The sequence below is a fragment of the Blattabacterium cuenoti genome (genome assembly GCF_014252275.1).
Taxonomy (GTDB): domain Bacteria; phylum Bacteroidota; class Bacteroidia; order Flavobacteriales; family Blattabacteriaceae; genus Blattabacterium; species Blattabacterium cuenoti_O.
Genome location: NZ_CP059214.1, coordinates 1,906 through 117,248, shown reverse-complemented (window position 1 = coordinate 117,248; position 115,343 = coordinate 1,906). Strand labels below are relative to the sequence as shown.

At 25.5% G+C, this 115,343-nt stretch carries 105 protein-coding genes, 7 tRNA genes, 2 other RNA genes and 1 pseudogene (1 of these 115 running past the window's edge); 51 read left to right on the top strand and 64 right to left on the bottom strand.

From position 1 onward, the window contains the following. Positions 1-274 carry the 3' portion of a TrmH family RNA methyltransferase gene (locus H0H42_RS00565; protein ID WP_223843698.1) on the top strand. The gene continues 254 nt to the left of window position 1, outside the view, so only the last 274 of its 528 coding nucleotides appear in the window; the start codon falls outside the window, past its left edge; its stop codon occupies positions 272-274. Here H0H42_RS00565 and H0H42_RS02765 read toward each other — a convergent pair. Further along, positions 265-519, bottom strand: coding sequence for an RNase H family protein (locus tag H0H42_RS02765; protein ID WP_317167335.1), 255 nt, complete (start codon positions 517-519; stop codon positions 265-267). The two genes, H0H42_RS00565 and H0H42_RS02765, sit on opposite strands and share 10 nt — an antisense overlap. Continuing rightward, a complete protein-coding gene (locus tag H0H42_RS02760; RefSeq protein WP_317167334.1) occupies positions 516-776 on the bottom strand; it encodes a ribonuclease HI in 261 nt (86 codons plus the stop codon). The genes H0H42_RS02765 and H0H42_RS02760 overlap by 4 nt, the downstream gene beginning before the upstream one ends. A gap of 559 nt (positions 777-1,335) precedes the next feature. Here H0H42_RS02760 and fbp point away from each other — a divergent pair. The 3 genes from fbp to H0H42_RS02775 are packed head-to-tail and all read left to right on the top strand — an operon-like array spanning position 1,336 to position 2,682. Continuing rightward, a complete protein-coding gene (gene fbp / locus H0H42_RS00555; RefSeq protein WP_185868746.1) occupies positions 1,336-2,325 on the top strand; it encodes a class 1 fructose-bisphosphatase in 990 nt (329 codons plus the stop codon). Between the two features lie 46 nt (positions 2,326-2,371). Beyond that, positions 2,372-2,518: a hypothetical protein gene (locus tag H0H42_RS00550; RefSeq protein ID WP_185868597.1), complete on the top strand. Its 147-nt coding sequence runs from the start codon at positions 2,372-2,374 to the stop codon at positions 2,516-2,518. After that, positions 2,452-2,682, top strand: coding sequence for a ribonuclease P protein component (locus H0H42_RS02775; protein WP_185868745.1), 231 nt, complete (start codon positions 2,452-2,454; stop codon positions 2,680-2,682). Before H0H42_RS00550 ends, H0H42_RS02775 begins: the two co-directional genes overlap by 67 nt. On the opposite strand, the gene H0H42_RS00540 is transcribed toward H0H42_RS02775, so the two are convergent. Both H0H42_RS00540 and pyrF read right to left on the bottom strand, forming a co-directional pair. Next, a complete protein-coding gene (locus H0H42_RS00540) occupies positions 2,673-3,248 on the bottom strand; it encodes a MarC family protein (protein ID WP_185868596.1) in 576 nt (191 codons plus the stop codon). The genes H0H42_RS02775 and H0H42_RS00540 overlap by 10 nt on opposite strands. A gap of 87 nt (positions 3,249-3,335) precedes the next feature. Continuing rightward, positions 3,336-4,694 (bottom strand): orotidine-5'-phosphate decarboxylase, encoded by a 1,359-nt coding sequence (gene pyrF, locus H0H42_RS00535; protein WP_185868595.1) that lies wholly within the window; start codon positions 4,692-4,694, stop codon positions 3,336-3,338. Between the two features lie 51 nt (positions 4,695-4,745). Between pyrF and H0H42_RS00530 the strand changes: the two genes are divergently transcribed. Next, the gene (locus H0H42_RS00530; protein WP_185868594.1) at positions 4,746-5,684 is read left to right on the top strand and encodes a dihydroorotate oxidase; all 939 of its coding nucleotides are present in this window, start codon (positions 4,746-4,748) and stop codon (positions 5,682-5,684) included. Positions 5,685-5,696: 12 nt separating this feature from the next. On the opposite strand, the gene proS is transcribed toward H0H42_RS00530, so the two are convergent. Next, complete coding sequence (proS, locus tag H0H42_RS00525) at positions 5,697-7,163, bottom strand: proline--tRNA ligase (protein WP_185868593.1); 1,467 nt, start codon at positions 7,161-7,163, stop codon at positions 5,697-5,699. A 102-nt stretch (positions 7,164-7,265) separates the two neighbouring features. On the opposite strand from proS, the gene rpmF reads away from it, so the two are divergent. Genes rpmF through accC form a run of 3 tightly spaced genes read left to right on the top strand, consistent with a single transcriptional unit; the run spans position 7,266 to position 9,302 of the window. Next, positions 7,266-7,463, top strand: coding sequence for a 50S ribosomal protein L32 (rpmF, locus tag H0H42_RS00520; protein WP_185868592.1), 198 nt, complete (start codon positions 7,266-7,268; stop codon positions 7,461-7,463). Positions 7,464-7,483: 20 nt separating this feature from the next. Further along, positions 7,484-7,930: an acetyl-CoA carboxylase biotin carboxyl carrier protein gene (gene accB, locus H0H42_RS00515; RefSeq protein ID WP_185868591.1), complete on the top strand. Its 447-nt coding sequence runs from the start codon at positions 7,484-7,486 to the stop codon at positions 7,928-7,930. A gap of 10 nt (positions 7,931-7,940) precedes the next feature. After that, the gene (accC, locus tag H0H42_RS00510) at positions 7,941-9,302 is read left to right on the top strand and encodes an acetyl-CoA carboxylase biotin carboxylase subunit (protein WP_185868590.1); all 1,362 of its coding nucleotides are present in this window, start codon (positions 7,941-7,943) and stop codon (positions 9,300-9,302) included. On the opposite strand, the gene prfA is transcribed toward accC, so the two are convergent. Both prfA and H0H42_RS02770 read right to left on the bottom strand, forming a co-directional pair. Continuing rightward, positions 9,296-10,387, bottom strand: coding sequence for a peptide chain release factor 1 (gene prfA, locus H0H42_RS00505; RefSeq protein WP_185868589.1), 1,092 nt, complete (start codon positions 10,385-10,387; stop codon positions 9,296-9,298). The genes accC and prfA overlap by 7 nt on opposite strands. Before the next feature lie 25 nt (positions 10,388-10,412). Continuing rightward, complete coding sequence (locus H0H42_RS02770; RefSeq protein ID WP_185868588.1) at positions 10,413-10,811, bottom strand: DUF4293 family protein; 399 nt, start codon at positions 10,809-10,811, stop codon at positions 10,413-10,415. Between the two features lie 92 nt (positions 10,812-10,903). On the opposite strand from H0H42_RS02770, the gene rho reads away from it, so the two are divergent. From rho to H0H42_RS00485, 3 genes are all read left to right on the top strand, one after another. Beyond that, a complete protein-coding gene (gene rho, locus H0H42_RS00495) occupies positions 10,904-12,487 on the top strand; it encodes a transcription termination factor Rho (RefSeq protein WP_185868587.1) in 1,584 nt (527 codons plus the stop codon). Positions 12,488-12,546: 59 nt separating this feature from the next. Next, positions 12,547-12,619 (top strand) — tRNA-Met (locus tag H0H42_RS00490). A 232-nt stretch (positions 12,620-12,851) separates the two neighbouring features. Further along, positions 12,852-13,814, top strand: coding sequence for a DNA recombination protein RmuC (locus H0H42_RS00485; protein ID WP_223843697.1), 963 nt, complete (start codon positions 12,852-12,854; stop codon positions 13,812-13,814). A 7-nt stretch (positions 13,815-13,821) separates the two neighbouring features. Here H0H42_RS00485 and H0H42_RS00480 read toward each other — a convergent pair. The 3 genes from H0H42_RS00480 to H0H42_RS00470 all read right to left on the bottom strand — a co-directional run bounded on the left by H0H42_RS00480 (position 13,822) and on the right by H0H42_RS00470 (position 14,946). Beyond that, positions 13,822-13,908, bottom strand: a tRNA-Ser gene (locus H0H42_RS00480). 5 nt (positions 13,909-13,913) lie between these two features. After that, an RNA gene (gene rnpB, locus H0H42_RS00475) (RNase P RNA component class A) lies at positions 13,914-14,237 on the bottom strand. Between the two features lies 1 nt (position 14,238). After that, positions 14,239-14,946 (bottom strand): YebC/PmpR family DNA-binding transcriptional regulator, encoded by a 708-nt coding sequence (locus H0H42_RS00470; RefSeq protein WP_185868586.1) that lies wholly within the window; start codon positions 14,944-14,946, stop codon positions 14,239-14,241. 52 nt (positions 14,947-14,998) lie between these two features. Between H0H42_RS00470 and rpmB the strand changes: the two genes are divergently transcribed. The 5 genes from rpmB to htpG are packed head-to-tail and all read left to right on the top strand — an operon-like array spanning position 14,999 to position 18,398. Next, on the top strand, positions 14,999-15,232 hold the full coding sequence (gene rpmB / locus H0H42_RS00465) for a 50S ribosomal protein L28 (protein ID WP_185868585.1): 234 nt from the start codon (positions 14,999-15,001) through the stop codon (positions 15,230-15,232). Positions 15,233-15,235: 3 nt separating this feature from the next. Then, a complete protein-coding gene (gene rpmG, locus H0H42_RS00460) occupies positions 15,236-15,418 on the top strand; it encodes a 50S ribosomal protein L33 (RefSeq protein WP_185868584.1) in 183 nt (60 codons plus the stop codon). Continuing rightward, the gene (locus H0H42_RS00455; RefSeq protein ID WP_185868583.1) at positions 15,415-15,588 is read left to right on the top strand and encodes a DUF4295 domain-containing protein; all 174 of its coding nucleotides are present in this window, start codon (positions 15,415-15,417) and stop codon (positions 15,586-15,588) included. The genes rpmG and H0H42_RS00455 overlap by 4 nt, the downstream gene beginning before the upstream one ends. Positions 15,589-15,631: 43 nt before the next feature. Continuing rightward, positions 15,632-16,522: a signal recognition particle-docking protein FtsY gene (ftsY, locus tag H0H42_RS00450; protein WP_185868582.1), complete on the top strand. Its 891-nt coding sequence runs from the start codon at positions 15,632-15,634 to the stop codon at positions 16,520-16,522. 25 nt (positions 16,523-16,547) lie between these two features. Next, positions 16,548-18,398, top strand: coding sequence for a molecular chaperone HtpG (gene htpG / locus H0H42_RS00445; RefSeq protein ID WP_185868581.1), 1,851 nt, complete (start codon positions 16,548-16,550; stop codon positions 18,396-18,398). Here htpG and H0H42_RS00440 read toward each other — a convergent pair. Next, positions 18,395-19,168: a 3'-5' exonuclease gene (locus H0H42_RS00440; RefSeq protein WP_185868580.1), complete on the bottom strand. Its 774-nt coding sequence runs from the start codon at positions 19,166-19,168 to the stop codon at positions 18,395-18,397. The two genes, htpG and H0H42_RS00440, sit on opposite strands and share 4 nt — an antisense overlap. A gap of 166 nt (positions 19,169-19,334) precedes the next feature. On the opposite strand from H0H42_RS00440, the gene ybeY reads away from it, so the two are divergent. The 3 genes from ybeY (at position 19,335) to fumC (ending at position 23,370) form a co-directional block, all read left to right on the top strand. Next, positions 19,335-19,712 carry an rRNA maturation RNase YbeY gene (gene ybeY, locus H0H42_RS00435; RefSeq protein ID WP_317167332.1) on the top strand — a complete coding sequence of 126 codons (378 nt, stop codon included), beginning with the start codon at positions 19,335-19,337 and terminating at the stop codon, positions 19,710-19,712. A 9-nt stretch (positions 19,713-19,721) separates the two neighbouring features. Next, positions 19,722-21,590, top strand: coding sequence for a tRNA uridine-5-carboxymethylaminomethyl(34) synthesis enzyme MnmG (gene mnmG / locus H0H42_RS00430; RefSeq protein WP_185868578.1), 1,869 nt, complete (start codon positions 19,722-19,724; stop codon positions 21,588-21,590). A gap of 394 nt (positions 21,591-21,984) precedes the next feature. Continuing rightward, entirely contained in the window at positions 21,985-23,370 is a 1,386-nt protein-coding gene (gene fumC / locus H0H42_RS00425; protein WP_185868577.1) for a class II fumarate hydratase, read from the top strand. On the opposite strand, the gene H0H42_RS00420 is transcribed toward fumC, so the two are convergent. Continuing rightward, entirely contained in the window at positions 23,357-24,148 is a 792-nt protein-coding gene (locus tag H0H42_RS00420) for a TatD family hydrolase (RefSeq protein WP_185868576.1), read from the bottom strand. The two genes, fumC and H0H42_RS00420, sit on opposite strands and share 14 nt — an antisense overlap. 31 nt (positions 24,149-24,179) lie before the next feature. Between H0H42_RS00420 and fabD the strand changes: the two genes are divergently transcribed. The 4 genes from fabD to H0H42_RS00405 all read left to right on the top strand — a co-directional run bounded on the left by fabD (position 24,180) and on the right by H0H42_RS00405 (position 27,340). Then, a complete protein-coding gene (gene fabD / locus H0H42_RS00415) occupies positions 24,180-25,076 on the top strand; it encodes an ACP S-malonyltransferase (RefSeq protein WP_185868575.1) in 897 nt (298 codons plus the stop codon). Then, positions 25,054-25,608: a hypothetical protein gene (locus tag H0H42_RS02745; protein ID WP_223843696.1), complete on the top strand. Its 555-nt coding sequence runs from the start codon at positions 25,054-25,056 to the stop codon at positions 25,606-25,608. The genes fabD and H0H42_RS02745 overlap by 23 nt, the downstream gene beginning before the upstream one ends. 209 nt (positions 25,609-25,817) lie before the next feature. Further along, entirely contained in the window at positions 25,818-26,009 is a 192-nt protein-coding gene (locus tag H0H42_RS02740) for a hypothetical protein (protein ID WP_223843695.1), read from the top strand. Between the two features lie 59 nt (positions 26,010-26,068). After that, positions 26,069-27,340: a citrate synthase gene (locus tag H0H42_RS00405; protein ID WP_185868574.1), complete on the top strand. Its 1,272-nt coding sequence runs from the start codon at positions 26,069-26,071 to the stop codon at positions 27,338-27,340. A 15-nt stretch (positions 27,341-27,355) separates the two neighbouring features. On the opposite strand, the gene H0H42_RS00400 is transcribed toward H0H42_RS00405, so the two are convergent. Then, a tRNA-Leu gene (locus tag H0H42_RS00400) sits at positions 27,356-27,442 on the bottom strand. A 224-nt stretch (positions 27,443-27,666) separates the two neighbouring features. Continuing rightward, a complete protein-coding gene (locus H0H42_RS00395; RefSeq protein ID WP_185868573.1) occupies positions 27,667-27,960 on the bottom strand; it encodes an HU family DNA-binding protein in 294 nt (97 codons plus the stop codon). An 83-nt stretch (positions 27,961-28,043) separates the two neighbouring features. Between H0H42_RS00395 and H0H42_RS00390 the strand changes: the two genes are divergently transcribed. The 5 genes from H0H42_RS00390 to H0H42_RS00370 all read left to right on the top strand — a co-directional run bounded on the left by H0H42_RS00390 (position 28,044) and on the right by H0H42_RS00370 (position 33,342). Continuing rightward, positions 28,044-28,706: an A/G-specific adenine glycosylase gene (locus H0H42_RS00390; protein ID WP_185868572.1), complete on the top strand. Its 663-nt coding sequence runs from the start codon at positions 28,044-28,046 to the stop codon at positions 28,704-28,706. Between the two features lie 127 nt (positions 28,707-28,833). After that, on the top strand, positions 28,834-30,228 hold the full coding sequence (gldE, locus tag H0H42_RS00385) for a gliding motility-associated protein GldE (protein WP_317167331.1): 1,395 nt from the start codon (positions 28,834-28,836) through the stop codon (positions 30,226-30,228). Positions 30,229-30,251: 23 nt separating this feature from the next. Further along, complete coding sequence (locus H0H42_RS00380; RefSeq protein WP_185868571.1) at positions 30,252-30,896, top strand: tetratricopeptide repeat protein; 645 nt, start codon at positions 30,252-30,254, stop codon at positions 30,894-30,896. A 14-nt stretch (positions 30,897-30,910) separates the two neighbouring features. Then, positions 30,911-32,632: a DNA mismatch repair endonuclease MutL gene (gene mutL, locus H0H42_RS00375; RefSeq protein WP_185868570.1), complete on the top strand. Its 1,722-nt coding sequence runs from the start codon at positions 30,911-30,913 to the stop codon at positions 32,630-32,632. Then, positions 32,629-33,342, top strand: coding sequence for a rhomboid family intramembrane serine protease (locus H0H42_RS00370; RefSeq protein ID WP_185868569.1), 714 nt, complete (start codon positions 32,629-32,631; stop codon positions 33,340-33,342). The genes mutL and H0H42_RS00370 overlap by 4 nt, the downstream gene beginning before the upstream one ends. Here the strand turns inward: H0H42_RS00370 and lepB are convergent. The 3 genes and pseudogenes from lepB to dapB all read right to left on the bottom strand — a co-directional run bounded on the left by lepB (position 33,327) and on the right by dapB (position 35,548). After that, the gene (gene lepB / locus H0H42_RS00365; RefSeq protein WP_223843703.1) at positions 33,327-34,442 is read right to left on the bottom strand and encodes a signal peptidase I; all 1,116 of its coding nucleotides are present in this window, start codon (positions 34,440-34,442) and stop codon (positions 33,327-33,329) included. The two genes, H0H42_RS00370 and lepB, sit on opposite strands and share 16 nt — an antisense overlap. Positions 34,443-34,520: 78 nt before the next feature. Then, positions 34,521-34,712, bottom strand: a pseudogene (locus tag H0H42_RS02735) (DUF5684 domain-containing protein); the annotation flags it as partial. 131 nt (positions 34,713-34,843) lie between these two features. Continuing rightward, entirely contained in the window at positions 34,844-35,548 is a 705-nt protein-coding gene (dapB, locus tag H0H42_RS00360) for a 4-hydroxy-tetrahydrodipicolinate reductase (protein WP_185868567.1), read from the bottom strand. A gap of 88 nt (positions 35,549-35,636) precedes the next feature. Between dapB and H0H42_RS00355 the strand changes: the two genes are divergently transcribed. Beyond that, positions 35,637-35,726: transfer RNA gene (locus tag H0H42_RS00355), tRNA-Leu, on the top strand. A gap of 20 nt (positions 35,727-35,746) precedes the next feature. Here the strand turns inward: H0H42_RS00355 and ilvA are convergent. From ilvA to atpB, 16 genes are all read right to left on the bottom strand, one after another. After that, complete coding sequence (ilvA, locus tag H0H42_RS00350) at positions 35,747-37,015, bottom strand: threonine ammonia-lyase (protein ID WP_185868566.1); 1,269 nt, start codon at positions 37,013-37,015, stop codon at positions 35,747-35,749. 3 nt (positions 37,016-37,018) lie between these two features. Continuing rightward, positions 37,019-38,062, bottom strand: coding sequence for a ketol-acid reductoisomerase (gene ilvC, locus H0H42_RS00345; protein WP_185868565.1), 1,044 nt, complete (start codon positions 38,060-38,062; stop codon positions 37,019-37,021). A gap of 43 nt (positions 38,063-38,105) precedes the next feature. Further along, positions 38,106-38,393: an acetolactate synthase gene (locus H0H42_RS00340; protein ID WP_185868564.1), complete on the bottom strand. Its 288-nt coding sequence runs from the start codon at positions 38,391-38,393 to the stop codon at positions 38,106-38,108. A 36-nt stretch (positions 38,394-38,429) separates the two neighbouring features. Then, positions 38,430-40,124, bottom strand: coding sequence for a biosynthetic-type acetolactate synthase large subunit (ilvB, locus tag H0H42_RS00335; RefSeq protein ID WP_185868563.1), 1,695 nt, complete (start codon positions 40,122-40,124; stop codon positions 38,430-38,432). A 4-nt stretch (positions 40,125-40,128) separates the two neighbouring features. Then, positions 40,129-41,817 carry a dihydroxy-acid dehydratase gene (gene ilvD / locus H0H42_RS00330; RefSeq protein WP_185868562.1) on the bottom strand — a complete coding sequence of 563 codons (1,689 nt, stop codon included), beginning with the start codon at positions 41,815-41,817 and terminating at the stop codon, positions 40,129-40,131. Between the two features lie 212 nt (positions 41,818-42,029). Beyond that, complete coding sequence (gene mnmA, locus H0H42_RS00325; protein WP_185868561.1) at positions 42,030-43,211, bottom strand: tRNA 2-thiouridine(34) synthase MnmA; 1,182 nt, start codon at positions 43,209-43,211, stop codon at positions 42,030-42,032. Positions 43,212-43,259: 48 nt separating this feature from the next. After that, positions 43,260-44,381, bottom strand: coding sequence for a DnaJ C-terminal domain-containing protein (locus tag H0H42_RS00320; RefSeq protein WP_185868560.1), 1,122 nt, complete (start codon positions 44,379-44,381; stop codon positions 43,260-43,262). Between the two features lie 27 nt (positions 44,382-44,408). Continuing rightward, on the bottom strand, positions 44,409-44,969 hold the full coding sequence (locus H0H42_RS00315) for a nucleotide exchange factor GrpE (RefSeq protein ID WP_185868559.1): 561 nt from the start codon (positions 44,967-44,969) through the stop codon (positions 44,409-44,411). A 70-nt stretch (positions 44,970-45,039) separates the two neighbouring features. Next, the gene (gene trpS, locus H0H42_RS00310) at positions 45,040-46,050 is read right to left on the bottom strand and encodes a tryptophan--tRNA ligase (RefSeq protein WP_185868558.1); all 1,011 of its coding nucleotides are present in this window, start codon (positions 46,048-46,050) and stop codon (positions 45,040-45,042) included. Between the two features lie 31 nt (positions 46,051-46,081). Next, positions 46,082-46,933 (bottom strand): F0F1 ATP synthase subunit gamma, encoded by an 852-nt coding sequence (locus tag H0H42_RS00305; protein WP_185868557.1) that lies wholly within the window; start codon positions 46,931-46,933, stop codon positions 46,082-46,084. Further along, the gene (atpA, locus tag H0H42_RS00300) at positions 46,930-48,531 is read right to left on the bottom strand and encodes a F0F1 ATP synthase subunit alpha (protein ID WP_185868556.1); all 1,602 of its coding nucleotides are present in this window, start codon (positions 48,529-48,531) and stop codon (positions 46,930-46,932) included. The genes H0H42_RS00305 and atpA overlap by 4 nt, the downstream gene beginning before the upstream one ends. Before the next feature lie 18 nt (positions 48,532-48,549). Continuing rightward, on the bottom strand, positions 48,550-48,864 hold the full coding sequence (locus H0H42_RS00295; RefSeq protein WP_262887293.1) for a F0F1 ATP synthase subunit delta: 315 nt from the start codon (positions 48,862-48,864) through the stop codon (positions 48,550-48,552). Positions 48,865-48,905: 41 nt separating this feature from the next. Next, on the bottom strand, positions 48,906-49,091 hold the full coding sequence (locus tag H0H42_RS00290) for a hypothetical protein (protein ID WP_185868555.1): 186 nt from the start codon (positions 49,089-49,091) through the stop codon (positions 48,906-48,908). Position 49,092: 1 nt separating this feature from the next. Next, positions 49,093-49,599, bottom strand: coding sequence for a F0F1 ATP synthase subunit B (gene atpF, locus H0H42_RS00285; protein ID WP_185868554.1), 507 nt, complete (start codon positions 49,597-49,599; stop codon positions 49,093-49,095). A 1-nt stretch (position 49,600) separates the two neighbouring features. Beyond that, positions 49,601-49,828, bottom strand: a complete 228-nt coding sequence (atpE, locus tag H0H42_RS00280) for an ATP synthase F0 subunit C (RefSeq protein ID WP_185868553.1) — start codon at positions 49,826-49,828, stop codon at positions 49,601-49,603. Continuing rightward, complete coding sequence (atpB, locus tag H0H42_RS00275) at positions 49,825-50,871, bottom strand: F0F1 ATP synthase subunit A (protein WP_223843694.1); 1,047 nt, start codon at positions 50,869-50,871, stop codon at positions 49,825-49,827. The genes atpE and atpB overlap by 4 nt, the downstream gene beginning before the upstream one ends. A 126-nt stretch (positions 50,872-50,997) precedes the next feature. Between atpB and H0H42_RS00270 the strand changes: the two genes are divergently transcribed. Further along, on the top strand, positions 50,998-52,152 hold the full coding sequence (locus H0H42_RS00270; RefSeq protein ID WP_185868740.1) for a trans-sulfuration enzyme family protein: 1,155 nt from the start codon (positions 50,998-51,000) through the stop codon (positions 52,150-52,152). Here the strand turns inward: H0H42_RS00270 and cysS are convergent. Beyond that, the gene (cysS, locus tag H0H42_RS00265) at positions 52,141-53,604 is read right to left on the bottom strand and encodes a cysteine--tRNA ligase (RefSeq protein ID WP_185868552.1); all 1,464 of its coding nucleotides are present in this window, start codon (positions 53,602-53,604) and stop codon (positions 52,141-52,143) included. The genes H0H42_RS00270 and cysS overlap by 12 nt on opposite strands. A gap of 810 nt (positions 53,605-54,414) precedes the next feature. Between cysS and tsaB the strand changes: the two genes are divergently transcribed. The 3 genes from tsaB (at position 54,415) to H0H42_RS00250 (ending at position 57,585) form a co-directional block, all read left to right on the top strand. Further along, a complete protein-coding gene (gene tsaB / locus H0H42_RS00260) occupies positions 54,415-55,056 on the top strand; it encodes a tRNA (adenosine(37)-N6)-threonylcarbamoyltransferase complex dimerization subunit type 1 TsaB (RefSeq protein ID WP_185868551.1) in 642 nt (213 codons plus the stop codon). A 428-nt stretch (positions 55,057-55,484) separates the two neighbouring features. After that, positions 55,485-56,891, top strand: a complete 1,407-nt coding sequence (locus H0H42_RS00255; RefSeq protein ID WP_262887292.1) for a TrkH family potassium uptake protein — start codon at positions 55,485-55,487, stop codon at positions 56,889-56,891. A gap of 7 nt (positions 56,892-56,898) precedes the next feature. Beyond that, the gene (locus tag H0H42_RS00250; RefSeq protein WP_185868549.1) at positions 56,899-57,585 is read left to right on the top strand and encodes a potassium channel family protein; all 687 of its coding nucleotides are present in this window, start codon (positions 56,899-56,901) and stop codon (positions 57,583-57,585) included. A gap of 17 nt (positions 57,586-57,602) precedes the next feature. On the opposite strand, the gene H0H42_RS00245 is transcribed toward H0H42_RS00250, so the two are convergent. The 6 genes from H0H42_RS00245 to H0H42_RS00220 form a co-directional block, all read right to left on the bottom strand. After that, positions 57,603-58,586: a hypothetical protein gene (locus tag H0H42_RS00245; protein WP_317167330.1), complete on the bottom strand. Its 984-nt coding sequence runs from the start codon at positions 58,584-58,586 to the stop codon at positions 57,603-57,605. A gap of 245 nt (positions 58,587-58,831) precedes the next feature. Further along, positions 58,832-59,437 carry a c-type cytochrome gene (locus H0H42_RS00240; protein WP_185868547.1) on the bottom strand — a complete coding sequence of 202 codons (606 nt, stop codon included), beginning with the start codon at positions 59,435-59,437 and terminating at the stop codon, positions 58,832-58,834. Positions 59,438-59,440: 3 nt separating this feature from the next. Further along, entirely contained in the window at positions 59,441-59,971 is a 531-nt protein-coding gene (locus tag H0H42_RS00235; protein ID WP_185868546.1) for a DUF3341 domain-containing protein, read from the bottom strand. Further along, entirely contained in the window at positions 59,961-61,334 is a 1,374-nt protein-coding gene (nrfD, locus tag H0H42_RS00230) for an NrfD/PsrC family molybdoenzyme membrane anchor subunit (protein ID WP_185868545.1), read from the bottom strand. Before nrfD ends, H0H42_RS00235 begins: the two co-directional genes overlap by 11 nt. Positions 61,335-61,350: 16 nt before the next feature. Continuing rightward, positions 61,351-64,275, bottom strand: coding sequence for a 4Fe-4S dicluster domain-containing protein (locus H0H42_RS00225; protein WP_185868544.1), 2,925 nt, complete (start codon positions 64,273-64,275; stop codon positions 61,351-61,353). 14 nt (positions 64,276-64,289) lie between these two features. Continuing rightward, a complete protein-coding gene (locus H0H42_RS00220) occupies positions 64,290-65,609 on the bottom strand; it encodes a c-type cytochrome (RefSeq protein WP_185868543.1) in 1,320 nt (439 codons plus the stop codon). Positions 65,610-65,774: 165 nt separating this feature from the next. Here H0H42_RS00220 and H0H42_RS00215 point away from each other — a divergent pair, with 165 nt between their 5' ends. The 5 genes from H0H42_RS00215 to H0H42_RS00195 are packed head-to-tail and all read left to right on the top strand — an operon-like array spanning position 65,775 to position 70,104. Beyond that, the gene (locus H0H42_RS00215; RefSeq protein ID WP_223843692.1) at positions 65,775-67,043 is read left to right on the top strand and encodes a M16 family metallopeptidase; all 1,269 of its coding nucleotides are present in this window, start codon (positions 65,775-65,777) and stop codon (positions 67,041-67,043) included. A gap of 32 nt (positions 67,044-67,075) precedes the next feature. Further along, positions 67,076-68,470 (top strand): M16 family metallopeptidase, encoded by a 1,395-nt coding sequence (locus H0H42_RS00210; RefSeq protein WP_185868542.1) that lies wholly within the window; start codon positions 67,076-67,078, stop codon positions 68,468-68,470. Further along, positions 68,470-68,790 carry an iron-sulfur cluster assembly protein gene (locus tag H0H42_RS00205; RefSeq protein ID WP_185868541.1) on the top strand — a complete coding sequence of 107 codons (321 nt, stop codon included), beginning with the start codon at positions 68,470-68,472 and terminating at the stop codon, positions 68,788-68,790. Before H0H42_RS00210 ends, H0H42_RS00205 begins: the two co-directional genes overlap by 1 nt. 29 nt (positions 68,791-68,819) lie before the next feature. Beyond that, a complete protein-coding gene (locus H0H42_RS00200; protein WP_185868540.1) occupies positions 68,820-69,755 on the top strand; it encodes an SPFH domain-containing protein in 936 nt (311 codons plus the stop codon). Between the two features lie 7 nt (positions 69,756-69,762). Beyond that, positions 69,763-70,104 (top strand): DUF3127 domain-containing protein, encoded by a 342-nt coding sequence (locus H0H42_RS00195; protein ID WP_185868539.1) that lies wholly within the window; start codon positions 69,763-69,765, stop codon positions 70,102-70,104. A 6-nt stretch (positions 70,105-70,110) separates the two neighbouring features. On the opposite strand, the gene H0H42_RS00190 is transcribed toward H0H42_RS00195, so the two are convergent. The 3 genes from H0H42_RS00190 to sucC form a co-directional block, all read right to left on the bottom strand. Continuing rightward, positions 70,111-70,764 (bottom strand): endonuclease III domain-containing protein, encoded by a 654-nt coding sequence (locus H0H42_RS00190; protein WP_223843691.1) that lies wholly within the window; start codon positions 70,762-70,764, stop codon positions 70,111-70,113. Beyond that, positions 70,715-72,865: an ATP-dependent Clp protease ATP-binding subunit gene (locus H0H42_RS00185; protein ID WP_185868538.1), complete on the bottom strand. Its 2,151-nt coding sequence runs from the start codon at positions 72,863-72,865 to the stop codon at positions 70,715-70,717. Before H0H42_RS00185 ends, H0H42_RS00190 begins: the two co-directional genes overlap by 50 nt. Positions 72,866-73,646: 781 nt before the next feature. Beyond that, entirely contained in the window at positions 73,647-74,864 is a 1,218-nt protein-coding gene (gene sucC / locus H0H42_RS00180) for an ADP-forming succinate--CoA ligase subunit beta (protein ID WP_185868537.1), read from the bottom strand. Between the two features lie 300 nt (positions 74,865-75,164). Between sucC and H0H42_RS00175 the strand changes: the two genes are divergently transcribed. Then, positions 75,165-75,794 (top strand): alpha/beta hydrolase, encoded by a 630-nt coding sequence (locus tag H0H42_RS00175; RefSeq protein WP_223843690.1) that lies wholly within the window; start codon positions 75,165-75,167, stop codon positions 75,792-75,794. Positions 75,795-75,797: 3 nt separating this feature from the next. Then, complete coding sequence (locus H0H42_RS00170; protein ID WP_185868535.1) at positions 75,798-76,352, top strand: tetratricopeptide repeat protein; 555 nt, start codon at positions 75,798-75,800, stop codon at positions 76,350-76,352. On the opposite strand, the gene odhB is transcribed toward H0H42_RS00170, so the two are convergent. The 10 genes from odhB to H0H42_RS00120 form a co-directional block, all read right to left on the bottom strand. Further along, positions 76,347-77,546, bottom strand: a complete 1,200-nt coding sequence (gene odhB, locus H0H42_RS00165) for a 2-oxoglutarate dehydrogenase complex dihydrolipoyllysine-residue succinyltransferase (RefSeq protein ID WP_185868534.1) — start codon at positions 77,544-77,546, stop codon at positions 76,347-76,349. The genes H0H42_RS00170 and odhB overlap by 6 nt on opposite strands. A 23-nt stretch (positions 77,547-77,569) precedes the next feature. Continuing rightward, positions 77,570-80,320 (bottom strand): 2-oxoglutarate dehydrogenase E1 component, encoded by a 2,751-nt coding sequence (locus H0H42_RS00160; RefSeq protein WP_185868533.1) that lies wholly within the window; start codon positions 80,318-80,320, stop codon positions 77,570-77,572. A 54-nt stretch (positions 80,321-80,374) separates the two neighbouring features. Beyond that, complete coding sequence (gene alaS / locus H0H42_RS00155) at positions 80,375-83,077, bottom strand: alanine--tRNA ligase (protein ID WP_185868532.1); 2,703 nt, start codon at positions 83,075-83,077, stop codon at positions 80,375-80,377. 102 nt (positions 83,078-83,179) lie between these two features. Beyond that, positions 83,180-86,368 carry a cytochrome c biogenesis protein gene (ccsA, locus tag H0H42_RS00150; RefSeq protein WP_223843689.1) on the bottom strand — a complete coding sequence of 1,063 codons (3,189 nt, stop codon included), beginning with the start codon at positions 86,366-86,368 and terminating at the stop codon, positions 83,180-83,182. After that, positions 86,365-87,141: an MBL fold metallo-hydrolase gene (locus H0H42_RS00145; RefSeq protein WP_185868736.1), complete on the bottom strand. Its 777-nt coding sequence runs from the start codon at positions 87,139-87,141 to the stop codon at positions 86,365-86,367. Before H0H42_RS00145 ends, ccsA begins: the two co-directional genes overlap by 4 nt. Beyond that, the gene (gene recA / locus H0H42_RS00140; RefSeq protein WP_185868531.1) at positions 87,138-88,136 is read right to left on the bottom strand and encodes a recombinase RecA; all 999 of its coding nucleotides are present in this window, start codon (positions 88,134-88,136) and stop codon (positions 87,138-87,140) included. The genes H0H42_RS00145 and recA overlap by 4 nt, the downstream gene beginning before the upstream one ends. A gap of 286 nt (positions 88,137-88,422) precedes the next feature. Continuing rightward, entirely contained in the window at positions 88,423-88,614 is a 192-nt protein-coding gene (locus H0H42_RS00135) for a Sec-independent protein translocase subunit TatA/TatB (protein WP_185868530.1), read from the bottom strand. Positions 88,615-88,662: 48 nt separating this feature from the next. Beyond that, positions 88,663-89,697: a sugar phosphate nucleotidyltransferase gene (locus H0H42_RS00130; RefSeq protein WP_185868529.1), complete on the bottom strand. Its 1,035-nt coding sequence runs from the start codon at positions 89,695-89,697 to the stop codon at positions 88,663-88,665. Between the two features lie 30 nt (positions 89,698-89,727). After that, positions 89,728-90,087, bottom strand: coding sequence for a dUTP diphosphatase (locus tag H0H42_RS00125; RefSeq protein WP_185868528.1), 360 nt, complete (start codon positions 90,085-90,087; stop codon positions 89,728-89,730). A gap of 7 nt (positions 90,088-90,094) precedes the next feature. Next, positions 90,095-91,594, bottom strand: coding sequence for a lipopolysaccharide biosynthesis protein (locus H0H42_RS00120; protein ID WP_185868527.1), 1,500 nt, complete (start codon positions 91,592-91,594; stop codon positions 90,095-90,097). Positions 91,595-91,654: 60 nt separating this feature from the next. Between H0H42_RS00120 and H0H42_RS00115 the strand changes: the two genes are divergently transcribed. Beyond that, positions 91,655-92,347 carry an ATP-dependent Clp protease proteolytic subunit gene (locus H0H42_RS00115; RefSeq protein ID WP_185868526.1) on the top strand — a complete coding sequence of 231 codons (693 nt, stop codon included), beginning with the start codon at positions 91,655-91,657 and terminating at the stop codon, positions 92,345-92,347. On the opposite strand, the gene H0H42_RS00110 is transcribed toward H0H42_RS00115, so the two are convergent. The 3 genes from H0H42_RS00110 to H0H42_RS00100 all read right to left on the bottom strand — a co-directional run bounded on the left by H0H42_RS00110 (position 92,329) and on the right by H0H42_RS00100 (position 92,578). Further along, positions 92,329-92,402: transfer RNA gene (locus H0H42_RS00110), tRNA-Arg, on the bottom strand. The genes H0H42_RS00115 and H0H42_RS00110 overlap by 19 nt on opposite strands. 8 nt (positions 92,403-92,410) lie before the next feature. After that, positions 92,411-92,485: transfer RNA gene (locus H0H42_RS00105), tRNA-Pro, on the bottom strand. Positions 92,486-92,493: 8 nt separating this feature from the next. Then, positions 92,494-92,578 (bottom strand) — tRNA-Ser (locus H0H42_RS00100). Between the two features lie 325 nt (positions 92,579-92,903). Between H0H42_RS00100 and tsaD the strand changes: the two genes are divergently transcribed. Continuing rightward, the gene (tsaD, locus tag H0H42_RS00095; protein ID WP_185868525.1) at positions 92,904-93,968 is read left to right on the top strand and encodes a tRNA (adenosine(37)-N6)-threonylcarbamoyltransferase complex transferase subunit TsaD; all 1,065 of its coding nucleotides are present in this window, start codon (positions 92,904-92,906) and stop codon (positions 93,966-93,968) included. Here the strand turns inward: tsaD and gcvP are convergent. Beyond that, positions 93,965-96,862 (bottom strand): aminomethyl-transferring glycine dehydrogenase, encoded by a 2,898-nt coding sequence (gcvP, locus tag H0H42_RS00090; protein WP_185868524.1) that lies wholly within the window; start codon positions 96,860-96,862, stop codon positions 93,965-93,967. The two genes, tsaD and gcvP, sit on opposite strands and share 4 nt — an antisense overlap. 68 nt (positions 96,863-96,930) lie before the next feature. Here gcvP and mdh point away from each other — a divergent pair, with 68 nt between their 5' ends. Continuing rightward, entirely contained in the window at positions 96,931-97,848 is a 918-nt protein-coding gene (gene mdh / locus H0H42_RS00085; RefSeq protein WP_185868523.1) for a malate dehydrogenase, read from the top strand. On the opposite strand, the gene H0H42_RS00080 is transcribed toward mdh, so the two are convergent. From H0H42_RS00080 to folK, 4 genes are all read right to left on the bottom strand, one after another. Continuing rightward, complete coding sequence (locus tag H0H42_RS00080; protein WP_223843688.1) at positions 97,843-98,418, bottom strand: thiamine diphosphokinase; 576 nt, start codon at positions 98,416-98,418, stop codon at positions 97,843-97,845. The two genes, mdh and H0H42_RS00080, sit on opposite strands and share 6 nt — an antisense overlap. 350 nt (positions 98,419-98,768) lie before the next feature. Continuing rightward, complete coding sequence (truA, locus tag H0H42_RS00075; protein ID WP_317167329.1) at positions 98,769-99,518, bottom strand: tRNA pseudouridine(38-40) synthase TruA; 750 nt, start codon at positions 99,516-99,518, stop codon at positions 98,769-98,771. 92 nt (positions 99,519-99,610) lie between these two features. Further along, positions 99,611-100,000 carry a Rid family detoxifying hydrolase gene (locus H0H42_RS00070; RefSeq protein WP_185868520.1) on the bottom strand — a complete coding sequence of 130 codons (390 nt, stop codon included), beginning with the start codon at positions 99,998-100,000 and terminating at the stop codon, positions 99,611-99,613. 24 nt (positions 100,001-100,024) lie between these two features. Continuing rightward, complete coding sequence (folK, locus tag H0H42_RS00065) at positions 100,025-100,516, bottom strand: 2-amino-4-hydroxy-6-hydroxymethyldihydropteridine diphosphokinase (protein ID WP_223843687.1); 492 nt, start codon at positions 100,514-100,516, stop codon at positions 100,025-100,027. Between the two features lie 110 nt (positions 100,517-100,626). Between folK and H0H42_RS00060 the strand changes: the two genes are divergently transcribed. The 6 genes from H0H42_RS00060 to lnt all read left to right on the top strand — a co-directional run bounded on the left by H0H42_RS00060 (position 100,627) and on the right by lnt (position 108,389). Beyond that, positions 100,627-101,667 carry a rod shape-determining protein gene (locus H0H42_RS00060; RefSeq protein WP_185868518.1) on the top strand — a complete coding sequence of 347 codons (1,041 nt, stop codon included), beginning with the start codon at positions 100,627-100,629 and terminating at the stop codon, positions 101,665-101,667. 12 nt (positions 101,668-101,679) lie between these two features. After that, positions 101,680-102,504 carry a rod shape-determining protein MreC gene (gene mreC / locus H0H42_RS00055; RefSeq protein ID WP_185868517.1) on the top strand — a complete coding sequence of 275 codons (825 nt, stop codon included), beginning with the start codon at positions 101,680-101,682 and terminating at the stop codon, positions 102,502-102,504. A 571-nt stretch (positions 102,505-103,075) separates the two neighbouring features. Then, positions 103,076-104,908 carry a penicillin-binding protein 2 gene (gene mrdA / locus H0H42_RS00050; RefSeq protein WP_394798837.1) on the top strand — a complete coding sequence of 611 codons (1,833 nt, stop codon included), beginning with the start codon at positions 103,076-103,078 and terminating at the stop codon, positions 104,906-104,908. Then, positions 104,886-106,142 carry a rod shape-determining protein RodA gene (gene rodA / locus H0H42_RS00045; RefSeq protein WP_317167328.1) on the top strand — a complete coding sequence of 419 codons (1,257 nt, stop codon included), beginning with the start codon at positions 104,886-104,888 and terminating at the stop codon, positions 106,140-106,142. Before mrdA ends, rodA begins: the two co-directional genes overlap by 23 nt. 90 nt (positions 106,143-106,232) lie before the next feature. After that, positions 106,233-106,638, top strand: a transfer-messenger RNA (tmRNA) gene (gene ssrA, locus H0H42_RS00040). A gap of 29 nt (positions 106,639-106,667) precedes the next feature. Then, positions 106,668-108,389, top strand: coding sequence for an apolipoprotein N-acyltransferase (gene lnt / locus H0H42_RS00035; RefSeq protein WP_223843685.1), 1,722 nt, complete (start codon positions 106,668-106,670; stop codon positions 108,387-108,389). Here lnt and H0H42_RS00030 read toward each other — a convergent pair. Beyond that, positions 108,337-109,842 carry an NAD(P)H-hydrate dehydratase gene (locus H0H42_RS00030; RefSeq protein WP_317167327.1) on the bottom strand — a complete coding sequence of 502 codons (1,506 nt, stop codon included), beginning with the start codon at positions 109,840-109,842 and terminating at the stop codon, positions 108,337-108,339. The genes lnt and H0H42_RS00030 overlap by 53 nt on opposite strands. 115 nt (positions 109,843-109,957) lie before the next feature. On the opposite strand from H0H42_RS00030, the gene H0H42_RS00025 reads away from it, so the two are divergent. Next, entirely contained in the window at positions 109,958-111,154 is a 1,197-nt protein-coding gene (locus H0H42_RS00025; RefSeq protein WP_185868514.1) for a dihydrolipoamide acetyltransferase family protein, read from the top strand. A 4-nt stretch (positions 111,155-111,158) separates the two neighbouring features. Beyond that, a complete protein-coding gene (locus H0H42_RS00020) occupies positions 111,159-111,656 on the top strand; it encodes an inorganic diphosphatase (RefSeq protein WP_185868513.1) in 498 nt (165 codons plus the stop codon). On the opposite strand, the gene aspS is transcribed toward H0H42_RS00020, so the two are convergent. Together aspS and infB are read right to left on the bottom strand one after the other, a co-directional pair. Next, positions 111,650-113,371, bottom strand: a complete 1,722-nt coding sequence (gene aspS / locus H0H42_RS00015; RefSeq protein ID WP_185868512.1) for an aspartate--tRNA ligase — start codon at positions 113,369-113,371, stop codon at positions 111,650-111,652. The two genes, H0H42_RS00020 and aspS, sit on opposite strands and share 7 nt — an antisense overlap. After that, a partial coding sequence (gene infB, locus H0H42_RS00010) for a translation initiation factor IF-2 (protein ID WP_223843684.1) occupies positions 113,368-115,343 on the bottom strand: 1,976 nt, incomplete at its 5' end. The genes aspS and infB, both read right to left, overlap by 4 nt.

The window sequence follows — 115,343 nt, the reverse complement described above, 5'->3', positions numbered from 1 at the left end:
AAATTGTGTAATAAAATGGTTAAAAAAAAATAAATTCCAAATTTTTACGACAGGATGTAATCAAAAATCAACGAATTTATACAAATGTCAATTTACCCATTCTAAAATAGCATTGGTTCTTGGATCCGAAAATAAGGGTTTATCTCATATTTGGTTTCGTGAATCACATAAAGTTTTACATATTCCTATGTTTGGATATATCGATTCATTAAACGTAAGTAATGCAATGTCGATCATAGGATATGAAATTATGAGACAAAGAAATTATCTTTGATGGTTTAACCCAATTTTTAATAGATGTTTTTCGTATACATCATCAATTTTTAGATTCTTTTTTTTTGAGGATTGTAAAGAAATTTGGTCACAATAATCATTGATATAGTGATTATTATGTGATTTAATCCAATGAAATGTAACTAAATTTCTATTAAATATTTTGATAAATCTTTTCCATAAATCTATATTTTTTTTTTTATAAAAATTATTCTTTTTCCACTTATCAATCCAATGATTTTTCACTGCATTAACAACATATTTTGAATCAGTAAATATTGATACAGAATATTTTTTTTTTTTATTTTTTCTAATCCAATGATAATTGCTAATAATTCCATTCTATTATTTGTTGTATAACGGTATCCTTCATTCAGAATAGTGGTTTTATAAAAATGAGAATTATTCGAAAATATTTCGATAAAAATACCATATCCTCCAACCCCAGGATTTCCTCTTGAAGATCCATCTGTATAAATATGAATTTTCCTATTGTTATTCATAAAATTTTATGATTATTATCTTTTACGTTCAAATTTTTCTAACTGATACTTGTTTCTTTGATGAAACATTTTGTTTTATAATAAAAGGATTAGTTAGAATTTTTTTATTTAATCAATGCAATAACTTAAGATCCATTTATAAATAAATTTAAAAATATAGTATTTTTTGTTTATACCAAATTATAAAATCTATAATCACAATATCCAGGGTAGACGTTGTACGATGAATCATCATCTATGGATAATTAATGATCATCTAATATTTTTTTATACATACAAAAAAATCCATTAAAAATCAACTACTTTTCCTTAAACACATTTGGAGAAAACTAATATATAATGAGGATAATAATTTTCTTAAAGTAAATATAAAAAAGAAAATAAAGACTAAAATGAGATCAAAAATTTTAAAAATAACATGTAAAATACAACAATAAGAATAATATTTTTGTTATTTTCATTAAAAATAATATTAATAACTAATGCATAATTTACTGTATAATGTCATATTTTTGTAAAAAAAATATGATAATGTACATTGTATTACATTATTTATGATATGTATACCTTAGGAGAGTTTATTATAAAAAATAAAGATTGTTTTTCTTATTCAACGGAATCATTGTTACGATTATTTAGTTGTATAAAATTAGCTTCTAAAGAAATTCATAAAGAGGTAAATAAAGCGGGATTAACAAAAAAAATTATAGGAGTTTCTGGAGTAAAAAATATACAAGGGGAAGTACAGAAAAAAGTAGATGATTTTGCTAATCAAGCGTTTATTAATTCTTTTAAAAGTAGAAATGTTGTTTGCGGAATAGCATCGGAAGAAAGTAAGAATTTTATAGAAATAAAAAATAAAAAAATCATGAACAATCCATATATTGTTTTGATAGATCCTCTTGATGGATCTTCTAATATCGATGTGAATGTATCAATTGGAACAATTTTTTCTGTCTATATGAGATCATCTTCCACAAAAGATCATTTATCAATCAATGATTTTTTACAAGTAGGAAATCGTCAAATCCTAGCAGGTTACATTATTTATGGATCTTCGACTATATTAGTATATAGTGTAGGAAATGGAGTACATGGATTTACTTTAGATCCTTCTATTGGAACCTTTTATTTATCACATCCTAATCTTTTTTTTCCTAAGAATGGAAATATATATTCTGTTAATGAAGGAAATTATACGCGATTTTCTAATGGAATTAAGAGATTTTTGAGGTATTGTCAAGAAGAAAAAGAAAATCGACCTTATACGGCAAGATACATTGGATCTTTGGTCGGTGATTTTCATCGAAACTTAATTAAAGGTGGAATCTATATGTATCCAAAAACGGTTTTTTTCCCAGAAGGAAAATTAAGATTACTTTATGAATGTAATCCCATTGCTTTTCTTACAGAACAAGCGGGTGGAAAAGCTTCTGATGGTAAAAGAAGGATATTAGATATTTTACCTAAAAATCTACATCAAAGAACTCCTTTCTTTTGTGGTCCCAAAGAAATGGTTGAAAAATTAGAAGAGTTTACAAATGAATAAATTTTTTTTCAAAAAAAAGATAAAGAAAAAATTTTTTCAAATTATCATGAAACATGGTCATTGTCTATTCATTGATCCTATTCTTTCGTTTTTTACTATAGAAAATCAAAATTTCGAAAAAAGTTCATCAATGCTAATTGGAACAATTGTAAAAAAAAAATTATCAGAACATCTGTTGAAAGAAATAAAATAAAAAGATTTATCAAAGAATCGTTTATATATCATAAAAAAATTCTTATGAACGAAAAAAAATGTTTTTATGTCATTTTTATATATAAATCATCAATTAGGTATAATCATCAACACATCAACCATTCTATTAAAAAAATTCTTCATGAAATGAAGAATCAATTTTGAAATAATTGTGAGGCATTCGCTCCAAATATTTTAACAGCAAATGCTAATAAAACAATACCAAAAACTTTTTTTAAGATATCTAATCCATTATTTCCTATTTTTTTTGCTATGGCATCACAATTATCGACAACAAAATAAACAACAAATAGATTAAGGATAAGAGATAAGAGAATAATATTAACATTATATGTAGTTCTTAGAGAAATTAACGTTGTTAACGATCCAGGTCCTGCGATCAAAGGAAATGCAATGGGGACGACCGACGTTTGTGAGTGTTTAGTGATTTTATGAAAATCTACTCCTAGTATCATCTCTAATCCAATTAAAAATAAAACAATGGATCCTGCTACGGAAAAAGAATAAACATCAACTCCAATGATTTTTAGAATAGGTTGACCTAAAAATAAAAAGAATAAAAATATGATTAGAGAAGTTATGATAATTTTTTTTGTATCTATAACCATTCCTTTCGATTTAAATCCCATAATAATAGGAGCATTTCCCAATATATCAATAATACTAAAAAGTATCATAAAACAACTAATCAATGAATTTATCCATTCCATAATGAAAAAAAAAAATAGATCACAAATTATCTCCTAAAATTAAAGAAAAATATCATCAGTATCATACTTTTTTCAAAAAAAACACAATTACAAGCTAGATTCGTAAGCTTCCCAAGCCTTTTTTCTATAAATTGATGCAATTTTTATGGGATTATCAGACTGATAAATCCCTTTTCCAACAATAATAAAGTCACTTCCTTTTTTTTGAAATGCAGTTTTAGGAGTCATATAAGTATTTCCTAATTTTTGTTCTTCATACAAATGAATTCCCGGCGTAAATAACAGTAATCGATTATCTACTTTTCTTTGTGCGACAGTGCCAATAACTTTTGAATTTTTTAAAGAAATATCTAATGCATTTCGTACATAGTTGTCATTAAACAAATTCCCGTAAGAAGACATTTCAGATATAGTAATTAAACCTATATTAGGAGGGATATTCAGTGTTTTTATACTTTGTCTTCCTGATAGGACATGTACCGTAATAATATCTGCCCAGGAAGATATTTTATGCATTCCGTAATGAAATTGAAGAAAATTGGTATGTCCTACATCACAAAATTTTCTATCTTCAAATAATAAAAATTTTTTTTCTATCGAAATTTCTTTTATTTTTCTAATAAAAGATGGAGAAAAATCAGTGATAATGTCGACGTGTAATTTTAATACACAGATCATATCTCCAATGAGATGGATTAATTTTAATATTTTATTTGACTCTGTTAAATCTGCAGAAAATATCAGATTCGTTTTTTTTTCCAATGTTATTTCAATAAGTTTTTTTGCTATAGGATGGGGAATTTTTTTTTTTTTTTCTTCATAAGATTTTCGTTTATAAAAACTTCCATTATCTTTTTTCATGATAAATAATCGCATAGTTTGCAATTCTTTTTCTTTTAAAAAATTTTTCTTTTCTAATATTTTGAATATGTTTTCTATACGAAATAATGTTTGTATTTTGTATCCTTTTTTCTTTATATGTTCCAAACCTCCTTGTTCTCTATCAAGAATAGTCACTATTTGTTTTACAATTAACCCTTCCGATTCAATGTCTTCAATGGTTTCTAATAAACTATCTCCACTTGTAATCACATCTTCTAAAAGTAAACATTGTTGTCCTTTTTTATAAATTCCTTCAATCATTCGCTGCGTTCCGTATCCTTTATTTTCTTTTCTCTTAATAATTAAAGGAATTTTTGATTGTATAGATAGTGCCGTAGCTATAGGTAATGCAGCATATGGAACTCCACAAATTAATTCAAAGTTGGAATGAGATATTTCATATAAAATTAAATCTGAAAGTTTTATTAATAAATCTGGACAAGAGGCTACAGGTCGAAAATCAATGTACATTGGAGTGTGTATTCCACTTTTCAAAAGAAAATCTCCAAATTTTATAATTCCCAATTTGTAAATTTTTAAAAAAAAATGTTCTTTTTTTTTCATCACTCAACCTAACTGTTTATACAAAGTTAAATTTTTTGTTATATTATAATTATGGAAAAAATAGACATATCTTCTAATATAAAAGGAATCCATCTTTCGTCATGCATCATGAATGCTTCTGGAGCATTATGTAGTTCTGAGAAAGAATTATTAAATTTGATGAACAGCTCTTCTGGAGCATTGATTACAAAAAGTTGTACCTATTATCCGAGAATAGGAAATGAGAAACCAAGATATTTTGAATGGAGCATCGGAAGTATAAATTCTATGGGATTACCCAATTTAGGAATTGATTTTTACATAGATTTTTTTGAGAAAAAAGATATTAATAAACCTATTTTTCTTTCAATATCGGGATTTTCAATGGAAGAAAATATTTCAATTCTCAAAAAATCTAATCGATCTTCAAAAATCACGGCTATAGAATTAAATTTATCTTGTCCAAATAACAATATTGAAATATTAGGATATAACCTTAAAAAAGTTGTTCAATTTTTAACGTATGTATTTCATATTAGCAAAAAACCTATTGGAGTAAAATTACCTCCATATTTTACAGATAGACATATAAAAAATATGTCTTCTATACTGAATCAATTTCCGATTTCTTTTGTTACTTGTGTTAACAGTGTTCCTAATGGAATGTATATTGATATTGAAAAAGAATCCGTTATTATACGGCCAAATCAAGGATTTGGAGGAATAGGTGGAAAAATGATCAAACCATTTGCATTATCAAATATTTCTAAATTTTATTCTTATCTCAAGAAAAATATTTCTATAATAGGATGTGGAGGAATCTCCTCAGGAAAGGACATTTTCGAACATATATTATGTGGAGCGAATGCTGTACAAATTGGTACAAAATTTATTAACGAAGGAATTACTGTTTTTGATCGATTAAGAAAAGAATTAATTGAATTTTTGGAAAAAAAAAATTATAAATCTATTAATGATTTTAAAGGAAAACTAAAAACTATTGATAAGTAGGATAAAAATTTTTCAATAAGATTTAGAAAAAACTACTCTTTGTTGCGAAACTCTACCAGAATAGATACAATGTCCTTGTTTTTTGCCATAAGAAAAAGGAATACATCTTATCGTTGCTTCTGTCTCTTTCTGAATTTTTTTTAACGTTTCATCAGTACCATCCCAGTGAGATAATATAAATCCACCTGGACCATTTAATTGTTCTTTAAATTTTTGATATTGATCAATTTGAATAATGGATTGTTGAGTTCGTACCAAAGATTTTTCGTATAAATTATTTTGAATTTTTTCAAGAAGTTTTATAATGATATTATGTATTTTATCTATTACAATAGATCTTTTTTCATGAGTATCTCTCCTAACAATTTCTATTATTTTACTTTTTATTTCTTTCAATCCAATATGAATTCTTATAGGAATTCCTTTCATTTCATATTCATGAAATTTCCATCCCGGTGTAAATTGCTTTCTTTGATCATATTTTACACGTATTTTTTGTTTTTCTAAACAATGTAAAATAGTTGTTGATAATTCATCAATTAGGTGATCTTTTATGTTTTTATGATAGATTGGAATAATAACTACTTGTATAGGAGCAATTTTAGGAGGAATAATAAGACCCATATCATCAGCATGTGACATTATCAATCCACCTATTAATCTTGTCGATGTTCCCCAAGAAGTCCCCCATGCATAATGTTTAGTTCCATCATAATTTGTGAATTTAACATTAAATGCTTTTGAAAAATTTTGTCCTAAAAAATGAGAGGTTGCCATCTGTAAGGATTTTCCGTCTTGCATAAGGGCTTCTATACAAAAAGTCATTTTTGATCCTTGAAATTTTTCTGTATGAGGTTTTATCCCTTTTATAACAGGAATAGCAAGAAAATTTTTAGAAAAATTTGTATAAACATTTAACATTTTTTCTGTTTCTTTGAAAGCCTCTTCTTTAGTAGCATGTGCAGTATGTCCTTCTTGCCATAAAAATTCAGAATTTCTAAGAAATAATCTATTGCGCATTTCCCATCTTACTGCATTTCCCCACTGATTTAATAATATTGGTAAATCTCTGTAAGATTGAATCCAACGTTGATAAGTATTCCATACAATACTTTCAGAAGTTGGTCGTATCACTAATTCTTCTCGTAATTTTGATTGGTAGTCTACGACAAGATGTTTTTCTTTTTCATTTTTTTTTATTCTAGAATGAGTAACTACGGCACATCCTTCAGAAAAAATTTCCATATGTTCTTTTTCTTTTTCAAGAAAAGACTTTGGAATTAATAAAGGAAAATATACATTTTCATGCCCTGTATTTTTTAAAATTTTATCTAACTCATTTTTTATTATTTCCCACAATGCATATCCATAGGGTTTAATAATCATAAATCCACGAACTCCAGAATATTCTGCTAATTCTGATTTTTCAATAATCTCATGATACCATTTAGAATAATTTTTTTTTCGTGTACTTTTCATGTAAATATTTACCTTAAACTTAAATATATAGAAAATTATTCAACACCTTTAATTTTATTTATAAATTAGTGTGATTATAATTTTTAGTTGAATTTCATAATTATGGCACATCCAAAAAGGAAAAAATCAAAATCAAAAAAGAATAAAAGAAGAAGTCATTTTAAAATAAAAAGTCCCCTTTTAGTTAAGTGTCAATTAACTAAAAAAAAACATTTATATCATCATGCGTATTGGTATGGAAATAAACTCTACTATAGAGGGAGAATAGTTTTATATAAAAAGAAATATGAAGAACTTTGATCCCTTTAAGGAAATAAAATATGGATGATACAAAAAAAATTCAATGTATTTTAAAGTTTATCGAGAAATTAAATATAGATGAAGTCAGGATTCGTACAGAAAAAATGGAGATTTATGTAAAAAAAAATATTTATAAAAAAATATTATATCACCTTTCACATCAACATAATGATGAAGATCATTATTTAAAATCTCAATATAAAAAAAAAAATATTGATAAACAATATTTAACAATTAAATCTCCTATGATTGGCACATTTTATAGAAAATCTCATCCAGATAAGGAACCTTTTGTAAAAATAGGAGATAATATAAAAATAGGACAAAAATTATGTGTTATAGAATCCATGAAATTATTTAATGATATAGAATCAGAATTCAATGGAAAACTTATTAAAATTTTTGTAGAAGATGCAAATCCTGTTGATTATGATCAACCTTTATTTCTTTTAGATCCCAATGATTAATGATTATGTTATGTTTAATAAAATATTAATAGCAAATCGTGGAGAGATTGCCTTACGTATTATACGAACTGCAAAAGAAATTGGAATACAAACTGTCGCAGTATATTCAACGGAAGACAAGCATAGTCTACATGTCTATTTTGCGGATGAAGCTGTTTGCATTGGGCCTTCCGATCCCTATCAATCTTATTTAAACATTCCTAATTTAATATCTGCAGCGGAGATTACAAATGCCGATGCAATACATCCTGGTTATGGATTTTTATCCGAGGATCCGTACTTTTCTTCTATGTGCGAAAAGCATAGAATTATTTTTATAGGGGCAAAGCCTCATCATATGGTACAAATGGGAAATAAAATTTTAGCAAAACAAACTATGTATAATGCTGGAATTCCATGTATTCCAGGTTCATTATGCTTGAAAGGATTGTCTTTCATAGAAATAGAAAAACAAGCGGATGAAATAGGATATCCTATTGTTATTAAATCTGTTTTTGGAGGAGGAGGAAGAGGAATACGATCTGTTTTACAAAAAAATCAATTAAAAAGTTCTTTAGAAGATGCCAAAAAAGAATCATATGCATGTTTTGGAAAAGAAGATATTTATATAGAGAAATATCTTTTAGATCCACGTCATATTGAAATACAAATTATAAGTGATAAATACGGAAATGTACGCTATTTTTACGAGAGAGATTGTTCTATTCAAAGAAGAAATCAAAAATTAATAGAAGAAACTCCTTCTCCATTTTTAAATTCTTCTTTAAGAAAAAGAATGGGAGATCAATCGATAAAAGCAATTCAATATATGCGTTATGAAGGAGTGGGAACTATAGAATTTTTGGTTGATGAGAAAAAAAATTTTTATTTTATGGAAATGAATCCAAGGATTCAAGTAGAACATACTATAACAGAGGAAATTACAGGTTTAGATTTAATCAAAGAACAAATTTTCATAGCATATGGAAAAAAAATTTATAAAAAAAAAATTATTCACAATCAAATGCATTCTATTGAATGTAGAATTAACGCAGAGAATCCATTAAAAAATTTTCAACCTATTTCCGGAACAATTACAAAACTTCATTTACCAGGTGGAAAAGGAGTGCGTATTGATACTCATATTTATTCTGGATATGGTGTCTCACATTATTATGATTCAATGATTGCTAAATTAATTGCAACATCCAATAATAGAAAAGAAACAATTGAAAAAATGAAACGTGCTTTAGAAGAATTTGTTATAGAAGGAATTCCTACAACAATTCCATTTTATAGTCGTATTATGAGTTACCACGATTTTGTAATAGGAGATTACAATATAAATTTTCTTCAAGAAAAAAATTTAAATTTTTTTTTATACAATCATTGAAAGGATTGGTTATATTCAAAATGCTTTAAATGATCAATCATTTCTTGAATATTTCCGTTCATAAAATTTGTAAGATTATACATAGATTTCTTAATTCTATGATCAGTCACTCTATTTTTCGGATAATTGTAAGTACGTATTTTTACAGAACGATCTCCTGTTAGAACAAGAGATTTTCTTTCCATTGATCTGTTTTTTAAAATTTTATCTATTTTGGATCTATAAAGTCTTGATTTTAAAATACGAATAGCTTTTTCAAAATTTTTATGTTGTGATCTTTCTTCTTGACATTCTACTGTAATTTTACTAGGAATATGAGTAAGTCTGACAGCGGATTCTGTTTTGTTTACATGTTGTCCACCTGCTCCACTAGATCGGAAAGTATCTTTTTTCACTTCGTTGAAATTAATATTTATCTTAATGTTTTCTATTTTTGGAAGAACGGCTACAGTGATTGCAGACGTATGAATTCTACCTTGAGATTCAGTTTGAGGTATTCTTTGTACTCTATGAACTCCAGATTCAAATTTTAGATTTTCATATACTTCCTTTTCTCCATCTACTTCTAAAATTATTTCTTTATATCCTTTTATGTTTCCTTTTTGAAGATGTAATGGTTTATAATACCATCCGATTTTTTTAAAATACATGGTGTACATACGTAATATGTCTTCTACAAAAAGACATGCCTCACTTCCTCCTGTTCCTGAACGAATTTCTAATAGAACATTTCGACCATAATCTTCATATGTTTTTTTTTTATCTTTCTCAATAAGAAAAATATGAATTTTTTTTTTTAAACTATTTAACTGAGATATAATATTTTGTTTTTCTTCATAAGCTAATTTTTTCATTTCTTCATCTAAATCATTTTTTAAAATAAAATTAGCTTCTTTTAAAGAAGAATTTTTTTTTTTATATTCTTTGTATAAAGAAAGAATTTTCTCTATGTTTAGGTACTTTTTAAAAAGTATTTTATATTTTTTTGGATTGGATAATACACTTTTTTTTGTCGTTTCTTCATGAAGAGAGATAAATTCTTTTTTACATTTTTCTAATTTTTCTATTAACTGTTTATCATTCATAATTATCCAAATATATTTTTTTATTCTAACGTATTCTATCCATAGAATTAATCATTTTAATATCTTCATTTATATATTTATTAGATTTATGAAATAATAAAATGTTACAAATACATAGAAATAAAAACAAAAGAATTTTTTTTGTAAAAAAAAATAAATAGTTATAATTATATAAATAAATACTCATAAGAAGTATATTCATACTAATATTTAAAAGTATATTTGTTTTGTTTAAGGAAATTTGCACCTTTTGTTTTTTAAAACAACAGATACTTAAAAAAGATAAAATTGTACATACTGATACGATGATCAAAAGAATTTCTATTATGGGATTCCAAAGATCTATTTTGTATAGGAAAAATAAAATTATGGAATAAATTAAAATAGATGCAAATAAATATAATGTTTGTATTCTGTATATCATATTAAATTATTTAATAATTTTTATTTAAGTTCAATTTAATTTTTTGTATTTTACGTAATTACTATCCATTTACTATATAACCGAATGATTGTATGTTTGATATCACTGAATTAAAAAGTAAAAAACTTTTTGAACTACAGGAAATTGCTCGTTCTTCAGGTTTGAAGAAATGTACACAATTACGAAAAAACGAGCTTCTTGAAAAAATTATTTCTATTCTGAATAAAAAGATCTCTATTAATTCGTCTTCAAAGTTGAAGAAAGAAGATTCTGAAAAGAAAGAATTTAATACACAAAAAAATGTTAATAATCAAAATATATTTAATGAAACAAACAAAACAAATGTAAAGAAATATCCGAATAAAGAACATCAGATAAATACATCAAAAAAAATATCTGAAGAATCTTCTAAATCTCATAAAAAATATCCCTATTATTCCCATTCTAAATGGAAAAAAAATGAACGATCGGAATCATATGCTAGTGGTAGTACAGAGAATATTACAAAAAATAGCAAGAATAGCAAATTATCTAATAAATATAGATCTCCTGAATATGAGTTTGAAGGTATCATCATTAGTGAAGGGGTTTTAGAAATAATGCCAGAAAATTATGGATTTTTAAGATCATCTGATTTTAATTATCTATCATCTCCTGACGATATTTATGTGTCCCAATCACAAATAAGACTTTTTGGGATGAAAACAGGAGATACAATTAGAGGAGAAGTACGTCCTCCTAAAGAGGGAGAAAAATATTTTCCTCTGATTAAAATTCTTGAAATTAATGGACGTTCTCCTTCTTTTGTAAGAGGAAGAAATTCTTTTGAACATTTAACTCCATTGTTTCCTAATGAGAAATTTCAGTTAGCTAAAAAAAATGCGACTCTATCTACAAGAATTGTTGATCTTTTTACTCCTATAGGAAAAGGACAGAGAGGGATGATTGTAGCTCCTCCTAAAACAGGAAAAACTACGTTATTAAAAGAAATAGCGAATGCTATTGCAGCAAATCATCAAGAAGTATACTTAATTATTTTATTAATTGATGAAAGACCAGAAGAAGTAACGGATATGCAAAGGAATGTGAAAGGAGAAGTTATAGCCTCAACATTCGATGAACCTGCGGATAGACATGTTAAAGTGGCTAATATTGTTTTACAAAAAGCAAAGAGAATGGTTGAATGTTCTCATGACGTAGTCATATTATTAGATTCGATTACCCGTTTAGCACGTGCTTATAATACGGTTGCACCAGCTTCTGGAAAAGTATTATCAGGAGGAGTTGATGCGAATGCTTTACATCGACCTAAAAGATTTTTTGGTGCTGCAAGAAATATAGAAAACGGAGGATCTTTATCTATTATTGCTACGGCCATGATTGATACAGGGTCAAAAATGGATGAAGTGATTTTTGAAGAATTTAAAGGAACAGGAAATAAAGAACTTCAATTAGATAGAAAAATAGCTAATAAACGAATTTATCCTGCGATTGATCTTGTTTCTTCAAGCACGAGAAAAGATGATTTATTATTAGATACTAATACCTTACAAAGGATGTGGATTCTAAGAAAACATCTTTCAGATATGAATCCAGTAGAAGCAATGGAATTTTTAAGATCCAGAATGTCTAGAACTCAAAATAATGAAGAATTTTTAATATCTATGAATGGATAATCATTTTTTCATTTTGAAAAATTTGATTTTGTACATGAAAAATATTATATTACAATTATCGCGGGGTGGAGCAGTTGGTAGCTCGTCGGGCTCATAACCCGAAGGTCATAGGTTCGAGTCCTATTCCCGCCATTTTTTTCCATCATCTTTTTGATAAAGATCTCTTTTATTTTATGTATTACTTATTTTTGATTATTTCCTTTTTTTTTTATTTTTTCTTTATGCTTATTGGTTTCGATCGTTCATAAAAAATGAATTCATAGATCAAAAAAATGAAAATCAAAACTTACAACAAGTTTATGAAAAAAATTTACATAGTTCTTTAAAAGAATTTAAAGAATTGTGGTTGAACAATCATTTTCATATGTTCAATAATATTAAACATGAAATTCGTTTTGAAATTGAAAAACAGTCGAAAAAAATAGATAATCTTTATGAAGAACATAAAAAAATTGTTATTTTTTTAGAAAAAAATTTAGAGGAAATTAAACATTCTGTAAATAATAAGCTTCAGAAATCTATTAATTTCCATCTTGGAAAATCTTTTGAAATTATTGGCAATCAACTTTTATGTCTACAGAAAGGATTAGGAGAAATGAAACTTTTATCTCAAGATGTTGGAGATTTAAAAAAAACACTCAATCATGTAAAAATATGTGGAAATTTTAGTGAAATGCAACTTTCTATGTTGTTGGAACAAATTTTATCTCCAGAACAATACGATTCAAATGTAATCACGAAATCTAATACAAATTTTGTGGTAGAATTTGCGATCAAACTTCCAGGAAATGGAAAGAAAAATATTTGGTTACCCATTGATGTAAAATTTCCAAAGGAAACATATGAGAAACTACAAAAATCTTATTCTGAAGGAAATAAAAAATCTATAGATTCTGCAATAAAAAATTTAGAATCTGTATTGAAGAAAATGTCTAAAAATATTCAAGAAAAATATATAGATCCACCAAATACCACTGATTTTGCTATTTTATTCCTTCCTTTTGAGGGAATCTATGCGGAGATTACAAAAAATTCAGGATTGTTAGAAGAATTATTAAGAAAGTATAAAACCGTTATTGCTGGTCCATCCACTTTAGCTGCTTTATTGAATAGTTTACAAATTGGATTTCGAACATTAGCTATACAAAAACGAACGTCTGAAGTTTGGATTGTATTAGAATCTGTAAAACAAGAATTCTCTAAGTTTGGATTGTTACTTCATCAAGCAAAGAATAAATTACAAGGAGCTACGAATGATATAGATAAACTGTTGGGAGCAAAAAGACATTTAATAGAAAAAAAATTAAAAGATATAGAAAATTGTTAATGAATAACGGAGAGAAAGGGATTCGAACCCTTGACAAATTTTTTTATGTACACGCTTTCCAGACGTGCGCCTTAAACCACTCGGCCATCTCTCCTTAAACAAAAAAGTGAAACTATAAGCCGGATTCTGTTTTACATGAATATCTTAATTCATAATTCATCCTATCATTTATCTTGAATTTAGGTTACCCAAAATTTCTATCTGCCTACCCCCCGGGATTAACAACTGAGCAATTTTCCGGTATACATGGCATTTCACCACATAGAGTTTACATGATTTCACTACAGATTTATTCTATTCTGTACATTCTTTCTGTTGCACTATTCCTCATCTTTCGATGGATGGGAATTACCCATTATGCTGCTCAATGGTGTCCGGACTTTCCTCATTTTATAAAAAAAACGCGATAGGACATTTCACTTTATTATTTTTGTAAATTACAATAGACATGATCAACATCATCATCTAATTGAATTTTTTCTATTAAATTTAACACTTTTTCTTTTTTATTATTTGATAAATATCGAACCTCTTTTGGAATACGTTTTAATTTACATGCATGGAATATATTTAATCGTTCTAAATTATTTTTCATACATCCAAAATATTCAATCTTTGTATATATATAAATTTTATTGTTTTTTTCAAAAAAATCATTTGCTCCAAAATCAATCATCATAAGTTCAAATTCCTCTATAGAATTGGGAATATTTTTTTTTTTTATTAGAAAAGATCCCACTCGATTGAAAAAATGTGAAAGTTCTCCATGTTTACATAATGTTCCTCCACTTTTATTAAAAAAAGTTTTTATATTTGAAATGGTTCTAATATTGTTATCTGTTAAACACTCGATAATCATGCTAATTCCGTGAATTTTTCCTTCTAAATTCAATGGAATAAAGTTATTATTTTTTTTTTGTAGAGCTTTCTCAATAGTTCTTTCTATGGTTTTTTTTGGAATATTTAAAGATTTTGCATTAACAATAGCATTTTTGAAATGAAAATTATTTATACCTGATTGTTTTACTGCGATAAATATTTCTTTAATACATTTTGAAAATTTTTTAGATTTTTGAAAATCTTTATTCTGTTTTCTATGTTGTATATTCGACCATTTACTGTGTCCTGACATGAAATGTCTTTCTTTTTTTTTATCTTTAATAATTTATTAAAAAAATTTTATTATGTCAAAAGTATGTGAATTAACAGGAAAAAAAATGATGATTGGAAATCATATTTCTCATGCCCATAATAAAAATAAACGTCGTTTTAATATAAATTTTAGAAAAAAACGTTTTTTTTTAGAAAAAGAAAAAAAATGGATTACATTGAGAGTGTGTGTTTCTACTATGAAAATGATTGATAAAATAGGAATTGAACGTGCGTTAAAAAGATTTAAAAATAAGCGAATTAAATAAAATATGGGAAAAAAAGGAAATAGGATTCAAGTGATATTGGAATGTACTGAAAAAGATAAAAAAAAGTGTCATGGAATTTCTAGATATATCACAACAAAAAATAAAAAAAACACTCCAAATAGAATTGTATTGAAAAAATACAATCCAATATTAAGAAAACACACAATACATAAAGAAATTAAATGATATCTAAAAAAAAATTAGAAAAAAATCAAAAAAAAGAAGAAAGCAATAAAATGGTTTTAGCTATTAAAATGTTTAAAAGAAAAAAAAAACATGATAACACCTATTCTTATAAATTCGAGAAAAAAATTATTTCCGAAAAAGAAGTAAAAAAATTTTTTTTAGAAGAATAATTTTTTAAAAAAATTAAATGAAATTTCTTATAGACTCATAAAAATGAAAGGAAATACATTTTTTTCTAAAATAAAAAATTTTTTTTCTAAAAAATACGAAATCAGGATTCAAGATATAGATGAAATAGAAAATCTATTACTCTCTTCAGATATAGGAACAAAAACTACTATAGAAATTATAAATAGTTTAGAAGAAAAAATTAAGAAAAATCAAGGAAATTCAAAAAATTTATACGAATTTCTAAAGGATGAAATACAAAATGTATTCTCAAACATTCACAATGAATGTTTGTCTATAAGTATTAAAAAAAATAAAAAACCATTTGTTATTTTAATAGTAGGAGTGAATGGGGTTGGAAAAACGACAACGGTAGGAAAATTAGCCTTTTTTTTCAAGAAAAAAGGATTTTCTTCGATTATAGGTGCATCAGATACTTTTCGAGAAGCTGCGATAGAACAACTTGAGATATGGGCTAATAGAGCCAATGTTCCCATTGTCAAACAACAACTTCGATCTGATCCCGCTTCAGTTGCCTATGATACTGTACAATCAGCGATATCAAAAAATATTGATGTAGCAATTATTGATACCGCTGGTCGTTTACATAATCGCGTAAGTCTTATGAATGAACTTTCTAAAATTAGAAGAGTTATTAAAAAAATACTGGGGTATCATCCAAATGAAACTATTCTTATTTTAGATGGAACAATAGGACAAAATGCTTTAGAACAAGTAAGAAAATTTCTTGATTTTGTAAAAATATCATCAATTATTTTAACCAAAATGGAAGGTACAGCTAAAGGAGGGATTATTATTAGTATATCAAATTCTTACAAATTGCCTATCCGTTATATGGGATTAGGAGAAAAAATAGAAGATTTAAAGATTTTTGATCAAGAAAAATTTATTAATTCTCTTTTCAAAAAATTGTAATTTATGATTAAAATTAAAATTTTTTATGGATAAAAATAAGATTAGTGTTACTTCCGAAAATATATTTCCTATTATAAAAAAATTTCTTTATTCTAATCAAGAAATTTTTTTGCGTGAACTTGTATCCAATGCCGTAGATTCCATAACAAAATTAAAGACAATATCGAACATTTCAAAAGTAGAAGATATCGTCAATAATTTGAAAATAAATGTGTTTATCGATAATGAAAAAAAAGAAATTCACATTATTGATAATGGAATTGGAATGAATGAAAAGGAGATAAAAAAATATATTAATCAGATTGCTTTTTCTGGAGCAGAAGAATTTATTCAAAAACATAAAGAGACTTCGTCAGAAATCATAGGAAATTTTGGACTAGGATTTTATTCGTCTTTTATGGTATCGGATAAAGTAATGATTTTTTCACAATCTTACAAACCGGAATATCCTTCAATATTCTGGTCTTGTGATGGAACTCCAAAATTTTTCATGAAAGAGGTTGAAAAAAGAAATAGAGGAACGGAAATTATCTTATGTATTGGAGAAAAATATAAAGAATTTCTAGAATATGATCGCATACTCAAAATATTAAAAAAATATTGTAGATTCATGCCAGTGGAAATTTATATTTCTTCAAAAAAAGAAAAGGAATTTCTTGTTAATAATCCATTTCCTCTTTGGAAAAAAAATCCCTCTCAACTGAGAGAAGGGAAATATTTAACATTTTATAAAGAATTATATCCTCATAAAGAAAATCCTCTTTTTTGGGTCCATCTAAACATAGATCATCCTTTTAGTTTACAAGGAATTTTATTTTTTCCAAAACTAGAAAGAAAATTTGATTTTCAAAAAGAAAAAATACATTTGTATCAAAATCAAGTATATATTACAGATAATTTAGAAGGAATTGTACCGGAATTTCTAAGTTTTTTAATAGGGGTAATAGACTCTCCAAATATTCCTCTTAACGTTTCTCGTTCACATCTTCAGTCAGACAATTCCATAATCAATATTTCTAAATATATAGTTCGAAAAGTTTCAGATAAATTAAATTTCATTTTTACAAATGACCGAGTCGATTTTCAAAAAAAATGGAAGGATATTAAAATGATAGTAGAATATGGGATGATTACTACACAACATTTTTTTGATAAAGCGATCAATTTCTATTTGTTCCAAACAGTAGATAAGATATTTTATACATTCGATGAGTTCAAAAATCAAATAATAGAAAAACATAAGGATAAATATGGAAAGATGATTGTACTTTATGCATCAAATATAAATGAACAGTATAGTTATATTCAAAGTGCAAAAAATAAAACATATGAGGTATTATTATTGGATTCTCCTCTTTCAGTTCATTTAATTCAAAAATTTGAAATGTCCTTTAAAGATCTTTCTTTTGTAAGAATTGATTCAGATCATATTGATAAATTAATTCTTAAAGATAAGAAAATTCAACTTCCATCTATTATTTCTGAAATGGATCAAAAAAGATTAATAAGTTTTATTAAGAAATATTCTATAGAAAATATCAATTTTCATAACATTGATATAATAGAACATCTTTCTGAAAAAGAAGATCCATTTTTAATTGTTGTTCCTGAGTTCTTAAGAAGAATTAAAGAAATGAATGATTTTAGCACAAAAAATAACATTTCTGATAACGATTTAGATAAAAATTATCAATTAATAGTAAATCCTAATCATCTTATCGTAAAAAAAATATTACAGGAAATTCTTCCAGAAGAAAAACGTATAAAAATTCTACAAAATGCATTAAAATTAACTCTTTTATCAAAAAATTTATTGAAAGGAAAAAATCTTTCTTCTTTTGTTTCAGAAAAATTTAAAGAATTGGTAAATCATTAATTCTTTTTATTAAACTTTTTTAATTTTACACCTGTAAATATTTTTTTCGTATATAAAGGGAAATTCGAATTTTGTATCCATCCATAATAATGAGGATTTTTTTCAAATATTTCTATAACTCTTTTCCCTTTATATTTTCCAAAATTGAATATCTCGTTTCCATCATTGTCTATTTTAATAAAACCAGCTAGATCCGCAATGTTTTTTTGATAAGAAAATTGATTGAGACTTTTCACATCTTTTTTTAAATTTTCATATTTTTCTAATTGTGCCATTAATATTTCATATGTTGCAAAAACATCGGCTTTTGAACTATGTGCTTTTGTTAGTGTTTTTTTGCAAAAGAATTTATAAGCAGCAGATAATGTTCTCGGTTCCATTTTATGAAAAATAACTTGTACATCTATGGTTTTATGTTTTGTGATATCGAAAGAAATTCCTGCTCTTAACATTTCTTCCGCTAAAATAGGTATATCAAATCTGTTTGAGTTATATCCTGCTAAATCAGTATGTTCAATCATCCTAAATATTGAAGATGCAACGTCTTTAAATTTTAATTTTCCTTCTACATCTTTGTTTGTAATTCCATGAATATCTGTAGATTGTTGAGGTATTGGAATTCCAGGACATACTAGCCATGTTTTATGTTCTTGATCATTATTAGGAAATACTTTTAGAATAGATATTTCTATAATTCTATCTTTTCCTATGTCAATTCCTGTTGCTTCTATATCAAAAAAACAAATAGGTCGATAAATTTTTAATTTCATATTTTTTTATTTTTGTAAAAATAAAAATATTTAATAAGAAAAATCATGTGTTTTCAAATATTTCATAAAATTGATTTCATCAAAAATTTTTTTAAATATTTATTATTTATTCAATTATAAGAAATAAATGATTAAACTATTTTATGAAATTGTCTACTTTCATTTTGTGAATGAACCCTTATTTCTTCAAGAAATTTCCATTGTTTTAAAAAACGAAAATAAATGTATCGGAGATATCAATTATATATTCTGTTGTGATCATTATCTATTAAAAATAAATAATAAATATTTAAAAAAAAATTTTTATACCGATGTGATTGCTTTTGATTATTCAAAAGGAAAATTTGTATCAGGAGATATTTTTATTAGTATAGATCGCGTTTTAGATAATTCTTCCATATGGAACTATATTTTTTTTTATGAATTGAAAAGAGTAATGATCCATGCATTATTGCATTTTTTAGGATATAATGATCAAAAAGAAGAAGAAAAAAAAATTATGAAAAATAAGGAGAATTTTTATTTACATTTATTGAAATATTAAAAATATTTTATGTTTTCAGACGTATACGATGTAATTGTAGTTGGTGGAGGACATGCAGGAATAGAAGCGGCTCACGCATCAGCAAAAATGGGTGGGAAAACTCTTCTTATTACAACAAATTTACAAACAATAGGAAAAATGTCTTGCAATCCTGCGATGGGAGGAATTGCAAAGGGTCAAATCATCAGAGAAATAGATGCTTTAGGAGGATATTCAGGAATTGTTACGGATCATAGTACCATACAATTTAGAATGTTAAATAAATCTAAAGGTCCAGCCATGTGGAGTCCAAGGGCTCAATGTGATAGGAAATTATTTGCTTTCTATTGGAGATATTTGTTAGAAAAAAATATAAAATTAGATTTATACCAAGATACAGTAAAATCACTTATTATAAGCAAATATAAAGTGAAAGGTGTAGTCACGGTTTTGGGAATGAAGATTCCATCTCATACCGTAATTTTAACAAACGGAACGTTTTTAAATGGAAGAGTCCATATTGGAAAAAACATAATTAAAGGAGGAAGATTATCGGAAAATGAGGTACAAGGAATTACGGAACAGTTAAGTACCTGTTTTAATATGAAATATGGAAGAATGAAAACTGGAACTTCTCCACGAGTAGATGGACGTTCTTTAAATTATCAAAAAATGGAAAAACAATATGGTGATGCTAATCCAAAAAAATTTTCTTTTTTTCATTCTTCGAAAAAATTACATCAACAATGTACCTGTTTTATTACATATACAAACAATAAAGTTCATCGTATATTGCGTAATAACATAGGATCATCTCCAATTTTCAATAAATCTATTGAAGGAATCAGTCCAAGATATTGTCCATCTATAGAAGAAAAAATTTTTAGATTTTATGATAAAAATCAACATCCTATTTTTGTTGAACCAGAAGGATGGAATACAGTAGAAATGTATGTTAATGGATTTTCTACTTCTTTTTCAGAAACAATTCAATATCAAGCTTTAAAAGAAATTCAAGGATTTGAAAAAGTAAAAATATTAAGACCAGGATATGCGGTAGAATATGATTATTTTCATCCGAATCAGTTAACATTAACATTAGAAAATAAATTTATAGAAAATCTTTTTTTTGCTGGACAAATAAATGGTACTACTGGATATGAAGAAGCTGCAGCACAAGGATTGATTGCTGGTATTAATGCTTTTTTAAAAATTCATGACAAAGAACCTTTAATTTTAAAAAGAAATGAGGCGTATATTGGTGTTTTAATAGATGATTTAGTAACAAAAGGGACAAAAGAACCTTACAGGATGTTCACATCGAGGGCAGAATATCGAATGTTATTACGACAAGATAATGCAGATGAAAGATTAAGTCATATTGGATACAAGATCGGATTAATCTCAAATAAGCATATAGAAATAGTAAAAGAAAAAAAAAGAAAAATTAATGAATGCATGTATTTATTTACCCATACATTTCTGGAACCCAAAGTTATTAATCCTTTTTTAAGGAAAAAAAAATCTCCTGAAATTGATTATAAAAAAAATATTAATCAGATATTATCTCGTGCTGAAATAAAGTTACAAGATATGAAAAGTATTTCATCAATCATGGATTCTTTCCATCAATTTGAACCAGAAGTATTAGAACAAGTTTTTATTCGAATCAAATATAAAGGATACATAGAAAGAGAACAAGAGAATGCAAAAAAATTATTAAGACTTGAAAATATTCCAATTCCAATTCATTTTGATTATAAAAAAGTACATTCGTTATCTAACGAAGCATTAGAAAAATTAAACTTTTACCGTCCAATTTCTTTGGGACAAGCTTCTAGAATTAGCGGAATATCTCCTTCTGACTTAAGTATTTTACTTATTTATATGGGAAGATGAGGATTTTTGTCTGATATTATCAAATATCTTTTTTGTAAGATATTTTTCTTTTGCAATCTTTTTTTTTAAATAAGATTGATGTAATAACATTTGATTATATATTTTATTGTATTGATAGTACATCAATAAAGAATTGCTATCAAAAAAAGATATCCATATAATAAATAAACAACTCATGAAAAAATACTTTCTCTTCCATAACAATTTCATGATTCGTTATTTTTTTATATCATTAAAAAATTTCATAATAATCCAATATACACTGAAAATAGATAAAAATATAATACACCAAAATCCTACAATAGTGAAAAACATAAAAATTAAAAAACCTAAAAATTTTATGAACATAAAATAAGTTATTATTTTTTGTATAATTTCGCAAAAAAAAAGAAATATGAATCATAGAGAAGAACGAGATACTTTAGGATCCATTCAAGTTCCTTACGATAAATATTGGGGTGCTCAAACAGAAAGATCTATAAGAAATTTTAGAATTGGACCAAAAGGATCCATGCCAATTGAAGTCATTCATGCCTTTGGATTATTAAAAAAAGCATCGGCTTATGTGAATTATCAAAAGGGTCTTTTATCAAGTGAAAAAAAACATCTTATATCCAAAGTTTGTGATGAAATTATAAATGGAAAGTTAGACGATCAATTTCCTTTAGTTATTTGGCAAACAGGTTCAGGGACACATACTAATATGAATATTAATGAAGTAATTTCTAATAGATCCCATGTTTTTATGGGAAAACATCTTGGGAAAGAAATACCATTCATTCATCCTAATGATGATGTGAATAAGTCTCAATCTTCCAATGATACTTTTTCTACAGCAATGCATATTGCTTCCTATAAAATATTAGTAGAAAAAACCATTCCTTCCGTTGAACATCTTAAAAATTCACTGAAAAAAAAATCTCATTTATTTAAGAATATTGTAAAAATAGGGAGAACTCATCTTATGGATGCTACTCCAATTACTTTAGGACAAGAGTTTTCTGGATATGTTTCACAAATTGATCATGGATTAAAGTTTTTAAAAACAACTTTGAATCACCTTTCTGAATTAGCTATAGGAGGAACAGCTGTTGGTACCGGATTGAATGCACCTAAAAATTATGATCTAGAGGTTACAAAATATTTATCGGAATGGACGGGATATCCATTTAAAGTTGCTAAAAATAAATTTGAATCAATTGCATCTCATGACGCTATAGTAGAATCACATAGTGCGATCAAACAGATCGCAGTATCTTTGATTAAAATATCCAATGATATTCGTTTTTTATCATCTGGTCCACGTTCAGGAATAGGAGAAATTTATATACCAGAAAATGAACCAGGATCTTCTATTATGCCGGGAAAAATAAATCCGACTCAATGTGAAAGTATGATTATGGTTTGTACACAAATTATAGGAAATGATGTTTCTATATCAATAGCCGGTGCTTCAGGTAATTATGAATTAAATGTTTGTAAACCTTTATTAATATATAATTTTTTACAATCTTCTAAGTTGCTTTCAGATTCTTGTTTGTCCTTTTCATCTTTGTGTGTTGACGGAATTCGACCAAATCATGAAAGAATACAACATTTTGTAAACCAATCACTAATGTTAGTTACCTCTCTAAATAATTATATTGGTTATGAAAAATCAGCACATATAGCAAAATCAGCGTATCTTAATAATAGTACATTAAAAAAAGAAGCAATTCGTTTAGGATATTTAAATGCTGATACGTTTGATAAAATTGTCGATCCATCTAAAATGGTTTAATTTTTTTCCTAGGAAAAAAAAGATGATTTACATTATTTTCAATAATGTATGCAACTTTATCTTCTGACAAAGAATAAATTTCTGAAAGTTTTTTTAAGATGATTCTTATATTTCCTGGATCATTTCTTTTTCCCCTTAAAGGATGGGGAGAAAGATATGGAGAATCAGTCTCTAATAGAATATGATTTAAATCAATTTTTTTTAAAAAATGAACTATTTTGTTATTTTTAAAAGTAATAATCCCTCCAATTCCTAATTTCATTCCTATTTTAATGATTTTTAAGGCTTGTTCAAGATTTCCATTAAAACAATGAAATACTCCTTTTAAAGGGATATGATTTCCTTGAATAAGAATATTCAAAATTGTTTCGAAGGAGTTTCGACTATGAATAATAACAGGTAAATCCATTTGATTTGCCCATGTTAATTGTTGTTGAAATACATATTTTTGTTCCATTTCAAATTTTCGACTAACATGAAAATCTAATCCTATTTCTCCGACAGACAGAAACCTATATTTTTTCATATAATTTTGAATATTAGATAATTCTTGATCTAAATTTTTGTCATTTACATAATTAGGATGTAATCCAATCATAGGATAACATATATTAGGATATTTCTTATCGAATTGTATTATTTTTAGAATTGAATTGGAGTTAATAGAAGGAAGAAAAAATCTATGAATTCCTTTACATTGGCATTTGTTAATGATCGATTCTACATCGTGTTGAAATTCATCCATATATAAATGAGTATGAGTATCAGTAATTTTCATTATACTAATTAATTTAAATAAATAAAATTACATGAAAGCTTATTTATTTCCTGGTCAAGGTTCTCAATTTATAGGAATGGGATCGGATTTGTACAAAAAATATTTTATAGCTAAAAAATTGTTTCAATTATCTAATGATATTTTAGGATTTAAAATAACTGATATTATGTTTTCGAAACATTCAATGAATATATTGAAAGAAACTCAATATACACAACTTTCTATTTATATTTATTCATTCATAAAAATCAAAACATTAAGCAATTTTTATCCGGATATGGTATCTGGACATTCTCTTGGAGAATTTTCTGCTTTAGCTGCCATTAATGCTTTTTCTTTTGAAGAAGGATTAATTTTAGTAAAAAAAAGAGCTCAAATAATGCAAAAAATTTGTGAACGTATTTCTGGAGGAATGGCAGTGATCCTTGGGTTAGAAGATGAATTAGTGGAACGCGTTTGTTATCAACAAACGCGTTCCACTAATGGTGATAGAATTGTTGTTCCATCTAATTATAATGCACATAAACAAATTGTGATATCCGGAGAATATCAAACTCTTAAGAAAGTTTGTCATATTTTATATCAAATTGGTGCTAAAAAAATCCTTTACCTTCCTGTTCATGGAGCGTTTCATTCTCCTATCATGGAACCCGCTAAAAAAGCATTAGAAAAATTGATCAAGAATATTCATTTTCATCCTCCTATATGTCCCATATATCAAAATATACATGGAAAACCCGTTATAAATTGTATTGAAATAAAAAAAAATCTCATTGAACAAACTACTTCTCCAGTCAAGTGGAAACAATCTATAAAAAATATGATGATTGATGGAGCAACGTTATTTGAGGAAATAAGTCAAAAAAAATTTTTAATCAAGATGGTAAAAAACATTATAAATCATTATGATCACATCAATGTTAAATAATGTTAAGATGAATCGATATAAATATTTTTGTCATGGAAAATTGTTATTAACGGGGGAATATTTTTTATTATGTGGATCTATGGGAATTGCTTTACCTACCATTAAGGGTCAATCACTAACTGTTTTTAATTATGAAAAAAATTGTTCTTATCCTTTACTACACTGGAAGAGTTTAGATGAATTTAACCATGTTTGGTTCGAAGCAATTTTTAAACTTCCTTCTTTAGATATTTATTACGAAACAGAAAAAAAAACATCTCTTTTTTTACAAAGATTGTTATTACTGTCAAAAAAAAATCAGAAAAAATTTCTGACAGATTCTTTTAATATCAATGTTTACACCAAATTAGAATTTTCAATAGATTGGGGATTAGGAAGTAGTTCGACGTTAATTAATAATATTGCAAAATGGGCCAATATATCTCCATATCTTTTAATAGGAAATGATTTTTTAGGAAGTGGTTATGATATAGCATGTGGAAATACATCTCGACCAATTATTTATCAAGTACATAAAAAAAAAAATCTTTAATTACTACTATCGTATTTCATCCTACATTTAAGAATAAACTTTATTTTTTACATCTTAATAAAAAACAAAGTACTATTTGTGGAATCAAATTTTTTTATAAAAAAAGATTTTTTAATAAATGCCTTATAGATGAAATATCCTCTATTACTTTAAAATTAACTTTTTGTAAAACATTAGAAGAATTTGAACGGTTATTGTTCCAACATGAAATGATTATATCAAATGCTTTAAATATTCCTACGATTCAAGAAATATATTTTCCTGACTATTTAGGAATAGTAAAAAGTTTAGGAGCTTGGGGTGGAGATTTTGTTTTAATAAGTTATCGAAAAGGAATGAAAAATTATTTCAATAATAAAGGATTTTATACAATTTTTTCATTTAATGAAATAATTTTTTAATTTTTAATAAAGAAAAGTATATATCTTATTGTTGATATTATTTTTAAATAAAATTTGATATGTGCAGTGTTGTAGAATTTGATATTGATGGAATTCCTCATTATTTTCCTATCGTTTTTGGAACATTTCATGATAATAAAGCAATTAATATTTCAAAATTGAGAGAAAATACTGGACTTATTACTTTTGATCCAGGTTTTAAAAATACAGGAATTACGAAAAGCTCTATTAGTTTTATAAATGGAGAAAAAGGAGAACTTTTATATAGAGGATATCCTATTGAGCAAATAGCTGAAAAATGTTCATTTTTAGAAACAAGTTATCTCATTTTAAATGGAGAACTTCCTGATGATGTTCATTTTAGATGTTTTTCTAAAAAAATTCGTACACGTAGTGTTCTAGATAATGAAATTATAAATTTTATTAATAAAATTCCTAATTCTTATCATCCTATGGGAATTTTAGCTTCTTTCACTCATATATTACATGCGTTTTCTAATGTTCATGAAAAATATGAAGATCTATATTTAGATTTGTTTGCTAAATTACCCATGTTAGCGGCATTAACTTATAGAAAAAAATATAATCTTCCTTCATTAAGTTTAGATCGTGTTGTAGATGTAGATAAGAATATCTATTATACTTCTAATATTTTAAATATGTTTTTTTCCAATTCTAATTATGAAGATTATTATAATAATCATATTATCATGGAATCTTTGGATAAACTTTTTATCTTACATGCAGATCATGAACAAAATTGTTCTACAACTACAGTCCGATTATTAGGATCCGCTCATGTAGGACTATTGGCTTCTATATCTGCAGGAATTAGTGCTCTTTGGGGGACACTTCATGGAGGGGCAAATCAAGCTGTTATAGAAATGTTAGTAGGCATTATGAATGATGGTGGAAATATTGAAAAATGGATAAATCAAGCAAAAAATAAGAATAATTCGTTTCGTTTAATGGGATTTGGTCATAGGATTTATAAAAATTTTGATCCTAGAGCTAGGATTGCAAAAAAAGTAGCTGATCATTTAATTAATAAATTAGGGATTTTTGATCCCATTTTAGAATTAGCTAAAAATCTTGAGGAAAAAGCATTGAAAGATCCCTATTTTATAGAAAAAAAACTTTATCCAAATATTGATTTTTATTCTGGAATTATTTATCAATTTATCGGAATTCCAAAAGATATGTTTACAGTCATGTTTGCATTGGGAAGATTGCCAGGATGGATTGCTCACTGGATGGAAATGAACTCAAACAGCGATCCTATAGGAAGACCCAGACAAATTTATGTAGGATGTAAAAGAAGGAATATATGAATTGAAATGAGTTAGTGCGGGTGAAGGGAGTCGAACCCTTATGCCATGAATCAGGCATCAGATCCTAAGTCTGACGTGTCTACCGAATTCCACCACACCCACAAAACATTGTCTGTAACATATGGAAAATAAATTCCTCATTAAAAAATAAGAAATATGATAAATATTCGTATTCTATTTTTGTAAGAAAATTTTATAATTTCTTTTTATGTCTATTTTTTCTTTTACGTTTTTTTCTTTTATGAGTTGCTATTTTTTTTCTTTTACGTTTTTTCCCGTTTGGCATATTAAAGATTTTTAATTGTTATATTGTTTTGAATTATTGATTATTTCTTGATAGGAACCTCTTTTTTCACTAGATCTGTGAAAGATTTGGAAGGTTTAAATGCTGGAATATTATGCGCAGGAATGACAATAGATTTATCTTTAGATATATGACGTCCAAGTTTTTTTGCTCGATATTTAATAATAAATGAACCAAAACCTCTTAAATAAACATTTTCTCCTGATGTGAGACTTTGCTTTATTTTTTTCATAAATGATTCTATAACTCTTTGAGTATCGATTCGTTCAGATCCAATTTCTGATATAATTTCTGTTATTATTTCTGCTTTTGTCATATTAAATCATTATAATCAAATAACAAAATTTGGTTTATTAAATATACCAATTTTTTGTAAAATTATTTTAAAATTAAATAGAAATGAATTTTTCTAATAAAATTATGAATTGGTATTCAAAAAACAAAAGAAATCTTCCTTGGAGAAAAACAATCAATCCTTTCCATATACTGATTTCTGAATTAATGTTACAACAAACAAGAGTTTCACACGTTGTAAAATATTATTCAAATTTTATACAAAAGTTTCCTACTATAGAAAAAGTAGCAGAATCTAGTGAGAAAAATATTCTTAAAGAATGGAAGGGGTTAGGTTACTATTTTAGGGCAAAAAATCTTTATAATTTTGCAAAATTGATATATAAAAAAAAATTTTTTCCTGATAGATACCATAAGTTGATAAAATTTAAAGGAATTGGTCCATATACCGCAGCAGCGGTATCTTCTATATGTTTTAGTGAAATTGTTCCTGCGATTGACTGTAATGTGGTTCGAGTATTTTCTAGATATTTTGGAATACATTATGATATATCAAAATCTTTGGATAGGACAAATCTTTCCATCATGATTAAAAAAATCATGGACGTGAAATATCCAGGTCTTTTTAATCAAGCTATTATGGATTTGGGTGCTACTTTATGTACGTTTAAAAAATATCAATGCTTTTCCTGTCCTATTAACGATTTTTGTTTTTCAAAGAACAACAACGTTGTTGATCAATTTCCTAAAAAAAATAAAAAAAAATGAAAATTTTTTGTATTTCAAGTAAAAATATAAGGAATTTGTATTTTTATACAGTATTTTTTACATTATGAATACATTTTTTTTTAAAAAATTTTGATGATTGCATGGATAAAAGAAAAAGTTTATTTATTTGTCATTTTATAAAAAAACCTCTTTTTCACATAAGATTCATGAAATTTTTCATAAAAAATTTAATATATTGGAAAAAGAATATTCGACGAATTTTATTTTAAAAAGTGTCTTTTATCTATTTTTATATTTTACTTTAATAATTATTTTATTATTGTTTTCTGCATTAGTTTCTGGATCAGAAACTGCTTTTTTTTGTCTTGATAAAAAAACTATCGATCAAAAAACAAAGAAGAATCGAAAGAAAAAACATATTCTTTTAAAAATTCTTAAGTATAGAAAAAAACTTTTAGCAATCATATTAATTGCAAACAATTTTTTCAATGTTGGGATTGTGATTCTCACTTCTTCTTTATTAGAAGAATTCTTTCAAAAAGACAAGTTTTCAAAAACTATTAACATTTCTTTTTCTCTTTTATTAGAAATTATATCTATTACTTTTATTCTATTATTATTTGGAGAAATAATTCCTAAAATATATGCAGAAAAAAATAATTTTCGATTTTCTATATTTATGGCAAAGCCCTTATTTTTCATTAGTAAAATATTAGAACCTATTAGTAAAATTATGATTTCTTTTTCGGAATTATTAGAAAATAAAATCATCAAGAAAAATAATATAATATCTATCGATCAACTATCAAAAGCATTAAAAATTACTTCTTACAACCAAAAAAATAATAAAGAGATTAAATTTTTACAAAAAATTGTAGACTTCGGAAATACGGAAATTCATCAAATTATGACTCCTAGAATCGACATGTTTGCCATAAGTATAAATACAAATTTTTCTGATGTAATTAGGTTGGTTCGATACCAAGAATATTCAAGAATTCCCATTTATAATAATAGCATAGATGATATAGAAGGAGTGTTATTTGCAAAAGACTTACTTCCCTTTATTTATCATAATAAAAAATTTTCTTGGAAAATACTAATTCATCCTCCCTTTTTTGTACCACAAAAAAAAAAAATAGACAATCTTTTAAATGATTTTAAAATTAGAAAAATACATTTAGCTATTGTAGTCGATGAATATGGAGGAACTTGTGGTTTAGTAACTCTTGAAGATGTTGTTGAAGAAATTGTTGGAGATATTACAGATGAATTTGATAAGGAATATCTAAATTATTCCAAAGTAAATAAAAATACTTATTTTTTTGATGGAAAAACTGCTTTGATTAATTTTTATCGTATCATGGAAATTGATGATGAAATTTTTTTTGAAAATGAGAAAGGAGAAGCAGATACGTTAGGAGGTTTTATTATGGAAATATGTAAAGAATTTCCTAAAGAAAAACAAAAAATAGATTTTTTTCGCTATTCTTTCGTAATCCAAAGTATTGATCACAAAAGAATAAAAACAATCAAAGTGATAAGAAATGAAAAAAAATGAATAGAAAAATAGAATAACGTTCTATGAAAAAAAAATGGGATTTATACAAAAAAAAATATTGGACCAATAATTTTGTCAATTATCTAATATTTTTTTCTTTATTTTTACTTCTTATCATTTGTTTTGAAAAAATTTTTAATCCATCTTATCAAAGATGTTTGTATGAATTAAATTATGCACAAAAATGTTTTGAAAAGGGATATTTTTATCAATCGTTGCATACCGATTCTAAACATTTAGGTTTTTTAGGAATTATTTCCACTTATCCTTTCACTCAAGAAGAAAACATTTCGAAGTTTTATGCAAGTATTTGTTATTATAAATTAGGAGATTATAAAAAATCGATAAAAATGATGAAAAAATTCCAAACAAAAGAAAAATTTTCGATTGCCATGAAATACGGAATAATAGGGGATTCTTATATTCAAATGAACCAAAGGAATCATGCTATCCATAATTATATAAAAGCGGCTAATGTAGAAGATAATGATATGCTTACTCCGATTTACTATTACAAGATTTCCTTATTATATTTGAATATAAAAAAATATGAAAACGCATCATATTTTTTAAACAAAATAAAAAATAAATATCCTAATTTTTTATATATCGATAATGTCGATAAATATCTTTCATATTCAAAAAATCAACAATATATTCATAATTGAAAAATTATGATTGCATGGAAAATTCAATCAAAGTATTACCTAAAAAAGTAATTAATCAAATAGCTGCCGGAGAAATTATTGATCGACCATCTACTGTTGTAAAGGAGTTATTAGAAAATTCTATAGATGCACAAGCGAATAAAATCGATCTTTTTATACAAGATGCTGGAAAAACATTAATTCAATTATTTGATGATGGAATAGGAATGAATTTTTTAGATGCCAAAATGAGTATTCAAAGATATGCTACTTCAAAAATTAAAAATTATGAAGATTTATTAAACATTCATACGAAAGGATTTCGTGGAGAAGCCTTATCTTCTATTTCTCTTGTTTCTCAGTTGGAAATACAAACAAAAACTAGAAATAGTATAATGGGAGTTCATCTTTTCATAGAAGATGGAAAATTGAAAAAGGAAATTCCAATAAATATGTTGGAAGGGACAAGAATTTCTGTAAAAAATATTTTCCATAAGTTTCCAGCTAGGAGAAAATTTTTAAAATCTTCTAGAATAGAATTTTTACATATTGTGGAAGAATTTTATAAGATTATTTTGGCACATAGACAAATTACTTATCGATTTTATCATAATGGGAAAATGGTCTTTTTTTTCAAAAAAGATTCTTTGAAAAAAAGAATTGAATCTCTTATAAAAGGAAGTTTTAAATTTATTTATAAAAAAAAAAAAACCTTTTGTATAAAAGGATACGTAAGCATTCCTGATTCCTCTGTTAAAAAAGGAAGTCAATTTATATTTCTTAATAAAAGGTGTGTCAACTATTTATCATTACATAATAAAATTATTCAATCTTATAAAGGATTTGTAAAAAAAATCAATACAATTTCTTACTGTATTTTTATTTATATAAGACCTATTTCGATTAATTTCAATATTCATCCTTTAAAAAAAGAAGTTCATATAGAATATGAGTCTATAATAGGAGAATGTATTCACAAAGAAATAAAAGAAACATTATTTTATCAGTATGAAATCAATAAAAAAAATATAAATCGTTACAATATTTTTTCTTATAAAAATAAGAATCCATTATTAAGAAATGACGTATTAAAATTTGTAAAAAAAAAAAATCAAAGTATTAATGATAGTATAAACCATTTATATAAATCTTTTGTAGTAATAGAAGATGATTTTGATCATTATATTTTTAATAAAATTAAAAAAACAAAATTAGAGATATTTCAAATAAATAAGAAATATATCATATTTACATTTGGAAATGATAATTGTATGGTGTTAGTCGATCAACATAGGGCACATCAAAAAATATTATATGAACTGTTAATCAACAAAAAAGAAATTCCTTCTAAGAATTTCTTTTTACCGATTAAAATTTCTTTATTAAAAAAAGATAAATTATTCTTAAATGAAATTGAAAATAATTTAAATTATATAGCATGTCGTTTTACTATTTGTACAGAATATATGTATTTACATACATTTCCTAAAAACATCAAAACAAATTTACTCATTGAAGTATTTAAACATGTATTTAAATATCATTTAAATAATGATTGTCAACGTAATAAAAGAATTCTTATAGATCACATTTCTTCATTTATTTCTATAAAATATGGATGTTTATTATCAAGTAGTAATATGATTTTCTTGATAAGAAATCTTTTTTTTTGCAAAAATCCTCGTTATAATAATTCAGGAAATCCTATATTTTTCATTTTCAAAAATGATTTTTTTGAACAAATTTTTTACAAGTGAATTTTTATTCCAATTTTAACTCTTCGTATGCTGTGAAACATTTAATATGTATCAATATATTGATATATACAGCAATATTACTTTTTCCTTATTCTAGAATAGAAGATATTTTTTCTTTATATCATCCTAATGATCATCGTTTTGAATCATATCAAATTTTTACACATATGTTCATCCATTCTGAACATATATTTTTTCATGTATTTTTTAATATGTTAGCTTTATTTATGTTTGGAAGAAAAATAGAAAATATTTTAGGAATAAAAAAATTCCTTGTATTATACCTATTATCAGGGTTTTTTGCTGCATGTTTACAGTTATTATTTAATAGTAGTGTACTATATTACTTTTTCCAAACAATAGATTTTTCAGAAATTGATCAAATAATGAGTTTTTACTCACTTAACGAAGAACAAAGAATGACAATATTTAGTCTTATGTATTCACCGATGATGGGATCTTCTGGTGCCATCAGTGGAATAGTCGGAGCTTTTGCAAAATTTTATCCTCATCATAAAATTTTTATATTACCAATTCCTTTTCCAATTCCTATTAGAACGGCAGTATTTATTGTTCTCTTTATGAGTTTTCTTTCTTCCATGTTTAATTTAACTCCTGGAATCGCTCATTTTGCTCATATAGGAGGAATGATTTTTGGATATTTTTTTATACGATTTTTCGTAAAAAAAACACTTTATGAATCATTTTGATGATTCTGATGAATACATGAAAAATAGAACATATTACAAAAGATAAATAGAAAAAATAAAGATAGAGAATTACTTTCTTTATTCATAGATTTCATCACACGTTCCCATCGAATTTTCCAACTGAATAGGTTCAATGGATGATTTCTAATCCAATCAATGCTCATCCATATAAAGATAGGTTTTCCCAAAATATGATCTTCTGGAACAAGACCCCAATAACGAGAATCATAAGAATTATCTCTATTATCTCCTATCATAAAATAATAATTATTTTTTAATTTATAATGTTTCTGATGGTTATCAGGATGTTCATATAATAATATATGTTTATAGACATCAATATTTTTTGAATTCCATTGAATTGTATCTCCCTTTTTAGGAATGTATAATGGTCCAAAAAAATCCCTATTCCACTTTGGATAAGTATTATTATATATTGAATTTTCCTTAAAATAAATGGGATCTATTTGTTTTTTTATACAAAAAATATTTTTAAATATTTTTTGTATTCTTATTGCATTTGTTCTTGTTAACATGATTTGATAAAAATAATTATTTTTTATTTTTTTTATAAAATTTATTTCTTCAATATCCATTTTACTCTTAAGAAATTTTTCATTTAAAGGGGAATTATGTGTTTGAACAATGTAAGATTTTTCTTGTGTAAGAAATCCTTTTTCTTTTTTATGATTAACAAAACAAATTCCTTTTTGAATTTGAACTATATCTCCTGGCAATCCCATACACCGTTTAATATAATTTTCTTTTCTATCTATCATGTTATTTTTTTTATCTGTTGGAAGATTAAAAACAACTAAATCATTTCTTTGTATGGGTTGGATAGATGGAATACGATAGTATGGCCAATGGATCCATGATATATAGGATCTTACATTTCCTATAATTTTATTATGAATAAAAGGAATAGAAATCGGAGTAATAGGCATTCGTAATCCATAATGAATTTTACTAACTAAAATAAAATCTCCTACTAATAACGTTTTTTCCATGGAAGAAGTAGGAATCATAAATGGTTGAATAAGATAATGATGTGTAATAAAATAACATATCATAGAAAACAAATACTTTACATCATACATGTATAACAATGTTTTTTTATCATTATATTTCAAATGCGTGAAATAATTTATGTAATACATGTAAAAAACACATGCAAATAAAAAAAATAACGAAAGGTCTTTCGTTTTATTTCTTCCAAAAAATTGTAGGATATCTATCCAAAATATTATAAAAAATATAATGCTTGTAAAAGGAATGAATAAAAGAAACATCCAATATAAAGAATGTTTATGTTTTTTTAACCATGCAAAAATATTGTAAATGGGAAGATAAGTTTCCCATGGATTCATCCCACATTTCTTATAAAGTCTACATGTTACCAATGTATGAATAATATTTTCAATTAAGAAAAATATAATGCTAAAACAAACATAATGAAACATTGATAATATAAAAAATGATGATATAGAAATTAATATAGTTAATTTAATACATCTTGCATAGAAAAAAATCCTTTTTTATTTTGAATCCATTCTGCAGCAATAACAGATCCTAGAGCAAATCCATCTCTATTATTTGCCTTATGGGAAATTTGTATATCATCGATTTCGGATTCGTATTTAATAGAATGCGTTCCTATCTCTTTCCCCATTCTTCTTGATATAATAGATATACTTTCTTCTTTTTTTTCTTGACAATCCAATTCCCATTTCTTTTTGACATTATTTTTTATAATATCATTTGCTAATGATATAGCTGTTCCACTAGGTTTATCGACTTTATCTTTATGATGTATTTCTTCAATGGTTACTTGATAATCATTTGCATATGGATGCAATAATTTAGATAAATATTGATTCATTTTGTAAAAAATATTCATTCCAATACTAAAATTAGAAGCGTATAAAAAAGATCCTTTTTTTTCTTGACATATTGTTTTTACATAATCCAATTTATTAAACCATCCTGTAGTTCCACATACAACAGGTATATGTTTTTTTAAACATACTTTAATATTATTAATAACAGAATTGGGATGGCTAAATTCAATTGCTACATCAATATTTTTCAATATATATTCTGGTGGAGTATTATCTACACAAATTTTGATGACATGATTCCTTTTTTTTGCGATTCTTTCAACCGTTTTTCCCATTTTTCCATATCCAATGATTGCTATATTCATAATAATACAATTGTTTTAATATCTAAATATTATAATTTTTTTTGTCTTGTTTAATTAATTTTTTTTATCTTGTTATTTTTGATGTATTGCCTACGTGGTGAAATTGGTAGACACGTCACTTTGAGGGGGTGATATCCGAAAAAAATAGGATGTGCTGGTTCGAATCCAGTCGTGGGTATTCATTCAAAAAATATTTTATCATATTAGTATACGAAAAAGATCAGGATTTTTATTTATATATTGAAAATGAACTTTATTTTTTTTCATTCTTTTTAATAATGAAGTAAATTCGTTTTTATCGGATAATTCTATTCCTATAATTGCAGGTCCTTTTTCTTTAGAATTTTTTTTTGAATATTCAAAATAAGTAATATCATCTTTTTTGCTTAAAACATTGTTTACAAATTCTTTTAATGCACCGGATCTTTGTGGAAATTGAACAATAAAGTAATGTTTTTTCTCTTCATATAATAAGGATCTTTCTCTAATTTCTTCTGTTCTAGTAATATCAGAATTACCACCACTTAATATACAAACAATGGTTTTTCCTTCTATTTCTTTAGAATAAAAATCTAAGGCAGAGATGGAAAGTGCTCCAGCAGGTTCTGCAACAATTGCTTCTAAATTATAGAGTTCCAAAATAGTAGTACAAACTTTGCCTTCTGGAACTGTTTTCATATCATACAATATTTTATGACATATTTTAAAATTTAATTTTCCTACTTTTTTTACGGAAGCTCCATCAATAAATCTATCTATATTTTCTAATTCTACAACTTTTCCATGTTTTAAAGAAATACTCATAGATGGAGCTCCTTCAGGTTCTACACCTATAATTTTTGTATGTGGACTATATTGATGAAAGTAACTTCCCACTCCTGAAATTAAACCTCCTCCTCCAACAGGAATAAAAATATAATCAATATGAAATGGATACTGTTGTAATATTTCTAATCCTACTGTTGCTTGTCCTTCAATGATTTTTACATCATCAAAAGGATGTATAAAAATTTTTTTATTTTTTTTACAAAAGTCTAAAGCTTCAACATTGACTGAATCAAACGTATCTCCGATAAGAATAATTTCAACAAAATCTTTTCCAAACATTTTTACACGTTCTATTTTTTGTTGAGGTGTTGTGCTAGGCATGTATATTCTTCCTGGAATTTTTAATTTTTTACAAGAATAAGCTACTCCTTGCGCATGATTTCCTGCACTAGCACATACAACTCCTTTTTTTAAAATTGTTTGATAACAAACACTTTTTATTTTATTGTAAGCTCCTCGTATTTTATATGAACGTATAATTTGTAAGTCTTCTCTTTTAAGAAAAACATTTGCTTTGTATTTATCGGATAAAAGTAAATTTTTTTGTAATGGAGTTTCATTAATGACATTCTTTAAACGTTCATTCGCCTTCATAATTTCTTCACAAGAAGGATAATATTTTGGTAACTTTTTTTTCAATTTTTAATCTTTTTCTGGTCGTAATTTTCTAATTATATTTCCTACAGTCCATAATTCACTTTTCCTTAAATCTTGTAATTCTTTTTGTAACTTTTTTCTATAATTTTTATCAATGTTATATGTTATAATTCTTTTTGCTTCTTTTCCTGATGAAACTTCTTGATACAATTCTTTAAAAATTGGGAGGTTTACTTGTTGAAATTTTTTCCACCAATCTAAAGCACCTCTTTGTGCCGTAGTAGAACAGTTTTCGTACATCCAATCCATTCCTTTTTCTGAAACTAATGGCATGAGACTCTGTGTTAATTCCTCAACAGTTTCATTAAATGATTCTGATGGAGAATGTCCATTTTCTCTTAACACTTGATATTGTGCTGCAAATATTCCTTGTATTGCACCCATTAAAGTTCCTCTTTCTCCGACCAAATCAGAGTATACTTCGTTTTGGAAATTTGTTTCAAATAGATATCCAGAACCAATCCCTATCCCAATAGATAATACTTTTTCTAAACTGTTTCCACTATAATCTTGATAAATAGCATAACTTGAATTAATCCCCTTTCCTTCTTTAAAAAGTCTTCTTAAACTTGTTCCAGATCCTTTAGGTGCTACTAAAAAAACATCTATTTCCTTAGGAGGATGGATATTTGTTTTTTCATGAAAAGTCAATCCAAATCCATGAGAAAAATATAAAGATTTTCCTTTTTTTAAATAGTTTTTTAAAATTTTCCAAAAAGATATTTGACCCGCATCTGATAGTAAATACATTAATATAGATCCTCGTTCGGATGCTTCTTCTAAAGAAAATAAATTTTTATTAGGGATCCATCCATCTTGTACCGCTTTATCCCAAGAAGGAGAATTTTTTCTTTGTCCGATAATTACTCGGAATCCATTATCTTTTAAATTTAACCCTTGACCTGGTCCTTGAACTCCATATCCTAATACAGATAAGGTTTCGTTTTTTAAAGTATTTTTTGCTCTTTCCAAAGAAAATTCTTTCCTTGTAACAATATTTTCCTCTACATTTCCAAATGTAATTTTCATAATTTTTATTTATTAATTGAACGTTTTTAATAATGTTAAAATATCAAATATTTTTTATAGGTTCTTTCATTAACAATGGTTGATGATGATAAGAAATACAAATAATTCCAATCAATTTTTCAATTAATTTTTTTATTTGAATTAACTGTTCTTTGAAACATTCTAAATCAATGATATATTGATGTTCATTTTTTAAGTTATTTTTTATATTCATATCACCATGTATATATAAAATTTTTAAATTTTTTCTATTCAATATGATTAATATTCTACTCAATAATCTATTGTCATTTTCTCCAACTACTCTAATCCTAAACTTCTTTTGTTTCATAAAAAAAATATAATTAATTTGTTATTCCATTCTATTCTATTCCAAACGAATTTCATCTACAGATGATCCTGAAGGAATCATAGGAAATACATTTTTTTCTTTTTCGACAATGACTTCTAACAAAAAAGAATGTTTATGTTGTAAAGTTTCTTTTACAGCGTATTGTAATTCTTCTCTTTTTTCCACTCTTTTTGAATGGATTTCATAAGCATTTGATAATTTTATGAAATCAGGATTAACTAATTTGGTACAAGAGTAACGTTTGTTGAAAAATAGTTGTTGCCACTGACGTACCATTCCTAAATAGTTATTATTTAATAATATAATTTTTATGCAAATACAATTCTGTAAAATCACTCCCATTTCTTGTATCGTCATTTGAATTCCTCCATCTCCTACAATACAAATTACTTGTCTATTCTTCGAACCTATTTTTGCACCTATTGAAGCAGGTAATGCAAACCCCATGGTCCCTAAACCACCCGATGTAATCTGGCTTTTTTTACAAGTAAAATTAAAATATCTTGAAGCAATCATTTGATGTTGACCTACATCTGTGACTAGAATAGAATTTTCTTTTTTATATTTATTAATCCACTTTAAAACTTCTCCCATTGTAATTCCTCCTTTGATTGGATGAATATCTTTTTTTATGACTGATTTTTCTTCTTTTGTTTTAAGAAATGAAAATTTCTTCATCCATTCTTTGTGATGAGATGGATGTACATAATCAAGTAATTTTTTTAGAGAATTTTTGCAATCTCCTAAAATAGAAATATGACACAAAACATTTTTATTAATTTCTGATGAATCAATTTCTAAATGAATAATTTTAGATTGTTTTGCATATGTTTTTAGATTTCCTGTAACACGATCGTCAAATCGCATCCCTATTGCAATAAGAACATCACATTGATTAGTTAAAATATTAGGGGCATAGTTTCCATGCATTCCTAACATTCCAACATGTAAATGGTGTGTACTTTGTATTGACCCCAATCCTAATAAAGTACTTGCTACAGGTATTCCAGTTTTTTCTACAAATTTTTTAAAAATATCTTCTGCATTAGCAAGTATAATTCCTTGTCCCGCTAGAATGAGAGGTTTTTTGGAAAGATTAATTAATCTTGCTGCTTCAATAATATTTTTGTCTTTTATACAAGGAAATGAATAAACATATTTTCCTTTTTTATAAGGAGAAAAATCAAATACAATATTTTGCATCTGAGCATCTTTAGTAATATCAATTAATACTGGACCTGGTCTTCCTTTTTTTGCAATAAAAAAACCTTTTTGAATAGATTTACATATATTTTCTGCTGCTAACACTTGTGTATTCCATTTTGTAACGGGAAGAGAGATATCTATAATATTAGTTTCTTGAAATGCATCTGTTCCAAGGAGATAAGAAAATACTTGTCCAGTAATACAAACAATTGGTGTGCTGTCAATTAAAGCATCTGCTAATCCAGTAATTAAATTTGTTGCTCCAGGTCCTGAAGTAGTGAAACAGACTCCAACTTTTCCAGTTACTCTAGCATATCCTTGTGCGGCATGAATCGCACCTTGTTCATGACGCATTAATACATGAGAAATACGATCTAAATAATTATGTAAAGCGTCATATATAGGCATAATTGCACCTCCTGGATATCCGAATATCCATTGTACCTTTTCATGTAAAAGGGTTTCCATAACAATAGAAGAACCAGAAATTAATTGTTTTTTCATAAAGTTATGATTCATCATCCGTAATACATCCTTGAGAAGCAGAAGAAACTATTTTTTTATATTTATTTAAATATCCTTTTTGAAATTTCGAAACAGGAGTTTTCCATAATTTTTTTCTTCTATTAATTTCATTTTTATTTACTTCTAAATCGATTGTATTACTCACTGCATCTATTTTAATAACATCTCCATTTTTTATAAGAGCAATTAATCCACCTATATATGCTTCAGGGGATATATGTCCGACAACAAACCCATGTGATCCTCCAGAAAATCTTCCATCAGTGATAAGAGCAACTTTTTTTCCTAATCCACTTCCCATAATGTATGATGTGGGTTTTAGCATTTCTGGCATTCCTGGTCCACCTTTAGGACCTACATATCTAATGACAATTACCGTACCAGGTTTAGTTTTATTCTCTAATATAAATTGGTTTGCCTCTTTTTCGGAATTAAAAACTTGTGCTTTTCCCATAAAAAAATTTCCTTCTTTTCCTGTAATTTTTGCAATTGCTCCTTCTGGAGCAATGTTTCCGTATAATACTCGAATATGTCCTTGTTTTTTAATAGGATGATCTAAAGAGTAAACAACCTTTTTATTAAAATTTATGTCAGGAAAATTTTTAACGTTTTCATAAAGAGATTTTCCAGTAACGGTTAAACAATCCCCATATAATATTCCTTGATCTATAAGGTATTTGATAATTACTGGAATTCCTCCAATTTTTTTATGAATATCTTCCATCAGAAAAATTCCACTTGGTTTTAAATTTCCAATAAGAGGAACTTGATCACTGATCCTTTGAAAATCTTTTAGTGATAAATCAATATTTGCTGTTTTAGCTATTGCTAAAAAATGTAAAACAATATTGGTAGAACCTCCAAGACACATAGATAACTTAATTCCATTTTCCAAAGAATTTTTTGTAATAATTTTTTCTGGAGTTATCTGTTTTTGTAATAAATTTTTTATACAAATTGCAACTTGGTTACACTCTTGTAATTTTTCTTCACTTTGTGATGGTGCAGATGAAGAATGGGGAAGCGTCATTCCTGAGGCTTCTAAAGCAATAGCCATTGTATTAGCGGTATACATTCCACCACATGCTCCAGGGCCTGGACAAGAATGTTTTATAATGTTTTTATATTCTTTTTCACTAATGCTGCAAGCATTTTTTTTACCTAATGCTTCAAAAGAAGAAACAATATCCAATCTTTTTCCATTATAATATCCGGGTGAAATTGTTCCCCCATAAACTATCACAGATGGTCTGTTTAATCTAAGTAAAGCCATCATAACTCCAGGAATATTTTTATCACATCCAGGAATAGCAATAACTCCATCATAATAATGAGCATCAATTACTGTTTCTATGCTATCTGCTATTATTTCTCTAGAAGGAAGAGAATATCTCATTCCTGATGTCCCCATAGTAATTCCATCACTTACTCCAATAGTGGTTATTTGAATCCCAAGTAGATTGTGATTTAATACAGATGACTTAACTTTTTTAGATAGTCGATTTAAATGTATGTTACAAGGATTTCCCTCATACCAATTACTCACTATTCCTATTTGAGCTTTATTAAAATCCGATTCTTTCATTCCTATTGCATACAACATAGCATGTGCAGCTGGTAAATCGTTGTTTTTTGTTATTTTTTTGCTAAAGTTATTTATTGTTTTTTTCATGAAATATCTCCCTTCATAAATCGATCAAAAAATTTCACTGTATTTTTTTTAATGAAATCATATAGTTTATTAAACTTGCAAAAATATAAAAAAAATAACGTTCTATAAAGAAATATTATCTTTATTCATCAATTTCATTGAAATATTTTTAAAAAATATTAAAATTTTTACAATTGATCAATAATAAATGGATATAAATAGGAAAAATTCGTTTAGGAAATAATTCCAGATCCAATTAATTCTTCATTAAAATACCAAGCAGCAAACTGTCCTTCAGTAATTGCTCGTTGCATATATTCAAATTCAATTAATAAACCATTTTTTATTTTGTATAATCTGGATCTTTGTAAGGGTTGTCTATATCGAATTCGGCAAAAAACATCCATATATTTTCCATTAGATAACATAAGATCTTTTCGTATCCAATGAATCTCATCTTCTCTAATAAATAAATGTTTTCTATATAATCCAGGATGGTTATTTCCCATCCCAGTATAAACAATATTTTTTTTTACATCTGTATCAATAACAAAAAGAGCTTTTTTATATCCTCCTAAAGAAATTCCTTTTCTCTGTCCTTTAGTAAAAAAATGAGCTCCTTCATGGGATCCAATAATAGATCCATTAGATTTTTTATAGTCTTTTTTTTTTGATAAGAATAAAAGTTCTTCTACTTTGGAAGAAAATGTTTTATTTTCTTTTTTATAGATTTCCGAATGAGAGCTGATATAAATAATTTCTCCTTTTTTACGAGGAATTTTTTTGGATAAAAAATCAGATAATTGAATTTTTCCAAGAAAACATAATCCTTGAGATTCTTTTTTATAAGCATTACTTAATCCATTTTTTTTTGCAATGGATCGAACTTCCTTTTTGGTGAGTGAACCTAATGGAAAAATTGTTTTTTTTATCTGATTTTGTGTTAATTGACATAAAAAATATGATTGATCTTTATTTCCATCTTTTCCTATTAAAAGACTATATATTTTTTTATTATTCTTGGTAATAATCTTTTTTTTTACATAATGCCCTGTAGCAATAAAATCTGCTCCTAAACTAATAGCTTTCTTTAAAAAAAGATGAAATTTAATTTTTTTATTGCACAATATATCCGGATTAGGTGTATATCCGATCTTGTATCCGTAAAACATGTAATTTAATACATATTTTTTGTATTCATTTCTCATTTCTAATACATGAAAAGGAATGTTTAATTGATTAGCAATCAACATAGCATCAAGACCATCTTGATTAAGAGAACAATGATTATTTAATAATAAATGATTCCAATAGTTCATAAACATACCAATTACTTCATATCCACTTTTTTTTAAAATTAATGCTGATACACTGGAATCAACACCCCCTGACATAGCTACAACTACTTTTTTCATAAAAAATTTTTCAATTATGAAAATTTTATATCTAATAATTGACGATTTTTATGAAAACATTTCCCTTACACGATCAAAAAACGATTTTTCCGAATTTCCTGGATGAGGAAGAAAATTTTCATTTTTTTTCATTTTTTCAAAAAATTTTTTTTGTTCATTATTGATTTTTTTTGGTGTCCAAACATTAACATGAATGAATAAACTTCCATGACCATATTCTTCTATATTTGGTAATCCTTTATTTTTTAATCTAAGTGTTTTTCCCGATTGTGTCCCAGGATCTATTTTTATTCGTGCTTTTCCATTAATAGTGGGAACTTCTTTATACGCTCCTAGTATAGCGTCTGGGAAGGAAATGTACAAATCATAGTGTAGGTTACTTCCTTCTCTTTTTAACTCTTGATGAGGAATCTCTTCTATTAAAACAATTAAATCTCCTGATATTCCTCCGAATGGAGCAGCATTTCCTTTTTCCGATATTTTTAGTTGTATTCCTTCTGTAAGACCTGCAGGAATTTTTATATTAACTAATTCTTCTTCTTTGATTAATCCATGGTTATTTGCTCCATTAGGAACATTTTTTACACTTTTCCCAGTTCCTGAACATGCATAACATTGAGAAGACGTTTGCATTCTACCTAAAATAGTATTTGTCACACGTATATTTTGTCCACTTCCATTACAAGAAGGACAATTGTGATATTTGACTCCTTTAGCAACATTCAGTCTTTTTACTTTTACTTTTTTTTCTACTCCAACCGCTATTTCTTCTAACGTTAATTTAACTCTAATTCTTAGATCACTTCCTTTGATTACTCTATTTTGACCAGATCTTCCAAAACCAAAATTTGAAAATCCTTCCCCAAATGCATCTGCAAAAATATCTCCAAAATTTGTAAAAATATCTTCCATGTTCATTCCATGTCCTGATGTATTATTACCTCTTATTCCAGAATGTCCATATTTATTATAAAGATTTCTTTTATTTACATTACTTAAAACTTCATAAGCTTCAGCAGCTTCTTTGAATTTTTCTTCTGCTTTTTTTTTATTATTTGGATTTTTATCAGGATGATGTTTAATGGCTAATTTTCTATAAGCTTTTTTAATTTCTTCTGAAGTAGCATTTCTAGAAACTCCTAATACTTCGTAGTAATCTTTTTTTATCATGAATAAAAAATTATTGATACATATAAATTACTTTCCTGTAACCACTTTGGCATGTCGTATTACCTTGTCTTTTAATAGATATCCATTTTCTATGATTTCTATAATTTTTCCTTTTAAATCTTTTTTAACAGCTGGAATTTGAGAAATCGCTTCATGTAAATCTGTATTAAAAAGATCTCCTCGTTTTGTATGGATTTTTTTTAATCCTTTTTCTTCTAAAATTTTAATTAATTTTTCTTGGATTAAGAATATTCCTTTTACAAGGAAATCTTCTTCAGATTTTTTCAATTCTTTTATTCCTCGTTCAAAATCATCTAAAATTGGAATTAAGTCTACAAGGATTTCTTCATGAAGAATTCTAAAAATATCGAATTTTTCTTTTTGTATTCGTTTTTTATAATTTTCAAATTCCGCAAAAATACGAATAAATTTTTCTTTTTCTTCTTTTAACTGTTTTTTTAAAAATTCAATGTCTTTTTCTACATTATGATTTTTCTTTAGTTTTTTTTTACAAGAATTTTCTTTAACAATAGAACTATTTTTTGAAGAAGATAATGATTTTTCAATTTTTTTTTGATCAATATTCATAACAATATATATTCATCACAATTTTACTCATTATAAGCAAAATATTTGCCATAATTTATTATTATGTCATTTATGACATAAAATAAAACAATGAATTGAGATTTAAATATTTTCTCACAATATTTAATTTATTAATAGCTATATGTTTTACTTTTTTTGCACCACAAAATAAAATTTTATCTAATAATTGTTCATTTTTCATAAAATGAAAGAATTTCTCTCTTTCTTTATCAAATTTTTGGTTAATTCTATGGTACAATTCTATTTTAGCGTCTGAATATCCATATCTTCCATTAAGATACTTTTTTTTCATGTTATTTATTTCATGTTTATTGGAAACAAGTTTATATAAAGACATAATACAATCTTCATCGGGATTTTTTTTTTCTTGAAAAGATTTATTATCTGTTTGAATGTGCATAATTTGTTTTTTTAATATTTCTTTTGAAGAAAAAATATTAATATAATTATTTTTCGACTTACTCATTTTATTTCCATCTATTCCTGGAACACACATTGCTTCATTTTGCAGTAAAGCTTGAGGTAATACAAAAATGTTTTTTCCTATTTTTTTATTAAATAAGTTTGCAATAAAACGCGTAATTTCTATATGTTGAAGTTGATCTTTTCCTACTGGAATAATTTTTGCATCATAAAGAAGAATATCTGCTGCCATTAAAATAGGATAACTAAACAATCCTACATTAATTTTACTTTCTTGTTTTTTTTTATGTTTAATTTCCTTTTTAAAAGAATGTGATAATTTTAATCTCTGATATGGAAAACAACAACTTAAATACCATGCTAATTCCGTAACTTCAGGAATGTCAGATTGACGATAAATTAAACAATTATCTATATTTAATCCAAATGCTAACCATGTAGATAATATTTTATAAATGTTATTTCTAATTTTATTTCTATTATCTAATTTGATTAAAGAATGTAAATCCGCTATAAATATGAATGAGGAATATTTTTCACTTTTATTTGCTATATGTATAGACGGAATAATAACACTCAAAATATTTCCTAAATGAGGCGTACCGGTACTTCTAATTCCAGTTAGCATTCTTTTCATATTATTTAAATTTAATGAATTTATTACATCATCACTTTAAAGATTCTAATCCTCCTACAATTTCTAGTATTTCTTTGGTAATCAGATATTGTCTTTCTTTGTTGTAATTTATAATTAAATTTTCTTTTATATCCTTAGCATTTTCTGATGCTTTATGCATAGAAATCATCCGTTCTGTATGTTCTGAAGAAGAAGAATGTAAAAAAAATTTTTTACACTTTAAAATGAGTAATTTTTCAATCAAAAAATTGATAATTTTTTTTTTTGATGATCCTAAAATAGGAGGAATTTGGTTTTTTTGATAAGGAAATTGTTGGATAGAAATCGGTAGAATTTTTTCTACTATTGTTTCCACATGCATGGACGTTTGTAACTTATTATATATAAAATATATAGAATCAAATCGGTTAAAAAATAACTTCGTTAAATCTTGAAAAAATAAATCGTAATTTTCAAAAGAAAAATGATGTATTTTTGCTCGATGAAACTTATTATTTAGAATAAATTCATTTCCTTTTTTTCCTATAGAAAAAAGCACATATTTTTTTCCATTTTTTTCTTTTATAAGTTGATTAACCTTTTCAAAAATCAAAGAATTAAAAGATCCACATAATCCTCTATTTGAGGTAATAAAAATCAATAATGATTTGGATCTATTCTTATGAAAAAAATATCTACATGTTTTTTTATAAAAATAAATATCTAAAGTAGATGAAAAATTTGAAAAAATGAGTTGCATATCATTTAGATATGTTTGTACATGATGCAATAATTCTTTAACTTTTTTTAACTTTAAAGTAGAAATCATTTTCATGGCTTCCGTTGTTTTTATAACGTTATCCATTGATAAAATTCTCCTTTTAATTTCTTTAACATTCGTCATTTATGAGGATCTTTTTTTTTATAAACATGATTTTTTTTTATTGTTAAAGCAACATCGACTAATATTTTAGATATTTGTTCATTAAAAATTCCTTTTCTTAAAAGAGTTAAATATTCGAAATATTGATGATTTAAACATTTTAAATATTCTTTTTCAAAAGATGAAATCTTTGAGATAGGAATTTGATCCATTAATCCTTTATTGCCAATAAATATCATTGCGATCTGATCTGCAATATCAGATGGATGATAAGGTTCTTGCTTAAGAATTTCCGTATTTACTTTTCCTTTGTTTATAATTTTCATGGTAAATGGATCTAATTCAGAACCAAATTTAGAGAAGGCTTCTAATTCCTTGAATTGTGCTTGATCCATTTTAAGTGTTGAAGAAACTTTTCTCATAGAATTAATTTGTGCTGCTCCTCCCACACGAGAAACGGAGATACTTTCATTAATCGCTGGTCTTATTCCAGCATTAAATAATTCCTTTTCTAAAAAAATCTGTCCATCTGTTATGGAAATCACATTAGTAGGAATATAGGAAGAAATATCTCCCGATTGGGTTTCAATAATAGGTAAAGCAGTTAATGAACCTCCTCCTTTAATTTTTTTACGAATAGAATTTGGAACGTCATTCATATTTTCAGCCATTTTTTGATCTTTTATGATTTTAGAAGATCGTTCCAAAAGACGAGAATGCAAATAAAAAACATCTCCTGGATATGCTTCTCTTCCTGGTGGTCGTTTCAATAAAAGAGATATTTCTCTATAAGAAGCCGCTTGTTTAGATAAATCATCATATACGATTAATGATGATCGACCAGTATCACGAAAATATTCTCCAATAGAAGTGCCTGAAAAAGGTGCATAAACTTGCATAGATGCTGAATCCGAAGCACTAGATGCAACTATTACTGTATAAGAAAGTGCATGTTTTTCTTCTAATATTTTCATCGTATTTGCAATGGACGACGCTTTCTGACTAATAGCTACATAAATACAATAAACTGGTTTTTTTTCTTTATAAAATTTATTTTGATTAATAATCGTATCGATTGCAATTGTAGTTTTTCCTGTTTGTCTATCTCCAATAATCAATTCTCTTTGTCCTTTTCCTATAGGAATCATAGAATCTATAAATTTGATTCCTGTATATAGTGGCTCGTTTACTGGTTCTCTATAAATGACTTCTGGAGCTTTCCTTTCTATTGGCATTTCAAATAAATCTCCTAATATTGGCCCTTTACCATCAATAGGTTCTCCCATCATATTAATGACACGCCCTAACATTCCCTCTCCTACTTTAATAGAAAACGATTTTCCTGTTCTTCTTACATAATCTCCTTCCTTAATATTTTTTGAAGTGTTTAACAAAACAATTCCGACATGATCTTCTTCAAGATTTAAAACTACTCCTTTTATATTTTTTTCAAAAGAAACTATTTCTCCATAAAATGCCGAATTTAATCCATAAGATTGAACGATTCCGTCCCCTACTTGTACAACAATTCCGTATTCATATAATTCTGATTCAAATTGAAAATTTGATAACTTCTTTTTAAGTATTGATGATATTTCAGAGTATTGTAATTCTGACATATTATAAAAAAATAAATATTAATTTAAAAATTGTTTTTTAATTAATTCAATTTGATTTTTAACGCTCAAATCTAATTTTTTAAATCCTATTTGAATAGAAAATCCACCAATTATAGACTTATCTATTTGATTTGTTATTTGTAAATAACAATTTTTTTCCTCAAAAGAATTCATTTTTATAGATATTAATTCTTTTTCTTTTTCATTTAATGGAAAAGAAGAGGTGATGATACATTTTTTAACATTCATTATTTTTTCTTCATAAAGTTTTTGATATGCTAATAAAATTTCTTTATAATAAAATCCTTTTTGTTTATCAATGATTAATTTCAAAAAATTTGCATTTAATGAATGAAAATAAAGGAATATTTTTTCTAATTTTTTTTTTTTTTTTTAGGAGTCAATAACCGTGTACACAATATGTTATAAAAAATATGATCTTTAGAAATAAGAACGTAAATTTTTTTTGTTTCTTTATAAAAATCATTTCCTATTTGTTTTGAGGAATAATCAAATAAAATAGAAGAATAATGTCTTATAATTTTTTTATTAAAAAACATATTATAAACGTATATATGATGAATTTATTTTTTCCATGAGATTTTTGATTAATTTTTTTTGATCATTTTCGTTATTTAATTTTTTTTCCAATATTTTTTCAGCAATCATAATAGAAATATTTCCTATTTGATATTGAAGTTTATGCATATATATTTTTTTTTCGTTTTTCATGGTTTGTTTTGCATTATTAATAATTTCCATTTTTTTTAAAATTCCTTCTTTTTCTGCATTACGTTTCATTTCATTCGTTATTTGTAACGTTTTTCTTAAAATACAATCTCTTTTTATATAAGCCTCTTTTAGAATATGATTTCTCTTATTTTCCATATTTTTTATTTCTTTTTGTAATTTCTCCGAATTTTCTAATGATATTCTAATGATTTTTTCTCTATGTTCAATAACATTTATAATTGGTTTCCAAGCAAATTTAGAAAGAACAAATATTAGTGTGAGAAAAATGATTGTATGCCAGAAAATTAATCCAATAGAAGGAGATACTAAGTCCATATTATTTAAAAACGGCTAAAAGTGTTGTAACTATTCCAAATAAAGAAGCCCCTTCAATAAGTGCTGAAGCAATAATCATTGCATTTTGAATTTTATCTGAAGCTTCAGGTTGTCTAGCAATTGCATCCATGGCCGAACTTCCAATTTTTCCAATTCCTAATCCTGCTCCTATAACGGATAATCCTGCTCCTAAAGCAGCTAATCCTGCGTATGTTAAATCTATATTCATAATTTTTTAATTATTTTTTTTTCGTGATATTTTTTAATAGAAATTCCTATAAATAAAGCAGATAAAGTTGTAAAGATAAAAGATTGTAGAAATGATACCATTACTTCTAAAATAGAAATAAACAATCCAAACATTACAGAAAATCCAGCAATAAAAATATTCTTAAAAATAAAAATAATACATATAAAACTCAAAATAATAATGTGTCCTGCTGTAATATTTGCAAATAATCGAATAGACATAGTTAATGGACGAATTAATATTCCAATTAATTCTATGGGAGATAACAATAATTTTACTGGTATTGGTACTTTAGGCATCCATAATGTATGTTTCCAATAACTTTTATTTCCACTAAAAAGTGTAACGAAAAATGTGAACAAAGACAACGAAAATGTAATATTTATATTTCCTGTAACATTTGGAAATAATGGAATAATCCCCATTAAATTATTGATAAGTATGAAAAAAAATAATGTTAATAAAAATGGAAAATAAGGATGATATTCCTTTTTTCCAATATAGGGAATAGCAATTTCATTACGTAAAAATACAATGATCTGTTCTAAAAGAATTCCAAAATTCCATTTCATTCGACCATTTTTATATTGATGTTTCATTCGAACAAATAAATAGATCAATATAAAAAAAGAGATAAAATCTGATAAAACATTTTTTGTAATGGATATATCGATTATAATTCTTTTTTTAAATCTATCTCCAATAGAATTCACTTCATAAATTTTATCGTTTAACATTTTGTAATAACCATATCGTCCTTTGACAACTTCATTATTATAAAATTTGGAAGAACAAAAAAATTCAATCCCCTTCCATTTCTTTATTAAGATAATTGGTAAAGAAATCGATCTGTTTTCTGTCACTTTCCATTCATGAGAATCTCCTACATGTTCGATAATAATATGTGATATATCCAATTTCGAAGGTAAATTATTTTTTTCATCATTTTTCGATTGAATAGAAAGGCATATTGAGCATAATAAGATTAATAAATTTCCTAAAATGTTGTAAACTCTTAACACTTGATGTTTTTCAGAAAAATAAAGGATAAATTTATATTTTTTTTAATAAATTTTTACAATTTCAGTACTTTTTGAAAGTAAAAAAAATTACATTTGCTTTATGTAATGATAATGTTGTTATTTGGAATGAAGAAAGAAACAAAAATTATTCACAATATTTTACCTGATTCACTTACTGGTGCCATTTCTTTTCCTATCTATCAAACTTCTACATATGTTCAAAAATATCCAGGAGTTCATAAGGGATTTGATTATACAAGGACGAATAATCCTACAAGAAATGTATTAGAACGTTTAATGACTGATTTAGAAGAAGGATATGCAAGTCTTGCATTTTCATCAGGATTAGCATCTGTTGATGCTGTATTAAAACTTCTTAGTAACAAAGATGAAGTTATTGCCGTAGACGATATTTATGGAGGGACTTTTCGCGTATTGGATTTATATAAAAATTTTGGAGTCAATACAACATTTATTGATACAACCAATGAAAAAAATACAATTTCACATATTTCTAAAACTACAAAGTTGATTTGGTTAGAAACTCCTACAAATCCTACATTAAAAATATCTGATATTGAATATATAAGTAAAAAATCAAAGGAAATTAATGAAGATATTATTGTTGTTGTAGATAATACATTTGCATCTCCTATTATTCAAAATCCTATTAAATTGGGGGCAGATATTGTTATACATAGTGCAACTAAATATTTATCAGGACATTCCGATGTTTTATCAGGAGTACTTACAGTAAAAAACAAAGATTTATATGATAAACTAAAATATATTCAGAACTCTACTGGTGGGGTACTATCTCCTATCGATTCTTGGTTAACCATACGAGGAATTCAAACTCTTCATTTAAGAGTCAAAACACAATCAGAAAGTGCTTCAAAAATTGCTTATTTTTTACATGAAAAAAAAGAACAGTTTGGGATTGATAAAATTTATTATCCTGGATTTTCTCATCATAAAAATCATTTAATTGCCTCTAAACAACAAAAATATTTTGGAGGAATAATTTCTTTCAGCATGAAAGAAGATACTGAAGAACATGCTAAAAAAATTGTTTCTTCTACGAAATTATTTAAACTAGCGGAAAGTTTAGGTGGTACAAAAAGTTTGATTTGTCATCCGTCAACTATGACTCATAAATCAACCCCTGAATCAAGAAGAATTGCTTCTGGAATACAAAACTCTCTTATTCGTTTATCGGTAGGAATAGAACATGTGGATGATTTGATAAAAGATTTACATCAATCATTATTATTTCAATAATTTATGATCATTTATTAATATTCCAATATGATTTAATTCTTTTCGTATTTTATCAGATACTTCCCAATTCTTTTGAATTCTATATTCTTTTCGAAGATTGATTAATCTTTGAACTAAAATTTCTAATTTTTTTTTATAGTTATTTGTTTCTTCTTTATTCTTCTTGAATCCCAATATTTCAAACATAAAATAGTTTATATATTTTTTTAATAAATAAAGAGAATTCTTTTTATTATTGATAATAATATCATTAATTATTCGAGAACCTTTTAATAAATAAGAAATTAATAAAGGAGTATTAAAGTCATCATTTATTGCATTATAACAATCATCAATCCATTGGTGAATAAAGTCGTATGAAATAATATCTTTATGGAATTTTACATTATTTAATTTATTGATAGAATTTATAATAAAATTGTAATTTTTTTTTGCATCTAAAAGATTTTTATTCGAAAAAATTAAAATACTTCTATAATGTGTTTGTAACATAAAAAATCGAAGAATATTAGAAGATATTTTAAAATTCTCGTATATATGAGAAGGATACATGAAATTTTTTTTTGATTTACTCATTTTTTCTCCATTTATATTTAACATATTTACATGCATCCAATAACGAGATAAATCGTTTTTTTTGTTAAAAAAACTTGTGGATTGAGCTAACTCACATTCATGATGAGGAAATTTTAAATCTATTCCTCCTCCATGAATATCGAAATATCCTCCTAAATATTTTGTACTCATAACGGAACATTCTATGTGCCAACCAGGAAATCCCTTTCCCCATGGAGAATTCCAATTCATAATATGATTTTTTTTTGCCTTTTTCCATAGGCAAAAATCTTTTATATCACGTTTTTCTTTAGAAAAAAGAAAATTTCTATCCATAAGTTCCTTTATATTATTATTGCTTAACCTTCCATATAAAAAATGATTTGAATAATTTTTTAAATCAAAATATATAGATCCGTTTTTTTCATAAGCAAATTTATTACAAAGAATTTTTTTGACATATTCTATTTGTTCCGTAATATGTCCAGTTGCTATAGGTTCTATATTGGGACGAAGTACATTTAAAATATTTAAGGATTCATGAAAATATATTGTATATTTTTGAACTATTTCCATGGGATCAAGACCTTCTATACGGGAACGTTTGATAATTTTATCTTCTTCTAATTCATTGTTTTCTGAAAATAAATGACCAATATCTGTTATGTTTCTTACATATTTTACTTGATATCCTAAATGTTTCAAGTACCTATAAACAATATCAAAAAAAATGAAAGTTCGACAATTTCCTAAATGAATATGATTGTATACTGTTGGTCCACAAACATACATTCCAACATGATTGGGATAAATAGGATAAAAAATATCTTTTTTCTTGGTTAAAGAATTATATATTTTTAAATTATTTTTTATAGTATTTTTACTATGATGATTCATATTTCTTATAATTCATTATAAGATTAATTAAAAAATTTTATAATTTAAAAAGGAATGATAGAAGATTAATGAAAATTAATTCTATTTTTTTTAAAAACGTATGTTTTCTAATGGAATAGGAAAATTCTTATGTTGATTTTTTTATGTAATCTTTATATATCGTTTTAAAACATTTATTTTTTCTTAGATATTTTTAAATATATTTGTTCCTATATAAATGGAGGATATTCCCTTTTCATTCTTTATTTATAGCACGAATCAATTCATTTTTGTTGTCGAATTTTTGATTTTTCTATAAATGAATCGTATTTTACTTTTATTTAAACTGTCTATGTGTTGAATTTATCAATCTTCCATCTCCATATTTTTTATATATATTACTATAATCCAAAATATTTCCATTGATTATCCAAGAAAAACGTGAAATTTTATTATTTATGAATTATCCGCATGATTGATTGAATCGTTGCAATACATAAAATTTTTCTTCATGATTAATAGATTTCATATGGATGATTATCGATTAACTATTTTATAAATATTTTTATAATCTGATAATAACATTTTTTCATGTTTTTCAGGTAAATTGATTCACTATATATTTTTTTTAAAAAACAAATAAATTAGGATCATAAATTATAGATGTTATGTTATTTGTAACAAATAAATCTATTCCTAAAGATTATTTAAAAAACATCTATTGAAAACAAAAATTTTAATATATTTTTTTATATAATGAACAATGTATGGAATAATTTTTATTTCTTTCATCACTTGATTAAGTTTATAGAAAACATAATAAATATTTATATGACATTAATTCTAAATTTAGAAACTTCTACTAAAAATTGTTCCGTGAGTATATCTAAATATGGAAAATGTATGGCATATATAGATGAATGCTCAATAGAATACTTACACATGGAAAAATTACACAATTTTATTGAATACATAATGAAATCCTTGAAAATATCATTTAAAGAATTGCAATCTATTTGTGTGAGTAAAGGTCCAGGATCCTATTCTTCTTTAAGGATTGGGTCATCTACTGCAAAAGGACTATGTATTTCATTAGGAATTCCTTTATTGTCTATCGATTCCTTAAAAGTCCTTATTCAAAATATTAATATAAAAAATGGGATGTTAATTCCAATGATCTATGCACGTCAACATTTGTTTTATACTGCATTATTTGATGGTGTAGGAAATCAACTGTCCAAAGTTGATATTCTAAATTTTGATAATCTTTTAAAAAAAATAGACGAAAGAAACAAAAATTATTTTATAGGGAACATTAATTTTCTTTCTTTTGAAAAAAAAGTTCTTACAAAGAAGAAAAAATATTTATCAAATGTTTATCCATCGGCAAAAAATATGTCATTTCTATCTTATCAAAAATTTTGTGAAAAAAAATTCGAGAATATTGATACATTTTCTCCGTTTTACTTGTAATTTGATAAGAAATAGTAATATAACATCATATATATATATTTTCCATTTTAATAAAAATGGGATACTTAATTTCTTATTAAAAAGGAATGGAAGATTTTAAATTGAACAACGTAATAAATATTAAAAATTTTTTTGATACTTTTATGATTCCAACATGGAATAAAATATTCTACATTATTTCTAATGATTTTTTTTTATTTTTTGTGGTAATTTTTGTCATATTTTTACATATGTTATTCTTTTTTGATAAAAAAAAAGAAAAAAGGTACAAGTCGATGACTTTTTTTTCTGTTTTTATACTATCCTTTCCTATATTACTATTCGTTTTTAATCATTTTTTTTATAAAAATTTTTTTGTTTCAAGTGTAGTTAACACCTCTTTTTTCATAAGCTTCATTTTATATGGATTGATTCGATTATCATATTTTATGAGAAGGGTATATGTAAAAACGCATAATCCCATTATTATTTTTATCACAAGTTTTATTTTTTTATCATTGTTAGGAACAGTTTTACTAAGATTACCATTTTCCACAGTAAAAAAAATCTCCTTTATCGATGCATTATTTACATCTACTAGTGCAGTATGCGTAACTGGATTAACGGTTCTAAATACGGAAAAAGATTTTACTTATATAGGAAAAGTAATTTTATTGATTTTAATAGAATTAGGTGGATTAGGAATTCTTACTATCACATCTTTTTTAAATTATTTTTTTCAAGATGGATTTTCTTTTAAAGAAGCAAAGTTTATTGGTAATTTTTTAAATGCACAAACAACAAATAATGTTTTACCATTTGCAGTAAAAGTGGTTCTTTTTTCTTTGTTAGTTGAAATAATCGGTGCTATTTTTATTTTTTTTTCTATTCAAAATGGACCTTTTCAATTTTTAAAATTCTTTGATTCTTTATTCTTTTCTGTATTTCATTCTGTTTCTGCTTTTTGTAATGGAGGATTTTCAACACTCAATCAAGGTCTTTATTCTTATTCTGTTAGATTTAATTATTTTTTACAAATTATTATTTCTATTTTATTAATTTTAGGTGGTCTTGGATTTCATATTCTATTTAATTTTTCCTTATATATTTGGTTAACATTGAAAAAATATTTTTATAAAATTTTTAAAGATGAACATATTAGAAATCCTGTACATATAGTGACTTTAAATACAAAAATTGTTGTATTTACTACTTTTTTACTTCTTTTGTTTGGAACAATTTTTTATTATTTTAGTGAATACGATACTTCTCTTAAAGAACATCCTTCTTTATTTGGTAGGATTGTCGTTTCATTTTTTTCTTCTGCTACATCTAGAACTGCAGGATTTCATGTATTAAACACAAAATTGTTTACTCCTTTAACAATCTCATTTACTATTTTTCTTATGTGGATAGGCGCTTCTCCAGCATCTACAGGTGGTGGGATTAAAACAAGTACTTTTGCATTGTCATTAATAAATGTATTTTTTTTATCTAAAGGGATAAATAGAATAGAAATAAAGAAAAGAGAAATTTCTTCAGAAACTATTCAACTATCTTTTGCTATTATTATTTTATCCTTAATGGTAATTTATATCAGTATTTTAACTATTATTTTTTTAGATCCCAAAAAAGATTTTTTATCCACTATTTTTGAAGTATGTTCAGCTTTTTCCACTGTTGGATTATCTTTAGGCATTACACCTCATTTATCAACTGGTAGTAAATTCGTTTTGATTTTTTTAATGTTATTAGGTCGAATAGGAATTTTTAACGTGATGATTAGTTTGTTAAAAAATAATAAGGGTCATTTTCATCATTATTATAAATTTCCTAAAGCAAACATTATTATTTAATTAATATATGAAAATTATAATCGTTGGTTTGGGGAATTTTGGAAGATCTTTAGCTCTTAATTTAACAGATAATGGGCATGAAGTATTTGGAATAGATCATAAAATGGAACAAGTTGATTTATTGAAAGATCATATATCAAACGTAATTTGTATGGATGCAAATAATGAATCAGCATACAAAGTTTTACCTATTCAACAAGCTGATTTAGGAATTGTTGCAATCGGAGAAAATGAAGGATCATCTATTGTCACTACTGCAATATTAAAAAAATATAAAAATTTAAGAATAGTAAGTCGATCTATTTCAAAGATCCATGATACTATATTAGAAGCCATGGGAATCAAGGATGTTATTCATCCAGAACAAGATGCAGCTTTCAGATTAACCAAACAAATTACTTTTAATTATGCATTAGATTATTTTAGAATAGATAATAATCATTCTATTGCGGAAGTATTTTCTCCATCATCTTTCGATGGGAAAACTGTTAAGAGTTTAAAGTTAACACAAAAATATTCCGTATCGTTAGTAACCATTTTAAGGGATATCAAAAATTATTTTTTTCATAAGAAAAATTCTAAAAGAAGGGTAATTGGATTAGTAACGGGAGATACTGTATTAAAATCAGGAGATATTTTGACACTTTTTGGTTCTAATAATTCTATTCTTCATTTCGTAAAGGATCAAGCGTAAAAATATCGATTTTGTTATTATATATGAGGATTTTTATAATGTTTACTTTCTTGAAAAAAGGGGTTTCCTGTATGTTGTAAATTTTTTTTGTTTATGTTGTTTAATAAAGTATATAAAAAAATTCCACCTACTATTAATAGAACACTGATTTCGCATATTCCAAATTTTTCTGATAGATTATGTATATCAGGATATATCATATTATATGTATCAGCATAATGTCCGATCAGAATAATAATAGAAACAATAAAAACGATAGATGGATTAGTTTTATTTTTTGTATTCATTAACAATAAAAAAGGAATTAAAAAATTTGGAATTAAAATCCAAAAATGAATAGAATGATATAATGATTCTCTCCTTATAAAATAAGAAATTTCTTCTGGTATATTTCCATACCAGTAAAGTAAAAATTGACAAAACCAAAAATAACTCCATAATAAACTGCTAGAAAACAAATATTTACTTAAATCATGTAAATGATTTTTATTAAAAAAAGAGAAACAACCTTTTTTCTTAAGAAAAAGAGATATAATTGTAATCATTCCAATTCCATTTGTTAACATTCCACTTAATACATACCATCCAAATAAACTACTCATCCAATATGGATTGATAGACATAATCCAATCCCATGAGATAAATGTAGAAGAAATTAAAAAGAAGATAAGAAAGATAACGGATTTTTTATACAATGCATTGTAATTTTTTATTGTTTTTTTTATATTAAGATTATTGGAATATTTTTTAAATAGGAATTCAAAAAAACTATATCCTAACATATAAATTAGGTTTCTTATAATAAAAAAAGGAATATTTAAAAATAATTTTTTCTTTGCAATCAGAGGATCATAATCTAATGATTTAGGATTGTATAGATTCGGATTCATCCAATAAAATATAGAAGGAACGATTCCTAAAGAATTTAGGCAAATCATGAAAAATATAAAGGTAAATCCATAAGGAATAAATGATGATATTTCTTCCATGATTGGATACATAATGACGGACCATCCTGATTTTGATACATGTTGTATACATAAGAAAACAAGCGATCCAATGGAAATAGAAGTAAAATATAATCCCGTTGTATAGAATGATATGAATATATTATTCTTGAATAGGAACAAATCATTTCTTTTTATTAATAATTTGCGAAATACATAATATAATAATAGAATAGATCCAAAAATAATTATTGAATAAATAATTTTTTTTTCTTTTTTTGAAAAATAATACATTTTATTTATTTTTTGAATGAAGAAATCACATATTCAGAAACTTTCCATCTATCGATTTTGTTGAGTTGAGAAGAGTAGGATCCCATACTATTTTTTCCAAATGTAATAACATAATATACACTACCCACAGTAATGTCTCTTTCTTTATAACTAGGTACTCCTAAAATTTTTTCATTTTTTACTAAAATTCCCTGTCCATCTCCTTCATTTCCATGACATATGGCACAATTTATTTGATATAATATTTTCCCATCTTTCATTATTTGATCCTTTTTTATAATATTCATAATCGGTGATCTATGAATTTTTTTTGAATAATCAAATCCATTATATTCTACATCATAAGATATATTTTCATAAAAATCTTTTCTAGGTATAGAATTTTTTGCTGGTAATAACGAAGAAGTTTGATTTTTATTAAAAATAGGAATATTAATTTTTTTGTATTTTTTATTATAAGAAAAATACGGATCCGAATACGGTTCATATGCATCTGAATAGTACATATCTGGCATATATACTCTATTTGGATATCTTTTTGGACTCTTATTACAAGAAGTCATAAAAAAAATCATAAAAAATATTATAATAATTTGAAAAATATCTTTCATAAATTATGATTTTTTAAATTTTATTTCTTTTGCTCCATGATTGTTTAATAAAAAAATTAAATCCTTTATATTATTTTTTTTGCAATTAATTTCAATAAGGAACATATTATCTGTAGTTCTTATATCTGGATTTTTTGCAGATGCTCCAGGAAACAATTGACATTGAAATAAATATGTAATACACATAAGATGTGCAGAAAAAAATATGGATAATTCAAATATTACCGGAATAAAAGAAGGAAAATTTTTGATCCATGAATAAGAAAGTTTTCCTCCAATGTTTTGTGGCCAGTCAAAGATCATAGTATACCATACTAATAAATTGGAAATGAAAAATCCAAAAACTCCATATAAAAAAGAAAAAAAAGACAATTGATTCTTTTCCAAATCTAATAATTTTCCAATATTATGAATTGGATAAGGAGAATAAATTTCACGTATTATATTTTTACCTTTTTTTTTTGTTAAAATATTAACAGATTTTAATAATTCACTTTCATTATCATATCTTACGTATAAAATATTATTGCTCATGCTTATCAGATATTTTTATTATTGTCTTTAATTCGGATTGAGAAATCACTGGGAACACTCTTATATAAATCAAATAGAGAATAAAAAATAATCCAATAGTTCCTATAAAAATTCCAACATCTACAAAAGAAGGAACAAATCCTGTCCAAGATGAAGGAAGATAATCATGGCTTAAATTCAATACAATAATATCAAATCTTTCAAACCACATTCCAATATTGATCATGATAGCTATCATATAAGACCAAAAAAAACTTCTTCTTATGGACTTAATCCATAAAAATTGGGGGATAACTACATTACAAATAATTAATGCCCAAAAAGCCCACCAAAATGGTCCCTTAGCAGCTTGTTCAGAAAAATAAATATATTTTTCAAAAATACTTCCTGAATACCAAGCTAATATGTATTCATATAAATAAGCTAATACAACAATTCCTCCTGTAAAAAGGATGATAAGATTCATATATTCAATATGGTTTCTTGTAATATAGTCTTCTAAAGAAAGTACTTTTCTCGCTACTCCTAATAAAGTTTGTACCATAGCGAATCCAGAAAAAATAGCACCTGCTACAAAATAAGGAGGAAATATTGTACTATGCCATCCTTTTATTACGGAAGTAGAAAAATCAAAAGAAACGATTGTATGTACAGAAAAGACTAATGGGGTACATAATCCAGCCAATATCAAAGATATTTCTTCAAATCTTTGCCATTCTCTGGAACTCCCCCCCCATCCAAAACTTAAAATACTATATATTTTTTTTTGAAATGGATTTTTAACTCGATCTCGTATCATAGCAAAATCTGGTATTAAACCTACAAACCAAAATACAGTAGAAACAGAAAAATATGTACTAATGGCAAAAACATCCCATAATAAAGGAGAATTAAAATTAGGCCATAAACTACCAAATTGATTAGGTAATGGAAGTACCCAATGAGCATTCCATGGTCTTCCCATATGAATAATAGGAAATAATCCTGCTTGTATAACAGCAAAAATAGTCATAGCTTCAGCAGAACGATTAATAGATAATCTCCATTTTTGACGAAATAGTAACAAAACCGCAGATATTAATGTTCCAGCATGTCCAATTCCAACCCACCAAACAAAATTTGTAATATCCCATGCCCAATTAACAGTTCTATTTAATCCCCATACGCCTATTCCTGTTCCAATTGTATACATGATACATCCTAATCCCCATAAAAAAGCCAAAACAGATATGAAAAATGAAATCCACCATAATTTTCCTGCTTTGTGTTCTATAGGATATAATATATCATCACTAACATTTTTTAGTGTTTTTTTTTTTAAAATTAAAGGTTCTCTGATTGGAGATTCATATTGATGTGACATATATTCTTTAATTCATCTATTCATCGTTATTTCTTACTTTTATTAAATAAGAAACGTTAGGTTTAATTCCAAGAAAATCAAGAAGTTTATAAGATCTTTTATCGTTAATTTTTCCGTATATTTCACTACTCTTATCGTTGATATCTCCGAAAGTTATTGCTTTAGTTGGGCATGAAATACTACAAGCCGTTTCAAATTCATGATCTTCTACTTTTCTATTTTCTTTTTTAGCATTTACTATTGTATATTGAGTTCTTTGTATACATAAAGAACATTTTTCCATAACTCCTCGAGTTCTAATTACTACATCAGGATTCAAAACCATTTTTCCTAAAGAATTATTCATATTAAAATCAAACTTTTTATTATTCGAATAATTAAACCAATTGAACCGTCTTACTTTATATGGACAATTATTAGCACAATATCGAGTTCCAATACATCGATTATAAGTCATCATATTTTGACCTTGTTTTGAATGTGAAGTTGCACCAACTGGACAAACAGTTTCACAAGGAGCATATTCACAATGTTGACACATTATAGGTTGAAAAGATACTTTTGGATTTCTATAAAATGAATCTATTTCTTTTAAATTTTTCTTTTTATTATGATTAACTGAATAATATCTATCGACACGTACCCAATGCATGTCTCTAGATTTTGTAATTTCTTCTTTTCCTACGATCGGAACATTATTTTCCGAATGACAAGAAATGATACAAGATCCACATCCAATACATGCATTTAAATCTATGGAAAGATTAAAATGATGTCCTGTTTTCTTTTCTTTTTTTTCTCCCCAAATAGAGAGTTTCTTTAGTTCATTTAATAAATCTTGATGTTCTTCATTTTCATTGCAAATTTCTTTACGATTTGTTAAGAAATGTTTTAAATTTACTTCTTTAACAATATTTCTTCCTATCAAATCATTTTGTAATTGAATACATGAAAATTGATATTCCTTTTTTGTTTTTTCTATTTCTATATTTTTCTGTACAATACAGAAATTTTCATATATTTTATATGCATTGAATCCCGAACATACATGAGATAACTTTCCTATTTTTTGTCCATATCCAAATGCTAATCCAATACATCCTTCTGCTTGACCAGGTTGAATAAGAACTGGAATATTTCTAAAAATTAATTTTCTGTCTAAAAATAAATTTACACAATTTCCATGTAAGGACCCATCTGTCGTTTGCCAATTTTTTATGTTTTTTCTTTTAGCATCGAAAAACGATATGGTTAAATAATTTTCCCATGTTGTACGAGTAATAGGATCTGGTAATTCCTGTAGCCAAGGATTATTCCATTGATATCCATCTCCCATACTTATTTTTGTATATAATTTTAATTCAAATGCATTATTATTTTTATTGTTTTTCTTATGTAAGATATATTGCTGATTGTTGTTCTTTTTATCTTTTTTATTATCCTTTTTTTTTGATTTATTTTTTAATAAAAATCCATAAAATAAAGCTTGGTTAAAAGAAGAAACATTAGAATTAGGAATTATATATTTTGTCCAATTTTTTTTAAGATATTCATAATAGTTTTTTATATTCATTTTTCCCCAAATAATCAATGAATCTTGCATTTGTCGAGTATCAAAAATTTGTTGAATAGCGGGTTGCATTAATGTATAGTAATTTGATGAAGGATGTGTGTCACCCCATGATTCTAACCAATGTGGAATAGGTGCAATGATCTTACTGTATTGATTTGTTTCATTTTTTGTTATAGAAAAAGATACGTTCAGAGGTATATTTTTTAAATATTTTTTAATATCCATGGATAAGGGTAAGCTATAGACAGGATTTATATCATTCAAAAAAATTCCTCCAATTTTTCCTTCTTTTAAACTATTTATAAATTCTTTACATTCTAAATCATTACTCTCTTTTAAAAAAATAAAATTATCATGTTTTAAAGAATTGCTATTAATTTTTTTATTAATTAGAAAAGAAATTTCGTATGATTCTTGATCCCCATCGGCAAAAATTACACTTTTTGATTTTTTTTCTTTAATAAGAGATAGAATTTTATTAACTTCTTGATCTTCAGTATTTACATTAAAAAAAATAGAATTATACAACTCTATTAACATTTTTTTTATATATGAAGGTTTTTTAACAATTCGTATGTCTGAATTAGCTCCCGTAATTGTCATATTACTTTCGATTTGAATGTGTCGAATCATTGATTTTTCTGGAGTTTTATTTTTGACATAATTTTTTCCCATATTTTCTGGACTCCAGTCTCCTAAAAAATCCGCATCGAATGAAATTATCAATTCAATGTCTTGTAAATCAAAACTAGGAAAAGCACGAATATCAAAAACCTTCTTTGATGCATCTAATGCATTAGAATATGAAATTGAGTCATATACAATCCATTTTGAATATGGATAAACTTTCTGAAAATCTTTAAATAATTTTTTTGTTGTAAAACTTGGCAATGAATGAGAAAGAAAAACAATCTCTTTTTTTCTTTTGTTAAGAATATTTAATTGTTTAATAATATAATTATCAACTTTTTTCCAATTAGTTTTTTTTCCGTTAATGTAAGGATGCTTGAATTTTTCTTCATTATAAAGAAGTAATAATGATGATTGAATTCTCGCTGAAGTTGTATTCCAATTTTTGGAAAGAAGATTAGGTTCTATTTTTATGGGTCTTCCCTCTCTTGTTTTTACTAAAACAGAGCTCATATCAAAAGCATCCATCATAGTAGAGGCATAGTATGTAGGAACTCCTGGAGTAATTTCTTCTGGTTTCACAATGTAAGGAATAGACTTGATAACGGGCCCTTTACAAGAAGATAAAGTAACTGAAGCTGTACTATATCCAATCCATTTTAGGAAGTCTCTTCTTGAACTTTCAACATTTAATAATGTTTTTATTGATTCATTAATATTTTCTTTTTTTTTAATCATAATACTAATTAATTTTAGTAATGGCATTTAGCACATTCTTTTCCTCCAATCTTATCTATTGTAATTTTCTCTTTTCTTTTAAATGGACGATTTTTTAAAAAATATTCTTTATAATATTTACTATTTTTATTAATCTCGGTATTTTTATGACAAGAAATACACCATTCCATCGTAAAATCTCCAGACATTTTTACTTGATCCATGTTTTGTACTTCTCCATGGCAAGCATTACAGATGATTTCCGTTTTTTTAAATTCTCGAATTGTTTTGTTTCCATTTATAATATGCTGAGAATGATTAAAATAAACAAAATCAGGCATATTATGAATTTTTATCCATTTAATAGGATGACTTTTTCTTGAATATGTTCTTTTTTCTGGATTCCATCCAGATGCATAGTATATTTTTTTTATTTCTTCATTATATTCTTCTCTACTTTTTCCTTTTTCTATATAATTTCCTTGATATTCATTAATAGTCATATGACAATTCATACAAACATTAACAGAAGGAATTCCAGAAACTTTTCCATATTTTGCAGAGGAATGACAATATTGACAATCTATTTTGTTAATTCCAGAATGAATTTTATGAGAAAAATAAATGGGTTGTTCCGGTTGATATTCATTATTGACATCTATTTTCATCAAAAAATACCAAAAGATATAAATATTTATTAATAAAATAATTCCTAAAAAAGAAGAAATAAGATACCATGTATATTTATTTTTTGTTAAAAATTTTTTATAAAACCAATGAGACAAAAAATCCCATTTTTTAAATGAAGGAATATATTTTTTATTGTTAATGAGGTATATTAATACTTGTATTCTATAAAAAGTCCAAAGAAGAAAAATAAATAAAATTCCTATAAAAAAAAGAATAAGTTTTATTAAAAATTTTTTTTCTTCTTTTATTTCATCATCATTAATAATTTCTTCTTTATTTATTGTTTTTTGTATTTTTTTTGGGGGATTTTTTATAAATGATAAGATATCATCTATCTCTTGATCAGAAAATTGAGGAAATGCATTCATTTCTATATTTCCATATTCCTTGTATATTGCTAATGCATCTTTATCTCCACTTTTTCTTAACGATTTATTATCTTTTATCCATTTATGCAACCATTCTTTACTTCTTTTTTCAGTCACTTTAGATAAAGCAGGACCAATCATTTTTTTCTCTAAATCAATGGAATGACATGATGTACAATTCTTTTTGAATAGGGATTTTCCATTTTCTGAATTACCAGATATATTCTCAGTTTTTATTGATGTTAATACAGTGATCAAAAAATGAAAAAGAAAGAAAAGTAAAGAAAGTTTTTTCATACGCATATATCATGTTCATAATTATTTCACAAAATAAAAGAAAAAAATATCATTTATTATGAAAAAAATTTGTAAATTTTTTATCATAATTAGTATTAAATTTATTTTGTTAATGAATAGAACATTTTTTTTCATTAGATCCAATCATTTAAATACCAAATAATTTTGAGAAAGATTAATTTTATAGAAGAGAATTTGTCCAATGGATTACATGTCATTTACCATCAAGAACATACTCAACCTATAATATCAGTTTCAGTATTATATCATGTAGGTAGCAAAGATGAACCAGTTAATAAAACCGGACTTGCTCATTTTTTTGAACATCTTATGTTCGAAGGATCAAAAAACCTGAAACAAGGAGAATATTTTAAATATATTGCTTCTAATGGAGGGTACAATAATGCATATACAAACCATGACGAAACTTGTTATTATGGAACTCTTCCATCCAGTAAATTACCATTAATTTTATGGTTAGAATCGGAAAGAATGTTTTATTCAAATGTTGATAAAAAATGTCTTGATATTCAAAAAAAAATCGTGAAAGAGGAGAAAAAAAGTAGAACTGAAAATCACCCATATGTAGAATCAATGACTGAAATTATTCCTTCTTTATTATTTCAAACACATCCTTACAAATATCCTATTATTGGATTATCTAAAGATTTAGATGATATAAAAGAAGAAGATTATAACGAATTTTATCATAAATATTATATTCCAAATAATGCGATATTATCAATTAGTGGGGATTTTAATCTTCTTGAAGCAAAAAATCTTGTAAAAAAATATTTTTTATCTTCTTCAGAAAAAAAGAATAAAAAATTGGAAAAAAGAAAAATTTTTGTAGAAAAACCAATAGAAAAAGAAATTTTCTATCAGTTTATCGATAAAAATTCTAAAATTCCTGCTGTATTTTTTTCCTATCGATTTCCTAATGTGACAAGTAAAGATGCATATATTATGAGAATAATAGATGATATTTTTTCTTCAGGAAAATCTTCTCCTTTTAAAAAAAGTATTGTTAATGTAAAGCAAGTTGCAGCTTATGCAGGATCCTTTTTAGAATCCATGGAAGATTATGGCTTATTTGTCCTTTATGCAATTTTAAATACTGGGGTACATTTAGAAAATTTATGTGAAGCGATGGATGAAGAAATTGATTTATTTAAAGAACAGGGAATAACGAGCTATGAATTAACAAAACAACAAAATTTGTTTGAGAAGTATTTTACTTTCGAAAATTATTATATAGGAGGAATTTCTTCTAACTTGAATTATTATGCAACATACTATAAAAATGCAAATTTAATTAATGAAGAAATCGATACGTATCGAAAAGTTTCTCAAAAAGAAATTCAAGAAGTTGCGAATAAATATCTGAATAAAAACAATAGAGTTCGTTTATATAATCTTCCAGAAGATTATTAGTTTTTTTTTATATTATTTTTAATTATTTCATTATGTATTGTCAAAATTTCGATATACCTCCAAAACCATTAAAAAGAAAAATTTCTCCGAAAATAGAAGATCCTTTTTTCTTTGAAATGGAAAATGGATTAAGAGTAGTTTTAGTAGAAAATCATAGAATTCCAATTGTTCGAATAGGAATGTCTCTAGATACGGAACCTGTACAAGAAGGTAATAAAGCTGGTTTACAAGCAGTTTTTGGAAAAATGTTACTTGCAGGTACAAAAAAATATAAAAAAGAAGAGTTAGAGAATTTATTAGATTATATGGGAGTCACTGTCTATACATCTTTTAAAGATATAGAATTGACTACTATGAAGAGATATCTCAAAAAATCTATGGAATTAATGCATGAGATTGTAATGCATTCTAGATTAGACAATCAAGAAGAATTGAAAAGGATTGTCAATCAAAAAATCATTACTATTAAAATTTCAGAAAAGGATCCCAGTGAGATTTTAGAAAAAGTTAAAAACATTATTTTTTTCGGTAGAAAACATCCTTATGGAGAATATGAAAGTTCTAAAAGCCTTCGAAGAATCACCATTAAAGATATACAAGATTTATACAATGAATATTACGCACCAAATAAATTTTATCTCCATTTTGTAGGAGATATTTCCAAAGAAGAAGTAAAAGATTTTTGCGACATATATTTTTCTGATTGGAAAGAAAAACCATTTGATGATACAAATGATGAAAAAGAGGATTTATTATTAAGTAAAAAACATTTTATTCCACGTGGAATAGAAATAGATTTAATTGATCTTCCTTATTTAACACAATCTCATATATGTATTGGAAATCCTATTTTTTTAAGGAAAGAAGATCCATTGTATATTCCTTCTATATTATCAAATGGTATTCTTGGTAGTGGTCCACAAAGTAGATTATTTTTGAATATCAGAGAGAAAAAAGCATATACTTATGGAATTTCTTCGACTCTAATGGCAGACGAATATATTGGTTTTTTTTCTATAGATACACAGGTAAAAAACAAAAAAACAGGAAATACAATTAAGGAGATATTAAATGAAATAAATCAAATTGTAAACCATGGAATAAATCTTGAAGAATTAGAAATTAAAAAACAGGAAATGATTGGACAATTCATTCTAAGTTTAGAAGATTTATATAAAACTTGTGATTGTTTTATTTCTGAATCGAAAGAAGAAGCTCCAATGGAATTTCATAAAAATTATATAAAAAATATTAATGCAGTAACTTTTGATGAAGTTAATGAATCATGTAGGAAATTTTTCCATATGGAAAATGAAAGGATTTTGGTTGTAGGAAATGGAAAGGAGATATTTTCTTCTCTAAATGAATTAGGATATCCTATTCGTTTTTTTGATAGAAATGGATTTTTAACAGATAAAAAATTCTAATGGTTAATTCTGAAAAATGTCATATTGAAAATAAAATTATTTCTGAATTAAAAAACATTTATGATCCGGAAATTCCAGTAGATATCTATGAATTGGGACTGATTTATGATATAAAAATTAATGAAAAAAATTGTGTAAAAATAGTAATGACGTTAACTACTCCTAATTGTCCAGTTATAGAAAGTTTACCTTTAGAAGTAAAAAAAAGAATTAAAAATATAAAAAATGTAGAACAGGTAGATGTTATTTTAACATTTGATCCTCCATGGAGTAGAGAGTTTATGAGTGAAGAAGCTCGTTTAGAATTAGGATTGTTATAAGATATAAAATATAATTATTAATAAAATAGATGAGTATTTTTAGTTTATTATTTTATGGAACGTTATCGTTTTTTGTTTTTTCTTTATTTTCTAATTTTTTCTTTATAGTTCATCAGGAAACAGCAATAATTGTTGAAAGAATGGGAAAATATCATAGTATTAGAAAATCTGGGTTAAATTTTAAAATTCCATTTATAGATCATTTGAAAGGAAAGTTAACTTTGAAAATTCAACAGTTAGATGTATTAGTGGATACAAAAACAAAAGATAATGTTTTTGTAAAAGTAAAAGTTTCTGTACAGTATCGAGTTCTTCCAAATAAAGTTTATGATGCTTTTTATAGATTAGATCATCCTAACAATCAAATTAAATCATACATTTTTGATGTGGTAAGAGCAGAAGTTCCAAAAATGCGATTAGATGATCTTTTCGAAAGAAAGGATCATATTGCACTTGTTGTAAAAAGTGAATTAAAAGATGCAATGTTGAATTATGGATATTCTATTATTAATGCTTTAGTTACAGATTTAGATCCCGATGAACAAGTAAAAAAAGCTATGAATCGAATTAATACGGCTGAAAGAGAAAAAGTAGCGGCCGAATATAAAGCAGAAGCTGATAAAATACAAATAATTATGAAAGCTAAAGCAGAAGCAGAAAGTATTAGGTTACGAGGAAAAGGTACAGCTGATCAAAGAAAAGAAATAGCTAAAGGTACTTTAGAATCAATTAAAATATTAAATAATGTAGGATTGAATTTAAAAGAAGCTTCATCTTTAATTATTGTTACTCAACATTATGATACTCTACAGGCTATTGGAGATCATGGAAATACAAGTGTTGTATTGATACCTAATCATCCTACATCATCTAAAGAGATGTTAAATGATATGATTACATCTTTTCATTTATCCAATAAAATTGGATCATCTATAAAAAAATCTAAAAATAAAAAAACAAATTAAAATTATCATGGAAATAATAGGAAGGATAAAAAAAATATTTAATATACAAAAGTTTGAAAGTGGATTTAAAAAAAGAGAAGTAGTGATTACTACTGAGGAACCTTATCCACAAGATATTATTATAGAATTTGTTCAGGAAAAAATTGAATTATTAGAAAATATAAAACCAAAAGATAAAGTTAAAATATTTATAAATATACGTGGAAGAGAATGGACTAATCCCGAAGGAGTTATAAAGTATTTTAATTCTATACAAGGTTGGAAAATTGAAGAATTTTCTGAAAATAAGAAAAATTCCTCAATTTCTTCTTCTTTATCTTCTGAAGATTTCGACGATCTTCCATTTTAAAATATTTTACAATAAATTGTATTTTTTTAATTTATTATATATAATATCTTTTTCTATATTCCAATTTCTACTTGGAGAATATTCTCTTCCATATGAAATTAATTGTAAATGTAATTTTTTCCAATGTTTTTCTTTAAACAATTTTTTTGCATCTTTTTCCGTTTGTTTAAAGCTTCTTCCATGACTTAATTTCCATCTTTTCATAAGTCTTTTGATATGAGTATCTATAGGAAATACTGAATAATTACGATTCATATAAGACAAAAATACTGATGCAGTTTTTTGACCAACTCCCGGTAGTTTTTTTAACAAACAAATATTTTTTGGTATAACTCCTTTATATTTTTTGATTAAATCATTGGATAGTTTATGTATATAATGAGATTTTTTTTTATATAATCCTATCTCTTTAATATTATTTTCTATTTCATTTATTGATAAACCTATTAATTCTTTAGGAGAAGAAAATTTTTTAAAAAAAATTTTTGTTATTTCATTTACTTTTTGTTCTTTACTTTTTGCAGTTAGTATAATAGCTATTAATAAAGTATATTCGTTTATAAAATATAAATTATTGGATGGATTAGGATATAAATCATCTAGTATATTTTCAATGATGTTGATTTTTTTCTTTATTTTCAATGAAAACTTGAATTTCATTTCTCTTATAATTTTTGATAAATAAAGTAATCTTATCTCCTTTTTTTAATTTTCCATTAATAATATTTTCTGATATAGGATCTTTTATAAATTTTTCTATAGTCCTTTTTAAAAAACGTACTCCATATTCTTTATGAAATCCTTTTCTTTTAATTAATTTTCTTACTTCTCTTGAAATTACAAGATGGTAACCTATACTAAAAACATGAGATATAACTTTTCTTATTTCTATAGAAGTTATATCTGATATATTTTTTTTACTTAAAGAATTAAAAACAATAATGTCATCAATTCTATTGATAAATTCAGATGAAAAATTTTTTATAATAGATTTTTTTAATACATCTTTTATATATTTTTTATGGTATTGATTTTTTTGAATGATAGGAAATCCTATTTCGCTTGGAAATTCTTTTATTTTTTGAGTTCCCGAATTTGATGTAAAAATGATTACTGTATTTTTAAAATCAATCTTTCTTCCAAAATTATCTGTTATACATCCATAATCTAATATTTGTAATAAAATATTATATACATCATGATGAGCCTTTTCAATTTCATCTAATAATATAACAGAATATGGATTTCTTCGAATAATTTCTGTTAATTGTCCACCTTCTTCATATCCTACATAACCTGGAGGTGCACCAATTAATCTAGAAACGGAAAATTTTTCCATATATTCACTCATGTCTATTCTTATCAATGAATCTTCTAAATCAAATAATTCTTTAGCAAAAATTTTAGCCAAATAAGTTTTTCCAACTCCCGTTGGACCTAAAAAAATAAAGGAACCTATAGGAGTATTTTGATTTTTCAGTCCAGTTCTATTCTTCTGTATGGATCTAACTATTTTTTCTACAGCTGCATCTTGTCCAATAATTTGTTTTTTTAAAACATTAATCAAATTATTTAATTTTCTCATTTCTTTTCCAGCGATTTTTTGTACTGGAATTCCACTCATCATAGAAACAACTTCTTCAACATTTTCTTTATGTACAATTTCTTTATTTTTTCTTGAATATTTTTTCCATTCTTCCTGTACTTCAATTAATTTTTTTTCTATATTTTTTTCTATATCACGTAAACGTGCAGCTTTTTCATATTTTTGATTTTTTACAGCTATCGATTTTTTTTTTCGAATATTCTCTAATTCTTTTTCTAAGAAAATGATTTCTTTAGGAACTTTGATATTCTTAATATGAACACGTGATCCAGTTTCATCTAAAGCATCAATTGCTTTATCCGGAAGAAAACGATCAATCATGTATCTTACGGTAAGTTTTACACAAGACATGATTGCTTCATCCGTATAAATTACATTATGGTGACTTTCATATTTTCCTTTAATTTTTTTTAAAATTTCAATAGTTTCTTTTTCAGAAGAAGGATGTACTATAATTTTCTGGAATCTTCTTTCTAAAGCACCGTCTTTTTCTATATATTGTCTGTATTCATTAAGAGTGGTCGCTCCTATACATTGAATATTTCCCATTGTTAATGCAGGTTTAAATATGTTTGATGCATCTAAAGATCCAATACTACCTCCAGCCCCAATTATAGTATGAATTTCATCAATAAAAAGAATTAATTCAGAACTTTTTTCTGATTCCTTAATAATGTCTCTCATTCTTTCTTCAAATTGTCCTCTATATTTCGTCCCTGCAACTAGACTTGCCAAGTCTAATACGATAACTTGTTTATTATATAAAACTCTTGATACTTTTTTTTGTACAATACGTAATGCTAAACCCTCGATTATAGCAGACTTACCGACACCGGGTTCACCTATTAATAAAGGATTATTTTTTTTTCTTCTGCTTAGAATCTGAGAAATACGTTCAACTTCCATATCTCTTCCTACGATAGGATCCAATGTTCCTTCAATCGCCATGGAATTTAAATTTTTTCCAAAATTATCTAATACAGGTGTTTTACTTTTTCTAGAATGTGGTTTATAATAACCATCATATCCTGTATTATTTTTTTCAGATTCATATTCATAAGATGAAGATTTTTCATCATCATTTTCATTTGAGTCCGAACAAGAATAAGGTCTTTTTTCATTTAAAAAAAATGATAATTTTTCAATTTCAATCATTTGTAAGAAAAATTAATTAATCAAAGGAACGATTTTTAGAACTCATTTTTTAGATGAATCGTTAAAAAATGAGTTCTAAATATATCTTATTTTTTATAAGATAGAAACATTTAAATAATCTTTAAAAAAAGATTTTCTAATTATTTTAATATAACGAAAGAAATTCTTATTATTTAATAATTTTTTAAAATTTTCACATTTTTTGAAATAATAAGAATATCTTTTTTTGAAAATTATTTTTATATTATTTATTAAAATAATGAACAAATATTTTCATTACTATAAATACTATTTTTTTAAAAAAATCAATATTATATAGAATGATGAAAACAAACATCAAAAATATTTTTATGTAAGAAAAAAATAAAATATGTTTTTTATAAATTTTCATTTAAAAAGATGAATATTTTTTAAAATATATTATAATTCGTTGATGAAAAAAATTATTGGAATTTTTATGGTTTTTTTAACGTATTAATATATTATTATCTATTTATCTTCATATCAAGATTTATTTATGAATTTCATTTTGTAATAAAAAAAATCATAAGGATCAATGAATATTCTTTTCAATAATTACTATGAAATAAAAGAAAAATTTTTAAAATTCAAAAATTTGATAGATAATATCGTGTGTTATCTTCAATGAATAGGATAAGGACGATATGATGTCTTTCTTTTTTTTTATAAAACTTTGCAAAGTTTTATTATTGATCATTTTGAACATATACATTTCACAAAGAATAGATACATTTAAATTTTTTGATTTAATAGAAGATGTTTAATCATCTTTTTGTTCTATCATAATTTCTTTTATTTTATTTGCTGACTCTTCTAACGAATTTGTATAATAAATAGATAATGAACTATTCTCTAGAATTTTTTTTGCTTTATTTTCGTTTGTTCCTTTTAATCGTACGATTAATGGCATTTTATTTCGAAAAAAATATTTCTTTATATTTTTTTGATATGAACTGATAATACCTAAAGCAACTGTATCACATCGTACAATTCCTCCAAATATATTAATTAAAATAGCTTTTATTGATTTTTCTTGCAAAAGAATAGAAAAAGCTTGTTCTACACGTATTTTATCAGCTGATCCACCGATATCTAAAAAGTTAGCTGGTAATCCTCCACAGGATTTAATCATATCCATAGTAGCCATAGCTAATCCTGCACCATTTACCATACATCCTATATTCCCTTCTAATCTTAAAAAATTAAAAGGAATGTTTTCATATGTATCATCATCTTCTTTATTATTATATAGAAAATTATAATATTTTTTTTTGTAACGAAATACAGCATTATCATCTAGGATACATTTTACATCTAATGGAATAATTTTATTATTCAAAGTTTTTATCAAAGGATTTATTTCTAATAATAAAGCATCACTACAACAATAAGCTTTATAAAATAATTTCATAAAAATTTGAAAATTTTTTAATGATTCATTATTATTAATGATTCCTAGATTATACCCTATTTTTCTAATTTGGAACATTTGCAAACCTATCAATGGATCAATTGATTCTTGATAAGTTTTCTTATCATTGGATGATGATTCAATATTGATTCCTCCTTTTTTAGAATATAAAATGATATTTTTTTCTTTTTCTCGATTTACTAGAATTGATAAGTAATGTTCCTTAGGATAACTAGGTTCTGATATATATATGTCTTCCGATAATAAAATTTTCTTTACTAAAAATCCTTTTTTATTCGTTTGATGAGTTTTTAAAAATTTACCTAACATATTTTTAGATTCTTTATAGACATCATCTAATGTTTGTACCTTTTTTATTCCTCCTGCTTTTCCACGTCCTCCTGCATGAATTTGAGCTTTAATAACAAAAGATTTTTTTTTCGTCTTTTTGAATATAATTTCAGCAATTTTTACAGCTTCTTCTGGAGAAGAAGCTACCATTCCAAATGGAACATGAATAGAAAAGTATTTTAATAATTCTCTACCTTGATATTCATATAAATTCATCGAGTTTACTTTGTAAATAAAAGTAAATTTAAAATTTTTAAAAATAAAAATCGTTAATTTGAATGATATTTTTTTATAATATTATTATAATAATTTTTTTTAAAAAATATTATACTTTATCAAGTATTATGTATTATTAAAAATAATAGTAAATATGAAAAAAAATAGCAAACTACTTCTGTAGAAAAAATGCATGGAAATATGTTTATCCTCATTTATTCATAAAGAATTAAAAAATATACAATTAAAATGATTTTTAAAGAGAATTGTTCAATTAAACATCTAATAAAAAAGCCATACGTGGAAAATTTTAAATCATCTCCTATTTTTCTAATGATTCACGGATATGGAAGTAATGAAAAAGATTTATTTTTTCTTCTTGAAAAAGATCTACCAAAGAATTTTTTTGTGATTAGTTTGCAAGGAATTTATACGAAAGAATTTGATAAATATTATTGGTATGATATAGATTTTTCTTATGGTAAAAAGATTTTTGATGTAGTACAAATGAAAAATACAATCAAAAAAATATCAAATTTTTTAGATAAAGTCACAAAAAAATATCAATGTAATAATGTATGGTTATGTGGGTTCAGTCAAGGAGCAATTTTAAGTTATGCCATTGCTTTAAGTCATCCACAGAGAATAAGAAAAGTAATAGCTTTAAGTGGAAATATTGAAACTGGAGTATTGCATTCTAATGATAGAAATCAACATGATTATCAATATTCAAGAATAGAATTTTTTATTTCTCATGGAAAATATGATACAATTATTCCTCTTAATTTAGCTAGAGATAGCATAGAATTTCTTAAAGAAAAAAAAATATCAAAATCCTCTTTATATTATAAAGAATATGAATCTGGACATACATTAGATGATTTAAATTATAAAGATCTCATAAATTGGATAAAAAAAAAATGTATTTAAAAAATGAAAAAAAATACGAAAATAATATCTTTCCTATTTATATTTTTGATATCTACTTTTTTCTTTTTTAAAGAAAAATATATTATAGGATTGTTTTTTATCCTATTAAGTTTTATTCCTATTTTCTTCATTTTTAGAAATGAATTTCTTATTTTATCTCTTTTCAAAATAATAAGAAAAGATTTTAATGGATTAGAAAAATATTTAAAATGTATTAAAGATCCTGAATCACAATTAACAAAAGAACAAATATCTTATTATTATTTTTTAAATGGAATCCTATATTCAAATAAAAACTTATTGAAATCAGAATATTACATGAAAAAATCATTGGATCTTGGATTAAGATTAAATGAAAATATAGCAATTGCCAAACTGAATATAGCAATTGCTCATTTATCAAGAGGAGATAAAAAAAATGCAAAAAATTTTTTGTTAGAAGCAAAAAAAATGGATGCATCTGGAATGTTACGTGAACATATTCAATTTATTTATATAAAAATGAAAAAAATGAATGAAAATTGTATGATGAATCCATTTATAAAGAGATCGTTATAAATCTAATTTTTTATGGATGTATTCTTCTTTTCCATCCATAAAAAATTTTATCGGATTTTCTATAGATTCTTTAATAGAAATTAAAAAATTAACAGAATCTTTTCCATCAATTAATCTATGATCATAAGATAAAGCTACATACATAATAGGACGTATATGAATAGATTGATTAATTGCAACAACTCTTTCCGTAATTTTGTGCATTCCTAATATTGCACTTTGTGGAGGATTAATGATTGGAGTAGATAACATGGATCCAAAAACTCCACCATTTGTAATAGTAAATGTTCCACCGGTCATTTCATCTATAGAAATTTTATTATTTCGAACTCGATGTGATAATTCATTAATTTTTTTTTCAATTTCATAGAAAGATAAAGTATCTGCATTTCTTATGATTGGAACCATTAATCCTCTTGGTCCTGCTATGGCAATACTAATATCAAAATAATCAAAATTAATTTTTTCATTTCCATCAATCATAGCATTTACATCCGGATAAAGCTTCAGAGATCTTACACAAGCCATTGTAAAAAAAGACATAAATCCTAAATTTACTCCATGTTTTTCTTTAAAACGTTTTTTATATTTTTTTCTTATAAGAAAAATTTCTTTCATATCAATTTCATTAAACGTTGTTAAAGTCGCCGTTTGATTTTGTACAGATACTAATCTTTCTGCAATTTTTCTTCTCAAGGATGATAGATGGGTGATTTTTTCTTTACGATGAACTTTTTGAAAAGTTTCATTTTCATTAGATTCAATTTCATGTGTTTTCAAAAAATTAATACAATCTTTTTTCGTAATCATTCCACGTTTTCCAGTTCCTTCAATCGATTCTAATGAAATATTTTTTTCTTTTAAAAAGGAGATAGATGAAGGAGATGCTTTTTTTTCTGTTTTTTTATTATTTTTTCTTAATTGAAGATCTTCTTTTCTTTTTTCATTTTTATGATTTGTATTAGTGTCGATTAAGCATAAAGTATCTCCAACCTTTAATTTATTTCCTTTTTTGGTCATCAACTTAATGATCCCATTTTCTTCTGCAACAATTTCAAGTGTTGCTTTATCCGAATCAATTTCGGCAATAATCTGTCCTTTTTTAACAGATTCTCCATCTCTAACAAGGAATGAAGAAACTTCAACTTCTTCAATCGACTCTCCTGGAGATGGAACTTTTATTTTTATTATCATAATGTATTTATGTGGAATTTCAATTATATAAATGCTTGTTCTAAAATATTATTATGAATTTTCAAAAAATTTTCATATGATCCTGTAGCGGGACTACAATTTTCTGAAGGAGCAATAACACGAATGGGAATTGAATTACCTAAATTCATGAAAATATAACTCCACAATCCCATATTTTTTGGTTCTTCTTGAACCCAAAAAATTTCATTTATTTTTTTATAATTAAAAATTGTTTGATGTAACTTTTTTATATTAAGAGGATATATTTGCTCTATACGAATTAATGCAATTTTAGTATTTTCCATGAATTCTCTTTTATTTAACAAATCATAATAAATTTTACCAGAACATAAAATAATTCGTTGTATCTTATTTTTATCTATGATCGTTAAATCGTCTATTACTTCTTGGAAAGACCCTTCTGAAAGATCATTAATCGATGACAAACATTTTTTATTTCTAAGTAAACTTTTTGGAGTAAAAATAATAAGAGGTTTTCGATAAGGTAATTTTACTTGTCTTCTTAATACATGATAAAAATTTGAAGGAGAAGTACAATTGACGGCAAAAATATTATTTTTTGCACAAAGTTGTAAGTACCTTTCTATTCTTGCTGAAGAATGTTCTGGTCCTTGACCTTCATACCCATGAGGCAACAATAAAACAATTCCGTTTCTTATTTTCCATTTACTTTCTCCAGAAGAAATATATTGATCTATGATGATTTGTCCTCCATTTCCAAAATCTCCAAATTGAGCTTCCCATAAAGTTAATACGTTAGGGGAAACCATAGAATATCCATAATCAAATCCCAAAACTCCATATTCTGAAAGAGGGGAATTTACAACTTGCATTTTTCCATTTCCTATATGGTTAAGAAGAAAAATATTTTCTTCATTCTCTGTTTTAATCATGGCATGTCTATGAGAAAAAGTCCCTCTTACTACATCTTCTCCTGATAAACGAATATTCCTTCCTTCGTATAAAATTGTTGCATATGCTAAAAGTTCTGCTATACTCCAATCTACACATTTTTCATGATTGACCATATGTAATCTTTTTTGGAAAAGATTCTTTGTTTTTTTAAAGAATTTTTTCTTTTTAGGAAGAGTAAAAATTTTTTTAGAAATTTCTATAATTTTGTCTTTCGAAAATTTTGTATTTACTTTTTTAAAAATATAAGAATGATCAAAAACGATAGGATAATTTTCCCAATTTTTAATTAAAAAATAATTTAATGTATTCCATTTAACATTTTTTCCATATTGATATTTTTTATCAAGAATTTGTTCATACTCCTTCTCCATATTTTCAATATCATTTTGATTAAGAATTCCTTCTTTTTTCAATTTTTTCTTATATACATCATATATACTAGGATACTTAGAAATCATCTTATATAAAATAGGTTGTGTAAACCTTGGTTCATCCCCTTCATTATGTCCATACTTCCTATATCCTATTAAATCAATAAAAACATCCTCATGATATCGCATTCTAAAATCTATTGCAAAAAATATAGATTTCATAACAGATTCAATATCATACGCATTTACGTGTATAACAGGGGACATCATTACTTTAGCCACATCTGTACAATACATACTGGATCTTCCTTCTTCAGGGCTTGTAGTAAATCCTATTTGATTATTAATTACAATATGAAGGGTTCCACCTGTTTGATATCCATCAAGTTTAGATAACTGTAATACTTCATATACCACTCCCTGACCAGATAATGATGCATCTCCATGAATAAGAATAGGAATCACTTTTTGATATTTCTTTTGATCATTGTTATGATATAAATCTACTATTGCTTTAGACATTCCTTCGACTACACTTGTCACCGTTTCTAAATGAGAAGGGTTAGGAACTAAATAAATTTCAACATCGATTCCTCCAAAAGTTTTTCTATTCTTAAAAAATCCCAAATGATATTTTACATCTCCAGAAAAATTCTTTTCTTTATATTCTTTTCCATGAAATTCACTAAATATTTGTGAAAAATCTTTTTTAAGAAAATTGGAAAGAACATTTAATCTTCCTCTATGAGACATTCCCATAATAAAATTTTTAGTCAAATATTTTTTGGAAGCATATTCAATTATAGATTCTAATGCAGGTAAAATTGATTCGTTTCCTTCTATTGAAAATCTTTTTTGTCCTACAAATTTTTTGTGTATAAAATTTTCGAAACAAACTGATTCATGGAGTTTTTTTAAGAAAAAAAATTTTTCTTTACTAGAAAATAGCATTGAATTTTTCAAAAACCATTTTTCAATCCAATTAATTTTTTCAGAATCTAGAATATACATATATTCTATTCCTATAGATTTGCAATAAATATTTTCTAGGGAATGAATAATATTTTTTAATGAAGTGATCTCATCACAAATACCTGATAATTTTCCTGCTTGGAATGGTTCATTTAGTTCTTTTTTAGACAGACCAAAGGATTCCAAAGAAGGAAAAATTCTTTGATTTTTAATAATTGGATTGATATAAGCAAAAAGATGTCCTTTTTTTCTATAATATTGGATTAAATTATAAACAATAAATTCCTTATTCATTTTTCCATGAAAATCCGTTTTTTTTTCATTATTATTTTTAATAATTGGATTTTCTAAACCATTTTTTTGACCAAAATCAAATCCGCAAAAAAAATTTCTCCAACTTGATTCTAATGAATGAGGATCTTTTTTATATTCTTCATACAGAGATTCTATATCTTTAAAATGAATAGCATTTAGAAAAGAATATCTATCTTTCATACACTATTTTTTTTCAAATTTAAACATTTTCAAAATGTATCAAAATGAATTATTTTAATTATTATTTGAAAATGTTTTTTTTATAAACATCATGATATCATTTAAAATGAATTGAAATCCACTGATTTTATTTCCTACTGCTGTAGAAAAAAAGGATGTTCCCCAACATGTTCCTTTAATATAAGGAATCATTTTATTCATAATTTTATCAGCGTGAATATTTTTTTTATTAATAATATCATCAGATATTGCAAGAAAAATCATCAATTTTTTATTCTTTATAACCCCTATTATTACAAATAAATTATTAATATTCTCTCTCATATTCAATATAATTTTTCTTATTACTTTAATTTCAAATTCCGTTTCATTCTTTATATTAAAATCGCAGATGTAATTGATAGAATTAAATTGAATAGATTTTTTTTCATAATTTTTTTGTAATTCCTTTACATTATATAAACACATTTTTTTTATTTTTTCTTTCATTGTTTTATTATCCTTTTTTAAATTTTGAACCTCCTTTATAGGAGATATAGAGGAATTTAAATTTTTCATAAATGCATGATATTTTATGCAAATATTTTTTAAATAAATCATTGCATTTTTGTATGTTATTGCCTTTATTCTTCGTATTCCATGAGAAATTGAATTTTCCGATAAAATTTTAAAAATATGAATATCTCCAGTATTTTTTACATGAGTTCCAATGCATAATTCATTAGATTTTCCAAAAGATACTAAACGTATTTTATTTTTTTTTCTATAGATATTTTCAAATGTTTCTTGATAATGAGGAATATGTTTTTTTGCTTCTTCTATGGAAGAAAAAATTTCTTCTTTGAAAGGGATGTGATCAAATATGAGTTTTTGAACTAAATTTTCTATTTGAATTAATTTTTCTTCAGAAATTTTTTGATAGTGAGAAAAATCAAATCTGATATAATCATCGCCTATATAGGATCCTTTTTGATGAATATGATTTCCTAAAATTTTTTTTAATGAAAAATGTAGAAGATGAGTTGATGTATGATTAATTTCTATATTATTTCTTCTTGATATATCTACAATCGTTTTGAATTTATGTGAAACAAATTGTAAAGGAAAATCCTTTACCGAATGAATAATGACAGAATGCTCTTTTCTCGTATCAAATATAAAAATTTTTTTAAAAAAATCATTTTGTATATATCCGGTATCTCCTATTTGTCCTCCACTTTTAGGATAAAATGGAGTTCTGTTAAAAACTAATTCGTAATGATGAATGGCATCGTCCTTTTTATTTATTATTTTTCTATATTTTGTAATAAATACATTATCACATTCAATTTGTTTATAACCTACAAAAGAATCTTCATGGGAAGGGAAAGGATCATATTTATATATTTGAATCCAATCATTTTTCTCATTTTTAAAAAAATTTTTTTTCGCTCTTTCTTTTTGTTTTAGTAATTCTTTATAAAACGAATGTTCATCAATTGATATGTTATTTTTTTCAGCGATATTTTTAGATAGTTCGAAAGGATATCCATAAGTATCATGCAATTTAAACAATGTTTTTCCATCAATAATTTGATTATTATTTTTTTTAATATTATCAATAATATGTAAAATTTTTTTTTCACCTTTTTCTATAATTCTTAAAAAAGAAATTTCTTCTTCTTTGATAAGATTAGTTATATAACCTATATTTTGTTCAATATTTGGAAGAAAATTCTTTATTAATGGAATAAAAGAATTCACAAGATGATAAATAAAAGGATCTTTTTTACATAAAAAAAAATAAACGTGAATGATAGCTCTCCTTAAAATTTTTCTTATAATATATCCAGCTCCATTATTCGATGGGGATTGTCCATCATAGATAGAACAGATCACTGATCTTAAATGATCAGTAACAATTCGAATAGAGGACTGTTGATGGAAATTTTTATGATCATAAAAATTTCCTAAAGATTTTTGTATATTTTCAATCATTGGAGAAAATATATCTGTATCGTAACTAGATGTTTTTTCTTGAAGTACCATACAAAGTCTTTCTATCCCCATTCCTGTATCTACATGTTTAGTTGAAAGTTTTTTTAACGTTCCATTGGATTTTCGAAAATATTCTATGAATACGATATTCCATATTTCTATGACTTTAGGATGATTTTTATTGATCAGGTATTTTCCATGGATATTTTTTTTTTCTTTTTCATTTCTAAGATCTATATGAATTTCTGTACAAGGACCACAAGGACCGGATTCGCCCATTTCCCAAAAATTTTCTTTTTTTCCAAAGAATAAAATATGTTCTTTATCTAAAAAAAAATTCCAATATTTTAAAGTTTCTTTATCAAAAGATAGTTGGTCTCTTTGATCTCCATAAAAAACAGAAACATACACATTGTTTTTTGGGATATTATAAACATTAATTAATAATTCCCAAGCCCATGTGATTGCTTTTTCTCTTGAATAATCTCCAAACGACCAATTTCCTAACATTTCAAACATAGTATGATGATAATTATCATATCCTACATTTTTTAGGTCATTATGTTTTCCTGTAATACGAAGACACTTTTGAACATTTGCAATTCTTTTATAATCTGCTTGAATGTTTCCTAAAAAAATATCTTTGAAAGGATTCATCCCTGCATTAATAAAAAATAATGATGGATCGTGGTAGGAATGAATTGGATAAGAAGGTAAAATTTTATGATTTCTTTTTTTGAAAAAATCTAGAAAAATACTTTTAACAATATTATATTTCATTTATGATGAAAATTGATTTGATTGTTTATTTTATAATTTTTCTTTACCACATAAAATATTTATTGGATTTGTATATTTTAAAAATTTTTATAAAAAAATAATTTATTTTTTTATTAATGATTCTTGTTTACGATAAGAATAATAAGAAAAAACTGCAACAATAAAAAAAATAGTTGTACTATAATATACCCATTTTGGAATGGAAAACGGATCTCCCTTTGCATAAGAATGCATTCCAGACAAATAATAATTCACTCCAAAATACGTCATGATAATAGAGGAAATGGCTATCGTACTACAAAAATTAAATAGAAATGCATTGTGAAGAACGGGAATCATTCTCATGTGTAAAATAAAAGCATAAATTAAAATACTAATAAGTGCCCATGTTTCTTTTGGATCCCAGCTCCAATAACGTCCCCAACTATTATTCGCCCAAATTGAACCAAAAAACGTTCCTGTAGTTAATAAAAAAATTCCTATTGTAATACATAATTCGTTAATAATCGTTAATTTTTCTATATTTTCTTGTATTTTTTCATAAAAATTATGATAAAAATAGTTTCTCAATATATATAATATTAATACTAAAAATCCTAATAAAGATCCGGTAAAAAAAAATCCATAACTTGAAGCAATAGTTGCCACATGGATGATCAACCAATGGGACTTCAACACTGGTACTAAATTATTTATTTCCGGATCCATCATACTTCCATGAGATATCATTAATAACATAGAAGAAATTAATGGAGTAATTCCTAAAACAAATTGATTTTTTTTAGAAAAAAAAAGTCCTATGCAAATGACAAGACAACTAATAAATATAGAAGATTCATATCCATTAGTCCATGGAGCATGACCCGAGATGTACCATCTAGTGATCAATGCAAGTATATCAATAGTAAAAAGGAGTAATAAAATAGAAAAAAAAATTTTATAAATAATCAATGATATATTTCTTTTTTCAAAAAAAATATGAAAAAACGAATTAATGGTTATTATAATTCCAATAATAGAATAAAAGAAACATAAATAATAAAAAATATTTAATTTATTATAAATTATCTCAGCGGAGATTTTTTCATCACTTGGAATAATTGATTTACCATATTTTATTTGATATAATTGAATTTTTTTTATTTCGTTATCAGATATGTTCCAATTTTTTTCATATTGTGAACGAAATAACGATTTTAGATAATCATTTAACATTGATATTCCTACATAATTTAATTTTCCTGATTCTGGGATAATCCAACTAGACCATGTATGATTGTGATCATTAGGAATAGGAAACATACAAATGTACTTCCCTTGAAAAATTTCGTGAATGATCCCCAAACGTTCGCTAAGATTAATTACTGCTTTGTCATATTCGTTTCGTTCCATAGGATCTTTGGAAAAAGATTTTTGATAATCTTCTTGAAGAATAAATGTAATTTCTGATGTTTTAGGATGAATCTGATAAAGATCCATCATAGATACATAATAATTTTTATTTGCTTTTACTTTTTTTATAAAATCAGGTCCTCCTTTTTTATCTACTTTTATAAAAGGGACTTTACTCCAAAAAAAATTATCCTGATGAATAGAAATATACCATTGATTGGCATCAAGATTTCCTATAGTATTTTTTTTATGTATTTTCCTTAAAAGGTCAATGGCCATAGTATTAATTGGTTTTATTCTTCCTTGATAATCCTGAACCAATAATCGAGAAAATCGATCAGAATGTCTTTTAGGAATATGGATGACATCAGAAAGATTTTCTAAAGATATTTTATTTGATTGGGCATTGTTGTGTGAATATGCAAGATTTTGATTGATAAGAATGAAGAAAAAAAAAATGAAAAATAACATCTTTTTTTTATAAGTTATATTTTTTAATTTTCTTTTTAAAAGATGAAATCTGGTCCCTTTCCAAAAGAAAGTAACAAACATCCCTACAACCATTAAAAAATAACCAGTATAAGAAAAATATGTACCTAAATAATCGTTATTTACAGTAAAATGCGTTCCTTTTTGATCAGGATCATATCCAGACTGAAAAAAACGATATCCCTTATAGTCTAATACATTATTCATATAAACTGAATCATTTTTTTTATAATTTCTTTTTTTATCTATTATCGTAACATAACTTTTAAAAGAAGAAGGAAAGTTAGATCCAGGATAATTTTTCATATCAAACTTATTTAATCGCAAATAAAATGGTAGACTCCTTAATATTGAACCATATCCAATGGATATTTGATAATTGTCAATAAAAAATGGATCACTCATTTTTAATGAATTTTTTCCTCCTAAAAAAGTTCGTATTTTCTCTTTTTTATGAAAAGAAATCATAGCAGTGATCGCATTTAAAGGACAATTTTCATTGTTATTATTACCCGATGGAACATATTTTCGTTCTCCATAAATCAGTCCTTCTGGGATGACCCAATACAATAACAAATTTTTTTGTATTTGAATTTGATACAAATTTCGAATATGTAATTCATTCACTGTTCCTTTAGATAAAAAAGATACTTTCCTATTTTTCATGTTCATACATTTTATTGGAAAAGAAGATTTTATATAAAGTTTTTTGTTTTTTTCAAACACATTCACTCCTATGGGAATCTCTCTATTCAGAGAAAATAATAATCCATTGATATTCATTTTTTCTCCATCTTTAATAAAAAATTCTACTCGTCCTTGACGAGTGGAAGAAACAATTTTAACGAATTTATCTTTATGATTGGAACGTGATATAAATACTTCTGAACAAGGAATATAACGAGTAACCTTCATTATAATTGGATCTCCTTCAAAATAAAATTTTTTTTTATATTGATCATGATGAAAAGACAAAACATAAGGATCATAGTATATTTTACTAGAAGAACCATGTTTAATCTTTATTTTCATATAACTTTTTTGAGAAGAAATATTTCGTTTAATTTCTCCTTCTCTTATAGACATAATTCCTTCAAAGCTTAAATATCTTGAACAAAATCCTCCAATAAATAGGAATATGAATGATAAATGAAAAATAAAAACAGGAAACTTTGTTTTTCTCCATAAACGATATTTGCATATATTTCCTATCAAATTAATGAACATTAGAAACATAACAATTTCTAACCATGTAGATTCATAAATAAAAATTTTTGAAAAAGAAGTAGAATACCTTTTTTCTAAAAAGGTAGCAATCATCAAAGATAATGAATATACTATAAATAAACTTAATGTAAGTTTTGTGGAAAAAATTAATTTAATAATATTTTTTATGTATTTTTTTATCATTTTATGATGATTTTTAATCCGTCGTAAGCGACATACACATTGTTCGGTAGTTGTTTTTGTATTTTATCATGAAATCCTAATAAGTGACTAATATGTGTTAGAAACGTTCTTTTTGGATGAATAGTTTGAATAATATGTAAAGTGTGTAATAACGCATTGTCCATTTTTTTTCTTAATACATTAATTACCAATGTGTCTAATCCTTTCAATTTTTTCATCGTTTGTATAGGAATTTCACTAGCATCTGTGATATATGCAAAATTTTCTAATCGAAATCCTAAAATAGGAAGATTTCCATGCCATATAAACAATGGATAAATTATAATACATTTCTCCGATTTGAATGAGTATTTTTTATGAAAATTTAATTCATGTAAAGATATTTGCGAAATGTTTGTTTTTATTTCTTTTGAAGTTTCATAAAAAAGATGAAAACATCTCTTTCTTATATTTTCTAAAACTCTTTTTAATCCATAAACAGGAATAATCTGTTTCTTTTTCACATTTATTGGTCGTATATCTTCTAATCCTCCAATATGATCATAATGTTCATGTGTAATAAAAATAGCATCTATTTTTTCATAATTATTGTCAAGCATTTGAAAACGAAAATCTGGACTACAATCGATCAAAAAGCATTGGTTTCCTTTTTCAATAAAAATTGAACTCCTTAATCGTTTATCTTTTGGATTTTGAGATAGGCATACTGGATGATTAGACCCAATAATAGGAATACCTTGAGAATTACCAGTTCCTAAAAAAGTAATTTTCATATCTTTAAACATTGGTTTATGATGGTTCTTTGAATTTCATTCAATAGATTTTTTTTCTCTTTCAAAAATTCTTTTACAGAATCTCTTCCTTGTCCTAAGTTGTAATTTTTATAACTAAACCATGATCCATTTTTTTTAATAATCCCAATGTCTACTCCTAAATCTAGAATTTCTCCTATTTTTGAAATTCCTTCTCCATATAAAATATCAAACTCAGCTATTTTAAATGGAGGAGATAATTTATTTTTGACTACTTTTACTTTTGTTCTATTTCCTAATATTTTATCACCATTCTTAATAGGAGATCCTTTTCTTATATCCAATCTAATTGAAGCATAAAATTTTAAAGCATGTCCTCCCGTAGTTACCTCTGGATTTCCATATGCTCCGATTTTTTCACGTAATTGATTAATAAAGATCAAAATGCTTTTTGATTTTCCTATACTGGATGTTAGTTTCCTTAATGCTTGAGACATTAATCTAGCTTGTAATCCAATTTTTGATTCACCTATTTCTCCTTCTATTTCGCTTTTTGGTGTTAAAGCGGCGACTGAATCTACTACTATAATATCTATTACTCCTGATTGTATAAGACGGTATACGATATCTAAGGCTTGTTCTCCATTATCTGGTTGAGATATAATCAATTCTTTAATGTTTACTCCGATTTTTTCTGCGTAAAAACAGTCAAAAGCATGTTCTGCATCAATAAAACTAGCATATCCTCCTGATTTTTGCGATTGGGTAATTGCGTGTAATGCTAAAGTGGTTTTTCCAGAAGATTCTGGACCAAAAATCTCAATAATTCTTCCTTTTGGAAATCCTTTAATTCCTAGAGCAATATCTAAACTTATTGATCCAGATGAAACGATTTCTAATTGTTTTGCAAGATTATAATCTCCCATACGCATAATCGTTCCTTTTCCATAAATTTTATCCATTTTATCCAAAACGGATCTTAATGATTTTTTTTTTTGTTCAATTTTATCATTCATAGTTTTGAATATTTACAAAATTTTTCATGAAATGAAAAGTCCATCGCTATGAATATTTTATATGATTTAACGTTCTTTTTAAAGCAATTGTTTTTCAAAATATTTCTTGAATAAAACTATTTTATTTGAACATGTTAATATCAATTTCCTATTTAATGTTCATGATGGAATAAGAACCAAATAAAATCGATTTTCTATATTTTATTTATAAATCCTAAAAAATAAGTTTGATAAATGTTTATGTTGTTCTTAATTTCATTATTTTCAAATTTGAAAATAATACTATTTATTTTTCGTCCGATTCAGAAGAATCAGGACTTTTTTCCTCAGAAGCCTTTCTAAATTCTTTTAAACCTGTTCCTAATCCTCTCATTAATTCTGGTATCTTTTTTCCACCAAAAAGTAAAAGTGCAAGAATAACAATAACAACAATTTCCGAAGTTCCGAAAGTTCCAAGTAGGGTAATAATAAAAACCATGTATATGGAATTTTTATATCAAATATAATCAAAAAAATTACGATTTTTTTATATTATATTAATATTTGAATAATCTCCTATATTAATTTTTTTTACCACATCTTTAACGATAGAAGAATTTCCAATTATACTATCATCTAAAATTACGTTAGATATATTTGTATAATCTTGAATAATAGATCTTCTAATGTTACTTTTTTTTATTATTGTATATTTTCCAATAGAGACATAAGGACCAATTATGCTATTTTCAATAATTGTTTTTTTTCCAATATAACATGGTTTAATGATTAAACTATTTACAATGCTTACGTCTTTATGAATCAATTCTGATCTTTTAGATTCAATAGAAAGTATTTTAGAATTTGAGGAAATCGTTCTTTCCTTGTTACCAAAATCTAACCATAAACTTACTTGATGATTGATAAAAATAATTCCTTTCTTTCTCATGCTTTCTAAAACGTATGTTAATTGATATTCTTTTTTTTCAATCCATTTAAAAGTATCTTGTAATAATTGTAATTCTCTTTTAAGTAAACAACTGTTTTTGAAATAATAAAGACCAATAATAGCCAAATTAGATTGAAAATTTTTTGGTTTTTCTACAAAATGAGAAATTATTCCTGATGTATGACACTGCACTACTCCAAAAGAATGAGGATTTTTTACTTTTTTGGTCCAAACAATACCATCACATTGTTTTTCTTGTTGTTGAATCTCTTTTTCCAAAGAAAAATGATAAAATAACGTATCAGAAAAAGCAATAATAATAGGGCCTATTAAGGATTTATGAGCTTTTAATAATGCATCCGCAGTACCAATGGGTACTTTTTGATAATATATAATAGGAACTAATCCGATATTTTTTGAAAACTTTATTAAATCTTTTTTGATTTGTTCTTTACAAGGAGGAATGATAAATATAATTTCTTTTATTGAAAAAGTGTTTATAAGTTTATTTAAATTTTCCATCAATCTTTTCAAAATCGTTTTTCCTGCAATAGAAACCAATGGTTTGATTGTATTTAATGTATGAGGATACAAACGAACGGCATTTCCAGCCATAGGGATAATGATTTTCATGTTGATTTTTAATGTTAATAGATAAATATTTCATATTCCAGTACTTCCAAAGCAATGGTTCCCTCTTTTACTATGACTCAATAGAGAACTTTCTTTACATTTAATTTTTTTAGGAATTCTACAATCTATGATTACTAATTGATCAAAAGGATTGATAATAATTTTTTTAGAATAAACGTTTATTACTATAACTTGAATTTGATTTTTATTATCAATATGCATAACACATAATGTATTGATAAAAACTTTTTTTAAAAAGAAAAAATAATGAGGATCAATGAAAAATTTTGTTGATATTTTTATTCTTTCTAAATGTTGAATTACGATAGATTGATCAATATGTGCAATTAAAATTAATTGATCTTTTTTTTTAAGATGCGAAACAGTCATGAAAATTTTATAATAAATTTAAAAACCTTTTCTTTTCAATAGAAAAAATAGTGATTAAATATAAACATTGTAAAAAAAATCTAAAATACATACAATCACTCCTATATGAAACATATACTATAAAAATTGCAAAAATAAAATGCAGAATAATACTCTTTATTTCACTAAAAAATTGAATAACATTTCTTTTTATCCAAAAAAATAAAACTAAAAGCATACATCCATAGGATACTAAAGTCCCCCATGCAGGAATCATGAAACTTCTATTGGGAATGATAATAAAAATTATATTGAAAAATAATGTAACAATCACTCCTATCATGGATATATAAGTTCCTATAATGGGTTTATCCATAGTTTTATATAAAATCGATAAATTGGTATAAATTCCTAAAAATAAATTCCCCATCATGATAATTGGAATAATAGATATAGCAAAATGATACTTTTTGTCTATTAAAAATTCCGTAACAAAAGAAATATTTCCACATATTAAGACATAGAAAATTAATCCGAACAATATAAAAAAATATATTACTTCTTCATAATAATGTTTTGCATTAGTATCACCAGATTTTTTAAAAAGAAATGGTTCAATTCCTAAACGAAAAATTCTTATATATAAACTCATAAAAGCCGCTATTTTATAACAAGCAGAATAAGATCCATTTACCTCATCTGAAACCCATCTTTTGATCAATATTTTATCTAAATTTTCATTTACAGAAAATGCAATAGTTCCAAGCATAATAGGAAAACCATATCTTAACATTTCTAATGCAATGAATTTGTTAAATTTAGTCAAGGAAACCTCATTGATAATAATAGGAAGAATAAGTAAAAAATTGCATAAAGAAGAAACTACATTTGAAAAAAAAATATATCCTGTTTGATCTGTAAAAGAATTGACTAAATTATAAAGAAAAAAAAAACAACTTTTTTCATGTAAAATATTATTTTTATGACAGACAAACATATATGTAATTACAATTGATTGCACTAATGTGATAATTACATTGACAGATGTATGAAAAAAGGGTTTTTCATTGATGCGAAACCATGCCATAGGAACAATACAACTTGTATCAAAAAATATTATAAGAAAAAACATTAAAAAATATTCTTTATGATGAGAATATCCTAATAAATTCGTTAAATATTCAATAGAATTTATAGCAATGAATAGAAAAAAAAGGTTAATTAATAATTGAACAATGATACTTGTTGAAAAAACGATTTTTTTTTTATAACTTCTTTTATAAAGAAATCTAAAATAAGTATTTTCTAATCCAAAAGAGAGAAATCCTATAAGCAGAAAAGAAAGAGAATACATATCTGAATACAAAGAAAATTCGTATTGTTTCAAAGAAATAGTAAAAAATTTTAAGAGTGCATAATTCATAATTTTTGGAAGAAAAGATCCTATGGTATAAATGATAGTTTGTATTGCTAATTTTTTGTATACGAGATCTTCTTTTTTTTTTTTCTTTTTCAATTCTTTATGCATATCCAAAATTTATTTCATATAACTTAAGTAACTTTAACCTGATAAATACTAATATATAAAATGAATTGTAATAAAGAATCGAAAGAATTCATACAATATGCTACTAAACATAAAAATATAAATAGCTTAAATATAAGCGATTATATAAAACTTATGACGCCATATATTGTTGAAGAAAGAAAATTAAATGTTGCACAAATGGATGTTTTTTCTCGTCTTATGATGGATCGTATAATTTTTTTAGGAACCCCAATCAATGATCAAATAGCAAATATTATACAAGCTCAATTATTGTTTTTGCAATCTACAGATTCCGAAAAAGATATACAAATCTATATTAATTCTCCTGGAGGAGATGTTTATTCAGGATTGGGAATATATGATACCATGCAAATGGTAGAACCCGATGTAATTACCATCTGCACCGGTATGGCAGGATCAATGGCAGCTATATTGTTATGTGCGGGTGTTAAACATAAGAGGTCTGCATTACAGCATTCTCGAGTTATGATCCATCAACCATTAGGAAGAATAGAAGGACAAGCGACAGATATGGAAATTACAGTTCGAGAAATTTTAAAGTTGAAAAAAGAACTTTATAATATTCTTTCTTATCATTCAGGAGTTTCTTTCGAACAAATTTCAAAAGATGCAGATAGAGATTGTTGGATGACTTCTGAAGAAGCTAAAGAATATGGAATGATTGATGATGTATTAAAAAGTAGAAAGAGAAATGATCACGACAGGATTTGAACCTGTAACCTACTGCTTAGAAGGCAGTTGCTCTATCCATTTGAGCTACGTGACCTTTATATATCGGGGTAGCAGGATTTGAACCTACGATCTCCTGGTCCCAAACCAGGCGCGATAACCAAACTACGCTATACCCCGTAATAATGCGGAGAATGTGGGATTCGAACCCACGCGGCATTATTATGCCGACAGTTTAGCAAACTGTTCCGTTAACCACTCCGGCAACTCTCCTTAAAAAATCAAAAGTATAAATTTAATAAAAAAATTCTTGTAGTTTTTGTATATTATAAATATCGAATTGAAAAATATGAATAAATTTTTAAAAACTTTATAAAGTTTCAATTTTCTTTATAAAAAAAAGAAAATAATGAACATTGATCTTTTTTAAGATTCATTTATTTAATTATTATTTGTTCTAATATTAAAGGTACAATCATCAATTTTAGAATCCTATTTTCATCCATAATAATTTTGTTGTTGATCTTTTTATTTGTATGCGTCGTTTTATTCAAATGTATTTTCACATATTCGATGTTTTCAATGACTTGTTTTAAGTATGTTGATTTGTAAAAAAAATTTTAATGAAAATCCTATTATTATAGGAATTGAATCATCATGTGATGATACGGGAATTTCTGTAGCTAAAGGAAGAATTATATTATCCAATATTGTGCTTTCACAGAAAATTCATAAAAAATATGGTGGAGTAGTTCCTGAATTAGCCGCAAGACACCATGAAAAAAACTTACCATTAGCTTTCAAAAAAGCAATAAAAAAAGCAAAAATAAATATGAATTATATCCATGCTATTTCTTTTACGTTAGGTCCCGGATTAATAGGATCTTTATTGGTAGGTACAGCTTTTGCTAGATCTTTATCTTTAGGATTAGGAGTTCCTCTTTTAAAGATTAACCATATACAAGCACATTTACTTGTTCATTTTATAAAAAATTCAAACATGAATAATTTATATCCTAAATTCCCATTTTTAGGTTTGGTAATTAGCGGAGGACATACCCAAATTATAGAAGTAAACGATTATTTTCAAATGAAAATATTGGGATCATCGTTAGATGAATCGGTAGGAAATACATTTGATAAAATTGCAAAAATGTTGGGATTTTATTATCCTGGTGGTCCTATGATTGAATTGTTTGCAAAAGGAGGAGATAAAAAAAAATTTACATTTGTTAAACCATTAGTAAAAGGACTAAATTTTAGTTTTAGTGGTTTAATAAGCAATATTTCTCAATATATAAAAAAGGAATTAAAAAAAGATTCACTTTTTATAAAAAGAAATATTCATGATCTATGCGCTTCAATACAAAAAATTATAGCAGAAATTCTTTTAGAAAAAGTTCATAAAGCAACTTTATCTACTAAAATTTTTAGAGTTGTATTATCAGGAGGTGTTTCATCTAATAATGAAATTAGGAGAACATTTACATCATTTTCTAAAAAATATTGTTGTTGGAGATTATTTTTACCAAAAAAAGAATATACAACTGATAATGGTGCGATGATCGCAATTGCAGGTGTTATTAAATATGAAAAAAGATTATTTGATTCTGATTTGGATATAAAAAATTATTTACCTTTTTCTAAATTCAAAAAATTTTAGTTACAACAACATATCAAATTTCTATCTCCATAGGCATCATTGATCCGATCAACTTTCGTCCAAAATTTTCTATTTTTAATCCAATTTAATGGATAAGCCGCTTTTTTTCTACTATAAGGATAATTCCAATGATCTTTTGTTAAAGTATCAATACTGTGAGGAGCATTTTTTAATACGTTTTCTTTCTCAGAAAAGATTCCTTCTTCTACTTCTTTTATTTCTTTTCTTATATTTATAAGAGTTTCAATAAAACGATCGATTTCTTCTTTAGATTCGCTTTCAGTAGGTTCTATCATCATGCATCCTACTTTAGGAAAAGATACCGTAGGTGCATGAAATCCATAATCTATCATTCTTTTAGCAATATCTGTAACATCTATCCCTATTTTTTTAAACTCTTGACAATTAATCACTAGTTCATGAGCAACCATATGATTTTTTCCTGTATATAAAATTTCATAATCATTTTTCAATTTTTCTTTTATATAGTTAGCATTTAATAGAGATATTTCTGTACATTTTTTCATTCCATAAGATCCTAATAAACGAATGTAAGCATAAGAAATAGTTAATATCATTGGGGATCCATATGGAGAAGAGGATACGGATAATATTTGCTCTTTTTTGTTGATTTTTTTCTTTTGAAATGGATGAATAGGTAGGAATGGAATTAAATGTGAATCTACACAAATAGGCCCCATTCCCGGTCCTCCTCCTCCATGTGGAATAGCAAACGTTTTGTGAAGATTTAGGTGACATACATCAATTCCTAAAGTTGAAGGTTTAATTAATCCAATTTGAGCATTCATGTTCGCTCCATCCATATATACTTGACCTTTATATTCATGAATAATTTCTATTATATTTTTAATATCAGGTTCGTATATACCATAAGTCGATGGATAGGTAATCATAAGTGATGATAAGGAGTTTTTATATTCTTTTACCTTTTGGATAAAATCGTTCATATCAATGGTTCCATCTGTTTTTGTATTAATAAAAATTACTTTCATTCCTGCCATGATAGCTGAAGCGGGATTGGTACCGTGAGATGAAGAAGGAATTAAAACAACGTTTCTTTTCATTTCTCCTAAGGATTTTTGATAATTTTTTATAACCATTAATCCAGTATATTCTCCTTGAGCTCCTGATTTTGGTTGAAAGGAAATTCCCGATAATCCTGTAATATTTTTTAAATATTTTGATAAATTATTAATAATGAAAGAATATCCAAGAGACTGATTTTTAGGTGAAAATGGATGAATATCTCTCCATTCACGTTGACTTAAAGAAAATAATTCTGTCGGAGAATTTAATTTCATAGTACAAGATCCTAATGGAATCATTGAATGATTTAATGAAAGATCTTTATTTTCTAGTCTCTTTATATAACGTGTCAGTTCATTTTCTGAATGATATTGATTAAAGATTTTATGAGATAAAAAATTTGATGTTCTTTTTAGGGAATTTGGAATTTTTTCATATATTTTTTTATCATATATTATTTTTTTTTGAAATAAAGAGTTATTATATTTTTTTTCATCAACTTTTTTAAAAATAGACAAAATACGTTTGATATCAGAATAAGAAGTTGTTTCATCTAATGTAATGGTAAGATGATTTTTATCGATATATTGAAAATTTATCTTTTTTTTTTCTGAAAAATATCTGATGATGGAATTAGAAAAATTGGTTTTAATTTGTAAAGTATCAAAATAATATTGGTTTATTTGATTAACACATTGAATCTTATTTTTTAATTCTAAATCTAATTTTTTTGTCCAATAATGAATATTTTTCGCTATTTTTAATAATCCTTTTTTTCCATGATATACTGCATACATCGAGGCCATAATAGCGGGTAATACTTGTGATGTACAAATATTAGAAGTTGCTTTGTTTCTTTTTATATGCTGCTCTCTGGTTTGCAAAGACATGCGGAATGCAGTTTTGTTCATTCTATCCTTAGAAATTCCAATAATTCTTCCTGGAAGAAATCTTTTGTATTTTTCAATTGTTGAAAAAAATCCTGCATATGGGCCCCCATATCCCATCGGGATTCCAAAAGATTGACTGGAACCAACTACAACATCTGCGCCCCATTCTCCAGGGGGGGTTAATAAACATAATGAAAAAAGTTCTGTAGTGACTATGATGGATATATGTTTTTTTTTCGAATATTGAATGATATCGTAATAATCATGGACTTCTCCATAACAAGAAGGATAGGATAATAACAATCCAAATATTTTAATATGTTCATAATTTTTTAAATTATGATATGAATCTCTTATTACCTTAATTCCAAGACCATCACATCTTGTTTGAATAGAAAAAAAAGTATATAAAAATACTTCATCTGAAACAAAAAAATAAAATTCATTATTGTTTTGTTTCTTATTTATTTTTTTTTCGCAATAAATCATAAACATTGCATCTGCCGCTGAAGAAGATTCATCTAACATAGAGGCATTGCTTATTTTCATTCCAGTAAGATCAGATATCATAGTTTGAAAATTGATTAATGCTTCTAAACGACCTTGAGATATTTCCGATTGATAAGGAGTATATGAAGTGTACCATCCAGGATTTTCCAATATATTTCTCTGAATTACACTAGGAGTAATGGTATTTTTATATCCTAAACCTATATAGGAATAAAAAATTTTGTTTCTTTTACCTATTTTGTGGATATGATTGAGATAATGATATTCAGAAATAGCATTTGGGATATTTAATTTTTTATTAATCAGTACATCATTAGGAATTGATTTTTTTACAAAGTTTTTTATAGAAGAACATTTTAATACTTTCAGCATTTCTTTTCTTTCCTTGGAAGATGGACCAATATGTCTATGAAAAAATTGTATGTTTTTAACGCAATCCTCTTTCATGTTATAGAAATTATCTTATCTTTAAGAATTACAAATTTAGACATAATATTTAAGCTTTAAAATATACCATGAAAGTAACGATTATTGGAGCAGGAAATGTTGGTTCTACTTGTGCTAGTCTTTTATCCCAGAAAGACCTTGTAAGGGAAATTGTTTTACTTGATATCAAAGACAAAATATCTGAAGGAAAAAGTTTAGATATATCTCAAATGAATGCAATATCATGTTCAAATACTATTTTGACAGGATCTACCAATGATTTTTCAAAATCAAAAAATTCCGATGTAATTATAATTACTTGTGGAGTAACAAGAAAACCTGGAATGAACCGAGAAGATCTTGTTCATATTAATGCAGATATTATACGTTCTGTAACCAAACAATCTATTTCTTTATCTCCAGAAGCCAAATTTATTATTGTTTCGAATCCATTAGATATCATGTCTTATGTTAGTTATATCACTGCAAAAGTGAATTCTTCTCATGTAATAGGAATGGCAGGAATATTAGATACTGCAAGATATCGATATTTTTTATCAAAGAAATTAAATATTTCATCCTATGATATTCGTTCTATATTGTTAGGAGGACATGGAGAAACCATGATTCCTCTATATAGATATACATCCATATCAGGGATCCCAATTCATAATTTTCTATCCGAAAAAGATCATGATATTATTATCAAAAAAACTAAAAAAGGAGGGGAAGAGATTGTCAATTATTTGGGCACATCTGCATGGATGGCACCGGCTGCTTCAATTGTAGAAATGGTAGAATCTATATTAAAGAATTCTCGAAGAATATTCTCATGTTCTGCATTATTAAAAGGTGAATATAACATAGAAAACGTCTATATGGGGGTACCCGTGATTTTGGGAAAACATGGAATTGAAAAAATTATAGAATTAGAATTGAATGAAAACGAAAAAATCCTTTTAAAAAAATCTTCAAATTATATTAAAAGTATAATTAGAAAATTATAAAGGAAAACATTTTCTTTCTATAAAAATTAACATTTCTCCTTTTTCATAATTAATATGTATTTTTTTTTCGCAAGAAATATTTCTTATTCCTATTTTTTTTCCTATTTCAAAAGATTCGTTATCAACAGGATATGATAAACCTATAGTTTTCAATCCTGTGATTTTTGGAAATGGAAAAAGGGAGACTTTTTTATTTTTTCCTATGAAAAAAGTATTTTTTTTTTTAGAAAAAAAGTATAAATGATATTTATCGTAAAAAATAATTGATAATTTATTTTTGTATTTTAGTGCAGTAGATAAATTTCCTAAAAAATGATCCTGCTCTTTTCCACTACCCCCCCAAACATTAACATTTTTAAATCCTTTTTGATGTAAAATATTTAATGCTTTATCGAAATCTGTATTTTCTTGTTCAACAACCTTATAAATATTACTATTTCTAGGATATTTTAGTTGCTTTGGAAAAGAATCAAAATCACCAATAATAGAATCAATAGATGCATTGAAATTTCTTAAATAATTGTAAGAACCATCTACGGAGAAAACTTTTCCAAAAAAATTTGTTTTCATAAACAAAGGTGGATCTCCGTTGAGAAATAAATCAACTATAGGTTCATTGTAAACGTGAAAATCAAATATTTTCATCATGAAAACATGAAAAAAAAGGGCAATCTACTAAAAAGAATATCCATATTTAAAATTATGTACTCCATGGACTTTTTATAAATAATGTCTATTTTATCTTGTATTATATTATATACATAAAATGTTCTTAACTCTGCAGATTATTTTTGTTATTTTATAAGGATTTTTTCTTTATTTGTAGATGCCCTATTGTGTTGTGATAACAATTTTTATAAACAAATCTCAGATCAAAGAATATTTTACAAATATATTAAAAATATATTTTTAATAAAAATTTAATAGATTTTTTTCATTTTTTTTAACATTATATTGCTTGGATAGACAATTTTGTGTAGAAATAATCCACATGCAGGAACTGTAAAACCAAAAGGAAAAGAGTTTTTTGATTCTAAAATTTTAAAAAATTCTTCTTTTTTCATTTTACCTCTCCCTATAGAAATAAAAGATCCAACTATTAATCTTACCATAGATCTAAGAAATCGATTAGCTGTGATTGTAAAACATAAAATATTTTTTTCTTTTTTCCAAGAAGCAAAATAAATGATACATTTCTTTTTTTCATTTTTTTTTTCATTTTTTTTTTTACAAAAAGAACTAAAATCATTATACTTTAATAGCTCTTTAGCGACATCATTCATTTTATGTATGTCTAATGAATAAAAACAATGCCATGAAAAATCATGATAAAATGGATCCTTAGAAGATGTAATATAATATTTATATGTTCTTTTTATCGCATCAAATCTTGCATGAATATTATTTTTTACACAAAAAATATCGTGAATACGAATTGATTTTGGTAAAAAAATATTTAATCTTTTTACAAGATGATTTGATATTTCTTTTTCATAATCAAAATGAGCAACCATTTGTTTTGCATGGACTCCTCTATCTGTTCTTCCAGCTCCTATGATATTGATTGATTTTTTGAGTAATTTAGATAAGCAATATTCAACTTCATTTTCTATTGTACGTACATACTTTTGTTTTTGCCATCCAAAAAAGTTTTTTCCGTTATAAGACAATTTGATAAAAAATCTCAATCTTAATTTTGTTGTAAAATTAAATTAATAACATGTAATATGGTTTTTTTATTTATTTTTTAATATGTTGAATTTTATGGAATATTTTCATATGCTATCATAGATATTTCTATATTAGCATTTTTTGGTAATCCACAAACTTGTATTGTTTCTCTTGCAGGATATTGATTTTTTTCAAAAAAACTAGAATATATCTCGTTAATTTTACTAAAATCATTCATATTCTTAATAAAGATTGAAGACTTTATAACCGATTTAAAATCTAATTTTCTTTTTGAAAGAATGAATTTTAAATTTTCCATTACTTGTTTGGTTTCTTTCGAAATAGATTCATATATGAGTTGTCCAGTTTTTAAATCTATCCCTATTTGTCCGGATATAAAAACAAAATGATTGATAAAAACATAGGTACTATAAGGACCATAAAATGGAATTTCTTTGATAGTAACTTTTTCAGGTTTCATAATAATATGATGATTTTATTAATTTTATTCAAATTTTAATTTTATAATATTTAATGGATCTGAACATACCCCTAAAATTTCAATCATATTTTTGTGAAAAATAGGATGTTCCATGTTAGAATCGATTTCAATCATAGGGATCAAAACAAATTTACGTAAATGTAACATAGGATGAGGAATAATAAGAGATGGACTATTCATAATAATGTTATCATAAAATAAAATGTCTATATCTATTTTTCTATTTCTATACGATTTTTTTTTGTTGTTTTTATTATTGATTTTTCCTATATATCCTTCTATTTTAAAAATTTTTTCTAAAAGAATAAATGGAGAATCAATGGTTTCCATATATAAAACTCTGTTGTAAAAATGAGGACTTTTTTGTTCCATATTCCATCCTTCACTTTTGAAAAAAGAAGATTTCTTTATGATATTTCCAATCTTTTTAGATATCAAATTGTAAGAACAATCTAAATTTTTCTTACGATTCCCTTCATTGCTACCTTGTGACAAAAAAACACAGTGTTTTTTCAAAATCAAAAGATTTATAATCTACTTTTTAATATACTAAAAAACTCTAATTTTTGTTTAAATTAGGTAAACATTTTTACAAGATAACATTCATGGGATTAGTCGTAAATTTTATGAAAGGTCTTTTCAATCAAGGAATTGCTATTGATTTAGGAACGGCAAATACTCTTATTATGCATGATGATAAAGTAATTGTTGATTTACCTTCAATCATTGCTATAGATATAAGAAATAAGAAAGTTTTAGCAGTCGGTGAAGAAGCAAAACAAATGCAGGGTAAAACACATGAAAGCATCAAAATATACAAACCTTTAAAAGATGGTGTGATTGCAGATTACCAAGTAGCAGAACTTATGATAAAAGAATTTATTCAACAAGTACCTGGAATAAACAGTAAATTTTTTACGCCATCATTAACTATGGTTATCTGCATTCCATCTGGAATTACAGAAGTAGAAAAAAGAGCTGTTCGAGATTCCGCTCAACATTTAAATGCAAAAGAAGTTTATTTGATAGAAGAGCCCATGGCAGCTGCAATTGGTTCAGGAATTTCTGTTACAAAAGCAGAAGGAAATATGATGATTGACATAGGAGGTGGAACGACAGAATGTGGTGTTATTGCTTTGGGGGGAATTGTTTGTCAAAAATCAATAAAAATTGCAGGCGATGTTTTTACAAATGATATTTCATATTTTCTTCGTTCAAAATACAATTTATACATTGGAGAAAGAACCGCAGAAAAAATCAAAATAGACATAGGTGCCGTAATAGATTCAATTGAATCACCACCTGAAGATATACATATACAGGGAAGAGATCTAACAACGGGAAAACCTAAAGAAATGAATCTTTCTTATAAAGAGACCATTCCTGCTCTTGACAAGTCAATTCTTAGAATAGAAGATGCTGTAATGGAAACTCTTTCAAGAACTCCTCCAGAATTAGCTGCAGATATATATAAAACAGGAATTTACATGGCAGGAGGAGGATCTTTATTAAGAGGATTAGATCAAAGAATTTCTAAAAAAACTGGTCTTTCTGTTTTTTTGGTAGATGATCCATTAAGAGCAGTTGTAAAAGGAACTGGAGTAGCGTTAAAAAATATTGATAAATTTACTTTTTTAATGAAATGAGGATAAACATGCATGAAAAATTGTAATTTTTTTTCAAAATATTGTTTTTTTATATTTTTTTTATTTTTAGAATGTATTGCTATATTTTTTACATTTTCGAATGAAAAATTGAAAATAAATATTTATTCTGGATCGTATCAATTTATAATTGGAAAAATGTATGATTTCATATCATATGGAAAGAGTTATTTTTTACTAGATATAGAAAATCAAAAGCTTTTAAATGAAAATAAAGAATTACGTAAAAAAAATCGTTATTCAAAAATAGAAAAAATACATAAAGATTTTAAAAAAGAAGATATTAATTATTTACAACAATATACATTTACTCCAGTAAAAATTATAAATAATAGTATAAATGAGCAAGAAAATTACCTAACGATAAATAAAGGAAGTTTGGATGGAATCCATACAGATATGGGGGTTATATTATCAGATGGAATAGCAGGAATAATTATAAAAACTACACCAAACTTTAGTACAGCGATTTCTCTTTTAAATACAAAAATTAAGGTAAATGCGAGATTAAAAAGAAGCAAATATTTTGGAACGATTAGTTGGGATGGATTAGATTATAAATATGTGGTTTTATATGACATTCCAAAACATTGCTCTCTCCATAATGGAGATATTATAGAAACAGATGGAAAGTCTTCTACTTTCCCTGAAGGAATCGAAATAGGAAAAGTGCATTCTTATCAATTAGATAAAGAAAAATCTAATTATGTTATAAAAGTAAAACTTTTATCTAACTTCTCAATCATAGAACATGCATATGTAGTAAAGAATTTTTTTAAAAAAGAATGGGACGATTTACAAAAAATTGAAAGAAAATAATGAATTTTATAAAAAATATTATTATTTATATATTCTATATTCTTTTTCTTTTTATAATTCAAATATCCATAATCAATCCATTTTTTTCGGGATATTATTATATATATGTAATAACTGTATTAATATATCCAAAAAAATGGAATCGATATCTATTTTTATTTTTTTCTTTTCTTATTGGATGGATAATGGATTATTGTTTAAATTCCGGAGGAATTCATGCTTTTTCTACTACACTTTTATCATTTTTTAATCTACACTTTATTCAATTTTTTTATAGGAATCGTTTTATGACAAATAGAAGTAATGTATCTATCTATCATTTGCCTATAAATAAACAATTGTTATACGTATTTTTCTTATTATCAATACATAATATTTCTTTATTAATCCTTAAAATCATAAAAAACAATGATTATTTTAATCAATACATTTTATTAAAAACAATATTTAATATTATATTTACAACCGTTTTATGCATGATATATTTCTTTTTCAGAGGAATGAAAATTTGAAAAAATTATATAAATTTTACGTTTTATTATTTTCGATAGGTATTCTTTTTTTGTTAAGGTTGTACTATCTACAAATATATACCGATAAATATATCTTAAATGCTTTTAATACCTCTATAAAACAAGAAATTGTTATTCCTGAAAGAGGGGCGATTTTTGATCGAAATGAAAAATTATTAGTTTTTAATAAGCCAATATATGAATTGAATGTTATCCCTATTTTAGTAGACGAAAACTTGAATGTTATAGAATTTTGTTCTTTAATAGGAATGGAAAAGAATGATTTTTTTAAAAATTTAGAAAAAGCAAAATTATATTCAAAATATTTACCTTCAGTCTTTACTTCTTTTATTTCAAAAGAAAAATTTGCAAACATACAAGAAAAACTATACAAATATAAAGGGTTTGATTGGACAAAACGTTCTATTAGAGATTATAAAATTAATAGTTCTATTAACGTATTAGGTTATATAGGAGAAGTTACTACAAAGGATATAAGAAGAGAATCTAATTATTACCAAATGGGAGATTTTATGGGATTGGCCGGTATTGAGAAATCTTGTGAAAAAATCTTGAGAGGTAAAAAAGGTGTCAATTATTGGATAAGAGATAGAAAGGGATGTATTATCGGAGAATACAATAACAAAAAAAATAATATACAAGCTATTAGTGGTAATGATATTTCTTTAACAATAGACTGGAATTTACAAAAATATGCAGAACAACTCATGTACCAAAAAAAAGGTGGAATTGTCGCAATTGATCCAAAAAATGGAGAAATTTTATCTTTAGTATCCAGTCCAATGAGTGATCCTAATTTATTTTCAGGATCGAATAGATCTAAAGAGTTTCAAAAACTCATGAATAATACAATCGATAATCCTTTACTTGATCGTACAACACAAGCTAGATATCCACCAGCTTCTTCTTTTAAATTATTAATAGAGCTTGCTGGACTTCAAATGGGCGTGGTACAAAATGATACAACATTTACATGTTATCACGGATTTAGATATCATGGAAAAAGACGAATACGTTGTCATTCAGGTATTCATGGAATTCCTATCGGATTAGGAACGGCTATTTCCGTTTCTTGTAATAATTATTTCGCACAAGTTTATAAAAGAATAATTGAAAAATATCCAAAAAATTTAACAAAAGGTGCAAATGAATGGTGTGATATTGTAAAAAGTTTTGGTTTTGGAAATCATTTTTCTAGTGATTTATCAACAAAGGAAAATGGTGTAATTCCATCTGGAGATTACTATAATAAGAAATATGGAAAAAAAAAATGGAATGCAATTACTATTATTTCTAATAGTATTGGACAAGGAGAAATTATTGTAACTCCAATACAATTGGCTAATATGGTATGTGCAATAGCTAACAAAGGTTTTTTTTACACTCCGCATCTTGTAAAACGAATTAATCATAAAATCGTAGAATATTATAATAATCCAAACTATACGAAAGTAAAAAAAAAATATTTTGATTTTATTATTCATGCAATGGAAAAAGTATTTTTTATTGGAACTGGCAAACATTTTAAATCGTATGAAATACAAATGGCAGGGAAAACAGGAACATCTCAAAATTTTATACGAATCAATCATAAAAAAATGGTTTCTCTTCCTGATCATTCAATTTTCGTATTGTTTGCTCCTGTAAAAAATCCTAAAATTGCTGTTTCTGTTATTATAGAAAATGGAGGATTTGGTTCTAATTGGGCTGGTCCTATTGCTAGTTTAATTGCAGAAAAATATATAAAAAAAATCATAAGAAGAAAAAATTTGGAGGAAAAAATGATTAATTCAGGATTAGAAAAAGTTTATTCTAATATAGAAAAGATGAAAAAATTAAAAAGTTTCTATGAAAATCATAAAAAAACATAAATTTTTTTTATTACGTAATATCGATAAAATAGGCTTTATCCTTTATATCTTTATGGTTTTATTTGGTTATATAAACTTATACTCTGTTTCTCATGAAAAAGCAGAAAAACAATTGCTTTGGATTTTATTTAGTTTTATTTCTATTCTTATTATTTTTTTATTTAAACCTATTCATTATAAAAATATTACCCCATTCTTCTTTTTATTTACATTAATTCTTTTAATAGGATTGTTTTTTTTAGGTAAAAATATAAATGGTTCAAAATCATGGTATGTATTAGGTCCTATTAGTTTTCAACCTTCTGAATTAGCAAAGATATCTACTTCTTTAATGATATCACATATTTTAAGTAGAAAAGATCTAATAAAAAATCAAAACAAATTTTTTTTGTATGCTTTTTTATCATTTTTGATTCCTGCTATATTAATATGTATTCAACCAGATCCAGGATCTTCTGTAGTATTTTCTTCCTTTATTTTTACATTATACCGGGAAGGATTATCTATTTTTTTTATATTTTATTTGTTATTATCCACTATTATATTTTTAATATCTATTGTTATTTCTCCATGGAGGATAGTTTTTCCATTATTTATAATTTTTTTTTCTTTTATTATTTATAATAAAAAAAATTTGTCATGGAATAATTTTATTTTTTATTCATTTTTTGTTATCATATGTTCATTAATATCTATAGGATCTCCATTTTTTTTTAAAAATTTTTTTAAAAAACATCATAAAGATAGGATTAACATTCTTTTTCAGAATGAATTTAAAAAACAATATCGTGGAGATATTGGTTATAATCTTTTATATTCTAAAACAGCTATTGGTTCTGGAAAACTTTTTGGAAAAGGATATCAGCAAGGAACAATTACGAAAGGTAAATTTGTTCCGGAACAACATACTGATTATATTTTCTGTGCATTAGGGGAAGAATGGGGATTTTTGGGATGTTCTATATTAGTGATCCTATACCTATTGTTCATAAGTCGTATTTATTTTTTATCTGATCAACAAAAAGATATATTTTGTCGTACTTTTGGATATTCAGTAGGAAATATATTGTTTATTCATTTTTTTATTAATTTAGGAATGGTAATGGGAATTTTTCCAACAATAGGAATTGTTTTACCTTTTTTTAGTTATGGAGGTTCTTCTCTATTGTCTTTTACTATACTAGTTTTTTTGTTTATGAGAATAAATGTTTCAAATCGTATAAGTTTAGTTTGATATAATAATAAAAAAATTCTTAATTTTATAGTAAAATTTATTGATAAGTAATAATAAAAATTATTATATTATTTACAATTAGTTAGTTAAGGGGCTGTATTTTGGCATTGACAACATTAAAGTAACAAAAGAAAGCATACCGTGTTACGTAAGGATTTACACGAAAAAAAAACGTTACGATATTTATAAATGGCGAAAAACAACAATACGCTTTTGCTGCTTAAAAATTTTTTTTAAGCTATATCTACTTATATGTAGAAGCAAAATATTTCTCAGAAATTATTCCTTATAGTTTCTGATATAGAAATACTAGAATTTATTAAGGATAGGAAAATGTATGATTCTTAAACATTTTCTGAAATGTTTTTTTGAATCTCGGTTCTTATAAGAAATCCAAAATTCTTAATAAGAACTTAAATCAATTTTTTGGATAAGTATGTAGAAGTCTTTTATACTTTTTGTATGGACGCGGGTTCGAATCCCGCCAGCTCCATTTTTCTTTTCGGAAAGAACATTATTTCAAAAATGATGAATACATACAATCTCTTAAAAAGAAAACAAAAAAAATTTGTTTTATTGAGTTTTTTGTTAAGTATGCTTTCGGGAGTATTGTTAGGTTGTGGATGGCCAACCAATGGTAATCCTCTTTATTTGTTTGTATCTTTTGTTCCTTTATTATATTTGGAAAATTTTTTAGAAGGATCTTTTCTATCGGTTTTTGTATTTTCTTATTTTTCCTTTTTAACTTGGAATGGAATAGCCACATGGTGGCTATATTACTCTCAACATTCAAACGGATCGTTTGCTTTAGAAGCATATTGTATTCCTATTTTTTTTAATGCCTTTTTTATGTCCATTGTATTTTCTTTTTCTTCATGGATAAAAAAATATTCAGAGTGTAGAAAAATTGGATATGCATTTTTTATTTTTTTTTGGATAGTCTTAGAAAAAATCCATTTGGAATGGGAATTATCATGGCCTTGGTTGAATTTGGGAAATGGATTTGCTAATCGTATTGAATGGATTCAATGGTATGAATATACTGGAACATTAGGAGGAACTTTATGGATATGGATAGTCAATATTATTTTATCAGTTGCCATTATTGAATATGATGAGAATAGAAATATAATTGTTTTTTACAAAAAAATTTTTACAAGTTTGATGATCATTTTTTCATTGATTTTGATATCGAGTATCCTATACATGAAATATGGAACACAACAATCGAATAAATATATAGAGGTATTGGTACTTCAACCCAATATAGATCCATATCATCAAAAATATCAAACTTCTACAGAACAATGTGTTTATGATTTTCAAAATTTAATGGATCAAAACATCTCTAAAAAATCAATGATTATTGTAGCTCCAGAAACAGCATTTCCTGGATATGGATACAAAATTCCTACAAAAGATTTAGAAGGAGATAGATTAATTCATTTTTTTAGAGAATATCTACGAAAAAAATCTCCAAAAACAGTATTTCTGACAGGTTTAGAATTATTTGAAATATATGATAGAAAAGATAAAAGTGATACTTCAACAAAGTTTTTTTTTGGACTTAATGAAAGTGAAAAATGGATAGATCTTTTTAATTCAATTGTTCAAATAGCTTCTGAAAGTCCAATGAATAATTATCATCATAAATCTAAATTAGTTCCTGCTGTAGAAACTTTTCCTTATAAAAAGATATTTTATCCCATATTGGGAAACATTTTACTTGACTTTGGTGGAGAAGTAATGGAATTGGGAAAGGCTAATAATATTTCTGTTTTTCAACATCCTTATTGCAAGGTTAAAATAGCACCAATTATTTGTTATGAATCTGTTTTTGGAGAATATGTTTCTAAATTTTTTAAAAAAAATGCAGAATTAATGGTTATTATAACTAATGATGGATGGTGGGGGAATACACAAGGACATAAACAACACTGTTATTATTCACGTTTACGTGCTATTGAAAATAGAAAATGGATTGCAAGATCTGCAAATACGGGAATTTCTTGTTTTATTAATGAAAGAGGAGATATTATCTCTTATGTTCCTTATGGAAAAAAAGGAGTAATAAGAGAACAAGTCGCATTGAATAAGAAAAAAACGTTTTATATTCAACATGGAGATTATATTGCAAAAATCAGTTTATTATTCGTAATCAACATTTTTTCTTATGTTGTTGTAAATAATATATTCAAATTTTTTGAAAAGATTTTGCGATACAATCAACGATATCTGAAGATATAATTGATTCTTCACATAATTCATTTTTAGCTATATCTCCTGATAAACCATGTAAGTAAACAGAAAAGATGCATGCATCTTTTTCGGAATATCCTTGAGATAAAAAACTTACTATCATTCCTGAAAGAACATCTCCACTACCTGCAGTAGACATCCCAGGATTACCTGTACTATTGAAATATAATTCTCCACTAGGAGTAGAAATAATTGAATAAAATCCTTTCAATACAAAAAATATATGATATTTGTTGGACATTTCTTTCAATAAGTTTAATTTTTCATAATCATTTTTCCATGTTCCAAAAAGACGGAACAATTCTTTAGGATGTGGAGTAAGTATTGTATTCTTCGGAAGAATTCTTAACATATCTAATTTATTTGCTATTATATTAATAGCATCTGCATCTAGGATTAGATTTGTTTTTTTTCTTTTTGATATTTTTAATAAAAATGATTCTAATGCATATTGTGTTTTAGGATGCATTCCTAATCCCATTCCTATTCCAACCGACGTTATCTTAGGAAGATCATCTATTTTACTTATAAAAAATTTTTTTTTATCTGTTTTTATAATTGCTTCAGGAATTCCATTTTGTAAAATGGAATATCCACAATGAGGAGTATATATGGTAAGTTTTCCTATTCCACTTCTTAGACATGCTTTACCTGCAAGAACCATAGAGCCAATCATTCCATAGCTACCACCTATAATTAATCCATGACCATAATTTCCTTTATGAGAAAATTTTTTTCTTCTTTTTTTAATTGAACGAATATATTCACAGTCTACAAAATAATTCTTTGTATAAATTTTTTGAAAATAATCTTTATGAACTCCAAGATTTATTACCCACCATTTTCCTACATATTCTTCATAATCAGGTAAAAAAAAAGGAATTTTTGGTGTATAAAAGGTAAGTGTATGTGTTGCTTTAATAATTTTTTTTGATTTATGATTATTATTTGTTTCTATAAACATTCCTGATGGAATATCAATGGATATTACTAATGAAAATTTTTTTTTATTTAAAATATCAATAAAATTTTTCCAAAAGTTTCCAATTTCACGATTCAATCCTATTCCAAATATTGCGTCAATAATATAATTTTTTTTATCAAAATTAGGAATTTTTTCTCCTTCATAAAGATGATGAAGATTAATGTTATTTTTAATTATTCTATTTTTTTGAATTAAAAATTCATCAGAAAAATGGTTAGAAATATTTAAAATATAAACGGAAACTTGAACCCCATATGTATAAAGAAAACGTGCTAAAGAAAGGCCATCACCTCCATTATTTCCATTTCCAGAAAAAATAATAAATGATTTATTTTTTATTTGATAATGTTTAATAATCCATTTAAAACAATTTTCTGCTGCTCGATCCATCAATTCTAATGAAGAAATTTGTTTTTGATCAATACAATATTTTTCTGCTTGTTTAATTTGATTCAATGAAAGAATTTTCATTTTTTAAAATGAATTTATTATTTTTGATTTTGTAAATTTTCTTTTGATTCTGAAATCTCATGATTTTATTGTATCTGCAAATATAAAACGATAAATTTAGATGTCCGATTATAATTTAACCCTTCCATCAATAGGTGAGAGTGTTGCAGAAGCTACAATTATTCGTTGGTTAAAAGAAGAAGGAGATCTCATAAAAAAAGATGATATTCTAGTAGAAATAGCAACGGATAAGGTAGATTCGGAAATTTCTTCTCCATTCAATGGAATATTAAAAAAAAAACTGTTTCATTCCAATGAAATAGCCAAGGTCGGGACAACTATTGCTGTATTAGAAATAAGAGAAAAATTAAAAAATGAATATTTTATAAAAAAAGAATTTGTAATAAAAGAAAAAAATAATCACTTTTATTCACCTCTTGTACGTACCATCGCAAAAAAAGAAGGAATTAGTTTTTATGAATTGGAATCAATAGAAGGAACAGGAAATAGAAAACGAGTTACAAAACAAGATATATTGAGATATATAAAAGAAAAAAAAAATACTTTTTTTATTAATCATAACAATAATTTTTTATTTCATAATAAAAGAAATGAAGAAATATTAGAAATGGATCGTATACGAAAGATAACTGCAAAACATATGATGTATAGTAAAAATATCTCTGCTCATGTTACTTCTTTTGTAGAAGCAGATGTTACTAACATTGTCAATTGGAGAGAAAAAATGAAATACGAATTTCAAAAAGAAACAGGAGAAAAACTTACAATTATGTCTATTTTTGTAGAATGTGTAGCAAAAGCTATAAAGGATTTACCAATGATAAATATATCTGTAAACGGGACAAACATTATAAAAAAAAAAAATATTAATATAGGAATAGCCACTGCATTACCAAATGGTAATTTAATCGTTCCTGTTATAAAACAAGCAGATTCTTATAATTTAAAAGGATTAATAAAAATTATTAATGATTTGGTTAAACGGGCAAGATCTAATCAATTAAATCCTGAAGAAACTCAAGGTGGTACATACACTATTAGTAATATAGGAAGTTTTGGAAACCTTTTTGGAACTCCCATTATTCATCAACCACAAGTTGCAATTATGGCTCTTGGATTAATACAAAAAAAATTATCTGTAATTGAAACACAAAAAGGAGATTTTTTTGAAAAAAGATATAAAATTTATTTATCTCATACGTATGATCATCGCGTAATAGATGGAATGTTAGGAGGAACATTTGCAAAAAAAGTAGCTTTATATCTAGAAAAATTTAATTGTTATAAAAAAATATAAAAATATGGAAATAAATTTTGATGTATTAATTGAAATTCCGAAAGGAAGTAGAAATAAATATGAATTTGATAAAAAGAATAATCTTATTCGTTTAGATAGAGTTTTACATTCATCGATGATGTATCCAACAGATTATGGTTTTATTCCTAAAACACTTGCTATGGATGGAGATCCATTAGATGTTTTAGTATTTTTAACAAATCCCACTGTTCCTGGTTGTTTAGTAAAAGTAAAACCTATTGGAATTTTTTTTATGGAAGATAACTACGAACAAGATGAAAAAATCATATGTGTACCAATTTCTGATCCAAATTATCAAACAATTGATAATATAAATGAAATTTCTTCACATATAAAAAAAGAAATAGAACATTTTTTTTCAGAATACAAGTATTTAGAAAATAAAAAAGTAAAAATAGGAGAATGGAAAAACAAAGAACAAGCCATTCATGTGTATAAATCTTCTTGTTTTCGATATAAAAAGAAACAATCATCTCAATAATTCTTTGAATTGATTGTTTTTAAATAAGATGGAGAATTAGTCATGAGATCTTTTCCTTCATTGTTTTTTGGAAAAGCAATAAAATTTTTTATGTTCTCATCGTTTTTTAATAATGATATTAAACGATCTAATCCAAATGCAATCCCTCCATGAGGAGGGGTTCCATATTCAAAAGCTTTAAGAAAAAATCCAAAATTAGATTTTATTTCTTGTGATGATAATCCTATATGTTTGAAAATGATATTTTGTATTTCCTTGTTATGAATACGGATTGATCCACTACCAATCTCTATTCCATTTATAATTAAATCATATGATTGAGATCTTACTTTATTTGGATGATAGTTCAATAAGTGAATATCTTCTTCTTTTGGACTTGTGAACGGATGATGTAAAGATTTAAATTTTTTTTCTTTTTTTTCCCATTCTAAAAGAGGAAAATCGAGGATCCATACAGGTTGAAATGATTGATAATGTTTTTTTAAACAAAATTTTTTTAAAATTTTTGTTCGAATTTGAGATAGTATCTTTCTTGCAATTATTTCTTCCCCATAAGAAACAATCAATAAATCATTTCTTTTAATATTTAAATAATCAACAAAGTTTTTTATGAATTTTTTTTTATATAAAAAACCTTTTTTTGAATGTATTATATTTCCATCTGATAAATATTTAATCCAAAAGAAATTTGTTGTATCTTTTATTTTTAACAGTTTATCAATTTGATGATCATGAATATAATCACATACATCTGTTTTTATTCCTATTATTAATTTATTATCAATAAGTTCTTTTATATTCTTTTTAATAATTGATCGATCAATCTCAAAAAATTTCATTCCAAAACGGATATCTGGAGAATCGGTCCCATACATTTTAATTGCATCACAGTATGATAAACGAGGAAAAGGAGTATCTAGTTTATTTTTATTAAAATTACTGAATATATACTTGATGAAGATTTCGAAAAATAATAAAACATCTTCTTTTTTTACAAAAGACATTTCGCAATCTATTTGTGTAAATTCAATTTGTCGATCAGATCTTGCATCCTCATCTCTAAAACATTTTACTATTTGAAAATACTTATCAATTCCTCCTATCATTAATAATTGCTTGAATATTTGAGGAGATTGTGGTAATGAATAAAATTTTCCTTTTTGTTTCCTAGAAGGAACTACAAAATTTCTTGCTCCTTCAGGAGTGGAATTGATTAACATTGGTGTTTCTATTTCTAGAAACCCTTTTTTAGATAGAAAATTTCTAATATCCAGTGATATTTTATGACGTAAAATTAAATTATTTTTTATAATATTTCTCCTTATATCAAGATATCGATAAATCATTCTATCTTCTTCTTTTCCATCTGTATGATCTTCTATTAAAAAAGGAATAGGAATGGATTTATTTAAAATTTTTATTTCGTTTACTAAAATTTCTATTTCTCCTGTAGAAATCTTTTTATTTTTAGAGGACCTTTCCCTTACTTCTCCTTTAATTCTAATTAAAGCCTCTTTTCCTAAAAAAAGATTTTTTTTTTTAAATTTTTTAAGAATAATTAATTGTGTAATTCCGAAATAATCTCTAAGATCTAAAAAAGATAAAGATCCAAAATTTCTTATTTGATGTATCCATCCGGAAAGAATGACATTTTTTCCAAGATCTTTGATATTTAATTCTCCACAATTATGTGTTCGATACACATACTGTTTCATGATTTTTTTAATTTTTTTGTTTCATATAATTTTTCATAAACTTCAATAATATCTCCTGATTGTATATCATGGTATTCTCTAATCCCTAATCCACATTCATAACCTTTTGATACTTCTTTGATATCTTCTTTAAAACGTTTTAAAGAACTAAATTCTCCATTATTGTGAATTACAATTCCTTTACGTATTAATCGAACTTTTGATTTTTTTAATAATTTTCCTTCTATCACCATACATCCTGCTATAGTTCCTATTTTAGGAATTTTAAATATTTCTCTAACTTCTGCATTTCCTAAAATTTTTTCTCTTACTTCAGGAGATAGCATTCCTTCCATAGCTTCTTTAAGATCATTCACTACATCGTAAATAATGGAATATGTACGTATTTCTATATTATTTTTTTTCGCTAAATTTTTTGCACTAATATTAGGTCGAACATTAAATCCTATAATAATTGCTTCTGATGCACTTGCTAATAACACATCAGATTCTGTAATTTGTCCTACTCCTTTATAAAGGATATTCATTACAATTACTTTTGTGGATAAACGTTCTATCGAATCTGCCATTGCTTCGACCGAACCATCAACATCTCCTTTAAGAATAATTTTCAATTCTTTAAAATCTCCCAAAGCAATCCTTCTTCCTACTTCATCAAGTGTCAGATGTTTTTGTGCTCTTATGTTTTGTTCCCTTTGGAGTTGTTCTCTTCTTGATGCTAAATGTTTGGCTTCTTTTTCATCTTTAAATACTTTAAATTTATCTCCAGCTGTAGGAGCACCATTTAATCCTAATATAGTAATTGGGCATGATGGTCCAGACATATGAATTGAATTTCCTCGTTCATCGAGAATTATTTTAACTTTTCCATGATGAACACCAGCTAATACATAATCTCCAACTTTTAATGTTCCTCCTTGTAATAATAATGTAGTAATATATCCCCTTCCTTTATCTAAAGATGCTTCTATCACAGTACCTATAGCAGGTTTGTTCGGATTTGCTTTTAAATCTAATAATTCAGAAACAAGAATAACTTTTTCTAATAATTGATCTATTCCTTTTCCTGATTTTGCAGAGATTTCTTGAGAAGGATATTTACCTCCCCATTCTTCTACTAATAAATTTAATCCAGATAACTGTTCTCTAATTTTATCCGAATTTGCATTCGTTTTGTCCATTTTATTAAAAACAAAAATCATTGGAACATTTGCCGCTTGAGCATGACTAATTGCTTCTTTAGTTTGTGGCATTACGTGATCATCAGCTGCAATAACAATAATTGCAATATCCGTTATTTGAGCACCTCTAGCTCTCATAGCGGTAAAAGCTTCATGTCCTGGAGTATCTAAGAATGTAATACTTTTATCATTAGTATATTTTACGCTGTAAGCGGCTATGTGTTGAGTAATTCCTCCTTTTTCTCCTGCAATTACGTTAGTATTTCTTATGTAATCTAGTAAAGAAGTTTTTCCATGATCTACATGTCCCATTACAGTTATAATAGGTGGTCTTGGTTTGAGGTCTTTTTCCAAATCTTTATCCTCATGAATTAATTCTTCTATATCTAATCCAACAAATTCAACATTAAATCCTAACTCATCTGCAACTAATGTGATAACTTCAGCATCTAATCTTTGATTCATTGTTACCATAATTCCAAGGGACATGCATGACATGATTACATCAGTTGCATTTACGTTCATCATAGATGCTAATTCATTTACGGTTGTAAATTCTGATAATTTTATTAAATTTCCATTTTTCTTATGATCATTTTTTTCTTTTATCTCGTTTTTTGATTTTTTAATTTGTTTCTTTTCTTTTTTAACTTTTGTCAGTTTAGATTTTCCTCCTTTATTTGATAATCTTTCTAAGGTTTCTTTAATTTGTCTATCTACTTTTTCTTCTGTAATATGATGTTGTTTTTTTTTATTTTTTTTTGGAAAATTATTTCTTCCTTTATTTCGTT

What these genes read in the sequence shown, in the direction of transcription:
- H0H42_RS02760 (WP_317167334.1), bottom strand. Translation starts at nt 776, where the DNA reads ATGAATAACAATAGGAAAATTCATATTTATACAGATGGATCTTCAAGA.
- fbp (WP_185868746.1), top strand. Translation starts at nt 1,336, where the DNA reads ATGTATACCTTAGGAGAGTTTATTATAAAAAATAAAGATTGTTTTTCT.
- H0H42_RS00550 (WP_185868597.1), top strand. Translation starts at nt 2,372, where the DNA reads ATGAAACATGGTCATTGTCTATTCATTGATCCTATTCTTTCGTTTTTT.
- H0H42_RS00540 (WP_185868596.1), bottom strand. Translation starts at nt 3,248, where the DNA reads ATGGAATGGATAAATTCATTGATTAGTTGTTTTATGATACTTTTTAGT.
- pyrF (WP_185868595.1), bottom strand. Translation starts at nt 4,694, where the DNA reads ATGAAAAAAAAAGAACATTTTTTTTTAAAAATTTACAAATTGGGAATT.
- H0H42_RS00530 (WP_185868594.1), top strand. Translation starts at nt 4,746, where the DNA reads ATGGAAAAAATAGACATATCTTCTAATATAAAAGGAATCCATCTTTCG.
- proS (WP_185868593.1), bottom strand. Translation starts at nt 7,163, where the DNA reads ATGAAAAGTACACGAAAAAAAAATTATTCTAAATGGTATCATGAGATT.
- rpmF (WP_185868592.1), top strand. Translation starts at nt 7,266, where the DNA reads ATGGCACATCCAAAAAGGAAAAAATCAAAATCAAAAAAGAATAAAAGA.
- accB (WP_185868591.1), top strand. Translation starts at nt 7,484, where the DNA reads ATGGATGATACAAAAAAAATTCAATGTATTTTAAAGTTTATCGAGAAA.
- accC (WP_185868590.1), top strand. Translation starts at nt 7,941, where the DNA reads ATGTTTAATAAAATATTAATAGCAAATCGTGGAGAGATTGCCTTACGT.
- prfA (WP_185868589.1), bottom strand. Translation starts at nt 10,387, where the DNA reads ATGAATGATAAACAGTTAATAGAAAAATTAGAAAAATGTAAAAAAGAA.
- H0H42_RS02770 (WP_185868588.1), bottom strand. Translation starts at nt 10,811, where the DNA reads ATGATATACAGAATACAAACATTATATTTATTTGCATCTATTTTAATT.
- rho (WP_185868587.1), top strand. Translation starts at nt 10,904, where the DNA reads ATGTTTGATATCACTGAATTAAAAAGTAAAAAACTTTTTGAACTACAG.
- H0H42_RS00485 (WP_223843697.1), top strand. Translation starts at nt 12,852, where the DNA reads ATGTTCAATAATATTAAACATGAAATTCGTTTTGAAATTGAAAAACAG.
- H0H42_RS00470 (WP_185868586.1), bottom strand. Translation starts at nt 14,946, where the DNA reads ATGTCAGGACACAGTAAATGGTCGAATATACAACATAGAAAACAGAAT.
- rpmB (WP_185868585.1), top strand. Translation starts at nt 14,999, where the DNA reads ATGTCAAAAGTATGTGAATTAACAGGAAAAAAAATGATGATTGGAAAT.
- rpmG (WP_185868584.1), top strand. Translation starts at nt 15,236, where the DNA reads ATGGGAAAAAAAGGAAATAGGATTCAAGTGATATTGGAATGTACTGAA.
- H0H42_RS00455 (WP_185868583.1), top strand. Translation starts at nt 15,415, where the DNA reads ATGATATCTAAAAAAAAATTAGAAAAAAATCAAAAAAAAGAAGAAAGC.
- ftsY (WP_185868582.1), top strand. Translation starts at nt 15,632, where the DNA reads ATGAAAGGAAATACATTTTTTTCTAAAATAAAAAATTTTTTTTCTAAA.
- htpG (WP_185868581.1), top strand. Translation starts at nt 16,548, where the DNA reads ATGGATAAAAATAAGATTAGTGTTACTTCCGAAAATATATTTCCTATT.
- H0H42_RS00440 (WP_185868580.1), bottom strand. Translation starts at nt 19,168, where the DNA reads ATGAAATTAAAAATTTATCGACCTATTTGTTTTTTTGATATAGAAGCA.
- mnmG (WP_185868578.1), top strand. Translation starts at nt 19,722, where the DNA reads ATGTTTTCAGACGTATACGATGTAATTGTAGTTGGTGGAGGACATGCA.
- fumC (WP_185868577.1), top strand. Translation starts at nt 21,985, where the DNA reads ATGAATCATAGAGAAGAACGAGATACTTTAGGATCCATTCAAGTTCCT.
- H0H42_RS00420 (WP_185868576.1), bottom strand. Translation starts at nt 24,148, where the DNA reads ATGAAAATTACTGATACTCATACTCATTTATATATGGATGAATTTCAA.
- fabD (WP_185868575.1), top strand. Translation starts at nt 24,180, where the DNA reads ATGAAAGCTTATTTATTTCCTGGTCAAGGTTCTCAATTTATAGGAATG.
- H0H42_RS02745 (WP_223843696.1), top strand. Translation starts at nt 25,054, where the DNA reads ATGATCACATCAATGTTAAATAATGTTAAGATGAATCGATATAAATAT.
- H0H42_RS02740 (WP_223843695.1), top strand. Translation starts at nt 25,818, where the DNA reads ATGATTATATCAAATGCTTTAAATATTCCTACGATTCAAGAAATATAT.
- H0H42_RS00405 (WP_185868574.1), top strand. Translation starts at nt 26,069, where the DNA reads ATGTGCAGTGTTGTAGAATTTGATATTGATGGAATTCCTCATTATTTT.
- H0H42_RS00395 (WP_185868573.1), bottom strand. Translation starts at nt 27,960, where the DNA reads ATGACAAAAGCAGAAATAATAACAGAAATTATATCAGAAATTGGATCT.
- H0H42_RS00390 (WP_185868572.1), top strand. Translation starts at nt 28,044, where the DNA reads ATGAATTTTTCTAATAAAATTATGAATTGGTATTCAAAAAACAAAAGA.
- H0H42_RS00380 (WP_185868571.1), top strand. Translation starts at nt 30,252, where the DNA reads ATGAAAAAAAAATGGGATTTATACAAAAAAAAATATTGGACCAATAAT.
- mutL (WP_185868570.1), top strand. Translation starts at nt 30,911, where the DNA reads ATGGAAAATTCAATCAAAGTATTACCTAAAAAAGTAATTAATCAAATA.
- lepB (WP_223843703.1), bottom strand. Translation starts at nt 34,442, where the DNA reads ATGTATGATGTAAAGTATTTGTTTTCTATGATATGTTATTTTATTACA.
- dapB (WP_185868567.1), bottom strand. Translation starts at nt 35,548, where the DNA reads ATGAATATAGCAATCATTGGATATGGAAAAATGGGAAAAACGGTTGAA.
- ilvC (WP_185868565.1), bottom strand. Translation starts at nt 38,062, where the DNA reads ATGAAAATTACATTTGGAAATGTAGAGGAAAATATTGTTACAAGGAAA.
- H0H42_RS00340 (WP_185868564.1), bottom strand. Translation starts at nt 38,393, where the DNA reads ATGAAACAAAAGAAGTTTAGGATTAGAGTAGTTGGAGAAAATGACAAT.
- ilvB (WP_185868563.1), bottom strand. Translation starts at nt 40,124, where the DNA reads ATGAAAAAACAATTAATTTCTGGTTCTTCTATTGTTATGGAAACCCTT.
- ilvD (WP_185868562.1), bottom strand. Translation starts at nt 41,817, where the DNA reads ATGAAAAAAACAATAAATAACTTTAGCAAAAAAATAACAAAAAACAAC.
- mnmA (WP_185868561.1), bottom strand. Translation starts at nt 43,211, where the DNA reads ATGAAAAAAGTAGTTGTAGCTATGTCAGGGGGTGTTGATTCCAGTGTA.
- H0H42_RS00320 (WP_185868560.1), bottom strand. Translation starts at nt 44,381, where the DNA reads ATGATAAAAAAAGATTACTACGAAGTATTAGGAGTTTCTAGAAATGCT.
- H0H42_RS00315 (WP_185868559.1), bottom strand. Translation starts at nt 44,969, where the DNA reads ATGAATATTGATCAAAAAAAAATTGAAAAATCATTATCTTCTTCAAAA.
- trpS (WP_185868558.1), bottom strand. Translation starts at nt 46,050, where the DNA reads ATGAAAAGAATGCTAACTGGAATTAGAAGTACCGGTACGCCTCATTTA.
- H0H42_RS00305 (WP_185868557.1), bottom strand. Translation starts at nt 46,933, where the DNA reads ATGACGAATGTTAAAGAAATTAAAAGGAGAATTTTATCAATGGATAAC.
- atpA (WP_185868556.1), bottom strand. Translation starts at nt 48,531, where the DNA reads ATGTCAGAATTACAATACTCTGAAATATCATCAATACTTAAAAAGAAG.
- H0H42_RS00290 (WP_185868555.1), bottom strand. Translation starts at nt 49,091, where the DNA reads ATGTTTTTTAATAAAAAAATTATAAGACATTATTCTTCTATTTTATTT.
- atpF (WP_185868554.1), bottom strand. Translation starts at nt 49,599, where the DNA reads ATGGACTTAGTATCTCCTTCTATTGGATTAATTTTCTGGCATACAATC.
- atpE (WP_185868553.1), bottom strand. Translation starts at nt 49,828, where the DNA reads ATGAATATAGATTTAACATACGCAGGATTAGCTGCTTTAGGAGCAGGA.
- H0H42_RS00270 (WP_185868740.1), top strand. Translation starts at nt 50,998, where the DNA reads ATGAAGAAAGAAACAAAAATTATTCACAATATTTTACCTGATTCACTT.
- cysS (WP_185868552.1), bottom strand. Translation starts at nt 53,604, where the DNA reads ATGAATCATCATAGTAAAAATACTATAAAAAATAATTTAAAAATATAT.
- tsaB (WP_185868551.1), top strand. Translation starts at nt 54,415, where the DNA reads ATGACATTAATTCTAAATTTAGAAACTTCTACTAAAAATTGTTCCGTG.
- H0H42_RS00255 (WP_262887292.1), top strand. Translation starts at nt 55,485, where the DNA reads ATGAGAAGGGTATATGTAAAAACGCATAATCCCATTATTATTTTTATC.
- H0H42_RS00250 (WP_185868549.1), top strand. Translation starts at nt 56,899, where the DNA reads ATGAAAATTATAATCGTTGGTTTGGGGAATTTTGGAAGATCTTTAGCT.
- H0H42_RS00245 (WP_317167330.1), bottom strand. Translation starts at nt 58,586, where the DNA reads ATGTATCCAATCATGGAAGAAATATCATCATTTATTCCTTATGGATTT.
- H0H42_RS00240 (WP_185868547.1), bottom strand. Translation starts at nt 59,437, where the DNA reads ATGAAAGATATTTTTCAAATTATTATAATATTTTTTATGATTTTTTTT.
- H0H42_RS00235 (WP_185868546.1), bottom strand. Translation starts at nt 59,971, where the DNA reads ATGAGCAATAATATTTTATACGTAAGATATGATAATGAAAGTGAATTA.
- nrfD (WP_185868545.1), bottom strand. Translation starts at nt 61,334, where the DNA reads ATGTCACATCAATATGAATCTCCAATCAGAGAACCTTTAATTTTAAAA.
- H0H42_RS00225 (WP_185868544.1), bottom strand. Translation starts at nt 64,275, where the DNA reads ATGATTAAAAAAAAAGAAAATATTAATGAATCAATAAAAACATTATTA.
- H0H42_RS00220 (WP_185868543.1), bottom strand. Translation starts at nt 65,609, where the DNA reads ATGAAAAAACTTTCTTTACTTTTCTTTCTTTTTCATTTTTTGATCACT.
- H0H42_RS00210 (WP_185868542.1), top strand. Translation starts at nt 67,076, where the DNA reads ATGTATTGTCAAAATTTCGATATACCTCCAAAACCATTAAAAAGAAAA.
- H0H42_RS00205 (WP_185868541.1), top strand. Translation starts at nt 68,470, where the DNA reads ATGGTTAATTCTGAAAAATGTCATATTGAAAATAAAATTATTTCTGAA.
- H0H42_RS00200 (WP_185868540.1), top strand. Translation starts at nt 68,820, where the DNA reads ATGAGTATTTTTAGTTTATTATTTTATGGAACGTTATCGTTTTTTGTT.
- H0H42_RS00195 (WP_185868539.1), top strand. Translation starts at nt 69,763, where the DNA reads ATGGAAATAATAGGAAGGATAAAAAAAATATTTAATATACAAAAGTTT.
- H0H42_RS00190 (WP_223843691.1), bottom strand. Translation starts at nt 70,764, where the DNA reads ATGAAATTCAAGTTTTCATTGAAAATAAAGAAAAAAATCAACATCATT.
- H0H42_RS00185 (WP_185868538.1), bottom strand. Translation starts at nt 72,865, where the DNA reads ATGATTGAAATTGAAAAATTATCATTTTTTTTAAATGAAAAAAGACCT.
- sucC (WP_185868537.1), bottom strand. Translation starts at nt 74,864, where the DNA reads ATGAATTTATATGAATATCAAGGTAGAGAATTATTAAAATACTTTTCT.
- H0H42_RS00170 (WP_185868535.1), top strand. Translation starts at nt 75,798, where the DNA reads ATGAAAAAAAATACGAAAATAATATCTTTCCTATTTATATTTTTGATA.
- odhB (WP_185868534.1), bottom strand. Translation starts at nt 77,546, where the DNA reads ATGATAATAAAAATAAAAGTTCCATCTCCAGGAGAGTCGATTGAAGAA.
- H0H42_RS00160 (WP_185868533.1), bottom strand. Translation starts at nt 80,320, where the DNA reads ATGAAAGATAGATATTCTTTTCTAAATGCTATTCATTTTAAAGATATA.
- alaS (WP_185868532.1), bottom strand. Translation starts at nt 83,077, where the DNA reads ATGAAATATAATATTGTTAAAAGTATTTTTCTAGATTTTTTCAAAAAA.
- ccsA (WP_223843689.1), bottom strand. Translation starts at nt 86,368, where the DNA reads ATGATAAAAAAATACATAAAAAATATTATTAAATTAATTTTTTCCACA.
- H0H42_RS00145 (WP_185868736.1), bottom strand. Translation starts at nt 87,141, where the DNA reads ATGAAAATTACTTTTTTAGGAACTGGTAATTCTCAAGGTATTCCTATT.
- recA (WP_185868531.1), bottom strand. Translation starts at nt 88,136, where the DNA reads ATGAATGATAAAATTGAACAAAAAAAAAAATCATTAAGATCCGTTTTG.
- H0H42_RS00135 (WP_185868530.1), bottom strand. Translation starts at nt 88,614, where the DNA reads ATGGTTTTTATTATTACCCTACTTGGAACTTTCGGAACTTCGGAAATT.
- H0H42_RS00130 (WP_185868529.1), bottom strand. Translation starts at nt 89,697, where the DNA reads ATGAAAATCATTATCCCTATGGCTGGAAATGCCGTTCGTTTGTATCCT.
- H0H42_RS00125 (WP_185868528.1), bottom strand. Translation starts at nt 90,087, where the DNA reads ATGACTGTTTCGCATCTTAAAAAAAAAGATCAATTAATTTTAATTGCA.
- H0H42_RS00120 (WP_185868527.1), bottom strand. Translation starts at nt 91,594, where the DNA reads ATGCATAAAGAATTGAAAAAGAAAAAAAAAAAAGAAGATCTCGTATAC.
- H0H42_RS00115 (WP_185868526.1), top strand. Translation starts at nt 91,655, where the DNA reads ATGAATTGTAATAAAGAATCGAAAGAATTCATACAATATGCTACTAAA.
- tsaD (WP_185868525.1), top strand. Translation starts at nt 92,904, where the DNA reads ATGTTGATTTGTAAAAAAAATTTTAATGAAAATCCTATTATTATAGGA.
- gcvP (WP_185868524.1), bottom strand. Translation starts at nt 96,862, where the DNA reads ATGAAAGAGGATTGCGTTAAAAACATACAATTTTTTCATAGACATATT.
- mdh (WP_185868523.1), top strand. Translation starts at nt 96,931, where the DNA reads ATGAAAGTAACGATTATTGGAGCAGGAAATGTTGGTTCTACTTGTGCT.
- H0H42_RS00080 (WP_223843688.1), bottom strand. Translation starts at nt 98,418, where the DNA reads ATGAAAACAAATTTTTTTGGAAAAGTTTTCTCCGTAGATGGTTCTTAC.
- H0H42_RS00070 (WP_185868520.1), bottom strand. Translation starts at nt 100,000, where the DNA reads ATGAAACCTGAAAAAGTTACTATCAAAGAAATTCCATTTTATGGTCCT.
- H0H42_RS00060 (WP_185868518.1), top strand. Translation starts at nt 100,627, where the DNA reads ATGGGATTAGTCGTAAATTTTATGAAAGGTCTTTTCAATCAAGGAATT.
- mreC (WP_185868517.1), top strand. Translation starts at nt 101,680, where the DNA reads ATGAAAAATTGTAATTTTTTTTCAAAATATTGTTTTTTTATATTTTTT.
- rodA (WP_317167328.1), top strand. Translation starts at nt 104,886, where the DNA reads ATGAAAATCATAAAAAAACATAAATTTTTTTTATTACGTAATATCGAT.
- lnt (WP_223843685.1), top strand. Translation starts at nt 106,668, where the DNA reads ATGATGAATACATACAATCTCTTAAAAAGAAAACAAAAAAAATTTGTT.
- H0H42_RS00025 (WP_185868514.1), top strand. Translation starts at nt 109,958, where the DNA reads ATGTCCGATTATAATTTAACCCTTCCATCAATAGGTGAGAGTGTTGCA.
- H0H42_RS00020 (WP_185868513.1), top strand. Translation starts at nt 111,159, where the DNA reads ATGGAAATAAATTTTGATGTATTAATTGAAATTCCGAAAGGAAGTAGA.
- aspS (WP_185868512.1), bottom strand. Translation starts at nt 113,371, where the DNA reads ATGAAACAGTATGTGTATCGAACACATAATTGTGGAGAATTAAATATC.